The 115,343-nt window shown below is 38.6% G+C and carries 93 protein-coding genes and 2 pseudogenes (1 of these 95 running past the window's edge); 65 read left to right on the forward strand and 30 right to left on the reverse strand.

All coding sequences use genetic code 11. The features are described from left to right. Window positions 1–162: 162 nt before the first annotated feature. The gene (locus tag P3U61_RS01625) at window positions 163–591 is read right to left on the reverse strand and encodes a 6-pyruvoyl trahydropterin synthase family protein (protein ID WP_014612994.1); all 429 of its coding nucleotides are present in this window, start codon (window positions 589–591) and stop codon (window positions 163–165) included. 220 nt (window positions 592–811) lie between these two features. Between P3U61_RS01625 and P3U61_RS01630 the strand changes: the two genes are divergently transcribed. The 4 genes from P3U61_RS01630 (at window position 812) to P3U61_RS01645 (ending at window position 7,211) form a co-directional block, all read left to right on the forward strand. Next, entirely contained in the window at window positions 812–2,233 is a 1,422-nt protein-coding gene (locus P3U61_RS01630) for an FAD-binding oxidoreductase (RefSeq protein WP_323695710.1), read from the forward strand. After that, a complete protein-coding gene (locus P3U61_RS01635) occupies window positions 2,223–3,503 on the forward strand; it encodes a (Fe-S)-binding protein (protein WP_110179154.1) in 1,281 nt (426 codons plus the stop codon). Before P3U61_RS01630 ends, P3U61_RS01635 begins: the two co-directional genes overlap by 11 nt. Window positions 3,504–3,658: 155 nt before the next feature. After that, on the forward strand, window positions 3,659–5,452 hold the full coding sequence (locus P3U61_RS01640) for an ABC transporter ATP-binding protein (protein WP_065354018.1): 1,794 nt from the start codon (window positions 3,659–3,661) through the stop codon (window positions 5,450–5,452). After that, the gene (locus P3U61_RS01645) at window positions 5,433–7,211 is read left to right on the forward strand and encodes an ABC transporter ATP-binding protein (RefSeq protein WP_031253600.1); all 1,779 of its coding nucleotides are present in this window, start codon (window positions 5,433–5,435) and stop codon (window positions 7,209–7,211) included. The genes P3U61_RS01640 and P3U61_RS01645 overlap by 20 nt, the downstream gene beginning before the upstream one ends. Window positions 7,212–8,180: 969 nt before the next feature. On the opposite strand, the gene P3U61_RS01650 is transcribed toward P3U61_RS01645, so the two are convergent. The 4 genes from P3U61_RS01650 to P3U61_RS01665 form a co-directional block, all read right to left on the reverse strand. Next, on the reverse strand, window positions 8,181–8,921 hold the full coding sequence (locus P3U61_RS01650) for a MerR family transcriptional regulator (protein WP_100006646.1): 741 nt from the start codon (window positions 8,919–8,921) through the stop codon (window positions 8,181–8,183). A gap of 547 nt (window positions 8,922–9,468) precedes the next feature. After that, window positions 9,469–9,900, reverse strand: coding sequence for a pyridoxamine 5'-phosphate oxidase family protein (locus tag P3U61_RS01655; protein ID WP_031253602.1), 432 nt, complete (start codon window positions 9,898–9,900; stop codon window positions 9,469–9,471). 347 nt (window positions 9,901–10,247) lie between these two features. After that, complete coding sequence (locus P3U61_RS01660; RefSeq protein ID WP_100006645.1) at window positions 10,248–11,642, reverse strand: alanine/glycine:cation symporter family protein; 1,395 nt, start codon at window positions 11,640–11,642, stop codon at window positions 10,248–10,250. 1,432 nt (window positions 11,643–13,074) lie between these two features. Beyond that, on the reverse strand, window positions 13,075–15,030 hold the full coding sequence (locus P3U61_RS01665) for a fructose-bisphosphatase class III (protein ID WP_037542294.1): 1,956 nt from the start codon (window positions 15,028–15,030) through the stop codon (window positions 13,075–13,077). A 515-nt stretch (window positions 15,031–15,545) separates the two neighbouring features. Here P3U61_RS01665 and P3U61_RS01670 point away from each other — a divergent pair. The 5 genes from P3U61_RS01670 to P3U61_RS01690 all read left to right on the forward strand — a co-directional run bounded on the left by P3U61_RS01670 (window position 15,546) and on the right by P3U61_RS01690 (window position 21,069). Next, window positions 15,546–16,727, forward strand: coding sequence for an MFS transporter (locus P3U61_RS01670; RefSeq protein ID WP_014613003.1), 1,182 nt, complete (start codon window positions 15,546–15,548; stop codon window positions 16,725–16,727). Between the two features lie 240 nt (window positions 16,728–16,967). Further along, the gene (locus P3U61_RS01675; protein WP_014613004.1) at window positions 16,968–18,233 is read left to right on the forward strand and encodes a pyruvate MFS transporter; all 1,266 of its coding nucleotides are present in this window, start codon (window positions 16,968–16,970) and stop codon (window positions 18,231–18,233) included. 385 nt (window positions 18,234–18,618) lie between these two features. After that, on the forward strand, window positions 18,619–19,215 hold the full coding sequence (gene srtA, locus P3U61_RS01680; protein WP_014613005.1) for a class A sortase SrtA: 597 nt from the start codon (window positions 18,619–18,621) through the stop codon (window positions 19,213–19,215). Window positions 19,216–19,385: 170 nt separating this feature from the next. Continuing rightward, window positions 19,386–20,531: a glycerate kinase family protein gene (locus P3U61_RS01685; RefSeq protein WP_110179295.1), complete on the forward strand. Its 1,146-nt coding sequence runs from the start codon at window positions 19,386–19,388 to the stop codon at window positions 20,529–20,531. Between the two features lie 4 nt (window positions 20,532–20,535). Further along, window positions 20,536–21,069 (forward strand): LURP-one-related family protein, encoded by a 534-nt coding sequence (locus P3U61_RS01690; RefSeq protein WP_014613007.1) that lies wholly within the window; start codon window positions 20,536–20,538, stop codon window positions 21,067–21,069. Between the two features lie 71 nt (window positions 21,070–21,140). Here the strand turns inward: P3U61_RS01690 and scdA are convergent, their stop codons facing one another. Beyond that, window positions 21,141–21,815 (reverse strand): iron-sulfur cluster repair di-iron protein ScdA, encoded by a 675-nt coding sequence (gene scdA, locus P3U61_RS01695; protein WP_014613008.1) that lies wholly within the window; start codon window positions 21,813–21,815, stop codon window positions 21,141–21,143. Window positions 21,816–22,342: 527 nt separating this feature from the next. Here scdA and P3U61_RS12360 point away from each other — a divergent pair. The 7 genes and pseudogenes from P3U61_RS12360 to P3U61_RS01730 all read left to right on the forward strand — a co-directional run bounded on the left by P3U61_RS12360 (window position 22,343) and on the right by P3U61_RS01730 (window position 30,960). Beyond that, entirely contained in the window at window positions 22,343–23,422 is a 1,080-nt protein-coding gene (locus P3U61_RS12360; RefSeq protein ID WP_015729615.1) for a Glu/Leu/Phe/Val family dehydrogenase, read from the forward strand. A 320-nt stretch (window positions 23,423–23,742) separates the two neighbouring features. Further along, window positions 23,743–24,813, forward strand: a complete 1,071-nt coding sequence (locus tag P3U61_RS01705) for a PTS sugar transporter subunit IIC (protein ID WP_070407378.1) — start codon at window positions 23,743–23,745, stop codon at window positions 24,811–24,813. Between the two features lie 296 nt (window positions 24,814–25,109). Continuing rightward, window positions 25,110–27,359, forward strand: a complete 2,250-nt coding sequence (gene pflB / locus P3U61_RS01710; protein WP_014613011.1) for a formate C-acetyltransferase — start codon at window positions 25,110–25,112, stop codon at window positions 27,357–27,359. 58 nt (window positions 27,360–27,417) lie between these two features. Further along, window positions 27,418–28,179 carry a pyruvate formate-lyase-activating protein gene (pflA, locus tag P3U61_RS01715; RefSeq protein WP_110179296.1) on the forward strand — a complete coding sequence of 254 codons (762 nt, stop codon included), beginning with the start codon at window positions 27,418–27,420 and terminating at the stop codon, window positions 28,177–28,179. A gap of 602 nt (window positions 28,180–28,781) precedes the next feature. Beyond that, window positions 28,782–29,441, forward strand: a complete 660-nt coding sequence (locus tag P3U61_RS01720) for an SDR family oxidoreductase (protein ID WP_323695711.1) — start codon at window positions 28,782–28,784, stop codon at window positions 29,439–29,441. A 203-nt stretch (window positions 29,442–29,644) separates the two neighbouring features. Next, window positions 29,645–30,385 (forward strand): annotated as a pseudogene (locus tag P3U61_RS01725) (ABC transporter permease); the annotation flags it as partial. 317 nt (window positions 30,386–30,702) lie between these two features. Further along, complete coding sequence (locus P3U61_RS01730; protein ID WP_014613025.1) at window positions 30,703–30,960, forward strand: hypothetical protein; 258 nt, start codon at window positions 30,703–30,705, stop codon at window positions 30,958–30,960. A gap of 385 nt (window positions 30,961–31,345) precedes the next feature. On the opposite strand, the gene sdaAA is transcribed toward P3U61_RS01730, so the two are convergent. The 3 genes from sdaAA to P3U61_RS01745 are packed head-to-tail and all read right to left on the reverse strand — an operon-like array spanning window position 31,346 to window position 33,984. After that, window positions 31,346–32,245 carry an L-serine ammonia-lyase, iron-sulfur-dependent, subunit alpha gene (sdaAA, locus tag P3U61_RS01735; protein WP_015729613.1) on the reverse strand — a complete coding sequence of 300 codons (900 nt, stop codon included), beginning with the start codon at window positions 32,243–32,245 and terminating at the stop codon, window positions 31,346–31,348. Between the two features lie 15 nt (window positions 32,246–32,260). Continuing rightward, window positions 32,261–32,938 (reverse strand): L-serine ammonia-lyase, iron-sulfur-dependent subunit beta, encoded by a 678-nt coding sequence (gene sdaAB, locus P3U61_RS01740; RefSeq protein WP_020219491.1) that lies wholly within the window; start codon window positions 32,936–32,938, stop codon window positions 32,261–32,263. A 14-nt stretch (window positions 32,939–32,952) separates the two neighbouring features. Then, a complete protein-coding gene (locus P3U61_RS01745; protein WP_014613028.1) occupies window positions 32,953–33,984 on the reverse strand; it encodes a PTS sugar transporter subunit IIC in 1,032 nt (343 codons plus the stop codon). A 559-nt stretch (window positions 33,985–34,543) separates the two neighbouring features. On the opposite strand from P3U61_RS01745, the gene P3U61_RS01750 reads away from it, so the two are divergent. From P3U61_RS01750 to P3U61_RS01810, 13 genes are all read left to right on the forward strand, one after another. Then, on the forward strand, window positions 34,544–34,723 hold the full coding sequence (locus P3U61_RS01750) for a hypothetical protein (protein ID WP_110179298.1): 180 nt from the start codon (window positions 34,544–34,546) through the stop codon (window positions 34,721–34,723). A gap of 298 nt (window positions 34,724–35,021) precedes the next feature. After that, entirely contained in the window at window positions 35,022–35,843 is an 822-nt protein-coding gene (locus P3U61_RS01755; RefSeq protein ID WP_070407376.1) for a metallophosphoesterase, read from the forward strand. Between the two features lie 779 nt (window positions 35,844–36,622). Then, window positions 36,623–38,113, forward strand: coding sequence for an aldehyde dehydrogenase family protein (locus P3U61_RS01760; RefSeq protein ID WP_014613032.1), 1,491 nt, complete (start codon window positions 36,623–36,625; stop codon window positions 38,111–38,113). Window positions 38,114–38,809: 696 nt separating this feature from the next. After that, window positions 38,810–39,817: a PTS sugar transporter subunit IIC gene (locus tag P3U61_RS01765; protein WP_015729607.1), complete on the forward strand. Its 1,008-nt coding sequence runs from the start codon at window positions 38,810–38,812 to the stop codon at window positions 39,815–39,817. A 97-nt stretch (window positions 39,818–39,914) separates the two neighbouring features. After that, entirely contained in the window at window positions 39,915–41,447 is a 1,533-nt protein-coding gene (locus tag P3U61_RS01770) for an SLC13 family permease (RefSeq protein ID WP_014613038.1), read from the forward strand. 215 nt (window positions 41,448–41,662) lie between these two features. Further along, on the forward strand, window positions 41,663–42,487 hold the full coding sequence (locus tag P3U61_RS01775; RefSeq protein WP_063284798.1) for a formate/nitrite transporter family protein: 825 nt from the start codon (window positions 41,663–41,665) through the stop codon (window positions 42,485–42,487). Window positions 42,488–42,711: 224 nt separating this feature from the next. Then, window positions 42,712–43,269, forward strand: coding sequence for a GNAT family N-acetyltransferase (locus P3U61_RS01780; protein ID WP_130921831.1), 558 nt, complete (start codon window positions 42,712–42,714; stop codon window positions 43,267–43,269). 168 nt (window positions 43,270–43,437) lie between these two features. Beyond that, complete coding sequence (locus P3U61_RS01785; protein WP_233275674.1) at window positions 43,438–44,181, forward strand: sirohydrochlorin chelatase; 744 nt, start codon at window positions 43,438–43,440, stop codon at window positions 44,179–44,181. Continuing rightward, entirely contained in the window at window positions 44,163–44,624 is a 462-nt protein-coding gene (locus P3U61_RS01790; protein WP_015729604.1) for a precorrin-2 dehydrogenase/sirohydrochlorin ferrochelatase family protein, read from the forward strand. The genes P3U61_RS01785 and P3U61_RS01790 overlap by 19 nt, the downstream gene beginning before the upstream one ends. Further along, the gene (gene nirB / locus P3U61_RS01795) at window positions 44,617–47,022 is read left to right on the forward strand and encodes a nitrite reductase large subunit NirB (RefSeq protein WP_014613043.1); all 2,406 of its coding nucleotides are present in this window, start codon (window positions 44,617–44,619) and stop codon (window positions 47,020–47,022) included. Before P3U61_RS01790 ends, nirB begins: the two co-directional genes overlap by 8 nt. A 4-nt stretch (window positions 47,023–47,026) precedes the next feature. Continuing rightward, entirely contained in the window at window positions 47,027–47,341 is a 315-nt protein-coding gene (gene nirD, locus P3U61_RS01800; protein ID WP_014613044.1) for a nitrite reductase small subunit NirD, read from the forward strand. Beyond that, window positions 47,329–48,276: a uroporphyrinogen-III C-methyltransferase gene (gene cobA, locus P3U61_RS01805; protein ID WP_037542319.1), complete on the forward strand. Its 948-nt coding sequence runs from the start codon at window positions 47,329–47,331 to the stop codon at window positions 48,274–48,276. Before nirD ends, cobA begins: the two co-directional genes overlap by 13 nt. 929 nt (window positions 48,277–49,205) lie before the next feature. Then, complete coding sequence (locus P3U61_RS01810; protein ID WP_214550618.1) at window positions 49,206–51,548, forward strand: 5'-nucleotidase C-terminal domain-containing protein; 2,343 nt, start codon at window positions 49,206–49,208, stop codon at window positions 51,546–51,548. A 209-nt stretch (window positions 51,549–51,757) separates the two neighbouring features. On the opposite strand, the gene P3U61_RS01815 is transcribed toward P3U61_RS01810, so the two are convergent. Beyond that, a complete protein-coding gene (locus P3U61_RS01815; protein ID WP_015729600.1) occupies window positions 51,758–52,264 on the reverse strand; it encodes a hypothetical protein in 507 nt (168 codons plus the stop codon). Between the two features lie 750 nt (window positions 52,265–53,014). Between P3U61_RS01815 and P3U61_RS01820 the strand changes: the two genes are divergently transcribed. The 9 genes from P3U61_RS01820 (at window position 53,015) to P3U61_RS01855 (ending at window position 64,235) form a co-directional block, all read left to right on the forward strand. Beyond that, window positions 53,015–56,686: a nitrate reductase subunit alpha gene (locus P3U61_RS01820; protein ID WP_015729599.1), complete on the forward strand. Its 3,672-nt coding sequence runs from the start codon at window positions 53,015–53,017 to the stop codon at window positions 56,684–56,686. Then, the gene (narH, locus tag P3U61_RS01825; RefSeq protein WP_014613054.1) at window positions 56,676–58,232 is read left to right on the forward strand and encodes a nitrate reductase subunit beta; all 1,557 of its coding nucleotides are present in this window, start codon (window positions 56,676–56,678) and stop codon (window positions 58,230–58,232) included. Before P3U61_RS01820 ends, narH begins: the two co-directional genes overlap by 11 nt. Beyond that, complete coding sequence (locus P3U61_RS01830) at window positions 58,225–58,800, forward strand: nitrate reductase molybdenum cofactor assembly chaperone (protein WP_014613055.1); 576 nt, start codon at window positions 58,225–58,227, stop codon at window positions 58,798–58,800. Before narH ends, P3U61_RS01830 begins: the two co-directional genes overlap by 8 nt. Further along, the gene (narI, locus tag P3U61_RS01835; RefSeq protein WP_014613056.1) at window positions 58,793–59,470 is read left to right on the forward strand and encodes a respiratory nitrate reductase subunit gamma; all 678 of its coding nucleotides are present in this window, start codon (window positions 58,793–58,795) and stop codon (window positions 59,468–59,470) included. Before P3U61_RS01830 ends, narI begins: the two co-directional genes overlap by 8 nt. A 15-nt stretch (window positions 59,471–59,485) precedes the next feature. Continuing rightward, entirely contained in the window at window positions 59,486–59,947 is a 462-nt protein-coding gene (gene nreA / locus P3U61_RS01840) for a nitrate respiration regulation accessory nitrate sensor NreA (RefSeq protein WP_099987140.1), read from the forward strand. Continuing rightward, window positions 59,947–60,981: a sensor histidine kinase gene (locus P3U61_RS01845; protein WP_014613058.1), complete on the forward strand. Its 1,035-nt coding sequence runs from the start codon at window positions 59,947–59,949 to the stop codon at window positions 60,979–60,981. Before nreA ends, P3U61_RS01845 begins: the two co-directional genes overlap by 1 nt. Before the next feature lie 18 nt (window positions 60,982–60,999). Then, window positions 61,000–61,650, forward strand: a complete 651-nt coding sequence (gene nreC, locus P3U61_RS01850) for a nitrate respiration regulation response regulator NreC (RefSeq protein WP_014613059.1) — start codon at window positions 61,000–61,002, stop codon at window positions 61,648–61,650. A gap of 1,040 nt (window positions 61,651–62,690) precedes the next feature. Further along, window positions 62,691–62,807: a hypothetical protein gene (locus P3U61_RS12245; protein ID WP_404952229.1), complete on the forward strand. Its 117-nt coding sequence runs from the start codon at window positions 62,691–62,693 to the stop codon at window positions 62,805–62,807. 249 nt (window positions 62,808–63,056) lie between these two features. Beyond that, window positions 63,057–64,235 carry a nitrate/nitrite transporter gene (locus tag P3U61_RS01855; RefSeq protein ID WP_014613064.1) on the forward strand — a complete coding sequence of 393 codons (1,179 nt, stop codon included), beginning with the start codon at window positions 63,057–63,059 and terminating at the stop codon, window positions 64,233–64,235. A 113-nt stretch (window positions 64,236–64,348) separates the two neighbouring features. Here P3U61_RS01855 and P3U61_RS01860 read toward each other — a convergent pair whose 3' ends face one another. Then, a complete protein-coding gene (locus P3U61_RS01860) occupies window positions 64,349–65,947 on the reverse strand; it encodes a M20 family metallopeptidase (protein WP_131090881.1) in 1,599 nt (532 codons plus the stop codon). A gap of 183 nt (window positions 65,948–66,130) precedes the next feature. On the opposite strand from P3U61_RS01860, the gene P3U61_RS01865 reads away from it, so the two are divergent. After that, window positions 66,131–66,487 carry a DUF3139 domain-containing protein gene (locus tag P3U61_RS01865; RefSeq protein WP_214520655.1) on the forward strand — a complete coding sequence of 119 codons (357 nt, stop codon included), beginning with the start codon at window positions 66,131–66,133 and terminating at the stop codon, window positions 66,485–66,487. Between the two features lie 167 nt (window positions 66,488–66,654). Here the strand turns inward: P3U61_RS01865 and P3U61_RS01870 are convergent, their stop codons facing one another. After that, the gene (locus P3U61_RS01870) at window positions 66,655–67,602 is read right to left on the reverse strand and encodes a lactate/malate family dehydrogenase (RefSeq protein WP_014613067.1); all 948 of its coding nucleotides are present in this window, start codon (window positions 67,600–67,602) and stop codon (window positions 66,655–66,657) included. 180 nt (window positions 67,603–67,782) lie between these two features. Between P3U61_RS01870 and P3U61_RS01875 the strand changes: the two genes are divergently transcribed. Together P3U61_RS01875 and P3U61_RS01880 are read left to right on the forward strand one after the other, a co-directional pair. Continuing rightward, window positions 67,783–68,856: a M42 family metallopeptidase gene (locus P3U61_RS01875; RefSeq protein ID WP_014613068.1), complete on the forward strand. Its 1,074-nt coding sequence runs from the start codon at window positions 67,783–67,785 to the stop codon at window positions 68,854–68,856. 171 nt (window positions 68,857–69,027) lie between these two features. After that, the gene (locus P3U61_RS01880) at window positions 69,028–69,933 is read left to right on the forward strand and encodes a DMT family transporter (protein WP_014613069.1); all 906 of its coding nucleotides are present in this window, start codon (window positions 69,028–69,030) and stop codon (window positions 69,931–69,933) included. Window positions 69,934–70,287: 354 nt separating this feature from the next. On the opposite strand, the gene P3U61_RS01885 is transcribed toward P3U61_RS01880, so the two are convergent. Beyond that, the gene (locus P3U61_RS01885) at window positions 70,288–70,623 is read right to left on the reverse strand and encodes a DUF4889 domain-containing protein (RefSeq protein ID WP_014613070.1); all 336 of its coding nucleotides are present in this window, start codon (window positions 70,621–70,623) and stop codon (window positions 70,288–70,290) included. Between the two features lie 283 nt (window positions 70,624–70,906). Between P3U61_RS01885 and P3U61_RS01890 the strand changes: the two genes are divergently transcribed. Then, window positions 70,907–72,100: a CynX/NimT family MFS transporter gene (locus tag P3U61_RS01890; RefSeq protein ID WP_014613071.1), complete on the forward strand. Its 1,194-nt coding sequence runs from the start codon at window positions 70,907–70,909 to the stop codon at window positions 72,098–72,100. A gap of 85 nt (window positions 72,101–72,185) precedes the next feature. Here P3U61_RS01890 and P3U61_RS01895 read toward each other — a convergent pair whose 3' ends face one another. Then, the gene (locus P3U61_RS01895) at window positions 72,186–74,279 is read right to left on the reverse strand and encodes a helix-turn-helix domain-containing protein (protein WP_214520657.1); all 2,094 of its coding nucleotides are present in this window, start codon (window positions 74,277–74,279) and stop codon (window positions 72,186–72,188) included. Window positions 74,280–74,853: 574 nt separating this feature from the next. Here P3U61_RS01895 and P3U61_RS01900 point away from each other — a divergent pair. Continuing rightward, window positions 74,854–76,293, forward strand: coding sequence for a sucrose-specific PTS transporter subunit IIBC (locus P3U61_RS01900; protein WP_065354033.1), 1,440 nt, complete (start codon window positions 74,854–74,856; stop codon window positions 76,291–76,293). Window positions 76,294–76,990: 697 nt separating this feature from the next. Here the strand turns inward: P3U61_RS01900 and P3U61_RS01905 are convergent. Further along, a complete protein-coding gene (locus P3U61_RS01905; RefSeq protein WP_015729594.1) occupies window positions 76,991–77,929 on the reverse strand; it encodes a magnesium transporter CorA family protein in 939 nt (312 codons plus the stop codon). Continuing rightward, complete coding sequence (locus P3U61_RS01910; RefSeq protein ID WP_014613075.1) at window positions 77,926–78,390, reverse strand: MarR family winged helix-turn-helix transcriptional regulator; 465 nt, start codon at window positions 78,388–78,390, stop codon at window positions 77,926–77,928. Before P3U61_RS01910 ends, P3U61_RS01905 begins: the two co-directional genes overlap by 4 nt. A 410-nt stretch (window positions 78,391–78,800) precedes the next feature. Between P3U61_RS01910 and P3U61_RS01915 the strand changes: the two genes are divergently transcribed. From P3U61_RS01915 to P3U61_RS01925, 3 genes are all read left to right on the forward strand, one after another. After that, a complete protein-coding gene (locus tag P3U61_RS01915) occupies window positions 78,801–80,456 on the forward strand; it encodes a Na/Pi cotransporter family protein (protein WP_096636879.1) in 1,656 nt (551 codons plus the stop codon). A gap of 302 nt (window positions 80,457–80,758) precedes the next feature. Next, window positions 80,759–80,962, forward strand: coding sequence for a hypothetical protein (locus tag P3U61_RS01920; RefSeq protein ID WP_014613077.1), 204 nt, complete (start codon window positions 80,759–80,761; stop codon window positions 80,960–80,962). A 207-nt stretch (window positions 80,963–81,169) separates the two neighbouring features. Next, window positions 81,170–81,628 carry a DUF2871 domain-containing protein gene (locus P3U61_RS01925; protein ID WP_014613078.1) on the forward strand — a complete coding sequence of 153 codons (459 nt, stop codon included), beginning with the start codon at window positions 81,170–81,172 and terminating at the stop codon, window positions 81,626–81,628. Between the two features lie 76 nt (window positions 81,629–81,704). Here P3U61_RS01925 and P3U61_RS01930 read toward each other — a convergent pair whose 3' ends face one another. From P3U61_RS01930 to P3U61_RS01945, 4 genes are all read right to left on the reverse strand, one after another. Beyond that, complete coding sequence (locus P3U61_RS01930) at window positions 81,705–82,121, reverse strand: GNAT family N-acetyltransferase (protein WP_096636875.1); 417 nt, start codon at window positions 82,119–82,121, stop codon at window positions 81,705–81,707. A gap of 20 nt (window positions 82,122–82,141) precedes the next feature. Then, window positions 82,142–83,170, reverse strand: coding sequence for an NAD(P)/FAD-dependent oxidoreductase (locus P3U61_RS01935; protein ID WP_020219803.1), 1,029 nt, complete (start codon window positions 83,168–83,170; stop codon window positions 82,142–82,144). A 186-nt stretch (window positions 83,171–83,356) separates the two neighbouring features. Beyond that, entirely contained in the window at window positions 83,357–84,700 is a 1,344-nt protein-coding gene (gene glcP / locus P3U61_RS01940) for a glucose transporter GlcP (protein WP_014613082.1), read from the reverse strand. A gap of 236 nt (window positions 84,701–84,936) precedes the next feature. After that, window positions 84,937–85,932, reverse strand: coding sequence for an oxidoreductase (locus P3U61_RS01945; protein ID WP_015729589.1), 996 nt, complete (start codon window positions 85,930–85,932; stop codon window positions 84,937–84,939). Between the two features lie 131 nt (window positions 85,933–86,063). Here P3U61_RS01945 and P3U61_RS01950 point away from each other — a divergent pair, with 131 nt between their 5' ends. The 3 genes from P3U61_RS01950 (at window position 86,064) to P3U61_RS01960 (ending at window position 89,449) form a co-directional block, all read left to right on the forward strand. Beyond that, window positions 86,064–86,582 (forward strand): GNAT family N-acetyltransferase, encoded by a 519-nt coding sequence (locus tag P3U61_RS01950; RefSeq protein WP_065520368.1) that lies wholly within the window; start codon window positions 86,064–86,066, stop codon window positions 86,580–86,582. A gap of 104 nt (window positions 86,583–86,686) precedes the next feature. Further along, window positions 86,687–87,391, forward strand: a complete 705-nt coding sequence (locus tag P3U61_RS01955) for a hypothetical protein (RefSeq protein WP_096636876.1) — start codon at window positions 86,687–86,689, stop codon at window positions 87,389–87,391. Window positions 87,392–87,844: 453 nt separating this feature from the next. Beyond that, complete coding sequence (locus P3U61_RS01960; RefSeq protein WP_063278990.1) at window positions 87,845–89,449, forward strand: L-lactate permease; 1,605 nt, start codon at window positions 87,845–87,847, stop codon at window positions 89,447–89,449. A 467-nt stretch (window positions 89,450–89,916) separates the two neighbouring features. Here P3U61_RS01960 and P3U61_RS01965 read toward each other — a convergent pair whose 3' ends face one another. Then, entirely contained in the window at window positions 89,917–91,092 is a 1,176-nt protein-coding gene (locus tag P3U61_RS01965) for a glycosyltransferase family 4 protein (protein WP_065520369.1), read from the reverse strand. A gap of 426 nt (window positions 91,093–91,518) precedes the next feature. Between P3U61_RS01965 and mqo the strand changes: the two genes are divergently transcribed. Then, entirely contained in the window at window positions 91,519–93,024 is a 1,506-nt protein-coding gene (gene mqo, locus P3U61_RS01970) for a malate dehydrogenase (quinone) (RefSeq protein WP_070407369.1), read from the forward strand. 318 nt (window positions 93,025–93,342) lie between these two features. Here the strand turns inward: mqo and P3U61_RS01975 are convergent, their stop codons facing one another. Next, window positions 93,343–94,767, reverse strand: a complete 1,425-nt coding sequence (locus P3U61_RS01975; protein WP_103263457.1) for a sensor histidine kinase — start codon at window positions 94,765–94,767, stop codon at window positions 93,343–93,345. Then, window positions 94,760–95,437 carry a response regulator transcription factor gene (locus P3U61_RS01980; protein WP_096536321.1) on the reverse strand — a complete coding sequence of 226 codons (678 nt, stop codon included), beginning with the start codon at window positions 95,435–95,437 and terminating at the stop codon, window positions 94,760–94,762. The genes P3U61_RS01975 and P3U61_RS01980 overlap by 8 nt, the downstream gene beginning before the upstream one ends. A gap of 845 nt (window positions 95,438–96,282) precedes the next feature. Between P3U61_RS01980 and P3U61_RS01985 the strand changes: the two genes are divergently transcribed. Both P3U61_RS01985 and P3U61_RS01990 read left to right on the forward strand, forming a co-directional pair. Further along, window positions 96,283–97,347 (forward strand): ABC transporter permease, encoded by a 1,065-nt coding sequence (locus P3U61_RS01985; RefSeq protein WP_187532776.1) that lies wholly within the window; start codon window positions 96,283–96,285, stop codon window positions 97,345–97,347. Beyond that, on the forward strand, window positions 97,344–98,033 hold the full coding sequence (locus P3U61_RS01990) for an ABC transporter ATP-binding protein (RefSeq protein ID WP_100006715.1): 690 nt from the start codon (window positions 97,344–97,346) through the stop codon (window positions 98,031–98,033). Before P3U61_RS01985 ends, P3U61_RS01990 begins: the two co-directional genes overlap by 4 nt. 42 nt (window positions 98,034–98,075) lie before the next feature. Here the strand turns inward: P3U61_RS01990 and P3U61_RS01995 are convergent, their stop codons facing one another. Then, the gene (locus P3U61_RS01995) at window positions 98,076–98,339 is read right to left on the reverse strand and encodes an AbgT family transporter (RefSeq protein ID WP_110144909.1); all 264 of its coding nucleotides are present in this window, start codon (window positions 98,337–98,339) and stop codon (window positions 98,076–98,078) included. Between the two features lie 130 nt (window positions 98,340–98,469). Beyond that, window positions 98,470–99,306, reverse strand: coding sequence for a YdcF family protein (locus tag P3U61_RS02000; RefSeq protein WP_099991874.1), 837 nt, complete (start codon window positions 99,304–99,306; stop codon window positions 98,470–98,472). Between the two features lie 257 nt (window positions 99,307–99,563). On the opposite strand from P3U61_RS02000, the gene P3U61_RS02005 reads away from it, so the two are divergent. The 4 genes from P3U61_RS02005 to tenA all read left to right on the forward strand — a co-directional run bounded on the left by P3U61_RS02005 (window position 99,564) and on the right by tenA (window position 103,317). Then, the gene (locus tag P3U61_RS02005) at window positions 99,564–100,028 is read left to right on the forward strand and encodes a MarR family transcriptional regulator TcaR (protein ID WP_014613096.1); all 465 of its coding nucleotides are present in this window, start codon (window positions 99,564–99,566) and stop codon (window positions 100,026–100,028) included. 106 nt (window positions 100,029–100,134) lie between these two features. Further along, window positions 100,135–101,529 (forward strand): membrane-associated protein TcaA, encoded by a 1,395-nt coding sequence (locus tag P3U61_RS02010; RefSeq protein ID WP_014613097.1) that lies wholly within the window; start codon window positions 100,135–100,137, stop codon window positions 101,527–101,529. Window positions 101,530–102,006: 477 nt separating this feature from the next. Beyond that, window positions 102,007–102,549, forward strand: a complete 543-nt coding sequence (locus tag P3U61_RS02015) for a TetR/AcrR family transcriptional regulator (protein ID WP_037544134.1) — start codon at window positions 102,007–102,009, stop codon at window positions 102,547–102,549. Between the two features lie 93 nt (window positions 102,550–102,642). Continuing rightward, complete coding sequence (gene tenA / locus P3U61_RS02020; RefSeq protein ID WP_070407395.1) at window positions 102,643–103,317, forward strand: thiaminase II; 675 nt, start codon at window positions 102,643–102,645, stop codon at window positions 103,315–103,317. A 125-nt stretch (window positions 103,318–103,442) separates the two neighbouring features. Here tenA and P3U61_RS02025 read toward each other — a convergent pair whose 3' ends face one another. Beyond that, window positions 103,443–104,075: a hypothetical protein gene (locus tag P3U61_RS02025; protein ID WP_014613100.1), complete on the reverse strand. Its 633-nt coding sequence runs from the start codon at window positions 104,073–104,075 to the stop codon at window positions 103,443–103,445. A gap of 160 nt (window positions 104,076–104,235) precedes the next feature. On the opposite strand from P3U61_RS02025, the gene P3U61_RS02030 reads away from it, so the two are divergent. Further along, entirely contained in the window at window positions 104,236–104,571 is a 336-nt protein-coding gene (locus tag P3U61_RS02030) for a thioredoxin family protein (protein WP_014613101.1), read from the forward strand. Between the two features lie 122 nt (window positions 104,572–104,693). Next, entirely contained in the window at window positions 104,694–105,596 is a 903-nt protein-coding gene (locus tag P3U61_RS02035; protein ID WP_014613102.1) for an alpha/beta hydrolase fold domain-containing protein, read from the forward strand. A 576-nt stretch (window positions 105,597–106,172) separates the two neighbouring features. Here the strand turns inward: P3U61_RS02035 and P3U61_RS02040 are convergent. Next, a pseudogene (locus tag P3U61_RS02040) lies at window positions 106,173–106,256 on the reverse strand (hypothetical protein); the annotation flags it as partial. Between P3U61_RS02040 and P3U61_RS02045 the strand changes: the two are divergent. Continuing rightward, window positions 106,219–107,205: a PTS sugar transporter subunit IIC gene (locus P3U61_RS02045; protein ID WP_225550179.1), complete on the forward strand. Its 987-nt coding sequence runs from the start codon at window positions 106,219–106,221 to the stop codon at window positions 107,203–107,205. The pseudogene P3U61_RS02040 and the gene P3U61_RS02045 sit on opposite strands and share 38 nt — an antisense overlap. 58 nt (window positions 107,206–107,263) lie before the next feature. On the opposite strand, the gene P3U61_RS02050 is transcribed toward P3U61_RS02045, so the two are convergent. Continuing rightward, window positions 107,264–107,740: an acyl-CoA thioesterase gene (locus tag P3U61_RS02050; protein ID WP_096536320.1), complete on the reverse strand. Its 477-nt coding sequence runs from the start codon at window positions 107,738–107,740 to the stop codon at window positions 107,264–107,266. Window positions 107,741–107,917: 177 nt separating this feature from the next. Between P3U61_RS02050 and fni the strand changes: the two genes are divergently transcribed. Continuing rightward, window positions 107,918–108,949, forward strand: a complete 1,032-nt coding sequence (gene fni / locus P3U61_RS02055) for a type 2 isopentenyl-diphosphate Delta-isomerase (RefSeq protein ID WP_037542351.1) — start codon at window positions 107,918–107,920, stop codon at window positions 108,947–108,949. 173 nt (window positions 108,950–109,122) lie between these two features. Next, the gene (locus P3U61_RS02060) at window positions 109,123–110,328 is read left to right on the forward strand and encodes a GTP-binding protein (protein ID WP_063278986.1); all 1,206 of its coding nucleotides are present in this window, start codon (window positions 109,123–109,125) and stop codon (window positions 110,326–110,328) included. Window positions 110,329–110,355: 27 nt separating this feature from the next. Here P3U61_RS02060 and gltS read toward each other — a convergent pair whose 3' ends face one another. Together gltS and P3U61_RS02070 are read right to left on the reverse strand one after the other, a co-directional pair. Continuing rightward, window positions 110,356–111,567 carry a sodium/glutamate symporter gene (gene gltS / locus P3U61_RS02065; protein ID WP_063278985.1) on the reverse strand — a complete coding sequence of 404 codons (1,212 nt, stop codon included), beginning with the start codon at window positions 111,565–111,567 and terminating at the stop codon, window positions 110,356–110,358. Window positions 111,568–111,738: 171 nt separating this feature from the next. Continuing rightward, on the reverse strand, window positions 111,739–112,599 hold the full coding sequence (locus tag P3U61_RS02070; protein WP_015729572.1) for an AraC family transcriptional regulator: 861 nt from the start codon (window positions 112,597–112,599) through the stop codon (window positions 111,739–111,741). A gap of 134 nt (window positions 112,600–112,733) precedes the next feature. Between P3U61_RS02070 and P3U61_RS02075 the strand changes: the two genes are divergently transcribed. The 4 genes from P3U61_RS02075 to P3U61_RS02090 all read left to right on the forward strand — a co-directional run. After that, on the forward strand, window positions 112,734–113,519 hold the full coding sequence (locus P3U61_RS02075; RefSeq protein WP_214550624.1) for a hypothetical protein: 786 nt from the start codon (window positions 112,734–112,736) through the stop codon (window positions 113,517–113,519). A 191-nt stretch (window positions 113,520–113,710) separates the two neighbouring features. Next, the gene (locus P3U61_RS02080; protein WP_014613115.1) at window positions 113,711–114,031 is read left to right on the forward strand and encodes a PadR family transcriptional regulator; all 321 of its coding nucleotides are present in this window, start codon (window positions 113,711–113,713) and stop codon (window positions 114,029–114,031) included. Beyond that, window positions 114,028–114,585: an HAAS signaling domain-containing protein gene (locus P3U61_RS02085; protein ID WP_020219789.1), complete on the forward strand. Its 558-nt coding sequence runs from the start codon at window positions 114,028–114,030 to the stop codon at window positions 114,583–114,585. The genes P3U61_RS02080 and P3U61_RS02085 overlap by 4 nt, the downstream gene beginning before the upstream one ends. Further along, window positions 114,582–115,343 carry the 5' portion of a DUF4097 family beta strand repeat-containing protein gene (locus P3U61_RS02090; RefSeq protein WP_214550626.1) on the forward strand. 54 nt of this gene lie beyond the right edge of the window, so 762 of the gene's 816 nt are visible here — the first part of the coding sequence; it begins with the start codon at window positions 114,582–114,584; the stop codon falls past the right edge of the window. Before P3U61_RS02085 ends, P3U61_RS02090 begins: the two co-directional genes overlap by 4 nt.

Consider the following 115,343-nt stretch of genomic DNA (forward strand, 5'->3'; position numbering starts at 1 on the left):
CAATGTTCAAATTACATTTAAGTTCAATGAGCGTTTGCTAATCCCAAATTCATCGTATGTAATAACAATAAGACTGACATTTGAGTTTCCATTCCAACTCAATGCCAGTCTTATTCATCTTCTTAGATTTGTTTAACACAAGTGTCAAATCCGGCACTCACTTTACTGCGCCATAATGTTACGTGTTAATTTAATGCCTTGCTCAGGTGTTTCATATAGCGAAATGGTGTTGAGTGACACGCCTTCTGGCAAATACTCATTAAAGCGTAACCATATCCAATGTGCAATATTTTCGACCGTCGTATTCATATCTGGCAATGTATCATTAATCAACTGTCCATCTAATAAGGGTTCCAAATGTTCGCGGTACACTTTATCAATATCTTTAAAGTCGACTGCCATGCCATGTTCATCTGTTTTAGACCATAGCTCGACCTCTAATGTATACGTATGGTTTTCTAAATCGACATGTTCAGTATTTGAAAAGTAAATACGGTTATCACTCGTAAATTGATAGCGCGTCGTGACGATTAATGTTTTATGGTGGCGCGCAAAATGTTTCGGTGGTTGCACATGATCAAACTTTGACATGAATTCTCCTCTTTTCTGCCCTTTTTTACTAGCTTAACATACGTTTTTAGTGATGTCGCATATGTGCTTTTAAGCGATTGTCTCCCTACTTTGTATCAAACTGTTTATTTTTATTTAGAAATATATCCCCATGTTACATTTTTGGAAGTGTGATAGAATAAGAAATGACAACTTTATCAAAATATTCCGACATCAAGCAAATGAAATAGGGGGGATTTCAATGCGACAACAACGTCAACTTGAAATTGAACGACGATTGCGCGACATTGTGGGAGAGCGTGTGTTTGTCGATGTTGCACAGCGGGTGTCTTACGGTTATGATGGTTCATTTGGTCAATATTTGCCTGATTTTGTGACGCAACCGTTAGCAACGAGCGAAGTGCAACAAATTGTAAAACTTGCGAATGTGTATGATTTACCGATTTATCCGAGGGGCGCTGGGACGAACTTGTCGGGCGGTTCGTTGCCAGTAAATGGGGGCATTGTTCTTGATTTTTCACAATGGAATGATGAGGTGACGATTTACCCAGATGATTTAATCATTAAGACGAGACCAGGCGTGAAAACGGCGGATATACATGCGCTAGCAGAACAACATCAGCTCATGTATCCACCTGATCCGTCCTCTTCTTCTGTATGTACGATTGGAGGCAATTTAGCCGAAAATGCCGGTGGGCCGCATGGCGTGAAATATGGCGTTACGAAAGATTATGTGATTGGTTTAGAGGTCGTGACAGCACAAGGGGACATCATACGGACGGGCGGCAATACGATTAAAAATGTGACAGGTTACGACTTAACAAAATTACTCATCGGCGCGGAAGGCACACTGGGTATTATTACCGAAGCGACGTTACGTCTAATTCCGAAACCGCCAGCCACGCAAACCGCATTGATTGTTTTTGAAGATCTCGGTTCAGCAGGACGTTCGATTTCACAAATATTAACTTCAGGGGTACGACCGTCAAAAATGGAAATACTCGATCACCATGCGATAAACAAAGTTGTGGATTATGCGAGCATTGATTTGCCTAGAGATGCTGCGGCATTACTGTTAGTTGAAGTAGACGGTGATGAAGCGATATTACCGAAAGAACTTGAAACCATTAAAGCCGCGCTCGCCAAAATGGGTGTGACGCAAGTTAAAATTGCTGGGTCCAAAGCAGAAGAAGCCGAGTTATGGCAAGTGCGTAAAGCGGTGTCACCAGCCGTTGTGGAACGTGGTTTTACGAAAATTTCGGAAGATGCGACGGTACCACTGAGTAAAATTCCGCACATGTTTGAGAAAGTTGATGAAATTAAACAAAAGTATGATTTGAATTTGGTTGTATTTGGCCATGCGGGAGATGGAAATTTGCATCCGACGATTAGTGCGAATATGCGTGATCCTGAAGCGGTAAAAAATGTGGAACGTGCGGTTGAGGAGATTTTTAATTATGCAATTGAACTGGGAGGAACGCTTTCGGGGGAGCATGGCATTGGTACGATGAAAAAGCCATTTATGACGCGTGAATTTGACCCAGCAAGTTTGGTATTTCAAAAAGCGATTAAAGATGCGTTAGATCCAGATCATCGCCTAAACCCTGGAAAGATTTTCCCGGCAACAGGTGAAACAAGGTTGGTGTTAAGCCATGACGACTAACTTAAAGGAACGTTTAGACTATGAAGCGACATTTGACTGTGTACAATGTGGGTATTGTTTGCCGGTTTGCCCAACGTATGTGTCATTCAAGAGTGAAAAACATTCGCCACGAGGGCGTATTAATTTGGTGAAAATGGCAGCAGAAGATAAAATTACATTGGATGATATGGCATCTGGCATTGATTTATGTTTAGGTTGCCGTGCGTGCGAAACGATTTGTCCGACACATGTGCGCTACGGAGATATTTTAAGTTCAGCTGTTGAAGTGCTCCGCGAAGAACGCCCGCAATCACCTGTCGAGAAAGTGATTCGAACAGTGGCGTTTGAAGGTGTATTAAAAAGTAAGAAAGCATTACGTCTAGTGAACAAAGGGCTCTATTTTTATCAACAGACAGGTATCGAAAAAGCGGTCACAGCCACAAAAATTTTGAAGCCACTTCCGAAATATGCACAACTCCAAAAAATGTTACCACCTGTGCGTCCAAGTCATCCTATTGAGGAAAGCGGTCATGAAGCACGTCCACATCAAATGAAAGTAGGCTTTTTTCAAGGCTGTATGATGGATGCATTTTTCAGTGAAGTGAATACACTTGCGATGCAGATTATGCGCCAACACGATGTCCATGTGACGAATGTGCCGCAACAAACGTGCTGTGGTGCGCTTCAACATCATGCAGGGGAGACGGCGCATACAATTGTACTCGCAAAAGAGAATATTGTTGCGTATGAGCAGTATGATTTTGATTATATTGTGAATACGATTGGGGGTTGTGGCGCAGCATTAAAAGAATACCACTTGTTGTTTGAGAAAGGGACAATTTGGCGTCAGCGTGCTGAACAGTTTGTCGCAAAAGTTCGCGATATTTCTGAAATAATGGCACAAATTGAGTTGGAAATGACACATGAAGTGGCGTATCGTGCGGTATATCAACCGTCATGCCACCTAGAAAATGTTCAAAAAGTATTCGAAGCGCCTGAAAATGTATTGAAACGTGTACCTGGGCTTACGCTAGTAGAGATGCCATCCCAACAAATGTGCTGTGGTTCAGCAGGGATTTATAACCTTGTGCATTATGATGCATCGATGCAAATTTTAGATCACAAAATGAGCAACGTGAAACTAGCACGACCAGAGTTGATTATTACGTCTAATCCAGGTTGTCATTTACAGATGAAGTTAGGCGTGGAACGAGAAGGTTTAGGCCAACGCGTTGCAGTGAAACATATCGTTGAAGTAGTCGCAGAAGCATGTGGCATACGTGCATCGTAACGAAAAAAGTGGATATGGGGCATCAAAAGTTTTGATATCCTATCCCACTTTTACAAACAGCAAAATTGCCATATGAGTGAAATGAATGGTATTTTAAAAGACTGTGATAGTGAAGGATAAGTATTGACTCGGAACAACCGAAAGCAGGTGACAGCATGAAAGTTTTTAAACAATTAGGGTGGTTTTTGAAACGAGAGAAATGGCGTTATATAACAGCATTGATGGCGTTGTTCGTAGCGGCATTATCGAGTTTGATCCCACCGCAAATTATAGGTTTTGTAATCGACCATATTACGGCAAAAACATTAACGCCGCAAAACTTGACGATATACCTCTTGATTATTTTCTCAGTAGGTATACTCGTCTATGGATTACGTTACTTTTTACGCACCCGCTTTTTCGGAGCCAGTGCTAAATTAGGACGTATTTTAAGAGAACAATTGTACGAGAAATATACACAAATGAGCCCATCGTTTTATCAAAAATATCGAACAGGAGATTTGATGGCGCATGCGACCAATGATATTCGTGCTGTACAAAACACAGCCGGCATTGGTGTGATGACCATTTCAGAGGCAATGATTACAGGTGGAATGACGTTATTGATGATGTTTGTGACAATTAGTCCAAAGTTAACGCTCATCGCGATGATTCCACTGCCGATTTTAGTGATTTCAACGAGTTATTATGGTCGTTTGTTGCATAAAGGTTTTAAAGAAGCACAAGGGGCGTTTAGTGAGTTGAATGATAAAACGCAAGAAAGTATTGCGGGTGTGAAAGTGACCAAATCATTTGGCTATGAAACAGCAGATGAAGATGACTTTCGCCAATTGAGTGATCGTGTTGTAGCGAAAAACTTAGTTGTTTCGAAAATCGATGCACTGTTTGACCCGACGATTGAGCTGGTCATTGGCGCGAGTTATCTACTGAGTGTTGTATTTGGCGCCTATATGGTAATTGACGGTTCGATTACGATTGGACAGTTGATTACATTCACTACTTACTTAGGTATGCTTGTATGGCCACTTCTAGCACTAGGCTTTTTCTTTAACATTATTCAAAGAGGGGCGGCGTCATATGACCGTATACGAGAGATTGAAAGTGTGCCAAGTGGTATTGTAACGACATACAAAAATAGTGACGCACCGACTGGCGATATTAATTTTAATTTAAAGCAATTTCAGTTTGAAGATACAGCACATGCTAGTTTGCATGATATCAACTTTACGATTCAACAAGGGATGACAGTGGGGATTGTCGGTCATACAGGAGCAGGTAAAAGTTTACTTATTCGACTATTATTACGTGAATTTGATACTGAGCGACCTGAAGATATTCAATATGGCCATCATCCGCTACGTGACTATGACATTCGAAAGTTGCGGGCACAGTTCGGTTACGTCCCGCAAGAACACTTTTTATTTTCTTCAACGATTCGAGGGAACATTGCGTTTAGTCAACCCGATATTGATGATGAAGCGGTCCATCATGCCAGCGCGATGAGTCATATTCACCAAGATATTTTAACGTTACCACTAGCCTATGACACAGTTGTCGGTGAACGTGGCGTCTCATTATCAGGTGGGCAGAAACAGCGGATTTCTATTGCCCGTGCATTATTGACCCATCCACAAGTGTTGATTTTAGATGATGCATTGTCAGCCGTGGACGCCGAAACTGAAACTGCTATTTTAGGTAACTTGAAAAAAGAGCGACAAGGTAAAACCAACATCATTACTGCCCATCGAATGAGTGCGGTCATGCATGCGGATCTGATTATCGTTATGCGTGACGGGACGATTATCGAACGGGGTACACATGATGAATTACTGCAGCAGCACGGTTGGTATGCTGAAACATTCCAATCTCAAGCAATGCAAAGCCGTTTAACACAAGATTTAGAAAGCGAAGTCAATGGAGGTGACATGAATGAAACAACAAGAAAGTAATCCCCAATTGACGACGAAAGAACAAACACGAACGTTATATCGACTCCTCCGATATACATTTCCGTTTAAAAAGCTGATCTTTTTAACGATGACGATGCTGACATTATCGACTGCTGCGAGTATGTCGGTCCCATATTTGGTTAAAATCTTCATCGACCAATATTTAACGCCGAGATATTTCCCAGGTAATGATATCGTGATGCTATTAATTGTGTTCGTCGGCATCCAACTGATCGGCGCTGTGACGACCTATTTAAGTATTTATTATTTACAATATTTAGCATTCAAAGTCATTCAACAACTAAGAATTGATGCATTTAAACGGATCAGTCGTTTAGGTATGAAGTTTTTTGATGCGACACCAAGTGGGAGTATAGTATCACGATTGACGAATGATACAGAAGCGATTGTTGAAATGTTCACAGGTGTCTTATCATCATTTTTAATTGCCTTTTTCATGATTTTGGCAAGTTTTACGATGATGTTCGTATTAGACGTCCGCATGGCATTTTTCGCGATATTGTTTACACCATTAGTCTTTATCGTTCTCGCTGTTTATCGTAAGTATGCATCGGTTTACTTTTATGAAACGAGACGTCGCTTATCAGATTTAAATGCGAAACTCGGTGAATCCATTGAAGGTATGAAAATCATTCAAGTGTTCAATCAAGAGGCGCGCTTACGTGACGAATTTGAAACGATTAACACATCTCATTATGAATACTCCATGAAAACGATTCGCTTAGATGGGATGCTATTACGTCCAGCCATTACGATGTTGTCAACATTTTCAACCGTGATCATTTTGGCGTATTTCGGTATTTTAAGTTTTTCGACTACGGTGACAGCAGGGGTCGTATATGCCTTTATTCAATACATGCAGCGTTTTTTTGAACCCGTTAACCAAGTGAGTCAAAACTTAAATATTTTCCAACAAGCAATTGTCTCGGCCAGTCGTGTATTTAAAATGATGGATAATCCAACACACGCCCCATTACAGAATCCACAAGGTCACAGTGAAATCACAGAAGGACGTATCGTGTTTGATGACGTGTCCTTTAGTTATGACGGTGAGCATGATGTGTTAAAGCATATTTCGTTTACAGTTGAGCCGGGTCAAACAGTTGCATTGGTCGGTCATACAGGCTCGGGGAAAAGTTCGATCATCAACTTGTTTATGCGTTTTTATGAGTTTAATCGAGGTAACATTTTCATTGATGGTCAGTCGATTAAGACCTTTCCACATGAACATTTAAAGCGTAATATGGGTCTCGTGTTACAAGATCCGTTTATGTTTTATGGCACAGTTGCTTCTAACATTAAGTTGTATCATCCGACAATGACTGAAACAGAAGTGAAAGCAGCAGCGGAATTTGTACATGCACATTCGTTTATTGAGCAGTTGGATGGTGGCTATAATCATAAAGTGATTGAAAAGGGCAGTGCATTTTCAAGTGGTCAACGTCAATTGATTGCATTTGCGCGTACGATGGCAATTAACCCGAAAATTTTAATCTTGGATGAAGCAACAGCGAATATTGATTCTGAGACCGAAGAAGCGATTCAACAGTCATTGAATCGAATGCGTGCTGGACGGACAACTATTGCGATTGCCCATCGATTATCGACCATTCAAGATGCAGATGAGATTTTAGTGTTGAATCAAGGTGAGATTGTCGAGCGTGGTACGCATGATGCTTTGATTGCAAAAGGCGGCATTTATTATAAAATGTATCAGTTGCAGCTTAAAGGTGAGTGATTTGTATCGTTTAGGGAACATATTGAGACATTCACGAGGGGAAGTGTTCAAGCTTCAGATTGCTGAACCTATGCCCCTTTGATTGATTTTAATTTAAAATGGATTGCACGCTTTGGACTCGCGTTCCTAGGAGCCTCGCTACAACTAACCAACGCTTTCATTGGAAGGGGACAGAGTTGAAGCGTTGGTGGATTTTCCGCTTCGGCTGGATGCCTCAGGAGTCTCGCCCGGCTTAACAATCCATTTTTATTTGTCTGTTGAAAGCGAGCACAGGTTCTTGCAATCTGTGTTTGAACCTCAAAAAGCAAATGTGTGCATGTTAATGATGTACAAATCACTTTCACGTTAAGACTTACTGAACATTTCATGAATAATACCTTAGTGAACTTCAAAATCTCATTTTTGGTTTGTAAGATAGGTGATTACATAATGATTGCACGCTTTGGGCTCGCGTTCCTAGGGGCCTCGCTACAACTAACCAACGCTTTGACTTAGCTGTTACATTTGTAGAGGTAGCGGTTGTGGATTTTGGGAGCAGCACAGAAATCTCATGTGCAACAAAGATTTCGTCGTACTGCCCCCGCAAGGCTGACTAGGCTACTCAAAAGCATGCGCATTGAGAAGTCAGACAGCTACTGCGTTAAACGTTAGCCACTTTTAAAGTTAAATGACATTAATTTGCCTTTAACTCATTCCATCAGGAGTCTTGCACGTTTTTTTGCAATCTGTGTTTGAACCTCAAGTCTCAAATGTGTGTTAATGACGTACAAATCACTTTCGCGTTAAGTCTGGCTGGATATTTTATAAATGAAACCTTAATGTATATCAAAGTCTTATTTTTGGTTTGTAGGATAGGTGATTGTTGAAAAAGTTATTGATTTGGTAGAAATGCGTTTTAAATGGATTGCAAAGGTTAGTAATGATAGACGTCAATTGGAAAGTACCAAGGTGACGTCTATTTTTTTATGTTTACGTATAATGCTTGATGAGTTTGTTTAGAATATAAGGCGCTTGTTCGCCAGCATATTGTTTGTAATAGGCACTGAACCGAGAGTCTTGAATATAAAGGTCTGCGAGTTGCTGATGATAGTCTGTCGAATAGTTAGGAACCATGTGCTTGAGCCAATTTTGATGTGCAAGAAAGGCTTGTTCTGCAGTTGGATGCGCGATAGGCAATGCTTGTTCCTCAATCGTTTTTAACAATAAAAATAGTGTTGCTTCGGCTGATTCTGCTGATTGGTATTCGTCTTGTGTTAAATTTTTAAAATGTTCATGTTGCGCTTTAACTTGTGTTGATGTGTATTTTTGTGCAAGTTCTTCACCATATTTTGCGTTAATTTCTGAGAGTGCATCTGCTTTTAACTGACTGAATTTTTCTTCTTGTGTCATTTCGATCCCTCCAAGTTGTTTTTCGATGAGTTTGATTTGTTTGGCAATCTGCTGCTGTTGTTGTTCTAAATAGTGCAAATGCATGTTAAGTGTGTCCTCAATAAGCGTATCTTCCTCTAAGACAGCTTTAATTTCTCCAAGTGGCAATTGCATATTTTTATAAATCATAATTTGTTGTAATTGCGCAATATCTTTCTCATTGTATAGACGATAACCTGCTTCACTCGAGTTGCTCGGATTTAGAAGTCCGATTTGGTCGTAATAGCGTAAAGTGCGTGTAGATAATCCTGTCAATTCGGATACAACCTTAATGGTATACATATTGAACCCCCTTTCTCTTTGGAATAATATCAGTGTAATGCTTGACGTAACGTGAAGGTCAAGCGCAATTTGTAATTAAATATAAAAAACACTATTCTCCATAGCGCTAAGTATTGAAAACACGCTGTTGAGGAATAGTGTTTGTTTTTTACGATTGTTCAGTTTGGCGGACTGCGAAATAGTTGTTTTCATCATCAGCAAAGTTAAACACGGTGCCTGTTGGTAAAGTCATTCTTTCGCCGACTTGAATGCCTTTTGATTTTAAGTCATCATACAACGATAGATATTGGTTGTCCCGAATATGAGGGAAGGTGTCCCTGTATTGACGCCAAAACCCATCGCTTCAACTTTTTTTGGCTTGGAGGACGATGGCGGTTTGTGCTGTGTCTGTTGGTTTTAACGTAATGACACGCATACCTTGAATTGTATCATCAGATGCGACTTAGAAATCAAAATGCGATGTCCAAAATTGTTTGGCTTTTTTGGTCTTGCACGTTTAACATGACTTCTTGTAAGCGTTGAATCATTTAAATACGGCCTTTTTTAGTTACAGTTGGCTCACATCAATTTCAAATGGGGTTGCTGTTTCATCACTATTCAATAATGTGATATGTGATGGAATAATACGTAATACCACTAAATCAGGGTCATTTTTAGAGTCGAAAAATGTGTGATCTTGTTCTTGCCACAACCAATCGATTTCTTTCGAGTTGGTAATGATATCGACTCGACCTTCAATTTCGACATAAGGCTGACCTGAACCTTCTTCATAACCTAATAATACATGGGCATCTGGGTTTTGTGTCAGTTCTTCAAACTTGCGTGTAGAACGGCTCGTTTTTGTATATAAATCTAAGTCATCGTTATAAAAAATCATATAACGGCTATTCGGTTTATTATTGACAGCAGTAGAGAGTACACCAATACGTGACTGTTCGATTACTTGATTGATTTTTTCAATCGCTTGTTGTTTCATCATTATCACCTCAAAGTTAATTTACCCTGAATCAATGATGATAAACGGAGCGGCATTGGAGAATGATATGGCATGAGGTTATTGACATGAATGATGATTTTGTCGTTCTTGATGTTTTACGACATAAATATTGCCTAAGAGTCAACAAATCCATATAATAATGCAGGAAATGCTATAGTGCCACCTGTGATCAGTATCATTATAAATATTACGAAACCAGTGATAAAACTGCTAATCAATTGTTTCAGTTTTATCTGTCTATATATCGCCTTTTCATCAAATTTGTTGATAAAGCATTGCAAAAAAATGATACGATCTGTTGGAAGGACACAGATCGTATCATTGGCATATCATGATGTTTTAGAATAGTTTTGTGTATTCGGTTTGAAATAAGATTCAGTCTCTTGCTTAATGATTTTATATAAGAATAAAATACCGATTAAGTTTGGAATCATCATCATCGCATTAGCAGTATCTGCAAACAACCACACTGTTTTAAGGTTAGCAATTGTTCCTACAAACGTAGCAATGACATAAATGACGCCATAAAGCATGACATATTTGACACCGAATAAATATTCGAAACATTTCGCACCGTACACGAACCAAGCGATAATGGTAGAAAATCCGAAGAAAATAACCGAAAGTGACACGACATATTCGCCTAAAGTGCCCAAACTTGCGCCGAACGCCATACTTGTCAGTGCGCCAGCTTCTAATTTTGTATCATGTGAAACGCCTGACAATAAACCACCTGTTGGATCCCAATAACCTGTTACGAGTAAAACAAGACCTGTCATCGTACAGACAATGATTGTCACGATAAATGTACCTGTCATAGCTACAAGTGCTTGTGTCGCTGGATGTCCGGCTTTAGCATTACCAGAAATCAATGCGACCGTACCTAAACCAGCTTCGTTTGAAAAGATCCCTTTAGATACACCATTTTGAATCGCTTGCATGACCATAATGCCAGTAAAACCACCAGCAGCAGATACCGGTGTGAACGCATATTTAAAAATTAAACCGAATGCCGGTAAAATTTGATCGTAATTAATAATGAGAATTGTCACAGATGCACCAATGTAAAAAATCGCCATCATTGGAACGAAGAATCCTGCAACGTTACTAATTCGTTTCAGGCCACCAAAAATAATGAGTGAGATGAGAATGACTAATACAATTCCAGTGATGAAACCACTCACGTTAAAGCTATTCGTCATAACGTCAGCAATCGTATTGGATTGCACACTATTCCCGATACCTAATGCAGCAAAGGCACCGAATATCGCAAAGGCAATCGCTAAAAATTTGAAACGATGACCCAACCCTTTTTCTATGTAATACATCGGACCACTTGAATATTCACCTTTATCATTTTGAACGCGGAACTTCATCGCTAACAACGCCTCGGCATATTTCGTTGTCATACCAAGCAAACCAACGACCCACATCCAAAAAATCGCACCTGGACCACCTAAAGTGACAGCTGTCGCGACACCGGCGATGTTCCCGTTACCAATCATACCGGCAAGTGACGTCATCAACGCTTTAAAGTTACTAATATCACCTTCACTTTCGGCTTCTTTTTTATTAGGAACAAAGGCGAGTTTGAAAGCATGAATCAGTTTTGTGAACTGCATGCCCTTCAACACAAAGGTTAAAAACAACCCCGTTCCCGTTAATAAAATGAGACTCGGTGCGCCCCATAATATCGCATTTAATTTTTCTAGGATATTAATCACACTGTACCCCTCCAATATTTGCATCTCTCAAGTAAACGCTTTCATCATTATAATACACATAGATTTGAATTGTAAAATAATACTAAAATCTAATTATTGCTCTTTTAAATTAAATAGATATCAACATCGGTAATGCCATTTCCCATAACACGTCGCATGTTACCGCATTACATCTTGTTGATTGCATGCAAGTAAATTAAAAACGCACTCTCAAATTTTACACCTTTCCTTCAAACATTACCACTTTTATTTGAATTTCCATTTTCAAACATTAGAGAAATCAACATATTGAATTCTTTTTACTCGAAAATTTATGAAGCATGTGCATGAAAACTAGCATTATAGATGAGGGGACATTCTATATTTGAAGTGTTACAGCTTTAGAAAAGTCTAGTCAGTCATAATGGAATAAGCACTTTCTTTTTTCACCCACACAACAAGGAGAAAGGGGATGGTGCGTTAAAGGAAACTAAGAAGCGTATGTGAAAAGTGTTTTTAAATATTGAAATGTTGAACAAAAATTGCAAGAGCTTCGAAAGACATATTCCTCCTTCCTACGCTCAACCCATAACAGTGAAATTGCATGGTAATAGAAGGGGGAGAGGTGTATTTGTTTTGTTGTTCAAATGAAAGAATGAACGATTCATTAAAAAAGCTGCCTTATTGAATTGTAAATCTGGCGAGACTCCTGAGGGAATGAGTGCATACTGCTGACAGTCGCCTCTTTAATTAAATAGTGGTTACTGTTTATCGCAGTATCTGTCTGGGGATGGGACATAAAAATTTTTGATGCTATTGATGCAATATTTTTGTTAAACTTGCCCTCCCTATGATTTGTGGCTTTAGATTCCCTTCATGACTTCGCGTTCCTAGAGGCTGGCCCTACAACTCAATTCGGCTTGATTATAGTGTACATTTGGTGGTAGCCGAATTGGATTTTCCGGACCAGCTGATCCCTCAGGAGTCTCAGCCTTCTGGGCAGTCTTATATCAAATACACAGAACTGAAGGCAAGTTTATGAAATTAAGAAAACAATAGCATCAATTTTTATCCCATTCACGCTCATTTTCCGACCGTTTTAAAGTCATTAATGAATATACAATCTATGTATGGCTTGAGGCTTAATTTTTTCAAGCCCCATCCCTTGGTATACACAACAAAATATAGTAAAGGAGCTGAGGAAACTTAATGTCCCAGCTCCTAGTCAGCCTTGCGGGGGCAGTACGACGAAACCTTTGTTGCATATGAGATTTCTGTACTGCTCCCAAAATCCACAACCGCTACCTCCACAAATGTAACAGCTAAGTCAAAGCGTTGGTTAGTTGTAGGGTCATCGCCTAGGAACACGAGTATAGGTACCAATCAATAAGAACAGCTATTTCAATATAAAGAATCGTTCATTTATCTACATGTGATTTTCTCAAATACCACGTCATTTCATATAACGATACGACATCAACGCTTTCAACATATCAATCTCCTTCTGCAACTCGGCCCCCTCATTCGTATCTCGAATCAACTTACGCTCCAACTCTTTATCCACAACACGACGAATAGACAACTCATCTTCACCTGTCTCTAATAACTTCTCTTTTGAATTAAAATGTTGGTGCGCCACAAGCTGCATACCAAACGAGTTATACAGCAACGTGTAGCCCGCGATACCTGTCGTCGATTGATACGCTTTAGAGAAACCACCGTCAATAACAAGCATTTTACCGTTTGCTTTAATAGGATTTTCACCATCGCGCTCTTTCACAGGTGTATGTCCGTTAATAATACGACCTTGTTCGGGATTCATGTCGAATTCTTCCAACATCTTTTTCACAACGTCTTCATTTTCACGCAAACGATAGTATGGGTTTTTCACTTCTTTATGCGTGTTCTTGTCTTTAATAAAGTAACGCTCGAATGTCGTCATCGCACGTTTACCGAATAATGATGAATATTTACCAGTCCATAAATACCAGACTAAATCCGTTGAAAGGTCATCTTCTACTTCTTTATGTTCATAAGCGTAACGGACGTGCTTTTCAAATTCATCAATCAGTTCACGTCCAGTCAAGAAACGGCCATCAATTGTCATACCTTCCATTTCACCTTGCTCGTCAATGGGAATACAACCGTGAATGAGTAAATTACCATTGTAACGTAAGTACAAGTTCCCTTTTTTCATTAAGAAGTCTACATGACGACGCAATTTCTCAGATTCTTGTACAGATGTGAGCAACTTATCCATCACTTCTTGCTCTTCTTCAAGCAATGCAGTAGGTTGGCGACGGTCTACTGTTCTAAAACATGTATTTTCAATCGGATGGACTTTGCCGTTCAGTTCGATTGTACGGTTGCGATAATCCACACGATCGAGCAGTAAACGTTCATTCATTTCAAATTCAGGACGACGTTTAATAATCGGTCCTTCCAATTTAAATTGAATCATTGCAATGGCTTGATGAATTTTAGTAATCTGTAAAATTTCTGACTCTGATGGATTTTTCTCAGGATGTTTTTTCGGACGAAATGCCTCATTATCATCGTAATACTTTTCGGCTAGCGTTAATAATGGACGCAAGTTAATACCGTAAGCATCTTCAATAATGTCGAGATTGTCGTAACGTGCACAAATGCGGAGTAAGTTCGCGAGGCACACCTTTGAACCAGAGTAGGCACCCATCCATAAAACATCATGGTTCCCCCATTGAATATCGACAGAATGGTAATCAATGAGTGTATCCATAATTTTGTCTGGGTGAGGACCACGGTCGTAAATATCACCAACGACGTGGAGATGATCTACAACTAATCTTTGTGTCGTATTTGCAAGACTGATAATAAGTTTATCCGCTTGGTTCAATTGGATAATTTGTCTCAGAATTGCATCATAATAATCTTTTTTGTTGTTGAATTGGTTACTTTTATAGAGTAACTCTTCAATGATAAATGTATATTCTGGCGCTAATGATTTACGTAATTTTGAACGTGTATATTTGGAAGAGGTATATTTTACTAATTCTAGTAAGCGATTAATCGTTTTTTCATACCATGTGTGACGTTCACTTTTTGTATTAAAACCATTTTTAATACGCTTAATTTTTTCTTCTGGATAGTAGACTAATGCAATCAATTCATTCATTTCTTGGGGGTCTAATCGTGATTTGAAAATGTCATGAATCTTTTGTTGTAAATTACCAGATCCATTACGCAACACATGTTGAAATGCGTGATATTCACCGTGTAAGTCACTCACAAAGTGTTCTGTACCTTTAGGTAAATCCAAAATCGACTCTAAATGGATAATTTCAGTCGCAACTTTTTCTTCTGAATCGAATTTTTCAGCGATTAAATCTAAATACTGCCTTTTTAACTCTTTTTCTGTTTGAGATGACATATGAATTTCTCCTTTACCCATAAATTGTTCGTTTTTTAGATTATCGCAGGCCATGAATGATACTGCTTTTGTTTAAGTAGCTCAAAATGGATGAACTTGTGTGATAGAGGAAGATCATCAGTGGGAAATGGTGTTCCGCGTACTTGATGTGCATTAATCAAGGAAGCACGTGTTCTTGTGTTCAATAGCACGTTCAATGAAAGTAGTACGGCCAGCACAATACGAATCTTTCTCACCCGTCTTCAATCATCATGACAAGCCAAGTTGCCCTTATTTATCAAATATGAAGTTGACCTGTGTCTAACCGTTTCAACTCTATTAAACCACATTATTTATAGAAGTTAAACGAACCTGATTATGTACAGATTGTCTACAATGAAGATGCTCAACTTTTTGAATATTATTGATACACTTTGCATTTTGTATGTCATGCCCTTGATTTTATGATAATAGCGCGATATAATGTCAAAGTTATTAGTTAGCTTAGCTCACCGAAATGAGAAAGGAGTATTTGAGTGCAAAATCAAGAGCATCAAGCGTTTATAAAAAATTATATCTTCAACTTTTTAGTCAGTTTTTTTGTTTATTTTGCGATGTACTTACTTATTGTTGTTATCGCGCAATATGCCATTCAACGTTATGACGTATCTACCGGTGTTGCAGGATTGATTACGGGTATTTTTATCGTCGGTGCATTGATTGGCCGTTTCGTAGGTGGGCGCTATATTCATGAAGTGGGCCCTAAACGATTGTTGATGATTGGATTAGTGTTATTTATTATCACGCAATGTTTTTACTTCATTGAAGGGAGTCTCATCTTTTTATTTGTGACTCGTTTTTTAAATGGGATGGCGCTTGCGATTGCGACAACTGCGACAGGAACGATTGTGCCACTGATTGCACCTGTTGAACGGCGAGGTGTAGCGATTAGTTTGTTTAGTTTAAGTTTAGTGATAGGTGCCGCGATTGGTCCGTTTTTAGGGTTATATTTAGCAGGCATTTATCCAACATTCGTTTTATTCACAGTCTGTCTCATTGTTGCGATTTTAGCGTTCATCTTTGCACTGTTTTTAAAAGTCAATGTCAAAATGGCTGATCAACAATCTGACCACCAAGGCTTTCATATTTCGCAATTTATTTCAGTACCAGCGATTCCGATTGCGCTTGTCGTCCTCATTTGTGGTTTAGGTTACGCCTCTGTTTTATCATTTTTACAATTGTATGCCGTAGAAATTAATTTAACTGCAGTGGCGCGCTATTATTTTATCTTCTATGCAATCACTTCAGTTTTCACACGCCCATTCGTCGGTCGTATTTTGGATCGCTTCCATGAAAATTGGGTTGCTTATCCTGCACTAGTGATATTTGGTGTAGGTATATTAATATTAGCGATAGCACATAGTGGATGGGCATTGTTATTGTCTGGTGCATTAGTCGGTATTGGCTATGGTAGTATGACGGCTGTCGGTAATGTTGTAGCTGTCAAAGTATCACGTGCAGATCAAGTCGGTCTTGCAACTTCCACATTTTTCATCGGACTAGATGTTGGCGTTGGTTTTGGTCCAGCGTTACTCGGCATGATTTTACCTGCTATCGGTTATCGTATGATGTATGTAGCGATAGGTATCATTTTATTGTTATGTATCATTTTATATGCCTTTATTCACGGCCGTCGTCAGTCAAAAGTGATGCAATAGTTGCGAAGCATAGTAAATAACCAAAAAAATAATAAATTAGTATTTTAAAAAATGGCTTAATCCCTTGTAATGATGGAGGTTTAAGCCATTTTTGTTAATTAAAGTGTAAATTATTAAAGAATTTTCTAAAAACGTTCAAAAAATGTTCAAAATTTTATTGTAACCGCTTTCTTGATGTGGTATATTCAGATAGCTACATGAAAGGTCATCAGGTGACCTAATGAAAGAGGGGCAAAAATTATGAGTCAAAAGAAAACGAATGTCCGTTGGCTATTTGCAGGTGTGTTTTTCTTAATTGGTGTCATCGCCTATATGGACCGCTCTAATATCTCTTATATTGCGGTACCAATGATGGAAGACTTACATCTTACAAAAGCACAATTTGGATTTTTAGGTTCATTTTTCTCTTTAGGTTATGCATTGATGCAAGTACCATCAGGATTTTTAGCTGAGAAATACGGACCTAAAAAGATGATTACGATTGCGTTAGTATGGTGGAGTGCATTTACAATCTTTACAGGAATGGTGAAAAATCATGGATTAATGTTTTTCGTCCGTTTTCTATTCGGTGTAGGGGAATCGCCAATGTTTCCGTCGAACGCTGTATTCAATACATATTGGTTCAGCAAGCATGAAAAAGGGCGTGCGGCAAGTGCGTTATTAGCGGGTTCTTATTTTGGACCTGTACTTGCACCAATTGTAACAGTGACAATTTCTAATGCATTTGGTTGGCAAGCTGTGTTCTACATTTTTGGTGCGGTTGGTTTCTTAATTGCGATTTTATGGGCAATTATTGCGAAAGACTTACCAGAACATCATAAAATGGTGAATGAAGCAGAAAAACATTTCATTATGGAAAACCGTGACGTTGTTAAAACGAAAAAGACAACACCACCATGGGGCGCGTTTTTCTCACGCTTTAGTTTTTATGCGATTGCATTACAATATTTCGTAGTTCAATTTGTTATTACATTATTTTTATACTGGTATCCAACGTACTTAATGGAACAATTCCACGTTGACCGAGATACAATGAGTAAAATCGCGGGTATTCCTTGGTTAGTAATGTTCGTCTTCATTTTAAGTGGTGGTACGATTTCAGATAAGATCTTGAGCAGTGGTAAATCACGTTTTGCGGCACGTGGTATTATTGCCATTGCAGGTTTTGCGATTTTTGGTATTTCACTTAATTTCGCGGTCACTTCAGATAGCTTAGTGAAAAATATTGTTTGGATGTCACTTTGTTTGAGTAGTATCGGTTTAGCGATGGTTATGAGCTGGGCTTCAGCGACAGATTTAGGACGTAACTATTCAGGAACTGTTTCAGGGTGGATGAACTTATGGGGCAATATCGGTGCGGTATTAAGTCCGATCTTTGCGGGTTACCTTGCAGAAATGATCGGTTGGATTCCAACATTACGCTCGATGCTTATTTTAGTAGTCGTTGCGATTGTATTATGGTTCTTTGTTAAGCCGGACCAACCTTTAATTAAAGACGAAGCGTAATAAATAGAGGAAGTGGGACTGAAATTTTTCATGCTATTGACGCAATGTTTTCTTTAACTTACCCTTTCCATATGTTTTGTACTTTTGATTGCCTTCATGGTTTTGCGTTCCTAGGGACTGAATCTTCAACTCAATTCAGCTTGATTGAAATGTACACTTGACTGGTGTCGAATTGGATTTTGGGAGCAGTACAGAAATCTCATGTGTCACCAAGGTTTCGTCGTACTGCCCCACGCAAGGCTGACTCGACTTCTCAAAAGTGCAGATATTGAGAAGTCAGACAGTTACTGCGATAAACAGTAACCACTATTTTCTTTTTTATTTTCAATTTGGGCTTGAGGGGATATAATAAGAGGCATAAAATCATCGTGAAAGAGGTCAGTCGATGCAAAAATTAACACGTGGGTTGGTTCCACTTATTGGTATTGCATTGATTTTAGCAGGCGTATATTTAATCTTTAAGCCGAAAATTGATGCATATTTGACCAATAAAGAAAATGAACAAAAAATTGAAGTATATGAAGAAAGTCAACAAAATGCACCATCAAAAGTGCCTGAAATTCCGAAAGACCCGTCGAAAGTCGTTGGTGTATTAGAAGTGCCGTCAGTCGGTATAAAAGAAGCTGTGTATCCTGGTCCTGCGACACCTGAACAATTGGAGCGCGGTGTCAGTTTGGCGGAAAAGGATGAATCACTCAAAGACCAAAATATCGCTATTGCGGGACATACGAATTATAGTTTGAACTATCAATTTACAGAGTTACACAAAGCGAAAAAGGGTGCAGAAGTAATTTTTAAACTGGGTAAAGAAACGCGCAAATATCAAATTACGTCGATTAAAGATGTCGATCCGTATCAAGTTGAAGTGTTGGAAGAGATGAAGAAAGATAAAGACCAACTGACACTCATTACTTGTGATGATTACGATGAGAAAACAGGTCAGTGGCTGACACGCAAAATTTATGTAGCAGAACGTGTGTAGTCGTCAAATGGATAATTAAACTTAGAGGTGATGTCGTATCGCATGTGCGAGGCATTACCTTTTTTATTTAGCATGTTAATGGTGTTGTTGAGAGCGGTTTCATAATTCTTTTGAATTCTCATCGCCGGACCTATAATATAAGAAGTACTAAGGTTAAGGGAGGACTACTGATGCATATACTCATTGCACCTGACTCATTTAAAGAATCTATGACCGCGATGCAAGCTGCAGAAGCAATTGAACAAGGTTGGCGTGACGTTGCGGGTGATACAATAACGTTTCATAAAATACCTATGGCTGATGGGGGAGAAGGAACGACCCAATCACTTCACGATGCACTACGAGGTGTGTGGCGAACGATTCCGGTTCAAGATCCATTAGGTCGTCCTATTTCAGCGACGTACAGCCTTGCGAATGAAGGACAGACCGCAATCGTTGAAATGGCGGCAGCTTCTGGATTAGATTTAGTGTTGTCAAATGAACGAAATCCACGTATGACCTCTACGTATGGCACGGGACAATTGTTGTTGGATGCGCTCGATCAAGGTGTGTCACATATTATTTTAGGGATTGGCGGCAGTGCGACGAATGATGGAGGTGCTGGGTTACTCCAAGCGATAGGGGTCCAACTTTTAGATGCAAAGGGCCAGCCGATTTCTCGAGGTGGTGAAGCTTTAGCGCAATTAAATCGTATCGACATGTCGCATATAGATGAAAGGTTTCAAAATGTGCAACTTGAAATCGCTTGTGATGTCGATAATCCGTTGCTCGGTCCGAATGGGACAACTGCAGTTTATAGTGCGCAAAAGGGTGCAAGTCAAGCGGACCAAGTCATATTAGAAGCCGCTTTGTCACACTTTCATACTGTAATTGAACAAGATTTAAAGCAACAAGTGGCCGATATTCCAGGTGCGGGTGCTGCAGGGGGATTAGGTGCAGGTTTGTTGGCATGTCTTCCCGTAGACTTAAAACATGGCATTGACATTGTCCTCTCGGTGACGCAATTTGACGAGTATGTGCAACGTGCAGACCTTGTCATTACTGGGGAAGGTGCGATTGATGGACAAACTGTGTACGGTAAAACACCAGTGGGCGTCGCTAAAGCAGCGAAAAAGTATGGAAAGCCTGTTATTGCGATTGCCGGCAAATTGGGCGTAGGGTATGAAGCAGTTGAAAAGCATGGTATTGATGCGGTATACAGTATGTCAACAGGGCCCATGTCTCTAGAACAAGCAATCAATGAAGGGCCTGTGCACTTAAAACAATGGGCGCGGCATATGGCAAAATTTTATCAACTGATGAAAGAGAAGAGGTAAACGGATGCAAAAATTTCATTACAAAGAATATTTTTGGGATGTTACGAAAAAAATCATGACGGTATTCAATGACAAAGACGAACCCGTATATCAATTGAAGTTGGCCCGTGGTCAACAACGGTTCAAGCTGTCATTGCTATTCAATTATTTATGGCAAGAGTATGAAATTGAAGATGGCGAAAACCGTTTTTATTTATCGCGGAATAAAGGTGTCTTCGGTTGGTTATTGCCAACTTGGCAAGTGTATCAAAATGAGCAGTTGATGGGGCGTTTTCGTGCGAGTTCTCTTTTGCCGTTACGCTTTTACTATGATACAACGGAGGGCGACCGTTTTAAGTTTAAATTTCGCTTTTTTACATACAATGCTGAAGTGCGCGATGAATCGGGGCGTGATGTGATGTCTGTTGCAGCGTCAATTTTTAAGTTGAAGCCTGAATACCGTATTGAAATTCATGACGGTATGACCCATCCAGCGCTGTTGATTTTACTCTTTCAAGTAGGACAAGAATTCATTTCAATCGCAAGAAAAAGCCACTGAAACGATAGAGGCCTCAGTGACTATATATTCAAATAGGTTGGTGATGTCTTCACATGTGATCGAGGGCGTCATCAACCTGTTATTTTAGGAAAGAGCACATGGTTTTCTAAGTGGACATGCGCATGTGTTTCTCGTTCTAAGTGTGCAATTCGGTCGTAAACGAGTCGCCAAGTACCGCATGCTTCAGCTGGCGGTTGGAAATCATGCGTCAGTTCACGCATCTGTTGAAGTAATGCCCCCGCCTCATCGTGATCATCGACTAGCGATTGAACGACGGCATCTATATCTTCAACAGTTTCACCATTGGCAGAACGCACCAATTTAGGAAAAGCGTTTTGGTCTTCTTCATCTGTATGTGTCAACATTGCTGATTTAAATGCATCAAAAGTTGATTTTAATGTCACTAAATTCGGATGGTTTGGACCATGCACGCGTGAGAGTTTTGTGACATACGGTGTCAATTGCTTGAACTCTTCTCTTAATGTGTCATGATAGCGAGCTTGAATATATTGAATTAAAGAAGGGACAGATAAATATTGTGGTTGCATCCCTTCACCTTGTTGTTGACTTGCATCTTCTAATTCTTGAAGGAGTGGTGTGAGCGACAATTTAGGATGGTTTGAAACAGCTTCTTCAAGAGAAATCTGTCCCCCACAGCAAAAATCGATGCCGTGTTTGCGGAAAACGTCTGCTGTTTTAGGATAATGTGTAACGATATCCGCAACTTTATCTTGGGTAGCAATCATACTAAAACTTCCTTTCGTCTTGTAATACATTCATCATATCAATAATGTGAAAAAATGAACATTAGGGAAAAGGATGTGTTCACTTCGAAAAATGGATATATTTGACATGATTATCTCCTTAGCTCAAAAATTTTAGAATTACAAATAACGGGAAATTACACAGGTGACCTTTTTACAGAGACGTCAGCGCAATGCAAGAGGATAGAAACTTTGATGGTACTGGTAAAATAAGCATTTGTGTCAATTAAGGGAAAAACGAGCATCGCTACATAAATTTTAATTTAAAAATATCTCAAAAAAGCAAATTTGTAATGATACAAAAAGTTTTAAATGTGCTATAATATAGAATTGGAACCGCTTACACCATTGTATTGTATTTGCTGAAGGGGTCAAAAAATAGCAAATATGATATATTGGATAATGCGGAGTGGGACGGATATCTCACTTAATTGAATAGATAAGACGTTCCATTCTGATATTATGTGGTTTCATTGACGGGAAATGTGAAACACAAAGGAGGAATGGCAATGATTTTCGAAAAGATGGCACAAGCTGATTACGAGCAGTTAGTTTTTTGCCACGACGAAACAACAGGTTTAAAAGCAATTATTTGTATTCATGACACAACTTTAGGTCCAGCATTAGGGGGTTGCCGCTTCTGGAATTACGAAAGTGAGGAAGATGCGATAGTCGACGTGATGCGCTTAGCTAAAGGGATGACATATAAAAATGCAGCTGCCGGCCTTAATTTAGGTGGCGCAAAAACTGTTGTTATTGGTGATCCGAAAACAGATAAATCTGAAGCATTCTTTAGAGCACTTGGTCGCTATATTCATAGTTTAGATGGCCGTTACATTACTGCAGAAGATGTAGGAACTACAGTAGAAGATATGGATTTCATTCGTTTAGAAACACCATATGTGACAGGTGTCAGTGAGTCTTACGGTTCAAGTGGTAATCCAAGTCCGATGACGGCATTAGGTGTTTATTATGCGATGAAACGTACAGCGAAAGAAGCATTTGGCTCTGACAGTTTAGACGGGAAAACTGTTGCTGTACAAGGTGTAGGTAATGTCGCATATCATATGTGTAAATACTTACATGAAGAAGGCGCGAAACTGATTGTGACTGATATCAATGAGGAAGCCGTGCAACGTGCAGTGAATGACTTTAATGCTGAAGCGGTAGGAATTAATGATATCTATCAAGTTGACGCTGACATTTTTGCGCCATGTGCACTGGGTGGTATTTTAAACGATAAAACGATTCCAGAGCTTAAAGTGAAAATGATTTGCGGTAGTGCCAACAACCAATTGCTAGAAGAAAACAAGCATGGTCAAATGTTAGAAGAACGCGGCATTACTTATGCACCTGACTTTGTTGCTAACAGTGGTGGTGTCATCAACGTAGCTGACGAGTTGTACGGTCAATATAACCGTGAACGTGCTGAAAAGAAAGTGAAAAACATTTACGAGCAAATGGATAAAATTTTCACGATTGCAAAAGAAGAAGGTATTTTACCATTACAAGCAGCGGAACATCTTGCAGAATCACGAATTGATACGATGATGCGTGTACATAGTAAATATTCAGCAACTCAAAAATAATCATACAAGCATAAAGAGAGATAGGGGAACTTTAATGTGTCCTTGTCTCTTCTTTTTTTGCGTGAAAAGTGAATGATGTACGGAATAAACGACAAGTTAAAATAAAATGAAGTTGGATTGAATTATGTCACATTAAATTGCGAATATTTGAAAAAATGGTGTTGCTAAATGATCTTTGTTCGGTTACGCTATCACTATTGTGGTACGAAGCGCATTTGAAGGGGACAGAAAAAGTGGAAAAGTAGAATGAACGGCGTACCTCGAAAACCATTTGAAGCGCATTGATTCAAATGTAATTTAACAGTGAGGTGGTAAAGGAAATGGAAGTAGCAGAGCAGAGAATGACATTTAAAACATTTATGTTCAAAGTATTGAATGGTTTAGCCATCGCAATTATTGCCGGGCTTATTCCGAATGCAGTGTTAGGTGGATTGTTTAAATATTTAAGCCAATACGCTGATATTTTCGCAACGATGAATCAAGTTGTCTTAGGGGTACAATTTGCGTTACCGATTATGGTCGGTGTCCTCATCGCGTTACAATTCAATTTAAATCCAATGGCAACAGCTTTAGTTGGCGCAGCATCATTTGTCGGTTCAGGGGCCGCTAAAGTGACGCCGGCTGGTTGGCAATTGGTTGGTATTGGTGATTTAATTAATACAATGATTACGGCATCTATTGCAGTACTGATTGTGTTATGGTTAGGCAATCGCTTAGGAAGTTTGAACGTGATTTTATTGCCTATTCTTGTCGGCGGAGGTGCAGGACTGATCGGTGTAGCGACATTACCTTATGTCAGCAAAATTACGTTAGCTATCGGTAGTTTAGTGAATACATTTACGACGTTACAGCCCGTGTTGATGGGCGTTTTGATTGCAGTCTTATTTTCATTCATTATTGTTTCTCCAATTTCAACAATAGGCGTTGGTTTAGCGATTGGTATTTCAGGTTTAGCAGCAGGATCAGCAGCGATTGGTGTTGCCGTTGCAGCTGTCGTTTTGTTCATCGGCACATTACGTGTGAATAAAATTGGTGTCCCGATCGCGATTTTATTAGGTGGTATGAAAATGATGATTCCTAATATTATTCGCTATCCTATTTTACTCTTACCAATCGGCATTACAGCAGCCGTAACAGGTGCAGCAGGTGCATTGTTCGGTATTTCAGGTGTGAAAGAAACAGCGGGATTCGGTATTGTTGGTTTAGTCGGCCCAATTAAAGCATTAGAATTAATGGACGGCAACGGTATGACCAACTTACTGATTGTCCTTGCGGTATTTTTCGTCATTCCATTAGTTGTTGGCTTTATTGTCGATTACATTTTGTGGAAAGTTTTAAAATTGTATGACTCTGAAATTTATCGTTTTACTGCAACAGAAGATAATAAATAAAAGCATTGAAAGTGTCATTTTGTCGAAAGAGACATAGTGGCGCTTTTTTATTTCGGGGCCTAAACCTTTAGAAAACGACAGCAATCCCGCCTTGATCCAGGTCAATCAAGTTATCTAAAATAGTTACACAACAAAAAAGTTCTTTTTAAAATTCTTATAAATTGTGACAAATTATTATACAAATTGACACGAAATGATGACATTTTATAAAACGCTTTCAATTTTAAGTGATTATATTCACAATTCTTGGTATACTACTTGTGAAATGATGAACAAACCTAATTGGAGGTAAAGACATGATTAAAGACACTCAAACTACACATAATGCATGGGAAGGTTTTAAAACTGGACGTTGGACACGCCATGTGGACGTTCGTGAATTTATACAATTAAACTTTACAGGTTACCAAGGCGATGACAGTTTTTTAGCCGGTCCAACTGAAGCAACGACGAAATTATGGGATCAAGTGATGGTGTTATCGAAAGAAGAGCGTGAACGTGGTGGTATTTGGGATATGGATACAAAAGTGCCATCAACCATTTTATCTCATGATGCAGGTTACTTGGATGAATCATTAGAACAAATTGTTGGTGTACAAACAGACAAACCATTCAAACGTTCTATGCAACCATTTGGCGGAATCCGTATGGCAAAAGCAGCATGTGAAGCATACGGTTATGAATTAGATAAAGAAACAGAGCACATTTTTACAGAGTATCGTAAAACACATAACCAAGGTGTATTCGATGCCTATTCAAAAGAAATGTTAGCTTGTCGTAAAGCAGGGATTATTACAGGTTTACCAGATGCTTATGGCCGTGGTCGTATTATTGGAGATTATCGTCGTGTCGCACTGTACGGTGTTGATTTCTTAATGGCAGAAAAACAAAAAGACTTCAATGACTTATCATCAACTATGACTGAAGATGTGATTCGTTTACGCGAAGAAGTGTCAGAACAATATCGTTCATTAAACGAATTAAAACAACTCGGTGAACGTTACGGATTTGATTTAAGTCGCCCAGCTGAAAACTTTAAAGAAGCAGTGCAATGGCTCTACCTTGCTTACCTTGCTGCGATTAAAGAACAAAACGGAGCCGCAATGAGTCTAGGACGTACATCTACATTCTTAGACATTTATGCAGAACGTGACTTACAAGCAGGTACGATTACTGAAACGGAAGTACAAGAAATCATTGACCACTTCATCATGAAATTACGTTTAGTAAAATTTGCACGAACACCTGATTACAATGCATTATTCTCAGGTGACCCGACTTGGGTAACAGAATCTATCGGTGGTGTCGGTATTGATGGTCGTCCAATGGTAACGAAAAACTCATTCCGTTTCTTACACTCACTCGACAACTTAGGACCAGCACCAGAACCAAACTTGACAGTATTATGGTCAACACGTTTACCTGAAAACTTCAAACGCTACTGTACGAAAATGAGTATTAAAACAAGCTCTATTCAGTACGAAAATGATGATTTAATGCGCGAAAGCTACGGTGACGATTACGGTATTGCATGTTGTGTATCTGCAATGCGTATCGGTAAACAAATGCAATTCTTTGGTGCACGTGCCAACTTAGCGAAGACATTATTGTATGCGATCAATGGTGGTAAAGATGAAAAATCAGGTGCTCAAGTTGCGCCAAACTTCGCACCAATTCAATCTGAAATTTTAGATTACGATGAAGTGTACCAACAATTTGATGAAATGATGGAATGGCTAGCAGGTGTTTACATCAACTCATTAAATGTCATTCACTACATGCACGATAAGTATAGCTATGAACGTATCGAAATGGCACTCCATGATACAGATGTGCACCGTACGATGGCAACAGGTATTGCAGGTTTATCAGTTGCAGCGGACTCACTTTCTGCCATTAAATATGGTCAAGTTCGCACAATTCGCGATGAAAATGGACTCGTAGTTGACTTTGAAACAACAGGTGATTATCCAAAATATGGTAACAACGATCCACGTGTAGACGACATCGCAGTGCAGTTAGTTGAAAGCTTTATGAAAAAATTACGTAAACATCAAACGTACCGTAACTCTGAACATACGATGAGTGTACTCACAATCACATCAAATGTCGTTTACGGTAAGAAAACAGGTAACACACCAGATGGACGTAAAGCAGGCGAACCATTTGCGCCAGGTGCAAACCCAATGCACGGACGTGATGATCACGGTGCACTGGCATCATTATCATCAGTAGCAAAATTACCTTATGACTGCTGTAAAGACGGTATTTCTAACACATTTAGTATCGTACCAAAATCATTAGGTAAAGAAGAAGCAACACAAGAACAAAACTTAGTCAGCATTTTAGATGGCTATGCATTACAACACGGCCATCACTTAAACATCAATGTATTTAACAGAGAAACATTACTAGACGCAATGGAACACCCAGAAGAATATCCACAGCTAACAGTACGTGTATCAGGTTATGCCGTAAACTTTATTAAATTAACACGCGAGCAACAACTCGACGTTATTTCTCGTACATTCCACGAATCTATGTAACGAGTCAGTAACACAACACTAACAGTCTTAAATTGACATGATTAAATGGGGGAGAACGATGATTAAAGGACACATTCATTCAATAGAAAGCTTAGGTACAGTCGATGGCCCAGGCTTACGCTACATTATCTTTACACAAGGTTGCTTACTGAGATGTTTTTATTGCCATAATCCAGATACCTGGAAAGTCAATGAGCCCTCTCGTACGGCAACAGCAGATGAACTCGTGAATGAAATTGTTCCGTATCTCCCTTACTTTCAGGCATCAGGAGGGGGCGTCACTATCAGTGGTGGTGAGCCTCTCTTGCAAATGCCGTTTATCGAAGAACTGTTTGAAAAGCTTCACGCACAAGGGATTCATACGTGTATCGATACTTCACTTGGCTGTGCAAACGATACGGAAGCTTTTAAGAAACATTTCGATCAAGTTTTAACACATACAGACTTATTGATGGTGGACATTAAGCATATCGATAATGAAAAGCATCAACAATTAACCGGAAAACCTAATACTCATATACTCAACTATATTCAATATTTAGCAGACAAGGGCCAACCGATATGGATTCGCCACGTGCTCGTACCAGGTCTCACCGACGCCCCCGAAGACTTGAAAGCACTTGGCACATTTATCAACCAACTTGGCAATGTTGAGAAATTTGAAATCTTACCTTATCACCAACTCGGTGTGCACAAATGGGAGGCCTTAGGTGTACCGTATGCGTTGAATGATGTTGAACCCCCGACAGATGAAGATGTAGAACGTGCATACGGTTATGTGAATTTTACAGGCGTGACCCCTCTTACGCCTGTACGCTAAATATTGGTTTTGTAAGAATGACATGATTCTATTTTCGCTATGCATAAACTTTTGACTTTAAATGATATTGAAGAGATGGCTGGGATGCAATGTGATGTTGCCTCTCAGCTTCTTTATTTTGTGAAATTTGTTGTTATATTTGACTTTGAAAAGGTGTTCATCAATCGATTGCTGAACCGCGCTACGCTTTCCCAGTGGACTTGCCTCAAATAAAGTGGGCTTGATTGAAGTATAAACTGGAGGGAAGCTAATTGGATTTTCGGCTATGTCTAATCACTCCGGAGTCTTGCATGCTTCTAGCCATCTGAAGTAGGGTGACGTTTGCTATTGACAGTGGACAAATATGAAAAGTTATATTTAATTCATATCATCAATACACATCAATTTGCATGTTTTTATGGAAGAGGTGATAGCAAGAGACGAAAAATAGAAAATTGAGAACGTCGATGATATGGCATCGAGTTGTGCAATGTCATTTAAATAACGATTCAAAGTAGAATGGGGCGTTAAAGTGTGGTAAGTAATTATTTTGTGTTTTTAAGTTTGTCATAAAGGGAAATACTAGAATAATCGCGTATGAAAGAGAAAGAGGAGGATGTTAGATGACACGAACATTAATTTTAGGTGCGAACGGTGGCGTAGGACAACATCTTGTGAAGCAAATGCACGCACAAGGTGAAGATTTTACTGCGGCTGTGAGAAAAAAAGAACAACAGCAAGCGTTAGCATCACAAGGCATTTCTGCAACATTGATTGATTTAGAAACAGCAACGATTGACGATTTAACAGACGCCTTTCTACCCTATGATCAAGTCATTTTTTCAGTAGGTTCTGGCGGTAGTACAGGTGCAGACAAAACAATTATTGTAGATTTAGATGGTGCGGTTAAAGCGATTAAAGCGAGTGAAGACGCGAACATTGAGCACTTCATTATGGTGTCTACGTATGACTCTCGTCGTGAAGCATTTGACGCAAGTGGTGACTTGAAACCCTATACGATTGCGAAACATTACGCCGATGACTATTTAAGACATAGCCGATTAACAACAACTATTGTGCATCCGGGTGCATTGACAAACGATCAAGGAACAGGAAAAGTGAACGTTGCTGAATTGTTTGAACAACCTGATGTACGCCAAATTCCACGTGAAGATGTCGCTACAGTCTTGTATGAAGTGGCTACCAATGCAGAACATCGTGGTAAAGAATTCCAAGTGTTAACAGGTAACAACGAGATTTCAGAGGCTTTATCGTTTCTTTAAAGTAACGATGGACACATCAATCAAGATAACTAGATACGTGAGAAGGCTTAAAAAATAAAAGTCTTCTCACGTATCTTTTTTGATGTCTCCTACCTTGTCGTTATATCTAAGTGATATACCTCATGTTGCCAGTTCGTCCTAAAAAAGCAAAGTATTCCGATAACAAAAATAAAAACCTCAAGTTAAATTATAATTTTAAATAAAATAAGGTTCAAACAACAAAACTGAAAGGTGAGATGTCAGCAGAACACTGGCTCGGTACAGATTCTGGTGGGCGAGATATTTTAAGCCGCTTGTTGTATGCAGGGCGTGTGTCGTTACTATTCGGATTTTTTACTTCTATTGGACTTATGACGATTGGCGTATTGATTGGAATGATTTCTGGCTATTACGGTGGCTGGGTGGATACCGTGCTCATGCGTTTTACAGAGTTTGTCATGTTATTTCCATTTATTCCTTTTGCGGTCGTGTTGAATGCAACGTTCAGTGGTAAAATCGAAAATCAATACGGCTCAGCCATTGTGTTAGGTTTGGTGCTCATCGCATTATCTTGGGTCGGTGTCGCAAGGATCGTTCGCGGTAAAGTGATGCAAGAGAAAGAGAATGAATATTTCTTGGCCGCGCAATCAATCGGAACGCCTGTGTATAAAATTTTATTTAAGCATTTATTACCGAATATTTTAAGTGTGATTATTGTACAAGCGACACTCGTATTTGCCGTACAAATCGTTGCCGAAGCAGGACTCAGTTTCCTCGGATTTGGGATTAGTAAAAGTGTGCCGACTTGGGGAAATATGTTAACAGATGCGCAAGAAGGCGACATTTTAAGGAGTAAGCCATGGATTTGGATGCCTCCCGCACTCATTATTACAGTGACGATTTTATGTATTAACTTTATTGGTGAGGGATTAAAAGACGCACTGAACCCAAAATCAAGAAGGTAAAATGGACAGGATTTCACTTCTATAATATTCAGGAATAAAAACAATAGTTTACGTACGTCAGTAGGTGGAAAGATTTGACTGTAAATGATTGAAAATGTTTTCGATAATGTAAGAAGTTGACGCCAGAGAGAACATGCACCAGAAGAATTTGAGAATATTATGAAAAAACGAGCAAAAATGATAAAAATGTGATAGACTTTGTGCAATAACTAAAATTGTAAAAAGTAAATGATGATTTCTAGTTGAAATAGTGTGCTGAACATGAATTTGTATTAAAAGTCAGGACGCTACTGTTAGGAACAAAGGGGATGAGGTCGATGTTGAAAAAATTGATGCTACTATTTTTTGCAATGGTCATTTCAACAACCATTGCAGAAACGTTTCTGATTGCTGGTACATGGCAATATTTGTTGATGCAATCTCTATCACTCGCATTTATCATATTCTTTATTTATCATTTTGTCGTTTTTCAGTTACAAGAAAAGCGGCAAGAAAAACGTTATCAAGACCGTCAATGGATCGTTAATAAAGAACATGAAGATGAAAATGTAAAGAAACGTTTAGTTCGTAAATAACTTGAATCATAAAATGGTTGAGGAGACATAAAAATTTTTGATGCTATTGATGCAATATTTTGTGTGATTTGCCCTCCTTATGATTTGTGATTTTTATTGCCCTCATGCCTTCGCTTTCCAAGGGGCTTGCCTTGCAACTCAATTCGGTTTCCTTCAAGTGAACAGTTCAATCAAGTCAAATTGAGTTGAGGCGAGACGCTTAGGAACGCGAATTCAAGGTAACAATTCATTGTGTAAACTAAGAAAAGGATCATGCAAGTGTACCAATCCGAAATGTCGTGTACACAACAACTTGAAACGTTCACCAACATCATCGACTATTCATATCAAAAAGCTCGAAGTTAAGACAACAGTTGTCATCTCACTTCGAGCTTTTTTCCTAATATTATGAGAACACTTCGGATCGTTTGGAATCACCAAAGATTTTTGCTTTAATCGCTTCACCTGTTGGCGTACCAGCGAGCCCCCCTAAACCTGTTTCACGTAAAGATGCAGGAAGGTTACGACCCACTTTATCCATAGCCTCAATCACCTCATCTACTGGAATACGGCTTTCCACACCTGCAAGTGCAAGATCTGCTGAAATCAATCCATTGCCGGAACCAATTGCATTCCGCATCACACAAGGAATTTCTACTAACCCTGCGACAGGGTCACACACTAAACCAAGCAAGTTGCTAATACTAATTGCAAGTGCATGTCCAGCTTGTTCTGGTGTACCACCGAATGTTTGTACAGCAGCAGCGGCAGCCATTGCAGATGCTGAACCCACTTCTGCTTGACAGCCTCCTGTTGCACCAGCGACCGAAGCATTGTTAGCAATCACCATACCGCATATCGAGGCTGAAAATAGAAATTCGAGCATTTGGTCATTCGTTAAGTCATGTGATTGCTCTAGTTTAAAGAGTATTCCTGGAATGGTGCCTGAAGAACCAGCAGTCGGTGTCGCACAAATAATGCCCATTGCTGCGTTGACTTCATTAGTGGCAACCGCTCCTTCAACAGCTGACATCATATCATATCCAGAAAGGGCTTTATTGTGTTGGTTATACTTGTGGATTTTAATCGCGTCCTGCCCGGTATAACCTGTTACACTTTTAACCCCTTCCCCTGTCGTACCTTTTTGAACTGCTTCACGCATTGTGTCTAGGTTTTGTTGCATCATGTCCATGACTGCTTCGCGCGTCATACCACGTGTTTCCATTTCATGTTTAATCATAATTTCTGCAAAAGTTGTGTTATTTTCAGTCGCATAGTCGATTAATTCTTTCATTGTATCAAACATGAGAGTCCCTCCAATTTAATCTATATATGAAAAGTTTAAAAACGCATATTTTTCTTTGATTGATTCAAGTAGTTCGCTTTTAATTGGTTTATTCAAATGTAAGGCAAGTAAACAATGGCCTTTTGTCATCGTTTTAATCTCTTCATTGATGTCGACTTCATGCTCGATTAAATCGTTAATTAAATGATTGACTTCTGCAATTTTACATTCCCCATCAATGACAAGAATAGGGGGTGTGTGTGCCATCAGAATACACATTTGGTTAACGTGAATACTTTTCACTTTGAATGCACCACCGCCAATTGAAATGCCATTCAACTCGACGTGACGATCACCGTGATCGATTTCGATGACTGCACAGTTCGGGTGTTCACCTAAACTGGAACCTGATTTTTCGATAAATTCAAAGTCAATGCCTTCACTTCTTGCAATTTTTGTCGATGTTTTAATGCGAGAATCGAATGTACTAAAACCTAATAAGCCACCGATAATCGCTAAATCCGTGCCGTGACCTTTATGCGTTTCTGCAAAAGATTCGTAATAATTCACAACGATTTTCTCAGGTGTATCGCCAAGGACAGCACGAGCGGCCTGACCAATTTTCACTGCACCTGCAGTATGTGAACTTGATGGCCCCATCATCACTGGACCAATAATATCAAAAGCGCTTTGATAATCTTTTGTACGTGCCATAATTCATCCGCTCCTTAATTTGTTTGTTGATTCACATGAGGCACTTGAATGTCAAGCGTTGGTCGTTTCTTACTGATGAATGTGCCAATGAAAAAGCTCATAATAATACTAATGATTGCTACAACGACAATTGTAATCACGGTAGGCACCACTTCATTAAAGCCTAGCGCTACAATCGGACCGGCAATAGGTGTAGCCATGCCTGGTTGATTCACAACGATACCCATGTATGTGATAAACAAGCCATTGACCATTCCTACCACTGCATTTGTACCATACAGCTGGATTGGATATTTTGCGATCGTGTCGATTTGTGTTAATGGTTCGACAGCAACGGCAAAGGCTTTTCCTGCATTGCCGATTCTAAGTTTTCTAAACATCATAAAGTTGACAAATGAGCTACCCATACAACCGAGCGCACCAATCGCCATTGGAATACCCGTAAGTCCTAATAAGCTTGTGAAAACCATTGAACTTAACGGTGTCATACCTACAACGGGCACAATCGCACCGATAACAAGTGCAAGAGCGTACGGATTATTATCACCTACAGCTGTGATGGCAGTACCGATTTGTTTCAATACGGCAGTGACACTAGGTGATACGATAGATGCAATACCATATGCAATGGCAGGAGATAATAAGATCACCACGATCAGGTCTAATCCTTCAGGAACATATTTTTCAAGTGCTTTAATACCGAAAGCAACGAAATATGCCGCAATAAAAGCAGGTAAGAGTTTAAAATCAAATAGAACGAGTCCTGTTAACACAGCGAATACAGGATTAATACCGAACTTTAAACAAGTGAGAATGCCCACTGCAACACCACTTAAACTTCCTGCAACTTCCCCTAATTTAATAAAATATTCTGAGTGAAACACGCCACCGATTGCGTATTTTAAGAATGCTTCCGGTAAAAATGAAGCACAGGCAGCGCCTGATAAAGCTTGTAAACTGACTTTACCATTCGGGGCAAATTTTAAGAATAAAGTCATTGCAAGTAAAACAACGAGTAATGTCCCGATTCCCAAAATAAAATCCATATGAGTTCCTTCTCTCTTTTATTTTTATGTTTTTAATTAGATAGCTATCCCAAACAACCATCATTCTAAGGGCTTCATTTCGCTTATGCAAGCCCTTACATAATTGTTAAACATGCCTCGTTGAGTTAAAATAATTATTTGAAAACAAATATATATAGATTGTGAAAATATAGTGTATATAAAATTACTGGTATAAAAGCGATTTATAGTTCTATTTCACTTTAAAATATTAAAGAATCTGAGTAATTTTTCTAATATGGCGTATTTGTGAAATATTTAAAGTTTAAATTTTATCAATTTTCAAACATAGATAAAGTGCAAAATAATAATTGTGCGAAATGTTATATGTGTAAAGCCATAATAAAGATGATTAAAGGACAAGAGGATTGAAGTTATATCGTTATTTTTTGAATAGTTTCAATTTTGAATTTCGGAAGTAATAGGTATTGATTTGTAATTGTGATGATTATGTGAAAAGCATCACAAAATCGTGGTAATTTTGCGAATAAGGGGTATAATGAAAGTAAGGAAGAAGTAATCATTAAAGGATGTGTTAAACATGAGAGAATCAATATTAAGATTAATCCGTTCTAACCAAAGCTGCTACGATATTTACATTCACACAGGTGTCAGTCAAGGTGTGATCTCTGATTTGAGATCAGGTTATCGTACGCTTGATGATGTGTCTTTAAAAGATGCAGAACGTTTATATGACTATGCCATAAATGTTGCGGCATAAAGGGATGCAGAAGCGAGGATTTAAGGAGACTTTAATAGATGATTGAGCTTTTTGTAAAGTTCGAATGATAAAGCATCAGGCAACGTTGGTTGTTTGGTGCTTTTGTGTGTTTAAAAGAGATATATGTCGTTTACTCATCTCGGTCTGATTCTCTTTAAGGCTGATGTGGCATGATTCTTTTCAAAAAAACACGCATGTTTAGCCACGTAGATGACTATATTGAATTCATGGCGTAAAGCATTCGACTACACAGGTAATTGTTTCTTTTGAGATAATGAGGAAGATAGGAGGACGACTGATGAGAATAGGAACGATAGCAGATTTGCATTTTGATCGACATCAACGGTTAACGATGGAAGATTATCTTGAAGCGGTAGTGCGTCTCATTGACCAAGAAGCATTAAATATGCTCATCATTGCGGGAGATATTTCTAACCATTATTCGACGACATTTGAGTTCATCGCACAACTGATATCAGAAGTGACGATTCCGATTTACTTTATACCTGGTAATCATGACTTATGGCGACAACCCGATGAACAATTGACGACAGCAGAGATATTGCGATTGTATCAAGACCACCCGCAATGTTTGATGGGGACGCCTGTGGAAGTCGACAATTATGTGATTGCCGGACATATGGGCTGGTATGATTATAGTTTTGCTGCTGATCGCTTTACGTATGACAAGTTAGCAAAAGGGAAGCATTATGGTGCGACCTGGCAAGATAAAGTGTATACCGCTTTTGGTGTGTCTGATCCACAACTTTCACAATGTTTTGCCGCGGAAGTGTGGCAAGATTTGGTGTCTTATGCTGATCGTCAAGTCATTTTAGTGACACATGTCGTGACCCACCCTAAGTTTACTGTCCCTATGCCACACCGTATTTTTGACTTCTTTAACGGCTTTTTAGGAACAAGCGACTTTAAACCGTTGTATCAGCATTTTAATATTCCATATAGCGTGATGGGGCATGTGCATTTTAGGAAGCGATTAGTAGATGACAACACGACTTTTCTTTGTCCGTGTCTCGGGTATCCTCGAGAATGGAGAACGGATGATCTTGCTACAGAATTAAAGCACGCCTTACAAGTGATTCAAATACATGAAAGTACATAAATATCTTTTGTTCATAGCACGGATAAAACGACACGGCACACTTAAAACAAAAATAAAGCCGATGCGCGGGGCACACATCGACTTTGCTCAACTTTAGTTTTATTATCTTAAAAGGAGGTTTAGGATATACTTGATTTAGCATTTGTCTATTGGGGTTTCAAGTATGTCTATCTGGGATGAAGTCGAACAGTCATTCACTCAACGTGATGTCTGAACTGTTCTGAATTCATTGTATCGCTAAAATGGTCCCTGCACATCGTACGTTAGGAGGGACATTATCTCAGACTTAAGCACGATACAATATAAATCGTAACATTTCCTATTTACAACTGAAACATTATCGTTTATACTCCAATTAGATGCTTCAACATATAGCTTATATTGATGAAGTTTCTTAAAGCCTTTTTTAAGGTTGTTTAGTTGAATCAACCATATTTTACTAAACTAAGGTGTCAGTCATTTTCTAACATGAGTCTTCCATTAGTCTCATGACAATAACGTTTGGAAGTATGAGCCGTAAAGGCTAACTTCTTTTTCCCCAGTAGACAAGTCTTCTCCATTGAAGGCTTGTTTTTTTGCGTTTTTAAAGGGGTAAATACGAAGCTGAAGATACTTTTTTCTATATAAGTCAAAGTACTTTACCTTTTTGTGAGAGCGCTTTACAATACAGTTAGAGTTATATTGAATACGACATCATTAAATGCAATGAATAAGAATGTTGCAATGCTTGTTTTATCCGAATATTTAAAATGGTGTCGAAATATAAGGAGGCAATATACATGAGTGTAAATGTGAGAGATTATATTGATGCGCAGTATAACTTATTTATTAACGGTGAATTTGTTCCAGCAGAATCAGGGGAATATTTAGATGTATATAATCCGGCAAACGGTGAAAAATTGTCACAAGTCGCTAAAGCAAGTGAAAAAGATGTAGATAAAGCAGTAGAAGCAGCAACGAAAGCTTTCCCGGATTGGAGTCGTCGTTCGAAAGCAGAACGTGCGAATATGTTACGTCAAGTCCATGACAAAATTATGGAGAAAAAAGAGCATTTTGCATATGTAGAAACTTTAAACGCGGGGAAAGCGATCCGTGAATCAAGCAGTATCGATATACCTTATACAGCGAAACATTATCAATATTTCGGTAGTGTGTTAGATACTGATGAAGGTACGCTCAACAATATGGAAGATCACATTATGAGTATCATTCAACATGAACCAATCGGCGTTGTGGGTGCAGTGGTCGCTTGGAACTTCCCGATGTTACTGTCTTCATGGAAATTAGCACCTGCCCTTGCTGCAGGGAATACAGTTGTCATTCAACCTTCGTCATCAACGCCATTAAGTTTGATTGAATTGGCGAAAATTTTCCAAGAAGTGTTACCAGCAGGTGTGGTAAACATTGTGACAGGTAAAGGTTCTGAGTCAGGGAATGCCATCTTTAACCATAAAGGTGTCGATAAATTATCATTTACGGGTTCAACTGCTGTCGGTTATCAAGTAGCTGAAGCAGGTGCAAAACGTCTTGTGCCTGCAACGTTAGAACTTGGTGGTAAAAGTGCCAATATTATTTTAGATGATGCGAATCTAGATTTAGCTTTAGAAGGTTCCCAATTAGGTATTTTATTCAATCAAGGTGAAGTATGTAGTGCAGGCTCTCGATTAATCGTCCATGAAAATGTGTATGATGAATTCATTCCACGCTTGGTTGACGCGTTTAAAAAAGTGAAAGTGGGCGATCCGTTAGATATGGAAACGCAAATGGGTTCTCAAACAGGTCAAGCACAAATCGATAAAATTCAAAGTTATATTGACTATGCAAACGAATCTGACGGCGCAAAAATTCTTGTAGGTGGTCACCGTATTACAGATAACGGTTTAGACAAAGGTTACTTCTTTGAGCCAACAATTATCGAAGTGGACGATGCGGACGATAAATTAGCGCAAGAAGAAATTTTTGGCCCTGTGTTAGTAGTGATTAAAGTTAAAGATGACGAAGAAGCCATTGATGTTGCTAATAATTCTGATTACGGCTTAGCGGGCGGTGTCTTCTCAACTAATATCAATCGTGCATTAAATGTTGCGAAAAATGTGCGCACAGGTCGCGTATGGGTAAATACGTACAACCAAGTTCCTGAAGGTGCACCATTTGGCGGTTACAAAAAATCAGGTATCGGTCGTGAAACATATAAAGCAGCTATCGAAAACTATCAACAAGTTAAAAACATTTATATTGATATTAGTAATGAAACAAAAGGTTTATATTAATATGTATTGAATAATGAGAGAGGGTGAAGTTTAAGTTCTTACCCCCTTCCTACCATTAATGAAAGATATAATATTGAAATATACAATGCATATCAACATAAGGAACTTGAGAATTTTAATACTTGTCATGTTATCATTCGTAAGTTAGGTCTCATTGATTCACTATCTTTGAAATTCAATTGCTCAAATGGGCGAGACTCCTGAGGGATTATGTAAAAAGCAAAATAACGTCATTTAACTTTAACAGTGGTTATTGTATATCGCAGTAGCTGTCTGACTTCTCAAGGCGCATGCTTTTGAGAAGTCTAGTCAGCCTTGCGGGGGCAATACGACGAAATCTTTGTTGCACATGAGATTTCTGTACTGCTCCCAAAATCTACCAACGCATCTTCTACCAAACTAAAGTTGAAATCAAAGCGTTGGTTAGTTGAAGGGTCAGCCCCTAGGAAAGCAAGCCCATAAAGGCAATTGTAGAATTTATAATGATTATCAATGAGGGTCTTTTTCTATTAATTTTGATAAAGGAGTCTGAGATGTTGAAGTCTCAGGCTTCTTTTTATGTCCTAAATCTTGAAAATGAACTGGATTTTTAAATGCTATCTGTCCAAATGCAAATTCAAATCAAAAATATTCCAATGTTATGTTAATATGAAATTTATAAAAACAAAATAACAAAGATTGGAAGTGTTCAACTCAGTGAAAAAATTACTCTATCGTTGGTTCATCGATGGTCTCAGTTATATGACACTTGGGCTTTTCAGTTCACTCATTATCGGATTAATTATGCAAACGATTGGTAAGCAAACGTTATTCCCAAGCCTTCACTTAGAATTTTTAGTTGAAGTTGGAAAAGTTGCACAAAGTTTAACGGGGGCAGCGATTGGGGCGGCGATTGCGTATGGTTTGAAAGGGAAACCGCTCGTGATTTTTGCTGCAGTCATTGTTGGTATGCTCGGTTATGAGACATTTTCAGGTGGTGCAGTAGGGGCGTTTTTTGCAGTGCTTATCGCTGTGGAATTAAGTCAGCTTTATGCAGCTAAAACGAAAATTGATATCATTGTCACACCTCTACTGACATTAATGATAGGTGGTTTAGTGGCCAAATTTTTAGGTCCGGTGTTAAGTCAACTCATGTTAGAAATCGGAAAAGTGATAATGATTTCTACGGATCAACAACCTTTTGTGATGGGTATTCTTGTAGCAGTCATCTTTGGTTTATGTTTAACGGCACCGATTTCCAGTGCAGCACTGGCATTAATGTTAGATTTATCAGGATTAGCAGCCGGTGCAGCGACGATCGGTTGTGCTTGTCAAATGATTGGTTTTGCAGTGACGAGTTATAAAGAAAATGGCGTGAGTGGCATCATTTCAATTGGTCTCGGGACAAGTATGTTACAAGTGCCGAATATATTGTTAAAACCACTCATTATCGTGCCACCTACATTAGCGAGTGCTATTATCGCGCCAATCATGACGGTTCTCTTCCCAATGACGAACAATGCAGCAGGGGCAGGCATGGGAACGAGTGGCTTAGTCGGTCAAATTATGACGATCAATACGATGGGCGCGAGTTTGAATACGTGGCTACTCATTATGATGTTTCACTTTGTCCTACCTGCATTCGTCACATTTGTCATTTATCGTTTTATGATTAAACGTCAATGGCTTCATGTCGGGGAACAGAAAATACAACTGAATCAATAGTTATTAATTTTTTGTGAAAATTTGAACATAGGTATCTTTTTGAAGCGCTTTCTTGATACAATATAAGTAAAGAAATTCACAAAAGGGGGAGCCAAAAATGGCAACTACTTCAGCTTCAAAGAAAAAAGAAGGGGCAACATTTAAGCCGTTATGGTTTATTTTAAGCTTTGTTGCATTAATTGCGGTGTTATTGATGCCAACACCTGCAAGTTTACCGTTAATGGGGAAAGCAGCATTAGCAATTTTGGCATTTGCAGTCATTTTATGGGTAACTGAAGCGGTGACTTATCCGGTATCTGCAACAATTATTGTCGGTCTCATCATACTCTTACTCGGATTTAGTCCAGTTCAAAATTTAACACAAGCATTAGGCAATCCTCAAAGTGGCGGTGCGGTGTTAAAAGGTGACGACTTATTCGGTACAGGAAATGCATTGAAGTTAGCCTTTAGTGGTTTTTCAACGAGTGCCGTCGCGTTAGTTGCTGCAGCATTGTTCTTAGCAACCGCGATGCAAGTGACAAACTTACATAAACGTTTGGCACTATTAGTATTATCGTTTGTCGGTAATAAAACGAAAAATATCGTTATCGGGGCGATTCTTGTATCTATTATTTTAGCGTTTTTCGTACCGTCCGCTACAGCACGTGCTGGCGCTGTTGTACCGATTTTATTAGGTATGATTGCGGCGTTTGGGGCAACGAAAAATAGTAAATTAGCTGCGTTACTCATCATTACAGCTGTACAAGCGGTATCGATTTGGAATATCGGGATTAAAACCGCTGCTGCTCAAAATATCGTAGCAATTAACTTTATTAATGATCAACTCGGTCATGACGTTTCATGGGGCGAATGGTTCTTATATGCCGCACCTTGGTCAATCATCATGTCTATCGTGCTTTATTTTGTTATGTTAAAAGTCATTCCACCTGAACAAGATGCCATTGAAGGTGGTACGGAGCTCGTTAAACAACAACTGGCAGAACTTGGTCCAGTTAAACCAACAGAATGGCGCTTAATTATCATCTCATTATTATTACTCGTGTCTTGGTCAACTGAAAAAGTGTTACACCCAATCGATTCTTCATCTATCACATTAATTGCATTGGCGATTATGTTAACGCCCAAAATTGGTGTCATGAATTGGAAAGAAGTCGAAAGCCGTATTCCATGGGGCACTATCATTGTATTCGGTGTCGGTATTTCGTTAGGTAACGTCTTATTAAAAACGACAGCAGCACAATGGTTAAGTGACCAAACATTCGGTTTAATGGGTTTGAAAGGTATGCCGATTGTAGCAACGATTGCATTAATTTCACTGTTTAACATTTTAATTCATTTAGGATTTGCAAGTGCGACAAGTTTAGCATCTGCATTAATTCCAGTCTTTATTTCATTAACATCCACATTAAGCCTAGGTGACAACGCCATTGGTTTCGTATTAATTCAACAATTCGTCATCAGTTTTGGATTCTTACTGCCGGTGAGTTCGCCGCAAAGTATGCTCGCTTATGGTACAGAAACATTTACTGTTAAAGACTTCTTAAAAGCGGGGATTCCGATTACGATCGTCGGTTACATTCTCGTTGTCATTATGAGTATGACGTATTGGAAATGGTTAGGCTTACTATAAGAAGCAACACATGAGAGCAGCCAAGTATGGGATAACACTTCACTTGGCTGTTTTTATTTCATGCCGTCGGGGTGTAAATAAAAATGATTTAAAATGACAAAGAATTTGTATTTATTTTCACAAACTTTATGACAATTGCAATGAGATTCATGTAAAATGTAAGTGACATTGTATGAATCATCAACAAGATTGAATATTAAATTGGAGGTTGAACTATGGGGATTCAAAAACCGACAAAAACAGTTCCGGATACGTATACATCACGAGAAACGGTACAAAGCATTATCCATTCCGTTGCGATGAAAGAAGTGATGCTGGATAAAGCGATGCCACGTTACATACTTAAATCGATGCTGTCAGGGTTTTTACTCACGATTGTCACAGTGTTTATGCTCGCAATGAAGACGCAAATGGCTGGGGCGCTCCCTGGTGTTGTAAATTTAATGGGAGCGGCAGCGTTCAGTATTGCCTTAGTGTTTATCGTCTTAACACAAGCTGAACTATTGACGAGTAACTTTATGTATATGACAGTGGGTCTTTACTATCGTACGGTATCATTTGGCAAAACGATGTGGTTATTTACTATTTGTTTTATCGGTAATATTTTAGGTGCATTTGTACTCTTTATATTGATGTATTTCACTAAAGTGATGACACCTGAAATGATTGCGGCATTAACGTCAACAGTCGACGCCAAAACAGTTGAATCGACATGGCAAGCGATATTAGTCAAAGCCATCTTCGCGAATTTCTTTATCAATATTGGGATTTATGTCTCTATGCAATATAAAGAAGGCTTGTCAAAAACGTTTTTCATTGCGATTGGTGTCATTATTTTCGTGTTTATGGGTTATGAACACGTCGTTTATAATGCAGGCTTATTCGTGGGGATGATCTTTTATAATTTTGATGCAACTTCTTGGTTAGGTGTTCTGAAAAATATCGTCTTCGCATTTATCGGTAACTATATCGGTGGGGGCATATTTGTCGGTCTGTTGTTTGCATATTTCAACGGCTCACGTCGCATTGAACAAAAATAAATAGACAATAGTAATAAAAGAGTTGGGGCCATCATTAAACCTCAGCTCTTTTTTTGATATGAATGTGTACCATACATGTGATCAATATGTTTAAACAAAATAATAAGCGCAGCATCGAACGGTACCTCTATCCATATCGAACAAAGTGAGCAAAGTGTATTAATTTCTATACGATATAAAATTTGATAATCTAACTACATATGAATGTAAAGGGAGGCGACACTATGTCTCAAGTTAACATTAGAATGGCTACTTTAGACGATGCAGAGGACCTGCACGCACTGATGCATCGCGCATTTACACCTTTAAGAGAGGTCGGGATTGATTGGCCGTCCGTAAATGCGACATTAGAAATGATTCAAGACAATATTCAAAACAATGCTGCTTATGTGCTCGAAGTAGAGGGGAAAATTGTTTCAACCTTGTCGATACGTTTTCCATGGGAGCCGAGTCAGCCAGTTTCTAAATATCCGTTTGTTTGGTGGTTTGCGACAGACCCCGATTATGGCGGTGTAGGCTATGGTAATCAAATGATGACGTATGTGGAAGAAACGATTTTACGTGATACATTAAAAGCGCCTGCTGTAGTATTAGGGACTTCAGCGCGCAAAATGAGTTGGCTAAAAGATGTGTATGAACGTCGTGGTTATGAAACGTTCTTTTCATTTGAAGATGAAACAGGCGATGAAGGTGCAATGATGGTAAAGGTTTTAATTCCAGAACGTTATAATAAAGATTTACTCGCACCACCACCATGGGCGCAAGGTGAATCATCTTATTAGTTATAAAGTGAAAAGCATGTGCCGATAGATTCAGCGGTGACGATGTTGATAAGTGATAGGGAATTCCCTCAAGATACAGGAGAGGGGATTCCCTATTTTTTAATTTTTATGTGAATTTTATCACATTAGATTTCGTTTTTCGTCTACAATACAACTGTAGGGGGTGATGTGTTGCGTAAAGTGATTTTTGTTGTCCATGGGATGAGAAAGGGACAACTGAACGAAACATTGACACAATTTGTTGCACAGTTATTTGAAGCGGAACAGATGGATTACGCGATGGCATTTTTGGAAAGTGAGACGGCGAGTTTGCCAACAGTGATTGAAGACCAAGTGACTCAAGGCGTGACAGAACTTTATTTAGTGCCATTGTTACTCTTTTCGGCATCACACTATTATGAAGATATTGCCGATAGTTTAGAAGGTTGGCGTCAACTGTATCCTCAAACGACATTTTATTTGGCACAACCACTCGGTACACATCCAAAAATGAAAAATTGGGTGGCATCGCAAATCGCACGTTACCTAGATGAGACGGTGAAAGATACAGCTGTTGTCGTGTTAGCGCATGGCAGTGCACGTTTTAATGAACCTGACATCGCATTAGAAACCATTGCGAACCAACTCTCAACAGCGACACGACCATGCTATCCGTGTATGGTCTACGGGAAGTTAAATTATGAAAAAATCTTAGCTGAACTTGCCCAACAATGGCCGAAACTACTGATTATTCCGTATTTCTTTTATGATGGCTATTTAGTGCAGCGTACAAAGCAACGTATAGGCGCACTCGATTTACCGTGTGACGTCACTTTTACGACAGCAATTAATTTTCACCCGGTATTAAAAGAAGTGATTTTAAATCGACTTGAAGCATGCGGAGGCATGACACCATGTATCCTATCCAGCTAAATCTAACACATAAATCAGTCGTCATCGTCGGTGGTGGAAACATTGCGTGGCGAAAATTCACAAAATTAAAAGATGAGGCGATGCAAATCAAAGTGGTGAGTCCTACTTTTAATGATGCCTTTTTGAATGAAACGTGGGGGACCCATATTCAGCTGATTCAAAAACGGTATGAACGCGGCGATCTGAATGGTGCTGATCTCATCATCATTGCGACTGATGACGCAGTAGTGAATCAACAAGTCCGTGATGATGCAGCGTCGACGCAATGGGTGAATCATACAGGAGATCGCACACAATCGGATTTTTATAACAGTCTGGATATTGAACATCAAGGCATGAAGATCAGTATCAGTTCAGAGGGGCAGTCAATTCAACATACAAAAGCTTATGCGGCGAAAATAAAGGCGTTTTTGGCGACGCTTGAGGAGGATAATGATGAGTAAAACGAAATTATTAATGGTCGGCAACGGTATGGCGGGGGTACGTACGATTGAAGAAATTTTAGACCGCGACCCAGACCGTTTTGATATTACGATTATCGGTAAAGAACCATATCCGAACTATAACCGAATTATGTTATCGAACATTTTACAAAATAAAATGACAGTAGAAGAAACGATTATGAACCCATACGAATGGTATGAAGAGCGTCACATTCGTCTCATTACAGGAGATAAGGTAGTCAAAATTGATCGTGAAGCACAACAAGTTGAGACAGAACAAGGACAAGTCGTTGATTATGATCAAATGATTATTGCAACAGGTTCTGACGCGTTCATTTTACCCATTGATGGCTCACGTTTAGAAGGAGTGGTCGGTTTCAGAACGATTGATGATACTGAAAAAATGTTAGAAGTTGCGAAAACGAAAAAGAAAGCAATTGTCATCGGTGGGGGCTTGTTAGGGCTAGAATGTGCACGAGGCTTAGTCGAACAAGGTATGGACGTGACGGTCGTACATTTAGCGGAATGGTTGATGGAAGTACAATTAGACCGTCGTGCAGGAGAATTGTTGAAAAAGGATCTAGAGAAACAAGGATTACGTTTTGAACTTCAAGCGAATACACAAGAGATTATTGGTGATAAACAAGTCGAAGGGATTCGTTTATCGGATGGTCGTGTACTTGATGCAGATATGGTGGTCATGGCTGTCGGTATCCGTCCTGTTACGAAAGAAGCACGTGCAGCAGGGTTAGACATCGGTCGTGGTATTATCGTGGACGACTTTATGCAAACGAGTGATCCGAAAATCTATGCGGTCGGTGAATGTGCGGAACATCGCTCAAAAGTATATGGTCTTGTTGCGCCTTTATACGAACAAGGCAAAGTGTTGGCAGACCATATTACAGGACGTCCAACTGAAGGGTATCAAGGTTCGACAACATTTACATCATTAAAAGTGTCAGGTTGTGACTTGTTCAGTGCGGGTCGCATTACTGAAAATGACGATATCCGTGGCATTGAAATGTTTAACGGTATTGACAACATTTATAAAAAGGTATTCGTTCAAGATCATGCGATTGTCGGCGCGGTGCTTTATGGGGATACAGAAGAGGGTAACCGTTTCTACAATATGATGAAAAAAGGCGAAACGATTGATGATTATACGCTTGTGTCAATCTTGCATAAAGCAGGAGAAGTCGATGCGATGAACGTTGCAGAAATGGACGATGATGAAACGATTTGTGGTTGTAACGGTGTCTCAAAGGGTACAATTGTGAGTGCCATTCAAGAACATGATTTAACATCAGTTGCAGACGTGACACGTGTCACAAAAGCAGGGAACTCTTGTGGTAAATGTAAAGGCCAAATTGCAGAGTTGCTTGAACATACATTAGGTGATGACTTTGTCGCAAACGCACCGACTGGTATTTGTACATGTACAGACTTGTCACGCGACCAAATCGTGACACAAATTCGCGCAAAAGGGCTCAAAACATCAAAAGAAGTTCGTCATGTGTTAGATTTCAAAAACAAAGGCGGTTGTCCAAAATGTCGTCCTGCCTTGAACTACTATTTAAATATGGTGTACCCAACTGAACACGAAGATGAAAAAGCATCACGTTTTGCGAATGAACGCTACCATGCCAACATTCAAAAAGACGGTACATTCTCAGTTATTCCCCAAATGCGTGGGGGTGTGACAGATGCAGAGCAATTGATTCGTCTCGGTGAGGTGGCGAAACAATATGATGTCCCATTAGTGAAAGTCACGGGTTCTCAACGTATCGGCTTGTATGGGGTGAACAAAGAAGATTTGCCAGCAGTTTGGGAAGCACTCGGTATGCGTTCAGCTTCAGCATATGCGAAGAAAACACGTTCAGTGAAAAGCTGTGTAGGTAAAGAATTTTGTCGTTTTGGTACGCAATATACAACACGCCTAGGTATTCGTTTGGAAGCGACATTTGAATATATTGATACGCCACATAAATTTAAAATGGGTGTATCAGGTTGTCCGCGTAGCTGTGTCGAATCTGGTGTAAAAGATTTCGGTGTCATCGGTGTAGAAAATGGATTCCAAATATACGTCGGTGGAAATGGTGGTACAACTGTTGAAGTAGCTGAACATTTAACGACAGTACCAACAGAAGATGATGTGATTAAATTATGCGGTGCGTACATGCAATATTATCGTGAAACAGCAAACTATGCAGAACGTACAGCCCCATGGTTGAGACGTATAGGATTTGACCAAGTTAAAGCGGTGGTCCTTGATCCAGAAAAACAACAAGCATTATATGACCGTATTATGATTGCGAAAGCTGCCGTCGATCAAGAACCATGGCATGACATTGTGGAAAATGAACGCAAGCAAAAAATATTTGAAGTTGAGAAGGTGTAAGGCGATGTTACAACAAAAAGTAAAAGTGGCGAAGTTAACAGATTTAGAACCATTAATCGGTAAAAAAGTCTATGTCGGTGAGACGCCTGTCGCATTGTTTTTAACAGAAGATGGTGACATTAAAGCGATTCATAATGTGTGTCCGCATCAACAAGGTCCTTTATCTGAAGGCACAGTGAGCGAGCATTATGTATTTTGTCCACTGCACGACCAAAAGATTGATTTAAACACGGGTGAAGTACAAGAGCCTGATGAAGGTTGTGTCGCGACATATCCTGTTGAAGTCGTGGATGGAGATATTTATATATGTCTCCCTTAACGCAAGCAGCGACAAAAGTGTACTTAGTCGGTGCAGGTCCCGGCGATCCATGTTTGTTGACGAAAAAAGCTGAGCGTTGTATTCAAAAAGCAGATGTCATTTTGTATGATCAACTCGTGAATCCCTTTTTATTACAATTATCACGCCCAGATGCAGAGTGGATTCATGTTGGCAAAACACCTTACACACGTACAACGAAGCAAGCGCGCATTAATGCATTGTTAGTGGAAAAGGCGCAAGCGGCACAAGTGGTCGTTCGCTTGAAAGGGGGCGACCCTGCAATATTTGGACGTGTCACAGAAGAGGTCGATACGTTACGTGCACACCAAATCCCATTTGAAATCGTACCTGGTGTGACTGCAGCAAGTGCCGCGATGAGTCAGTTGGGCCGTGGATTAACAGAACGCGGCGTTTCCACACATATTACGTTTACAACAGGGCATTTTAAAAATAATGAAGAAAATGATATTGATTTGACGACACTCGCAAATGACGGCACACTCGCGATTTATATGGGGATTAAACGATTACCTGAACTCATGCGTACGATTCAACAACAAATTGGAATCGATTTTCCAGTTGCGATCATTTTTAATGCGACACGTTCGGATCAACATGTGGTCAGTGGCACAGTGACGACGATTGTGGACCGAATTGCAGCACTGCCTGAACGTTTGGGACCTGGCATTACGATTGTAGGTCAAGTTGTAAGAGCGTTAGATGAAGCGGTATTGAAGCCAGGTGCTGATTTTGACACGGTGTTGATTAAAGGTGAGAGACAGCGTGCGATTGAAGCGGCATATGAATGGGCAGAAGCAGGGCATGCAGTTTTGATTGACGATCGTGATTATAGCGATTTGCATCCGACACAAGCAAAGACAATAGCGCGTTGGGTGGACGAAATGGCGTTGACACGTGAGATTGCTTTGTCATAAACCAAAAGTGAGGACTTGAATATTTAGCTGATTGCGTCCTTTGAACTCGCGTTCTTAGGGGACTTGCCTCAACTAAATTCGGCTTGATAGAAGTGTCCATTTGATAGAAGGCGAATTGGATTTTCGGCTGCGTCTGATCCCTCAAGCGTCTCGTTCAGGACGGTACCTCTGAATATTGTTAGGATAAGTCTCGGCGTATGGGCATACTCGACTCCTTTGTTTGGAAATGAAATCGCAATGTGAGAGTAGGGATGATTGCTTAGAAAAATAAGCTCAGAAGCGGGATTATCAAAGTTTAACATCATTTAAAATAAACAGAACTGGGTCATTAAGTTTTCCCAGTTCTGTTTATTTTTATGGATTTATATCCATAAATCATGCTCACATCGTCGAAATATAAAACTGAATTGGATGCAATAGATTGTCTTTATTTCATCAACTTGCCCTAAGTGACTGCATTGGGTGTAAGATTGCCTAGAGGGCTGAGACTCCTGAGGGAATGAATCAAAGACTTAAATATGATTTCTGATATTTATATAGTGGGTACTATTTATCGCAGTAGCTGTCTGACTTCTCAATGCGTTCGCTTTTGAGAAGTCTAGTCAGCCTTGCGGGGGCAATACGACGAAATCTTTGTTACACATGAGATTTCTGTACTGCTCCCAAAATCCACTAACGCCTCAACAAATGTAACAGTTTAATCAAGCGTGAGTTAGTCGAAGGGACAGCCCCTCGGAACGCGAGGCCATGAGGGCAATCAAAAACATAAATCTTAAGAATAGGGCAAGTTAAACAAAATACGCAATATATATCGTTTTTGGTAATGGATGAGCGAGTTCTATATTTATCGCCAAATTAACAAAAATTTTAAACAATTGGTCGAGGCTTTGTGCTAGGATAAAATTGTAATGACAATAAGGAGGTTTTATATGAAAGGGACAGGGCTCAAAAGTATGATGCTGTTGATGGTGTTGGTCATCGCTGTGTTGATTTTCAATCACGTTTCAAGTGATGCAGCCGAACAAACATCACAACAAGCAGCTCCGGAGACTCAAGTGGAAGCAGATGCTGAAACGACTGCAACGCATACGAGTCAACCGGATGTGACATCACAACAGCTAGCTACTACAGAAGAAACAGCACAACAGCCATCGGAAAGTGTAACAGGTCTAAAACAAGAAAGGCCAGCTACTGCAACGGTAGCTACGACTGAAGATGACACAATTGAATCAATCGCACCAACGTCAGCAGAAAATGTTGCTCAAGCGGAAAAAGACACACCAATGATGTTAAGATTGTCGGCTAAAAAAGCACAACCAGAAGCGACATCAATTGATCGTGCAAGTCATGAAACGGCGGCAACGACACATACGATTTTACATACGAATGATATTCACGGTCGCATGGTGGAAGAGAAAGACCGCGTGCTTGGTATGGCGAAGTTGAAGACGTTAAAGGAACAACAAAATCCGGATTTACTTGTCGATGCGGGCGATGCATTTCAAGGCTTACCGTTATCTAACCAATCTAAAGGGGAAGAAATGGCGAAAGCGATGAATGCAGTCGGTTATGATGCCATGACAGCGGGAAACCATGAATTCGACTTTGGTTATGATCAACTGAAAAAATTGGAAGGCATGCTTAACTTTCCGATTGTCAGCTCTAATGTATACAAAGATGGGAAATTGGCATTTAAACCATCAGTCGTGATTCAAAAAAATGGTGTCCGTTATGGTGTGATCGGGGTGACGACGCCAGAAACGAAAACAAAGACAAGTCCAACAGGCATTGTCGGTGTGACATTTGCAGATCCGTTAACAAGTGTGACACGTGAAATGGATCGTTTGAATGGGCAAGTTGATGTGTTTATCGTGCTATCTCATTTAGGGATTGATCCGACAACCAAAGAAGCATGGCGTGGGGATTATTTAACACGTCAACTCAGTCAAAATAAACAATATCATCATCCGATTTTTGTTATTGATGGGCATTCGCATACGGTGATTGAACATGGTCAAAAGTTTGATCAAGACGTATTAGCGCAAACAGGGACAGCACTCGCGAATGTGGGTAAATTGACGTTCAAACAGTCTGGTCAGCAGTTTTCGAATGCTGAAGCGAGTTTGCTCAATGTCAAAAATTTAGCGAAGTTGCAACCAGATGCTGCTGTGAAAGCACAAGTCGATAAAGCGAATGAAGCATTTCTTAAAGCAACATCAGAAGTGATTATTCCGAATAATACAGTTGATTTTCAAGGTGAACGTGATGATGTAAGAACACATGAAACGAACTTGGGGAATGCCATTACTGATGCAATGGAAGCTTATGGTCAAAAAGGTTTCAGTCGTCCGTCCGATTTTGCAGTGACAAACAGTGGTGGGATTCGTGCATCGATTGCGAAAGGCAAAGTGACATTAAATGATGTGATTACGGTGTTACCATTCGGCAATACGATTGCGCAAATTTTAGTCAAAGGTAGCGATGTGTGGAAGGCTTTCGAACATAGTTTAAGTGCACCAACGATGACAACTGGCGGTGAAACGCAATTATCGGCAAATGGCGGTCTGTTACAAGTATCCAAATCAATTCAAGTTTATTTCGATATGAATAAAGCACCTGGCGAACGTATTAACGTGATTCGAGTGTTAAACAAGCAAACAGGTCAATTTGAAGATTTAGATATGAGTCGGACATATGCAGTCGCGATGAACGACTTTACAGCTTCAGGTGGAGACGGTTTTGACATGTTTGGAGGACCTCGTGAGGAAGGGATTTCACTCGAACAAGTCTTTGCGAACTATTTGAAAACAGCCGATTTATCACAATATGCGACAACAGCACCACAACGTATTATTAACGGTAAACCAGCTCAAAACAGTGAAATGCCAAAGATAACACCACCGTCATCAAAAGGGGATAACGTGATTCTATTCCCGCAAACAAAACGATCCAAAATGGTGCCGATGACAAAAGTGCCGACAGCAGAGGGACAGTCACAACAAACAGCTATGCACGTAGCGTCTGAACATCGTGGTATGGCTCAATCCATGGTACCAGCAGTGAGCATGATATCTACTGATGCGACAGGAAAGATGGCACAAGCGCATAGGGTAATGACACAAAATGTTTCAGCATTAGGTCATCATGAAGCTAAGAATGACGCACAACAGTTACCAAACACAGGTGCGACAGAACAAGCACCTATCGTAGGCGGCCTATTCATGCTAGGTGCAGGTTTAGTGATTATGCGACGTCAAAAGCACCACGCATAAATGAGTATCCCCCCTAAAGTTGAGTGGTAAGGTTCAACTTTAGGGGGGACTTCATTCACACGGGTTTTGATTAGACAGTCTCACGCTCGATGTTATGAGAGGGTGAATAGTAAATTAATGGCTATTCTCCGACTCTATTATTCACATATAAACACTTAAGAAATCATTAAAATTTGATTTCTATAAATACCACGATAATTTGAGTGTATTTAAATCAATATCATACCAAGTATGACTATCACAGCTTTGGCGACAAAAAGTAGTATAGTGTTTTTAGAATTCTTAGTATTTAAATAATATAGCATTGTGAATATAATTAAATCAGCGAATGGTGTAACAAATTTAGCACTTTCATATGATGCTCCAAGCACATTGATATAAAATATAACAACTAAGTTTGTTATCATGTAGCTAATAAGTAAACTCATAAAAATATCTTTTCCATTATGACTAGAATCTCTATTAAAAATAAATATGATGAGTTTCAACAAGAAGTATGTTATGAATAAGGTTACTATACTTGATAGTATTATAATTATGATTATTAAAAAGTTAAATTGGAAATTGTCTATTTCAGCAGAAGATTTGATATTATTCAATTTAATTTTCATAAAATTTTCATTACTTTTCACAGCATAGAACACAAAAATAGAAGAAATTATATAAGGTATTATTAAAATAATTTGTAATAATGCGTCTTTAATTTTATTTTGCATGTCTTTCATCCTCTTAATTAAGTTGAATTACTTCAAAATCACCTTCATACGCGTCTAAGATGTTATTATGTGAAGTTAAGATAATACTTGTTTTTCCTTGATCTACAATTTCACTTATTTTTTTTAGTATAAGCGCTCTACTATCAAAATCAATATTTGACAATGTTTCATCTAATATAATTATATCCCAATGATTTTGTTTAAATAATAATGTACACCCTACTTTCAAGCACATACATAAAGAAGCTTTGTCATATTGAGTATTAAGCTGGTTCTCAGTACAATTCATTAATCAAGCTTTTGACCACCTTAATGATATTTAACTTAGATTTTAAAAATTGAAATTAATAAAGAATATAATTATTTTTTCTTTATACTAAGAGGCTATCATATCTTTCAATTTAAAGATTAAATATGCCTAACTGATGGATAATCGTTCCTAACTGTTTATTAAAAATTTTAATTCTGATCAAATTGTTACATTATATACTAATTGTAAACTTTAAAAGTCATAATTATCAAAATGTTTGAAATGCAGAAAATCTTCGCCATAAATATTTACTTCGCTATTACCTTATTTTTTCATTTCCGTCTACACTAACTGTATTCAACATCTTTAACCGTTTTCATGTGCACAACAAACACTAGGGATTCCCACTAGTGAATTAGGCAATTCCCTAATATCTTCGTTTTGTGAATAAATGTACAATCAGAGTGATAGGGCGTGCTATGCGAAAAAGGAGGATATCTATGGCTAAATTTGGAATGCAATTTTTTAAACCGACTGAAAAATTTAATGGCAATTGGTCAGTATTAGAACATAAAAGCCGTGAATGGGAAAAGATGTATCGTGAACGATGGAGTCATGACAAAGTCGTTCGTACGACACATGGCGTCAACTGTACGGGGTCATGCTCGTGGAAGGTGTTTGTGAAAAACGGTGTAATTACTTGGGAAAATCAACAAATCGACTATCCGAGTTGTGGGCCGGATATGCCGGAGTTTGAACCGCGTGGCTGTCCACGTGGGGCGTCGTTTTCTTGGTATGAATATAGCCCGTTACGTATTAAATATCCTTATGTGAGAGGCAAGCTTTGGGATTTATGGACGGCAGCTTTAGAGGAACATCAAGATCCGATTAAAGCATGGGCATCCATTGTAGAAGATGAAGAAAAAGCAAAAATTTATAAGTCAGCTCGTGGTAAAGGGGGACATGTCCGCACGAATTGGAAAGATGTGTCTCAACTCATTTCAGCACAGCTCATTTACACGATTAAAAAAGATGGTCCAGACCGTATTGCTGGTTTCACGCCAATTCCAGCGATGTCGATGATCAGTTATGCGGCGGGTGCGCGTTTTATTTCGTTACTCGGTGGGGAAATGTTGAGTTTCTATGATTGGTATGCGGATTTACCACCAGCGTCGCCACAAATTTGGGGTGAACAAACAGACGTACCGGAATCAAGTGATTGGTACAATTCATCTTATATTATGATGTGGGGCTCTAACGTACCACTTACACGTACGCCGGATGCACACTTTATGACAGAAGTGCGTTATAAAGGGGCAAAAGTGGTGTCTGTTGCGCCGGATTACGCTGAAAATGTGAAGTTTGCGGACAATTGGTTAGCACCAAATCCAGGAACAGATGCGGCGATTGCACAAGCGATGACACATGTCATTTTACAAAAGTTTTATGAAGATGAGCCGTCAGAAATGTTCATCAATTATGCGAAACAATACTCAGATATGCCATTTATCCTATGTCTCGATCAAGATGACAATGGTTTTAAAGCAGGTCGCTTCTTACGTTCAAGTGATTTAGGACAAACATCTGAAAACAGTGAATGGAAGCCGATGATTATCGACCGTTTAACAGATTCACTACAAGTGCCAAATGGAACAATGGGGCAACGTTGGGAAGAAGGCAAACAGTGGAATTTGAAGTTAGAAAATGAAGCGGGCGAGAAGATTGATCCAGCGATGACAGTCATTGACGGTGACTATGAATTGATTACGATACAGTTTCCTTACTTTGATAATGATGGCAATGGTGTCTTCAAACGTGTCATTCCTGCACGTCGTGTGACATTGCCAAATGGTGAATCAACATATGTGACAACTGTATACGACTTGATGGCGAGTCAATACGGTGTGAAACGTTTCAATCATGAGTTAGAAGCAAAGGGTTTTGATGATGCGACGTCGTTTTACACACCAGCGTGGCAAGAAAAGATTACAGGCGTGAAAGCGAGCATGGTGACGCAAGTAGCGAACGAATTTGCACAAAATGCGATTGATACAGGCGGTCGCTCAATGATTATTATGGGTGCGGGTATCAATCACTGGTTCAACTCAGATACAATCTATCGCGCCATTTTAAACTTAGTCATTTTATGTGGTTGCCAAGGTGTGAACGGTGGCGGTTGGGCGCACTATGTTGGGCAAGAAAAATGTCGTCCGATTGAAGGTTGGAGTACGATTGCCTTCGCGAAAGATTGGCAAGGTCCACCACGTTTACAAAACGGGACAAGTTGGTTCTATTTTGCGACAGATCAATGGAAATACGAAGAGTCAGGTGTTGACCGATTAGCGTCACCATTAGCGGAAAATATTAAACTGCAACACCCAGCAGACTACAACGTTTTAGCGGCACGTAATGGTTGGTTGCCATCTTATCCACAATTTGACCGCAACAGTTTATTGTGGGGTGAAGAAGCGCGTGATGCGGGTGAGTTTACGAATGAAGCCATTTTGAAACGTGCGGTTGACGATGTGAAATCACGCCGTACACGTTTTGCGGTTGAAAATCCAGATTTACGTAAAAATCATCCGAAGTCACTTTTCGTATGGCGTTCAAATTTAATTTCAAGTTCTGCTAAAGGTCAAGAGTATTTTATGAAGCATTTACTCGGCACCAAATCGGCACTTATGGCTGAGCCGAATGAAACAGACAAGCCATCAGAAATTGAGTGGGGTGAAGATACAGTCGGAAAACTCGACTTACTCGTGTCATTAGATTTCCGTATGACAGCGACACCACTTTATTCAGATATCGTATTACCGGCAGCAACGTGGTATGAAAAACATGACATTTCATCAACAGACATGCATCCATTCATTCATCCTTTCAACCCAGCGATTGATCCATTATGGGAATCACGCTCAGACTGGGATATTTTCAAAACGTTGAGCCGTACTTTTTCAGACATGGCACGCGTGCATTTAACAGGCACTTATAAAGACGTGGTCACTGCACCACTTGCGCACGATTCTAAACAAGAAATTTCACTCGCTTATGGTGAAGTGAAAGACTGGACTAAAGGTGAAGTGGAAGCTGTACCAGGTCAGACAATGCCAGCATTTGCAGTCGTTGATCGGACGTATACAGATGTGTATGACAAGTTCATCTCAGTTGGCCCACTACTTGAAAACGGTAAAGTCGGCGCGCATGGTGTCAGCTTCTCTGTCAAAGACCAATATGATGAATTGCGCGGTATGGTCGGTACTTGGGAAGACGATACAGTGAAAAATAATAAACCGCGTATCGATACAGCACGTAAAGTAGCGGATGTTATTTTGAACGTGTCTTCTGCTACAAACGGTCGTGTATCTCAAAAGTCATATGAAGATTTGGAAGCACAAACAGGAATGTCATTGAAAGACATTTCATCTGAACGTGCATCGGAAAAAATATCGTTCTTGAACATTACATCACAACCGCGTGAAGTCATACCGACAGCGGTGTTCCCAGGTTCAAACAAACAAGGCCGTCGCTATTCACCATTTACAACGAATATTGAACGACTTGTACCATTTAGAACGTTAACGGGACGTCAAAGTTTCTACATCGACCATGAAGTGTTCCAACAATTTGGTGAAGCACTGCCAGTCTATAAACCGACATTACCACCAATGGTCTTCGGTACAAAAGATAAACCAGTGAAAGGTGGCGTGGATGCACTTGTATTACGCTATTTAACACCACACGGAAAATGGAATATTCACTCCACATATCAAGATAACCAACATATGTTGACATTATTCCGTGGTGGACCCACTGTTTGGATTTCGAATGAAGATGCAGCAGCACATGATATCCACGACAATGATTGGTTAGAAGTTTACAACCGAAATGGTGTCGTAACTGCACGTGCTGTCGTGTCACACCGTATGCCACGAGGAACAATGTTTATGTATCACGCGCAAGATAAACATATCGAAACACCTGGATCAGACATTTCAGGTACACGTGGTGGCTCTCATAATGCGCCGACTCGAATTCATTTAAAACCGACACAATTAATGGGCGGTTATGCACAAATCAGTTATTCATTTAATTACTATGGACCAATTGGGAATCAGCGTGATGTGTATGTCGCTGTAAGAAAGATGAAAGAGGTGGATTGGCTTGAAGATTAAAGCACAAGTCGCAATGGTATTGAATTTAGATAAATGTATCGGCTGTCATACTTGTAGTGTGACATGTAAAAGTACTTGGACCAATCGACCAGGCGCTGAATATATGTGGTTCAATAACGTCGAAACGAAACCGGGTATTGGTTACCCAAAACGTTGGGAAGACCAAGAAACATATAAAGGCGGATGGGTCTTAAACAAAAAAGGGAAATTAGAGCTGAAATCAGGGACACGTTTAAACAAAATTGCATTAGGTAAAATCTTCTACAATCCGGATATGCCAGTCATTCAAGATTATTATGAGCCTTGGACATACAACTACGAACATCTGACAAAAGCGAAACCAAGCCAACATACACCTGTAGCCAAAGCACATTCCGTGATGACAGGGCAACGTATGGATTTGGATTGGGGTCCAAACTGGGAAGACGACTTAGCCGGCGGTCATATTACTGGCCCGCAAGACCCTAACATTCAAAAAATTGAAGAAGAAATCAAATTCAACTTTGACCAAACATTTATGATGTATTTACCGCGTCTATGTGAACACTGTTTAAACCCAAGCTGTGTGGCATCATGTCCGTCTGGTGCAATGTACAAACGTGACGAAGATGGCATCGTCCTTGTAGACCAAGAAGCATGTCGTGGTTGGCGTTACTGTATGACAGGTTGTCCGTACAAAAAAGTATACTTCAACTGGAAAACGAACAAAGCGGAAAAATGTACGTTCTGTTTCCCACGTGTTGAAGCAGGGATTCCGACAGTATGTTCAGAGACATGTACAGGCCGTATGCGTTATTTAGGTGTGTTGCTGTATGATGCGGACCGTGTGCAAGAAGCGGCATCAGCTGAAAACGAACAAGACTTGTATGAAAAGCAGCTCGACTTGTTTTTAAATCCATTTGATGAAGCAGTCATTGAACAAGCAGAAAAAGACGGCATTTCTCAAGAATGGATTGAAGCGGCACAAAATTCACCGATTTATAAATTAGCAATTGAGTATAAATTGGCATTCCCATTGCATCCAGAATATCGTACGATGCCAATGGTATGGTACTGTCCACCATTAAGTCCGATTATGAACTACTTTGAAGGACAAAATGCAGGTAACAACCCAGATGCGATATTCCCAGCAATTGAAGAGATGCGTTTACCAATTCAATATTTAGCAGAACTCTTTACAGCTGGAGACACGGTAGCGGTGAAGGGCTCACTTCAGCGTATGGCGATGATGAGAAGTTACATGCGTGCACAAAATACAGGACGAGAATTTGATATGTCCCGTTTAGCGCGTGTAGGTTTAACGGAGCGACAAGCGAAGGATATGTATCGTTTACTTGCTATTGCTAAACATGAAGATCGTTTTGTCATTCCAACTTCGCATAAAGAGCAATATATGGATACGTACACAGCACAAGGCAGTCAAGGTTATGGGGGAGAACACTTTGGTGCGAACTGTGACGGTTGCGGTGTACCAGTCGGAACAGGTGGAAAAACGGGTCAAGAAATGTATAACGAGCGTTTCTATGGAGGGATTTTCCGTGATTAATCTACACATGTTGGATACGTATAAAGATACATTCGGTTATATGAGTCAGCAGTTGAGCTTTCCTGAAAAATTGACCTTCCACCCTAAAACATTTGAAGAAGTGTTTGATGAGACACATCCAGCTTACCCGCATGTCGTGGCGTATCGAGAAGCAATGTATGAAAAGAGTTTGTCGGAAATACAAGCTTTTTACACAGACACGTTTGATTTTAATGAAAAAGCCACTTTGTATATGACATACAATCAACTGGATACACAAAAAGAACGCGGTCAAATGTTGGCGAAGTTAAAAGTTCTTTATGAAATGTTTGGGCTTGAAATGCCAGCTTCAGAGTTGTCGGATTACTTGCCGCTCATGTTGGAATTCTTATATGCGGCACGCTTTGATGGTGATACACGTGCGCAAGAAAATGTACAACTCGTGATCATGATTATTGAAGATGGGACGTACGCGATGATGAAACATTTGGAAAGTGAGCACAATCCATATGCACATTTAATTCGTGGTCTTCGTGAAACGTTCAAGCATTGTATCGTTCAAGATAAAGAGGTGACACATCATGTTTAATCAATTTTTATGGGTGATTTTTCCGTACCTCTGTCTTGCAGTTTTTGTTATTGGGCACATCGCACGTTATCGTTATGACCAATTTTCATGGACTGCAAAATCGAGTGAATTTATTGAGAAGAAGCAATTAAAGTGGGGCAGTTTGTTGTTTCATCTTGGCGTTATTCCTGTGTTTTTCGGACATGTCGTTGGGTTACTTATCCCTGCACATTGGTTGGAAGCAGTTGGTGTGAATAACCATATCTATCATATCGGTGCAGTGTATATTGGAAGCATTTTTGGTATAATAACGTTAATTGGTATGTTTTTGTTAACAGCGCGTCGTATTACGAAACAAAATGTTCGTCGTTTAAGTTCGGCGTCAGATATTTTCGTTAACTTTTTATTATTACTTATCGTATTTGTCGGCTGTTATGCGACTTTAGTGACGAATGCGACAACGCCAGAGTTTGATTACCGTCAAACAATTTCGATTTGGTTTAGAGCATTGTTTACGCTCAGTCCAGATGCTAATTTGATGACAGAGGTGCCGCTTGCATTCCAATTGCACGTTCTTTTAGGCTTTACGATTATGGCTTGCTGGCCCTTTACGCGTCTCGTTCACGTGTGGAGTGTGCCGGTGACTTATGCAAGTCGTAGTTATATTATTTATCGCAAACATAAAATTTAATGGAAGGTGATGACCGTGAACCAGATTGATTTTTCGCAACATGATTATCAAGCTGAAATAGATAGATTACGTCATGAATACCAGTTTGACTTTGCCGGTATTGCTTTGCCATCAGAAGATCATGTGGGGATGAAAATCAAATGGCGTTACGTGTCAGGCAACTTGAATGAACGATATCGTCGCATTGTGTTACGTAATGGACATGGTATTGCAGGGAATGTGATGAAAACAGGCAAGCCGATGATCATTCCGGATACAACAGATGATGCAATTCAAAATACATTGTTTGATTATCCTATATTGATGAGTGAGCAATTGACGGCTTTGATTGCGATTCCACTGTGGCACAACCATCGTGTGAAAGGTGTCCTTTTGCTCGGACAGCGTAATCAAAAGCCATTGCCACATCTAGCGAAAGACATTTCCTCCATTAAGAGTGTTGGTAGTTTGACAAGTGAAGATAAGGTGATGCAATAATGCCACAACAACAGACCGAATTATTAAATTTTTTACAAGCATACTATCATCAAACATCAGAAATGATTATTTTTATCGATGCACAAGGTCAAGTCATTGATATGAATGAAGCGGCAAAACGCGTCATTTCATCGGATAATGATATGAGTGGGATTTCGACGACGATATGTGGCAGATGTGAAGGGTATACGAACGAACACGCCTTACGCACATGTCAAAATTGTTTTTTGCAGTCTTCTGAAATTGGTGATACGACATTTCAAGTCTTTATGAAAACGACCAATAATAAAATTGAGCCATTTACAGCGACCTATCAAACGATCGATGAAGAACGACAAATTAAAGCCTTTACGCTTCAAAATGTCACAGCACAACTGCAGCGACAAGAAAAGCTATATCAACGTAATATGATCCAAAAAACGATTGCAGCACAAGAGAACGAACGTAAACGGATTTCGCGTGAATTGCATGATGGGGTCGTTCAAGAACTGATCAACATCAATGTGGAAATGCGCTTATTAAAATATCAAAACGATATGGATGTCCTCCTATCTAATGCCAAAAATATTGAAGGCTTGATGACAAAATTGATTGATGACCTGCGCAATTTATCATCAGAATTACGTCCGTCTACATTAGATGATTTAGGACTAGATGCCGCATTTAAAACATATTTTAAACAGATAGAAAATAACTACGGCCTAGCGATCAATTATCATTTTGATATTGACTCGGAGCGCTTTGATGCGGAAATTGAAACTGTCGTCTATCGTATCGTGCAAGAAGCGGTTTTCAATGCGATGAAGTATGCGGATATTGATGATGTTGATGTCATTATTCGCAAAGATGATCACTACCTTTATGCGGAAGTTTCAGATCAAGGGAGAGGATTTGAACCGAGTGATTCGCCTAAAGGAACCGGTTTAGGGCTTTATGGCATGTATGAACGTGCAGAACTGGTGAATGGAAAACTCAATATTGAAACGCAAAAAGGAAAGGGTACGATTGTGTCACTCGAAGTACCAATCAGCTAAAAGTGAGGGGAATGTAGCATGAGAATCGTGATAGCAGATGATCACGCTGTTGTACGTACGGGTTTTTCGATGATTTTAAACTTTCAAGAAGATATGGAAGTGGTGGGTACCGCTGCAGATGGTGTTGAAGCGTATCAAAAAGTGATGGAGCACGCACCGGATGTATTGATTATGGATTTAAGTATGCCACCAGGAGAATCGGGTTTAATTGCGACGAGTAAAATTTTAGATAGTTTCCCAAATACAAAAATTCTCATACTCACGATGTATGATGATGAAGAATATTTATTTCACGTATTAAGAAGTGGCGCGAGTGGCTATATTTTGAAAAATGCGCCGGATGAACAATTATTGTTAGCGATTCGTACTGTTTACCAAGGCGAGACGTATATTGATCCGAAAATGACGACTTCTTTAGTGAAAGAGTTTGTGCATTCATCAAATGACGGTGAGTATTCGAATGATCCGTTTAAAGTATTATCGAAGCGGGAATTGGAGATTTTACCATTGATTGCGAAAGGTTATGGGAATAAGGATATTGCTGAGAAATTGTTTGTGTCGGTGAAGACGGTTGAGGCACATAAAACGCGTATTATGGATAAGTTGAATTTGAAGTCGAAGCCGGAGTTAGTGGAGTATGCGTTGAAGAAGAAGTTGTTGGATTTTTAGTGTTTTAACATGTTGCTCATTTTAAAATTGAGGGAACGTAGCGGGAGTTAAAACATTTTCTGTTATAGGTGTATGTTGCATGATTGCTACCTTGGGCTTGCGTTCCTAGGGGCTGTCCCTACAACTAATCAACGCTTTCATTTTACTGTTATATTTGTAGTGGAAGCGTTGATGGATTTTCCGGGCCAGCTGATCCCTCGGGAGTCTCGCCTAGGTGTGCAATTGATATTTATAAACATTTCGAGTTGAGGATGTTACACGATATTTTGTGTCATCCTCAACTTTTATTTTGAAAGATGTCATTTAAAAAAGCTAACAACATATTCTTACGCACATACTTCAAATAACTTATCATTTTTATTGAGATGAGAAGATGACGTGAAAGGGCATGTGTTAAAAACATTTTCTGTTACAGGCGTATGTTGCATGATTGCTACCTTGGGCTCGCGTTCCTAGGGGCTGTCCCTACAACTAATCAACGCTTTCATTTTACTGTTATATTTGTAGTGGAAGCGTTGATGGATTTTCCGGGCCAGCTGATCCCTCGGGAGTCTCGCCTAGGTGTGCAATTGATATTTATAAACATTTCGAGTTGAGGATGTTACACGATATTTTGTGTCATCCTCAACTTTTATTTTGAGCGGGTTGTTGATACACTTTTATCCACTGCTTCCCGCAACTTTTCTTTTTTTAATGAGAGGGAGATAGAGAGGATGTAGGGGGAGTGAACTAGACGCTTATTCTCAAATGAATTTTTATAGACTATCGAGCAAGGTATTGGGAATTCAGACATTTCAAGGCATTTGCTCTTTTTAATTGAAGTTGAAATTTTACTTGTAATTAGGATTGATATTTCTTGTAATAGATTAAGCTGTTATGCAAATGGGACGAGTTCAATTACGACAGGGTTAATAAATCGAATCTGTGAGAAGTTTGATGTCTTTTATTTAGACATTGTAGGTAAAGATAAATGATTTAAGCCACTTGAAGCGTATCAATGGTCTTTCAAAATTGAAACTACAAAAGAACGTGGTGCACGGTTGTTAGCAGAACTATTTGATCTTCAAAATAAACAAGGTATTACGACCAACGATGATACAAATAATAGGATATTAATGAGCGATGATGGATCAGAACGCATCAATACAAAAATCTAATTTGTTCAAAAGTTTAATACATTAGAGAAGTATATTGGTTATATAAATGGAATAGAGCACATGTCAAATGTGTAAGCGGACACTATCACTTTCGATTGTTAGGGGATACGCTATGTAATAATAGGGTAACTCCTTATGTTATAAATTTCACAATATCGTTAAACTAGAGGTGAAATCTAATCGCGCATCTTATTTGAACTGAAGCTAACGTTCAAGTTGATGCATCTAGTAAAGAAAGGTGAATGAGAAATGAATCAATCGAAAGGTGGCGTACAACTTGCGCTCCAAACACTCAGCCTTGTTGCAGGGTTTATGGCGTGGAGTATCATTGCACCATTAATTCCATTTATTTCACAAGATATTAAAATTTCAAGCGGTCAACTCTCTATTATTTTGGCCATTCCCGTTATTCTAGGATCTGTTCTGCGTGTACCATTTGGTTATTTAACAAATATTGTAGGCGCGAAATGGGTGTTTTTTACGAGCTTTATTGTGTTGCTCGTACCGATATTTTTACTCAGTCAAGCTGGCTCTCCTGGCGCGTTAATGTTTGCAGGATTCTTCCTTGGGGTCGGGGGCGCGATTTTCTCAGTAGGTGTTACATCACTTCCGAAATATTTTTCTAAAGATAAAGTCGGTCTCGCAAACGGTATTTATGGTATGGGGAACTTGGGGACAGCGGTATCTTCATTTTTAGCGCCACCGATTGCAGGTGTCATCGGATGGCAAAACACTGTACGTAGTTATTTAATTGTCATGGCAGTCTTTGCAATCATCATGTTCTTTTTAGGAGACAATAAAGAACCTAAAGTGAAAGTACCACTTGTAGAACAAACGCGTATTTTAATGAAAAACTATAAACTGTATTATTTAAGCTTATGGTATTTTATTACGTTCGGCTCATTTGTCGCATTTGGCCTATTTTTACCGAACTTCCTCGTACAAAATTTCGGTATTGATAAAGTTGATGCAGGAATTCGTACAGGTGTGTTTATCGCGTTAGCGACGTGTTTGAGACCTCTTGGCGGTATTTTAGGGGATAAATTTAACGCGGTGACGATGTTGAAAATCTTCTTCTCTATTATGATTGCGGGTGCTTTTATCTTAGGTGTTTCGAGTCAAATTTCATTGTTTACAATCGGCTGTTTAACAGTGAGTGTTTGTGCCGGTATTGGTAACGGACTTGTGTTTAAATTAGTGCCACATTATTTCACAAAAGAAGCGGGTGTCGCAAACGGTATTGTTTCTATGATGGGGGGGCTTGGCGGATTCTTCCCACCGCTTGTCATTTCAGCTGTGACATCTATCACAGGTACGAGTCATTTCGCATTCATCTTGTTATGTGTATTCGGATTAATTGCACTTGTAACGATGTTTAACTTATCTAAACGTGAAAAAGCAGCCGCAAATAAAGCGACTGTGTCATAATACTGACAAGTGATTCAGAGTAGAGCATTGTTATGAATAAAAAGAGGACCGAGAGACGTCATGTTTCTCAGTCCTCTTTTCATGTCGTGATTTGGCAATATTTTACTATTCAATTATGATAAAAAATGTGTTTTGATTATTGTTTCTAAAATAATAGGTAACTCTTCAAAGGCACTCTGTTGATGTACGCGCTCGGTCACTTTATGGGCGTCCTTACCGATAGGACCACAGTTCAAAAATGGTGCTTGAATCCGTTCAATCGCTTCAAACGGAATATGATATGTCTGGCCAAATACAGGTGTGTGATCGCGAAATGCGTCAAATCCTGAACCATTTGGAGATGGCGCAACGTAACTTAAATCACTAATACCATTAAAATAATGAATGCGTTCTGACACACGATTGAATTGTTGCTTGGCAGTGTCTGTAATCGTTTGTTTAATTGCTTCAACTAAAGGGTGAAACGATGCATTCGTTGCTGGATAATACGGTGGTGCAAAGAATGTAACAACGACAGGGCCAAGTGATTTACAAAGGCGAATAAGCGCATCAATAATCAAAATAGACTGTGCATGGGGCTCTTGTTCGTTTTGAATGGCTTGGTCAACCCTGTCTTGAACTGCGCGCTCACCATGATGTTGACATGCATATTGATACAACTCTTGATAAGTCAGCAACTGCAACTGAGGTAGCGGTGCGACGTCTTCATCTTTCATTCGTTGTTGGTAAGCCCCCCAAGCTTTATGCATGCCTTCTTTGACCGCCGCATTAAATTGTTGGAAAACATCATTTGCGTTCTGTTTAAATAAGAAAAGATTAAATAAAGCGACTGTACGAAATGGCGTTTGGACATCATAATGATGCTTAACATCATTCATTTTTAATGTGACAGGGAAGGGCGTCGACTCACCTTCAAATGTCTCTTTAAAACGAGCGCTATATTCAATTTCTTGAAGGATATAACTCATCATAAAATTCGAACTTAAACCGAGTGCGGGCGTACCGACATGGGTTTCACGACCATTCACAAAAACGCCTGGCATAATTTTGCCAATCGACCCGCTATAAAAATAATGGATGTCATTGCCTTGTTGTTGAAATGTCGGCTCACTATTTAAATGTAAGACGATATCGAGTTGATGTTGCTGACAAAGTTCATCTAAGTGTGCCACTGCGGCATGCATTCCTTTTGAAGTGACTTCTTCGTCAGGTACAGTCATCAAAATGAGGTTGATATCCCATTGTTCGATGATGGCTTTTTCAATGAGTGACATATGTAACATGAGGCCGGGTTTCATATCCATACTGCCGCGACCAAATAAATATTGACCGGACTGAATATCGACTTGAACTTCTTTATCAAAATCCTCAACATGTCCTTGAAAAGTTGCTGTGAGGCGATCCATATCAAAAGCTTCAGATTGGTATAAACCAAAATCTTCAATACCCACTGTATCAAAATGACTGATACATGTGACGGCTTTGTGAGAGGTAGCGCCAAGATATAAAGCAACTACCGCATGTCGACCATCGTCAGTCGGTACGAGATGGATCTGTTCAGGGTGTGCTTTGAAATAATCAAGAGACATCAATTGATCTTTCACTAAATAAGGAAACGATTGTTCACCTTCTGAATGTGTCACACTTTGATGTGCAACGAGTTGTTTTAACAGTAATGCTCTTCCTGCTGCTGTTTGCCAATGTGTTTTCATACTATCTTCTCCTTTGTGTACTGTTTCCAGCATACAATCTCATTGTAAGTGTTTTCATAGCATTTGCCAATGACATCCAATGACTTTATGACGTTTGTGTGACGGAGGAAGTTCTCTTAGATGTCTCAAACTGATTTGTGTTAATATAGTAAAATAAGATAGTACAAAGTGGGGGCATATGACATGTTAAAAAAAATAATCGGTATTATTTTGTCACTCATCGTTATATTTATCGTTGTTGCCGGTGCATTTTTTGCGTTTAAAGGGTACCAGAAAAGCCAAAATTTAAAGATGATTGATCAATATTTAACTGAAAATCATTTGAAAGATAAAGTCATTGAGGAAAAAGATGAGTACGACCCGAGAAAAGGGATTTTTTATAAAGAGTTAACGATTAAAGGCGATGAAAAAAATACATACATCGCACAGCCGATCCATATGAAACGTGGATTTTTCTTACAAGGCTTTAATACAGAAACGAAAAAGCATGATAAAAACGCGGAATATAGTTTCTTTGATGAAGATTATAAGTTGAAATAACTGTTTCTTAATTAGGAAATACGAGCTTGAAAGTTTTACGAATGCGGACATGTTCTTGCTTGATGATGTGGATAAGATGATGAAGAAAAGACTCGGACGAATTGATGTTCCGAGTCTTTTTATGCAAAGGCAATGATACAGCCCTTATATGAAGTGTGATTCTCATGCTACTTTACAGATTCTGCTGTTGCGATGGCTTGTTGAATATAGTCCACTGATTGATCGAGTGCTGTTTTTTCCTCTGCATCTAATTGAATTGGGAATATTTCATGGTGGCCATCGCGATTCACACGTGTCGGCAAGCTAAAGGCCACATTCGTATAATCATATACATTTTGATGGACAGTTGAAATCGGTAAAATACGATTCTCATCATAAAAAATAGCTTCTGCTAAATCGACAGCAACGCGTGAAATGGCTGAATTTGTCCAACCTTTTTTACGCATGACATCAAAAGAAACTTTATCGATTTGATCACGAATGCCTTGTTTCGAAATCGGTGTCGCCCCGTTCAATTGTTCATATTCTTCTAACGACATGCCGGCAATACGGACACGACTCCATACAGGCACAGTCGTTTTACCGTGCTCCCCAATCACAAAAGCTTCGACATTTTTTGGATCAACTTGATAATGATTGGCAATCAATGTGCGAAAACGTGTCGACTCTAACATCGTGCCTGTTCCCATAATCTTGTGATGTGGGTAGTTAAATTGTACTTCAGCAATATAAGTCATCGTATCTACTGGATTTGAAATCATCATAATATGCGGAGATGTCGTAACTGCAGTAATCTGGGCCATTATCTCTTGGATGATTTTCGTATTGTATGCTGTCAGTTTCGTACGATCCGCCATATCTGCGTTTGAAGGAATGCTGGCAGAAATAATGATTAAATCAACGTCTGCTAACATCTCGTATGTACCGACTTTAATACGTGTATGATGTGTCCCGCTTAACCCTTGAAAATGCTCATGATCGAGCGCTTCACCTTCTATACGGTCACGATCTGTATCAATTAAAATGATTTCTTGAAACAGACCTGCATACTGAATATCTGTTAAAATCTGACTCCCTACGCGTCCTAAACCGATGAGTGCGACTTTATTGATCATTCTAAACCCTCCTTGAAGTTGTATCAAAATATATCATTAGATTGACTCAAGTATACATAATATTAGTATAAACTTTGTGAAAGACAAGATGCAATGACCAAGCAATTCATCAGCAAGTACATTTTTCAGAATTTTTGGTATGATAATTAGGACACATCCTATAAAGGGGGACAATGAATAATGAAAGATACAAAAGCATTACTCCAACAATTAACAGACCTTAACGGGATTGCTGGACATGAGTATAATATTAAAAAGGTGATGAACGACCTTTTAGAACCAAATAGCGACGAAATGATCTATGACAATTTAGGAGGTGTTTTCGGTAAAAAAAATTCCAAAACAGGTCAACGTACAATTATGATTGCCGGTCATCTGGATGAGATTGGCTTTATGATTACGAAAATAGATGATAATGGCTTTATTCGTTTTACACAAGTTGGAAGTTGGTGGAATCAAGTCATGTTATCGCAAAAGGTAACAATTACGACAGATGAAGGTCGGCAAATTCGCGGCATTATCGGTTCAAAGCCACCCCATGTACTCACACCTGAAGAACGTAAACGCCCAGTCGAGATGAAACATATGTTTATCGATGTCGGTGCAAAAGATAAAGCTGAAGTTGAAGCGGCAGGCATTGAAATTGGCAATATGATTACACCATATTCTGAATTTGAGACGTTATTAAATGAGGATTACATGACCGCGAAAGCATTTGATAACCGCTTTGGTTGTGCAGTTGCAGTCGACGTGATGGACGAGCTTAAAGATGAGGATATCAATGTGAATTTAGTTGCAGGTGCGAATGTACAAGAAGAGGTGGGGCTACGTGGTGCAAAAGTGGCTGCTCACAAAGTAAAACCTGATTTAGCCATTGCGGTAGACGTCGGTGTCGCGTATGATACACCAGGTTTAGAAAGTAATGGAGACACTAAAGTAGGCAATGGTCCAATTGTGTTAAATTTAGATGCCACAAATATTGGTCATGTCGGGTTAATTCGTCACGTGAAAAATGTAGCTAAAGCGAATGGTATCGACTTGCAATGGGATTCTATTCCAGGTGGCGGGACAGATGCTGGAAGTTTCCATACAGCGTTAGACGGTATTCCTTCTATTGCATTGTCACTGCCATTACGTTACATGCATTCAAACGTATCGATACTGAGTCGCAAAGATTATCAAGCCGTCGTTAAGTTAGTCACTGAAATTATTCGTGCGTTAAATGATGAAGTGATTGACGAAATCATTTGGTAAAATATTTAAAACCACAATTTAAGCAGAATTCCACTTGTTCAACTAAGCAGTGGTGTTCTGCTTTTTATGTAGAGCGATAAAAGTAATGTGAAAGAAGCAAAAAGATATTGTCTTCACGTGTGAGTCATGATAGATTAGACAAAAATATAAAGACAACAGAGGAGTCTTTCCATGACACAACAACATCAAAAAAGGTGGTTAGGTTATTTATTAGTTATCATTGGCGCTTCATTTTGGGGGATAGGTGGAACAGTCTCACAATGGCTTTTTCAACATGCAAATGTCGATGTTACATGGTTTGTAGCCGTGCGACTCATGCTCTCAGGGCTGTTATTACTTGGCATTGCTTTTATTTCAGAAGGTCCGAAAGTCTTCCACATCTGGCGTGATAAACGATCCACAGCACAAATTTTAATTTACGGCTTATTCGGTATGCTTACCGTACAATATACCTTTATGGTTACTATCAGCTATGGGAATGCGGCGGTCGCGACATTATTACAATACCTTGGTCTTATTTTCATTATTTTTTATCTCGTTTTCAGGAAAGTTACAAAAATAGGTGTGAAGGAAATTGTAGCGGTATTGCTTGCATTAACCGGTACATTTTTATTACTGACTAACGGTAATATACTGAATCTACAAGTCCCTAAATTAACGATTGTATGGGGGTTACTGTCAGCCATCGCGCTTGCTTTTTATACCATTTATCCAGTGAAGTTATTAGCACGATGGAGTTCACTGACTGTCGTCGGTTGGGCAATGTTTATCGGAGGCTGTGCATTAAGCATCGTGCATCCGCCATGGCAAATGGACTTTACTACTTGGACGTTACCGACTTATCTTTATTTTGGATTTGCCATTATTTTTGGAACGATGCTCGCATTTTGGTTTTATATCGATAGCTTGCGATATTTACATCCACATGAATCAGGATTATTAGGCACACTTGAACCATTAACAGCACTCTTGACATCTGTTGTTTGGTTACACACTACGTTCGGAGTGTGGCAACTGGTTGGTGTTGCTTGCATCATAATGATGGTCGTCATCATCTCCGTCGTCCAAAACAAATAACGACATCATACAGGTTGAGGAATAAAAAAACAGATTGCATAACAACCCAGGAAGTCTAACAAAAAAGATTACAGAACGAAGCTGACGTCCTAAAAAGCCTTATTGAATAGCAACCTGGGCGAGACTCCTGAGGCATAGAGACGAGACCGAAAATCCACCAACGCATCTACCAATGTAACATTTCAATCAAGCGTTGGTTAGTTGAGGAGAGGCGCCTAGGAACGCGAGCCCAAAAGTGCAATCAATAAGGCGAATATATAAATATAAAGCTTCATTCTATAATCTATAAGATAATGCGCTTTCAATTTAGAACGAGAAGATAAGAAATGTTTCTCAATTCTTTAAGTCAACATACTAATGCATGTCGTGAATTTTCATCATCAACCCATGTGGCACATCATCATGTGACACAATCTTTTTCTTAATATATACATGTGGCTCATCTTTTTTCGCTACAAGCTTCACAAAATCACCTTTCTCAGGTCTGAAGTCATCATCGGTTGGAATCTTCACATTTGTTTCTACAGTTTTCTCAGACTCACTCACCACTTTTTCAGCAGTCGTGTCATCTTTCATATAACCGTAATAAGTTTCCTTTTGTCCTGCAAGCATCATCGCCACAACTACGCCTACTGTAACGACTAACATCGCCACAATCAACACGATACCTATCGTTTGTTTTTCTTTCATTGATGTGTCTCCTTTGGAAAATTTAATTGCGACTTCATAATAAGTCACTTCTTATTGTATCGAAAGAAAATACTTTCGAAAAGCAAAATATTTAATGTACATACGATGTTAAGCGATAGACTTTGTTGTCTATATTATGTGCACAGTGAACAAGTATATGAAAATCTGTACGAAAGATTACGTAGAGAATCTTCAATTTTTTCGCGAGTCGTGAATGGCGTTGTGGTATAGTATCTATATTAAAAATTATCGCTTCCATGAGGCAAGAGGTGGAGGGACAACAATGTCTGAGTTCAATGGACATCAAAAAATTCAAGATCAATGGCTACTCGTCTTCGGTATTATTTTAATTGCGGCCACGTTACGCGCGCCACTCACAGCCGTAGGACCAGTCATCCAACAAGTTAAAACAGATTTACATATTAACAATGGGATTGCAGGTTTGATTACGACCATTCCACTCATTATTTTTGGTGTGGTATCGCCATTTGTATCGCGTATGCTTTCAAAAATTTCGATGTCACGCTTTTTATTTTTAACTTTAATGTTAACGATGGTCGCACTGCTCATTCGAATTTTGGGAGGGATACTAACATTTTTCATCGGAACAGTGTTACTCGGTGTATCGATTGCACTAGCCAATGTCACGTTGCCGGCTTATGCGAAATGGGCTTTCCCGACACAAATTGGTTTAATTACAGGAATTTATAGTGCGACGATGAACTTTACAGCTGGGTTGGGTGGGGGATTAAGTTACCCACTGTCTACTGTTACATCGTTATCATATCGCTTTTCACTCGTGTTTTGGGTCGCTTTTGCAGTGGTAGCATTCGTAATATGGTTGCCTCAACTGAAACAAGCGTCTTATTTAGCTTCACAACAACATGAGGGATTGAGAAAGCCGATTTATTGTTCAAAAATTGCATGGGCGGTGGCACTCACGATGGCATTCCAATCTATGATGTTTTATAGTATCGTCGCTTGGTATCCGTCAATATTAGTGAGTAAAGGCATTGAACCGGAAATGGCGGGATACTTTTTAATGTTGAATCAATTTTCGCAATTACCGATGACGTTTACATTTCCGATTATTGCCGCAAAGATGTCGACACAAAGAAGTTTGATCAGTATAGTTGCAGCGCTGATGAGTGTAGGGTTTATGTTGCTGTTTTTCAACAATACGTGGATATTACTTATGGCGATGATTTTAACTGGTATGGGCATTGGCGCATGCTTTAGTTTATGTATGACGATGTTTTCGATTCGTTCAAAAACAACAGCCGGCAGTATGGCTTTATCAGGCTTTGGTCAGTCGGTCGGTTATTGGATCGCGGCGATAGGGCCTTTTCTACTTGGTATGGCACATGATTTGTTGAATAATTGGACGGTCGCTATTGTGTTGTTTTTAATGATGGTCGTAGCTGTATTTAGTGCAGGTATGATTGCCGCGCAAAATAAATATATTGAAGATGAATAAGTGATAAAAGTAAGGGTTAAGACGAGGTATGCACCTTGTCCTAACCCTTATTTTGGATGACGTTCAAACGCTCACCAGCAAACGATTACAATATATCTGATTGTTGCTGTGCTTGACTTTTCGTAATATGAATCAATTTGATGTGGCCAACAGGCAGTGTTGTTTGATAACGTGACTTACCAAAATGATGGAGCTGAACATGAAATAACAATTGATTCGCTGCATGAATGGTTGAGATAAACTGTGGAGGTAAGTAATAACCTTCTGCGTTTTTTGCAAGGATGTCATCGATGTTACTGTATTTTGGATGATACGTATATTCTGCCACTAAATGTTGATGTAACTCTAAAGTACCGTATAGCTCATACGTCAAATCCTTTTGGTCGTTTTGGACTTGATACGGGTGAAATAACAATATATCATAGGCCAATCGCGATTCGTGAACGACATAGGAACGTTCCACGACACTATGCGAATGATTGAAAGGTTGCATTAAATGAAATACGTGTTGTAGCGCGGTTTGATGGCCCAGTCTATCGAAATAACCGTGCATTTCTGGCTGATGACAGATGAGCGGTAAAGTTAAACCTTGGACGGTATGATGCATATTTAACCAAATTTCCAACCATTCTCTCGGGTGTACTTTCTCTTCTTTTTGCGCATATAACCATTCATTGACACCGGATAATAAAATAGGACGTTGATTCAAGTTGTAATCTTCTAGCCAATCTTTAAGTTGGCGATGGAAAGGATGTGTCAGTTGTAATGATGAAGATGTGGATTGCGCAGTACTGTTCACCAATGACATATCCACCATATAGTAATCAAAATCTGTATCAAGTTGTAACGTTCGTTGTGGCATCGGTATGTAAATGAGTAAAGTGAATTGGCAACTTTCGAGTAATGTATTCATCTCTTGAATGATGAATTTGATGTCACGTGCTAAAAGTGTTGCATCATCTAATACGAGATTGAAATACAACTGTGACATATCAAAATCAATAGCAGATTGACGTAGCACTTGTAATAACGGTTGTAAAAAGTGCAATTTAAACTTTTCATAACTTTGCATAGATGAGATACGATAAGCAATGCCATATTGATGGTGGTACACTAACTGGCTTAAACATTTGACCTCATCCAAGTTATCAAACGTGATATTCCCCCATGATGTTGCGTTGAAGTACAGTGTGATAGGAGTCGCTTTTTGATACGTTTGCACATGCGGAGTTGGATGGAATATCTGCATCATTTCACGCATATGTTGCACTTCAAGGAGTAACCGTTTAGATGGTAGCCAGCGCGTTTGTTGGGATTGATTTAAATAAATGCTTAACGGCTGGTTTGCATTAAATTTTTCAAGAACATCGAGTAAATGACCTTCAAAATATTGATCATCAAACGGTTGAATATCGACTTGAATGACTTGCTTTTGATGTTGCTTTCGAAATGCAATCGGACTGACGCCAATAAAACGTTTAAATTGTTTAGAATAATGATTGTAACTACTAAATTGATAGTATAATGCAATCTGATTAATCGATTCATTCGTGTGCAGTAATTGATACATGGATAAGCCAATTTTCAGTGAAACAAAATACTTTTTGAATGTATAATTTAAATATCTGTTAAACAATGTTGAGATGTATGATTCGGTAACAAAAAAGTGCTCACTTAACTCTGGCAAAGATAATCGAGAAAGGGGTCTTTGATGAACATAATCCATGATGTTATTAAATAAGATGCTTTTCACTTGAACCCGTGGCACATGAACTGCCCCTGTATCGATAAAACATTCATTGACTAACATTTCGATAATCGGTTTGAAGCATTCGAAATATTGGTCCGTGTTATTTTCGGTAATCACTTTTTTTATTTGTGTGGTGATTATATTGTGAGATGATAACTTTTCTTGATTGAAAAAGCCTAATAAATAATGTGGCTGATATTCTGAGAAGTAGTGTAATGGAATAGAGATTTTTGCAACAGCTTGTGCATCTTTAACTTTAACGATGTCATTATGGTTAATGATTGCAACTTGATGATAAAAATGACTCTTTTTACCGTTGAGCTCGAGTGTCAGGACGCCTTCAAATGAAACGAATAATTCGATACGATTAAATACACGATATGCACTAGATGTGTACTGTTTCATTAATTCAATAGTGATGCCTTGCATAATGGACCTCTCTCAAATTCAGTATTTTTCAACAGCATTGAAATGACTTAATAAATCAACATTATTATAGAATTATTGATTGTTAGACCACAATATGATTTGCAATATTGTGAAAAGAAAGACTTAAAGTGAAAAGATAATGACATATTAAAGGTTTTAAAAAGAGTATAGAAAACAATATTCTTTAAAAAAAGATATATCGCAGTGAAAAAACGTGGTAAACATTTCAGAAACGGTGTTGTACTATGAAAGGTGTTTGAAAAATTTAAAGCTCAAAAATAGAATATGAAACACTTGGGAGAGAAAGTAACACCAATAGCTGACAGGTTTTGAAGTAACATCACTATAACATATTCTTAACAAAGCGACACCCTTGATTGCTACATCGTTAAACAGAAGTGACAAAGAATTTTGAATAGGTATTGATTATCCATTTGAAAACGAATACAATGAAGATAATCGTTTTTGGTACCGGTTCCAAAAAAGTTTCGAAAGCATTGAATAGGTCATTTTGGAGCCTTGCATTGTTTTTGAAACGTATTTAAGCATGCAAGACAACTGAAGGAGTGATGTTATGGCCTATCAAAAAGAAGCAGCAACGATTTTAAAAGCAGTGGGTGGAGAAGAAAATATTGAAGAAATGGCGCATTGTGCAACCCGTTTACGCCTCACATTGAAAGATGAAGGCAAAGTAGATGAGGAAACACTCAGTCAAATAGACGTTGTTAAAGGGACATTTTCTACAAGTGATCAATATCAAATTATTATCGGTTCAGGTACCGTCAATAAAGTATTTCAAGCGGTGCAGACTTTAATGAAAGGTGATACTGACGAACATACCCATCAAGAGAATAACAAACAGAAAAAAAAGGGGCATCCGTTACAACGTTTTGTGAAGATGTTGTCTGACATCTTCGTTCCAATTATTCCGGCAATTGTTGCGGGCGGTTTGTTAATGGGACTGAACAATATTTTGACAGCAAAAGGGATTTTTAGTGAATCACAATCTGTTGTCGAAATGTATCCGCATTTTGCTGAATTTGCAAGTATGATCAATATTTTTGCAAGTGCACCGTTTGCGTTGTTACCTATTTTAATTGGATTCAGTGCGGCGAAACGCTTTGGAGGCAATGCATTTTTAGGTGCTGCATTGGGGGCAATTATGGTTCACCCTGCGCTAATGAACGGTTATGCATATCCAGAAGCACTAACAAATGGTGATCCAATCCCGCAATGGCACATATTAGGTTTATCCATCGCGCAAGTGGGTTACCAAGGACAAGTGTTACCTACATTAGTTGCGACATACATTTTAGCACAGTTGGAAAAAGGGTTACGTCGTGTTGTACCGACTGTATTAGATAATTTACTTACACCATTATTTGCTATACTCATTACCGCATTTTTGACATTTTTATTTGTAGGACCATTGACACGTACAGCAGGTTTTTGGCTTACAGATGGCTTAACATGGCTTTATGAAACAGGGGGCGCTGTTGGTGGATTCCTCTTCGGACTGTTCTATGCACCAATCGTTATTACAGGGATGCACCACAGTTTTATTGCTATTGAAACAGCACTCATAGCAGATTCAGCAAAAACGGGTGGCTCTTTCATTTTCCCAATCGCTGCAATGTCGAATATGGCGCAAGGTGCCGCTGCATTGGCCGCATTTTTCTTAATTAAACAAAATCAAAAATTGAAAGGTGTCGCTTCAGCAGCCGGTGTATCAGCAGTGTTAGGGATTACGGAACCCGCTATGTTTGGAGTCAATCTGAAGTTGCGTTATCCATTTATCGGAGCAATGACAGGATCAGCTTTAGGTTCAGCATATGTTTCATTCTTTAAAGTGAAAGCAACGGCATTAGGAGCAGCGGGCATTCCAGGTGTCATTTCAATCGCACCAGGTTCATGGACACATTATATTATAGGCATGTGTATCGCCTTCATTGGTAGCTTTGTTATCACATTAATCTTATCGAAACAGAAAAAGTATCAGGGCTTAGCAGAATAAAATAAAACGTGAGAATTAAGAGGATAAATATTAATTATATGAAAGACTGGGATAGCTGCATTGCGTCCCAGTCTTTTGACATCATTGAGGATACGTATCTATCATTAAAAAATACGATAACTAAGAAAAGCACTGTTAATTGTATGAGTTAAGCGTGTGAATTTTATCATGTTAGTACGAGTTTATTATGAGAATGATGATTTTAAAGCGTATTGAAAAACGATTCTAATATGAAAATAAAAGCCTTGACTGACGAGATTGCAAAATAGGGCGAAACGACTTAGAACCAAAGACAGTGGTATTTGTGGCATATAGTAATGACAAAAGCTTTGATATTGGCTAAAAGGTTAGTGTGAAAAGTACTTGGAATGCAAGGGTGTAATAACCATCCGAGACGCCTATGGGATAAAATGAACAATTAAATAAGATTTCTACTGTTTAACGCAATAGCTGTCTGACTTCTCCATGTAGACACTTTTGAGAAGTCTAGTCAGCCATATGGAGGGCAGTACGACGACATCTTTGTTGTACATAAGATTTCTGTACTACTCCCAAAACACAATTTGGCTTCTATCAAATGAATATTTTAATTAAGCCAAATTTCGTTGAGGCAAGTCCCCTAGGAATGCGAGGGATGGTCCAAACCTAAACCTAAAACCTTGTGATTTCATACATCAAACGGCCGCCAAACCTATCGTCAAAGCTTATCATTCCGCCATAAAAAGATAAACAATACAACAACAAGCACCACAGAAAGCACAATAATAATCAACCAAGACAGGCCACTTTCTGTATCAATCGGCAATGGCACATTCATCCCAAAAAAGCTAAACACCAAAGTCGGCAACGTTAACAACACTGTAAAAATCGTCAACGTCTTCATCGTCGTATTCAACTGATTCGAAAGCAATGACGCATAGGAATTCGACATACTTTCTACAATACGTAAATAAAGCTCAGTCGTTTCTACCGCTTGTTGGTGCTCATTTTTCAAGTCTTCCAACAATTCTTCATCATCATCAAACCGTTTAATTGCCGGCAAACGGAACAAATGACGAATCGTTGAGGAGTTGGTTTTTAATGAACCTAAAAAGTAAACGAGACTTTTTTCAATTTCACTTAATAAAAATAAACGTTGGTTCGTTACGCGCTGTTGTAAATTATACTCCACTTGACGACGCTCTTTATTGAGTAAGCGTAAACTTCTATTATATTGTGCTGCCATATCATACATGACTTTTAAGGCAAATTGACTTTTATACTTCAAGTTAATCGGCTTTTGAATTAAGTGATCAAAATAATGAAATGATTTTGCACAAACCGTCACAATAATATCTTTGCCGATAATGATACCTAGCGGCAATGTTGTAAAACTTTTAAGCTTGTATTGGCCTGATTTTGTAATAGGGAAGTCACTAATAATTAATGAATAGCCGCTATCGTCATCATATTCAATACGTGAACTTTCTTCGCTATCTAAAGCATCTTCAAGGAAATCTTGAGGAAAAGCATACATATCAATGAGACGTTGTATTTCAGCTTGAGTCGGTTTGACGACATTAAGCCATTGTGCATGTTCCCAGTCTTCACTTTCTACTACACGGAGGTCCGCGTCATTACGATAGGCACGAATCATGTTGCGTCACCTTCTTCTATATCTTGTTTTAAATGTCTGATGTCTTTGTAGCCTTGTCTATAGGAGGCAAAACCTTCCATAATCGCATACCAATCTTCGCCAAACTCAGACTTAATTCGATTAAATAAATCACTTTGTGCGCGATTTAACTTTTTGATAAGTGCTTTACCTTCTGACGTTGGATAAAGTCGCTTTAAACGACGATCCGTTAAATCAGGCTCATCATAAATTAAACCTTTTGCTTTTAATAATTTGAGTGTCGCATGTGAGCCTTGTTTTGAAATTTCTAGATTCTCCAATAATTTTTTAGTCGTAATGCCTGGCAATTTGTTAATAAAAAAGAGAAAGCGATGGTGTTGACGACTCATATCATATTCAGCGATGAGATCATCGGCTGTTTTAGTAAATGTTTGATAAGCGTAATAAAAAAGAAACAGTTCATAATCATTATTTTGAGTCATAGTAAACTTCCTTTTCTGAAAAGTCTTTTTCATTATAGTAAAGAATTTTACATCTGTCATGGATATGTTGATGAAATTTGAAGGATTGTTCACACATGGATCTATGAGAAGGTGAACCATGCTGTAGATCTACACATGCCAATGTGAATTTTGTAATGTGAATGTTAAGCGTTTAATGTGACATAAATAACACAAAATTTGAAATGTGACGTTAAATTTGTAGTTACTTTTTAGGAAAATCATGAATTTAAATCGAATCTTCATGAAATCTTAACATTAAATTTACAAAGATAAGAGATAATCAGAGTGAATCATACTTGGATAGTATGGCTAAGATATTGAAAAATAACCTATTTCATGTCTTTTTTTGGTGTTTTTTACAAACTTTATATTGAGGTGGAAAAATGGAAATGTCGGTAACTGAAGTCATCTTTTCGTTTTTAGGTGGCTTGGGTATCTTCCTGTATGGTTTAAAAATAATGGGGGATGGTCTTCAAGCTTCTGCTGGAGATCGTTTGCGTAACATTTTAAATAAATATACCTCTAACCCAGTACTTGGTGTGTTAGCAGGTATGATTGTGACAATATTAATTCAAAGTAGTACAGGTACGACGGTCATCACAATTGGTTTGGTCACAGCTGGATTTATGACATTGAAACAAGCAATTGGTGTCATTATGGGTGCCAACATTGGGACGACGGTGACCGCGTTTATTATCGGTATTGATTTAGGGGAGTATGCGATGCCGATTTTAGCATTAGGTGCGTTTCTTATCTTCTTTTTCAAACGTTCAAAAATTAATAATATTGGGCGTGTTTTATTTGGTTTCGGATCACTCTTTTTCGGTCTTGAGTTTATGGGAGGTGCAGTGAAACCATTAGCTGAATTGGAAGGCTTTAGACAGTTGATGCTCGATATGTCCTCACATACGATTTATGGCATTTTAGTTGGAATAGGTTTAACGGCGCTTGTGCAAAGTTCGAGTGCGACAATTGGGATTTTACAAGAATTTTATAGTCAAGATTTAATCACTTTACAAGGTGCGATTCCGGTCCTGTTAGGTGATAATATCGGAACGACCATTACAGCAATATTAGCAAGTTTGGCAGGCTCACTAGCTGCAAAACGAGCGGCATTTGTTCATGTCATTTTTAATGTCATCGGTGTGATCATTTTTACGTTATTATTACCTATCGTCATCCCACTGATAGCGACAATTCAAGACGCATGGCATTTAAAACCAGTGATGACGATTGCCTTTGCACACGGCGCCTTTAACGTGACGAACACATTAATTCAATTGCCATTTGTTGGTGTTTTAGCTTGGATTGTCACGAAAATTGTGCCAGGTAAAGATGTCACAGAAGATTATAAACCGCAACATTTAAACAAAGATTTAGTGTATCATGCACCGGGTGTTGCGTTACAAGAGACACAAAAAGAGCTACAAAATGTTGGGAATATCGTACGCTCTATGCTTGATGATGTGCACCATCCGTCTCAAATGGATAAAAAAATGATTAAAAATGTGCAACAAAAACATCAAGCTGTCGTGACGATTAGTGATAGTATACGTAATTATCTCGTACGTATTTCGACTAAAAATATTACTCGAAAAGATGTTGAACGATTGGCTGTCATGTTTGATGTAAATCGCTCCATTTTAAAAGTATCCGAATTAATCGAAGCATATATTGAACAAGTGAACCGTAAAAAAGCGAAAGAGATTACTTTAACAGAAGATGCTGAGCGTGGCATTGATAAACTGTATCGCTTTGTAGATGAATCATTTACGAAAGCCATTGAAACATTGGATGTATACGATACAACGAAGAAGGATGAAGTGGTCGAGCGGAGTCGTGAAGCATTTAACATTGAACATCAACTTCGTATAGGTCATATTAAACGTTTGAATCGTGGTGAATGTTCGACTGACGGTGGCCTGCTCTATGTAGATATTATTGCCGTATTAGAGCGTATCGGTTATAACTCACGTAATATTTCTGAAGCCATGGTTGGTTTAAATGAAGATGTATCCACTGAAGAAGAAGTTGTGAATGTATAGTTTGTTTTGAATTGAATGAGGTGTAGTGTTTGTATCTTGATCAGACACTACGCCTTTTTAATTGAAAAGTGAAAGCAAAATATAACTTGAGAAAAATGAGGGAATTTCATTAAAAACTATCAAAATAAATAGTCATTGTTACAATGTTCTGTCAAAAGAATAATGTTAAGTGACAAATATTTGAAAAACAAACAAAATGATTGTGTTCACTTTAACTTTTGATAATCTTTTAAAGATGACAAATTTTTGATTTTGTATATACTGTATTGATTTGAAAGGGGTGAACGTATGCATAGGTGGTGATGTGGACACAAGAAGACGAAGATAGTGAAAACCTTGCACCATTGACAGAACTTAAAACAGGTGGTGCAACAACGAATAGTGGAGAAGCGGGGGCAACAACAACAGCTGTATCGCCATGGTTATGGGTGATCAGTATTGCTGCTTTAATTGTAGCGCTCGTCGCATTGTTTAAACGACGAAACTTTACGAAATCTGACAAATAATTGTTATTGACATGATGTCTATGTTTACCGCTATAATCAGTAGTATAGAAGATGAGGGTTCAACATTTTTGCCTTCCATTTATTAGGATTTTATGGATGATACATCAACTAGTTTGAAAAAGAAGGGAACGTCAATTTCCGTATTGCATTAACTCATGACAACAAGTTTGAGCATTAACGGAATTAAAACAATGGAGCGTGAAAACAATGAGACGTATTTTATATGCATTTATGACTTATACCGTGTTGGGACTATTGAGTGGGTTTGCTTACAGAGAATTAACAGTACATTATGAATTTACGGGTTCTACCCAAATGAGTGTCATGCATACACACTTATTAACGCTCGGTATGTTTATGTTTTTAATACTGATTCCGATAGAAAAATTATTCAAAATCAGCAGCTACTATTTATTTAACTGGTATTTTATTATTTACAATATTGGTGTGTTGACGACAGTGTCAATGCAGTTTATGAAAGGGTTTAAGCAGATTTCAGGTGGTACCATTCCAGCGTCGTTTGCAGGATTTGCCGGTATTGGGCATGTAACGATAACGGCTGGATTTATTCTGTTATTTTTCTTATTACGACAAGCCATTCTAGTGTCACCACGAGATGGCGCTGTTGCCAAAGATGAAGTGAAAGACGAAACCCCCGTTGAATAAAACGATGAAAACAAAAAACCATTCAGTGCGCTATCTAAAATTTAGATACAGTGCTGAGTGGCTTTTTTTGTACATATTACTTTTCAACGGGATAGTGGCGGTACATCCCACCTGAACGCGGTTCTGTTGAGATAAAACCGAATTGTGCATAAAGTTGGTCGGCAGGGTAATCAGCGATAAGACTGACGTATGTACCGGGGTGACGCACGAACTCTATGTAATCCATTATCTGTTGCATAATCACTTTGCCGTGACCTTGACCTTGGTATTTCGGACGTACTGCAACATCGATAATTTGAAATGCGGTGGCGCCGTCTCCAATGACACGTCCCATACCGATCAGTTGATGGTCGTCATAAATCGTAACTGTAAAACACGCATTCGGCAATCCAACGCGGGCAGCAGCTTCTGATTTTGCACTTAGCCCCGTGATACGACGTAGTTCACAATAGTCGGCTGGGGTCGGAATTTCATATTTTACTTCAGTTGTCATGACATAACGTTCCTTTCAATCTAGTGTGGTAAAAATTGACGATTGGCTTCTTTAAAGACATCATTGTGACTCGATACGTAGCCTTCTTTTGGTGCTGAAGGATCAATGTATTGTTTTGCACTGTTTGCCGCATGAGCCGCATCGCTGAAAGCACTCGCGATTAAATGTACTTTTGCGGGATGTTGGACAATATCGCCACAAGCATAAATCCCTGGCACTGAAGTACATGTGTTTTTCTCACCATACACATAATCGTCGTTCACAGTTTGAATTGTAACATCTGAATCGTTTAAAAGTGTCAGTTCACGTTCGAAGCCATGACTAATAATAACCTCATCTACACGATGGATGGTTGTTTCCCCCGTTTCACCATTTTCAAGGACGACTTCGTTAATTTTGTTCGCATCATCCGCAGTATTCTTCAATTGTACAATTTTGCTATTCGGAAACTTTTGGACATTTAATGAATCCAAAATGTTTTGCATCGCTTCGTGACCAGAAATATCTTTTTTGCGATAAACGAGTTTCACACTTTTCGCATAACCGGATAAATCACGTGCCCAATCTAACGCAGAATTGCCTGCTCCTGAAATAAGAACGTCTTTATTTTTGAATTTTTGATATTGTTGCACGACATAATGTAAGTTTGTCAGTTCAAATCGTTCTGCACCTTCAATTTTAAGTGGTAACGGTTTGATGATACCCGCACCTATCGCAAGAATGATTGCACGTGACATTAAAGACTGACCGTCAGCTGTAATGATTTCAAAATGATGTTCATCATGTTTGATAATATTTGTGACTTTCGTTTCGAGCAAAACTTCAGGGTTAAAATGAAGGCCTTGTTGAATAATATTTTTTAAGATGTCATAACAGGATTGAGGTGCAACACCGCCAATGTCCCAAATGATTTTTTCGGGATAAATTTGCATTTTGCCACCTAATTCGCGTTGAACATCTACAATGCGTACGTCCATCCCTCTAAGGCCTGCATAAAAACTCGCATATAAACCTGCCGGGCCACCACCGATAATTGTTACATCTTTCATTTTTTTACGCTCCCTCAAGTTAATTTGATGCTTTCTATTATCATATAAATGAGAATAATTATCAATTGAAGTGCCGTAAATGTCAAAAATATATACATAGCAGAATTGTGGTTGATAGGGTATATAATCAATAAAAAACAGCCAATAAGCATGACGGTTCATACTTATTGACTGTATCACTATATTCTATTCGACATTTTTCGCATTCGTACGTGCACGCAAGTCTTGTTCGATTTGTTCAAGACTGCGACCACGTGTTTCAGGCAAGAATTTTATAACGAAAATCATTGCGATGATACCAATGACTGCGAAGATTAAGAAGACTTGTTGAACTTGTAATACATCTGTGAGCACTGGGAAGAATTGTGCTACGAGTAAACTACCAATTGAAAGTACGAGTGCTGCAATACCTGTTGCTGCACCACGCGCACGCATTGGGAATAATTCTGGTAACATTACCCATAATACAGGGCCCCATGACACACCGAAGAAAATAATGAATGTTGTTAAACAAAGCAGAATAATCCAAGCGGCACTATTGACCCCGATAAGCCAAATTAATGCACTCATGATCAGTAATGAAGCCACCATACCAATGTTACCAATGACAAGTAATTTTTTTCGGTCAATTTTGTCGATAATTGAAATTGCGAAAATAGTTACAAGAACATTTACAACACCGATGCCAACTGTGCTTAAAATGGCGGTTGATTCACCAAAACCTGCTGTTGCGAAAATTTTAGGTGCGTAGTAAATAATGGCATTAATCCCAATCAATTGTTGGAGTAATGCAAAAACACTTCCGATAATGATTGTCGACAACAACCAAGGCGATTTAAGAACAGTCCAAGTGTTATCAGCAATTTGATTGATTTTCTTCATATTTTCGATTTCATGATCGATTTCTGAAGCTGGGTAAGTTAATTTCATCACGTCACGCGCTGCTTTTTCACCACGTTTTTCAAGTAACCAACGTGGGCTTTCAGGCATGAAAATAACACCAATCATCAAAATAACAGAAGGCACTACTGCTAAGCCAAGCATCCAACGCCATCCTTCAATAGGTGCAAATGCATAGTTCACAAGGTATGATGCTAAAATACCGATTGTGATCATTAATTGGTTGAGTGAACTTAATGAGCCACGTGCGTCTGTCGGTGCAAGCTCAGACAGATAAACTGGAACAATCGCAGTAGAACCGCCGACAGCTAACCCGATAATGACACGACCTAAAACTAAAATTTCCATCGTTGGTGCGAGCGCTAAAATTAATGCACCAATAATAAAGACGATAGAGATCATAAAGACTAAACGACGGCGACCTAATTTTTCAGATAATGGGCCACTTAACCCGGCACCGACAATCGCGCCGACCAACATGGATGAAACAACAAGCCCTTCAGTATATGCATTAAGTGGGATGTCATCCTTTAAATAAAGTAATGCACCGGAAATAACCCCCATGTCATATCCGTATAATAAACCACCTAAAGCACCAATGAAGAAGATCATCTTTTTATTTATTTTCATTGTGCAACCTCCAATATTTTTCTGTATTCAAGTATACGCTTTCATATGGTAATAGTAAATTATAAAATTTTGCAAGTTTAAAGTTTTGTAATCATAAATAACTCGTCTTTGCAAAATATTTGTCAACTATTAATCATATGCTTTGATACGACAAAGTTAGACTCCCATTACTTTGGACGATGTTGCTTCAAAAGTGTGACAGGTATCACATTTCTGAAGCAACTCATGTTATATTTTTAAGCTTCAGGACGTAAATCAACCACTATACGACCTAAAAAGTCATGTTTCTCTGCTTTTGCTAAATACGTTTTCAATTCACTAAAAGGGACCACCGTTTTAATGTCATGCAACTTTGCAGGTTTTAAATCTTTAGAAAGACGTCGCCATAAATGTTGTCTACGTTGCATTGGAAAAGCGACTGAATCTGCACCTAAAAGTCGGATACCACGTAAAATAAATGGATAGACTGTACTTGTGAATTCAGCACCACTTAAATTACCGCTAACGGCAACTGCACCGTGACGTTGAATACGTTTTAACACTTCAGTTAAAGTTTCACCACCGACAGGATCAATCGCCGCCTGCCATTCTGTTGAAGCGAGTGCTTTGTCAGTCACTTCATCAATTCTAGGAATAACCGTACGTGCACCTAACGCTTTTAATTGCGCATGATGTTCAGTTTGACCAGAACTTGCGATAACTTTATAGCCAATTGCATTTAACATCATGACCGACATTACGCCGACACCACCTGTAGCACCACGGACGAGTACCGGACCATTAGTACTTGTAATTTTATTGTCTTCTAACAATTGAATAGAAATCGCTGCTGTAAAACCTGCAGTACCAATAATCATTGCCTCTTCTAACGTTAAGTCTTCAGGGAGATGAACTAACCAATCACCTTTCACACGTGCGACTTCACTAAAACCACCGTCATGATTCACACCGAGGTCATAACCCGTGGCAATGACTTTGTCGCCTTCTTTAAATGACGGGTGGTCTGAAGCCATCACGACACCAGCCAAATCTATGCCAGGTACAATCGGATAATTGCGAATGATTTTATTATTCGATTTTGTAGCGAGTACATCTTTATAGTTAATACTTGAATAATGTACACGAATTGTGACATCCCCTTCAGACAAATCATCTAACGTAAGCTTAGTGAAATCTGCAGACAATGTGTCTTCATCATGAGTCACGCGAAAAGCTTTAAATGTTTCTGTCATATGCATGTGCCTCCTCAAATTTTTTCGTTCACACTTTACCAAAAACGCTCATGAAAGACAATTAGATTGCTTTTGCTCGTTGAAGTGAAGTGTCTCGTGTACAATAAAAGAAAAAGCGGGGAGGCAAGACGTTGGGATATGAATTAAGAAAGGTAACTGTGACGGAGGTCGCCACGTTACAACAGATAAGTAAAGATACGTTTTATGCGGCGTATCGCAATGATTATGAACAAGCATTATTTGACAGTTACTTTGCGGAAGAGATGTCTATAAAGAAGTTAACGGCCGAATTAGAAGATCCGGATATGCACTTTTTCTTTTTATATAACGATGATGTAATAGTCGGTTACGTGAAAGTGAATGTTGGAGCGGCGCAAACGGTAGCAAAAGGGATACAGTATGCAGAACTTCAACGGATTTATTTGTATCCTGATTATCAAGGGCAAGGATTGGGACAATGGCTATTTGATTTTGTATGTGACTTTGTAAAAAATGTACTAGGAAAGTCCAAGCTATGGTTAGGTGTGTGGGAAGAGAATCGTCCGGCACTTAACTTTTATTTGAAACAAGGGCTTGTTAAAACAGGTGTACACCCATTTAAGATGGGAAAACATATCGACGAAGATTGGATTATGGAGAAAGATTTATAAAAATTATTTGAAAATTTTGCCGGAAATGTTTAGTATTCAGTGTGAAGTGTATAAAAAAGTGATAGGTTTTTTCTATATCATTTACTGAATGAGGAGGAAGCATCATGAAAAGATTATTGGCAAGCTTGATGATTGTACCGTTATTGCTCGTAGCATGTTCTGACGACGAAGGTAAGGACAAAGATCAGTCGTCGAACAAAGATCAAACAACACAAAAAGATAAGAAAGCAGATCAAGACAAGCAAAAAGACAATAAAGCGAAAGACAGCAAAGAGAAGGACAACAAAGCAAAAGATACGCAATCTAACGACAACGGTGCGTCATCATCAGACGTCAACCAAGGTACTAATGATGGGCAAAGTACAACTGAGTCACAACAAAATCAAAATCAGGCGGATCAAGGACAATCTTCAACACAAGATCAGCAAAATAATGCGACAAATGGCAACGGAAATGGTCAAAATCAAACGTCTCAATCATCTTCACAATCACAACCGAAATACGTCGCCCCATATCAAGGACAAAATGTGACACCTGTAGCTCAAAATATTGTACGTCAAGAAGTTGACCGTCAACAAGCATTGAGACATCTTCCGAACTTCCAAACATCACTCGACAGTGCACAAGCAGAAGTAAATCGATTAAATGGTCAAAACAATCCTTATAATGACTATGCATTACAAGGTGATGGTAACAGTTACAGTTACATGTTTAGTTTTATCAACCAATCACAGCCGGGTACATATACAATCGTGACAGTAGATGGGACTGGTCATGCGAAAATTGTAGACCCAGCGTATCGTCAATAATGAATTTTGCACAAAAAGGGTTAGGCACATGAGCGGCTTAACCTTTTTTTATTTTTTCAACATATGAGCTGACATGTTTGTTGCGCTTCATGAATAATGCGATAGAATTTTAGAATTTAGAGATTTGATTTGATAGTGAAAAGTGAAAAATAAACATATAGTATAAAATGAATGAGCATTTTTTAACTTTGCATTTTTATGATATTGAAATCTATCATTGCAATTAGAAAAAACAACTTATATAATCTAAAATAAACGTCATTGTAGGGTAATAAATACACTTTTTAAATGTTGGTGACACGAATAAATAGTATTCTACAAGCATTGGGAAATTATTCACAAGCACTATTGAATTAATTGTATTGACGTGGTATATTTTATGTGAAATCAATCACATGCCCCCTCATGGAGATTGACGCATAAAAAATAAATATTGAAGGTAGATGAAAAGAGATGTTAGTAGAGCATTTTGATCCATTTCACAATCTTGCAATTTCTGCATTGGTTGCAAGTATTCCAATCATTTTATTCTTGTTATGTTTAACAGTGTTTAAAATGAAAGGGATTTATGCAGCAATTACAACACTCGTCGTCACACTTGTGATTGCATTAGTTGTATTTAAATTACCAGTAGGCATTGCTTCTGGTGGTATTTTAGAAGGTTTCTATCAAGGTATTTTACCAATTGGCTTTATCGTTATGATGGCCGTATGGTTATACAAAGTGACAGTGGCGACAGGTCAGTTTGCTATTGTACAAGATAGTATCACGACAATTTCTGAAGACCAACGTATTCAATTGTTATTAATTGGTTTTGCGTTCAACGCATTTTTAGAAGGTGTAGCTGGATTCGGTGTACCAATCGCAATCTGTGCGGTATTACTGATTCAACTTGGATTTAAACCATTACAAGCTGCAATGCTTTGTTTAGTAGGTAACGGTGCAGCAGGTGCATTTGGTGCTATTGGTTTACCAGTTTCTGTTATCGATACATTAGCATTAAAAGGTGACGTATCAGCATTAGACGTTGCTCAAGCGACAAACTTAAGTTTACCTATTTTAAGTGTCATTGTACCTTTCTTATTAGTCTTTATTATCGACGGATTTAAAGGGATTAAAGAAACATTACCAGCGATTATTGTAACAGTCGTGCCATTTGTTGTATTACAAGTCTTCTTTAACCAATTTTTCGGTCCTGAATTAGTGGATATCCTTCCACCACTTGCTTCAATGGGTGCATTAGCATTATTCTCTAAAAAATTCCAACCGAAAAATATTTTCCGTTTAAATGCTGGCGAAGAAAAGATGGAAGTCAAACATCATTCTTTCAAAGAAGTCGTATTTGCATGGAGTCCATTCATTATTTTAACAATTCTTGTATTAATTTGGAGCTCAAAAGCATTTAAAGGCCTCTTTTTGGAAGATGGCGCATTATCATTTATGAATGTTAAATTTGGTATTCCAGGAACAATGAATGATATTTCGGGTCATCCGATTATGTTAACATTCAACATTTTAAATCAAACAGGTACAGCGTTATTGATTGCCGGTATTATTACGGTTTTAATTTCGTCAAAAGTCAACTTTAAACGTGCCGGTGCATTGTTTGTAGAAGCGTTTAAAGAATTATGGTTACCGATTTTAACAATTTGTTTCATCTTAGCCATTGCGAAAGTCACAACATATGGTGGTTTAACAAGCGCGATGGGTGAAGGTATTTCAAAAACTGGAGCAGCCTTCCCATTCTTATCACCAATTCTCGGCTGGATTGGCGTGTTTATGACAGGTTCAGTTACGAACAACAACGCATTATTCGCACCAATTCAAGCGTCAGTTGCGCCTCAAGTTGGTACAAGTGGTGCATTACTTGTTGGCGCTAACACTGCAGGGGGTGCGATTGCGAAATTGATTTCTCCACAATCTATTGCGATTGCGACTGCAGCCGTAAAACAAGTAGGTAGAGAGTCAGAGTTGTTGAAGATGACTTTAAAATATAGTGTCGGTTTATTGATATTCTGGTGTATTTGGACGTTTATTTTATCGTTAATTTTAGGTTAATGATTGAAGGACTGATATGGCTGATTTTGTTGGCTATGTCAGTCCTTTTTGCGTGCTTTTTTAGATAGATGAAAAATTCTTGCCTTGCTTGAACTGTGTTACGCTTTCTGAAGGGCTGAAACTTCAACAAAATTCGGCTTGATTTAAGTGTACATGCGTTGTAAGTCGAATTGGATTTTTCGTTTCAGCTGATGCCTCAGGAGTCTTGCATGGTGCTTACAATCTAGGTTGAGTACATCTAATTGGAAGAGGGAAAAACATAATAAGCCGCTCTTTTCTAAAATCAAATACTTAATTTTTGTGGCGGTATGGGGAAATGCTTGAGGGATGCAATGCGCAGTGAATTTGTCCTCATACGTCATTGATTACGTATGATTCACGAGGTAATGGCAAATAATTCTACGCTTAATACATATAAAAATGAGGCTGAGAGATCATTAAATTCTCCAAGCCTCATTTTCAATCAGTCATGATGATTGTGTTGCAATTACATGATCCATGGCTGTTTTAAACTGATTATAAATGGATTCAGGCTGATACTGTTCCACTGTTTGATAGCCACTTTGAATGATAGGATTTAAATATTTTGAATGTCCATATTCCACAATTTCTAAGAGCTGCATGGCGAGTGCTGACACTTGAAGATGCGGCACTAAGAAACCGTTACGGCTATGTTGAATCAGTGATTTCGGACCGGTATTCCCATCAAAACTTACGACAATACTGCCTTGGTTCATCGCCTCTAAAATCGTCATGCCGAAACCTTCATTACGTGAGGGGATACATGTAATCTTACTTTCTGCAATATACGTACTGAGATGTTGTGTCGTTGGTCGTAAAAAGACAAGGTCTTGTAATCGTAAAAAGTTAATCTGTTGTTGTAATGCCTCTTTCTCACTACCATCTCCAAAAATTGATACAGTATAACCAAAGTCACGCAAATCTTCTTGGATTTCATAAACAGCTTGAATAAGGAGATCAAATCCTTTTTCATATTCAAAACGACCTGCTGCGATGATTTGGTTTTTCTTCATAATATGATGGCGCTTTTCATCAATCATATTTGGAACGACAAAAATCGGTGCATCTAAATATTGTGTATAGCGCTGTTTATCAGCTTCAGTTAAAGTCGTTATTGCATTGAGATGTGGATAATAAGTCAATAACTCTTCTTTCAACTCTTGGCGATGTGCATCCAAGTTCATATGCTCCATCCCGATAGTTAATTGATGGCCTTTTGCAAATCGTGCAATGAGAAGATTGTGGCTGGCACGCGTACCGACAAAAATATCTGACGTGTCATTTTGGATGGCGCGAATCATCTTTTTTTCAATATAACTCGAATATTGACGAAAACCGGGCTCGTATTGTGTTAAATATTTGGGTTTTAACAATGGTGTAAACTTACGAATGCGATTTGCTGCGAGTGGGATGAGATTTCGTAAGCCAAGTTGATAATGAACTAATGACTTAACTGTGACGCGGGAATCAAGTTCGAAATACGGTTGTTGCTTCGATTTGAAAATTGAAATAATCGTGACTTGATGTCCTTGGTGAACCAATTGATTGGCAAGGTTGGTAATCGTCTTAACTGTACCGCCAACAGCAAAAATATTGTGCATTAAAAACGTGATAGACTTCATGACGCATCCCTCGATTAGTTACTTTTTCTTCATTATAGCACTGCTGAAATGTGGAGTGTTAATGAATTGTGAATGTAATATGTAATTCATTTCATGTAGCTGTTTGAAATGAAAATAGGTACAAAATTTCTTTCAAATGCATTTAATGAAAATTTCACAAATTAGACGGAATCGCTTTTTTCTTACATGATTAAGGTATATAATTAAATTATTGGCCTATTGTGTTATCGGATAACATTTTCATGACATACGCATGATTTTTTTATCGCTATGAAATGTAAGGCTGAGGCAAAGGATAACAGTTCATATCAGGTATAATCAATTGGAATAGTCGAAATATTTTTATACTTTATGAATGTAACAGATGGATTTGACAACATAGGATGCTGTGAACGATTTAAAACGAAAAAGGGGGTCTGTATTGTTATGAAAAACTTACATAACAAGACAGATGTTGTACTTATTGGTGGCGGAATCATGAGTGCAACATTAGGAACATTATTAAAAGAGTTAGAGCCTGAATGGGATATTAATGTTTTCGAACGTTTAGATAAATGTGCACAAGAAAGTTCTAACGTGTGGAATAATGCGGGCACAGGACATTCTGCACTATGTGAGTTGAACTATACAAGTGAAAAAGAAGATGGCTCAGTCGACATTACAAAAGCCATTAAAATTAATGAACAGTATCAAGTTTCGAAACAATTTTGGTCATACCTTGTAAAAAATGGTCAGCTTAAACAACCAGAGGGTTTCATTCGCACGGTACCACATATGAGTTTCGTTACAGGGGAGAAAAACGTGAACTTCTTAAAAGCACGTGTGAAAGCATTGCGGGAAAATGTATTATTCCAGGGCATGGATATTACAGATAACGAAGAAACGTTGAAAAAATGGGTGCCTTTAATGATGGAAGGTCGACAACAAGACGGTGAACCGATTGCTGCGACACGTGATGAATCAGGAACAGATGTGAACTTTGGAGCATTGACGCATAAAATGTTAAGCAATCTAGAAGCTAAAGGCGGTTCATTATATTACGAACATGAAGTACTCGATTTAAAGCAACATCGTGATGGCATGTGGACTGTTAAAATTAAAGACTTAAAAGAAAATCGTGTCTTTACAGTCGTTTCTAAATTTGTATTTATTGGTGCGGGCGGTGCAAGTTTACCGTTACTTCAAAAAACAGGGTTACCCGAGTCGAAGCGTATCGGTGGCTTCCCAGTCAGTGGTATGTTTTTAGTATGTAAAAAACCAGAAATTACGCATCAACATAAGGCGAAAGTATATGGTAAAGCTGAAGTAGGTGCGCCACCGATGTCTGTACCACATTTGGACACGCGTTATATTGACGGAGAACGTGCTTTATTATTTGGACCGTTTGCAGGTTTTTCACCAAAGTTCTTAAAAAGAGGATCCTATTTTGATTTAATTAAGTCTGTGAAACCGAATAATGTTGCAACGATGTTAGCAGCGGGTGCTAAAGAAATGGGTCTTACGAAATATTTAATTCAACAAGTATTGTTATCTAATAAAGAAAGAATGAATGATTTAAGAAAATTTGTGCCAACAGCGAAAGATGAGGATTGGCAAGTGGTTGTCGCAGGGCAACGTGTTCAAGTGATTAAAGACACAGATGATAAAGGCAAAGGAACATTACAATTTGGGACTGAAGTCATTACGTCTCAAGATGGTACATTAGCGGCATTGTTAGGTGCTTCACCAGGGGCATCTACAGCAGTTGCAGTCATGTTAGATATTTTACAACGTGCGTTCAAAGACAAGTTTAAGCAATGGGAACCACAAGTGAAAGAGATGGTACCGTCGTTTGGTGTCCGTTTGACGGATGATATTGCGTTGTTTAAGCAATTGAATCATGAGATTTCGGAAAACTTGAAGTTGGATGAATCGGGTGCGTTATTAAGTTAATTTGTAGATAACAAAGCAGTGAGGCGATATGGCTTCACTGCTTTTTTGCGATAATAAAATAATCAACAAATTGCTTAATCATGCTTCGTTTTCCAAGGCACTACCGTCTCAACTAGCCAACGCTTGATGAAATAGTTACATCAAGCGTTGGTGGACTTTCGACTGCAGCTTGATGAGGAGTCTTGTACGGTTTTGCAATCTGTGAGAGCGGCACTGTCAAAGCAGGTGAAGATGACAATCGTTACTTATTCTTATACATCACAAAACGCAAATACATCTTGTGTTTTGTGATGTATAAAGTATTTATGCTGAACCATTCTACACTTTCTTAGATGCTTTTTGCCACACCGATGATGACTGAGCAGGTTGAGATGCATCAATACGTGGAAGGAAAATAGTAAACGTCGTCCCATGATCGATTTTACTCTCTACTTCGATACGGCCACCATGACGTTCAATAATAGATTTGGAAATCGCGAGTCCGAGCCCATTGCTATCTGTATGGCTAGAAGATTTATAAAAGCGTTCAAAAATCCGTTGTTTTACTGCATCATTCATGCCAGGGCCGTCATCTCGTACTTTTAAAATCATTTGATCGTTTTCAGCAGTAAGATCGATTTCAATGGTACCGAACGCCTCTGTATACTTAATAGCATTGCGAATCACATTTTCGAAAGCTTGAGCGATTAAACGCGAGTTGCCTCGAATGGTGACTGCTTCTAAATCATAGAGAAGAACTTGATTTTTCTGGTCGATGGCATAATTTTCATGTTTTAAAATGTCTAAAATACAAGCGTTAGCTAAAAAAGTATCATCAAATTGTAAATGTGTATCATTATCTAATTCTGACAATAACAACAGTTGACGCACGAGTTGGCTCAAGCGGTGTGTTTCATCATAAATGCGTTCAATATAGCGTGCTTGCTGGGGTGTCGTATGTTCTTGTTGCAATTGCGTCAATAAATGATGAATATGTGTTAAAGGTGTTTTAATTTCGTGCGAGACGTTTTGAACAAAGTGTTGTCTCATATCATCGAGTTGTTTTAATTCGAGTCGCATCGTGTCGAAATGTTGTTGCAGGACACCTAGTTCGTCGCGTCGTGTGACGGCAATAGGTGTTGCGAAATCGCCAGCCATTAACCGTTCAGTGGCATATTTTAACTGTTTGACTGGCTTCACTAATGCGTATGTGGACCATGTGACGAGTGCAATGGAGAATAGGACAAGTAAAACCAGTAGCACGAGTAAAAAGATACGAAATTCACCAAAAGCATGGCCAATGTCAGGTCTTATAAAAACTGCGACGTTGCCATTGGGAGTTGTGAAATGTGTACCGACTGTATTACGTGTTTCATTATCAAAAAAGCCTGTAATCACTGGATTGAAAGGTCTGTTTCCGATACCATGATAATCTTTTCCTGACTGCACCCGTTGAATATCGGATATGGTTAAATTTTGTTTCCGAAACGGTTCACCATAATATGTTGCATGACCTTGTTTATCATAGGCGACGACTTGATAATTCAAATCTCCTAATAACGCTAAATAACGGTCTAAGTTTTGGCTAGTTTGTACATCTTTATACGCTTCGGCACGTTTCAAAGTAGCCATGATTTTGGCGTCATTTTTCTCTTTTAATTGAAAATGGTAGTAAATATTAGCAATCTCAAAACTGAGTAACGAACTGATGAGCATCACAGTGAAGGTATACAGTGCGAAACGAGAGTACAATGATTTAAGCATCTTGTGTCACCTTATAACCGATGCCGCGTACTGTTTCAATATGGACATTGGCCCCGAGTTTTTTTAGACGTGCTCTTAAACGTTTAATATGGACGTCCACGGTGCGTTCATCTCCTTCATAATCGATACCCCAAATTTTTTCTATTAATTGTTCACGCGGAAAGACTTGCTTCGGATAAGCGACGAGCAAACTTAACAATTCGAATTCTTTATGCGGTAAAATCATACCTTTCGTCTCCACTTTTACTTCGAGCTGTGTTTGGTCAATCGTCAAGTTACCGAGTGTCAAAAGCGTTTCAGTCGCAATTTGATAACGTCTGAGCACGGCCTGAATACGGAAGATGAGTTCAGCGACTTCAAATGGTTTAGTAACATAATCATCCGTTCCCGCTAAAAAAGCGCGCTCTTTATCGCTCAGAGCATCCCGAGCAGTCAGCATAATGACGGGATATTCATAGTCATACTTTAACGTTTCGCACAGTTCGAAACCGTCCATCCCATCCATCATGACGTCCACGATAGCGATATCAATTGTATGTTTTTCAAGATATTCAAGAGCCGCTTCACCACTTAAGACAGTGACAGCTTGATAGCCTTTATGCTGCAAGTGTGTTGCGACATAATTCAAAATTTCCGGATCATCATCAACAATTAAACATGTGACTGACACGTTGACCGTCCTCCTTGAGGTACAATTTCAGCCTTTACGGTATATAAGTATATAACGTTGTGAAGCTGTTGAAGCTATCATAAATGTTTTTATTCAAAGTTGCAATTGGAAATGAAAAGTGTGAGCCATGTCGCGAAATATGATGTCCATTAAGTTTTCTAACCTCTATCCATTCAAATGTTACGATCCATTATTGATTTTAAAAAAGCCGTAAGATGAAGGGAAATAAAACACTAAAATGATGCTATTGTTTTTTGATTTCATACACTTGAACTCAGTTTCTTCTGTTTGATGGAAGATTGACCAGAAGGCTGAGACGCGCGAGAGAATGTGTACATACTGCTTACAGTGAGTGCTTCACTTTAATAGAGGTTACTATTTATCGCAGTAGATGTCTGACTTCTCAAGGCGCATGCTTTTGAGAAGTCGAGTCAGCCTTGCGGAGCAGTACAACGAAAGCTTTGTGACACATGAGATTTCTGTACTGCTCCCAAAATCGACTAACGCCTCAACAAATGTAACAGTTTAATCAAGCGTTAGTGAGTTGAAGGGCCAACACCTACGAAAGGAAAGTCATGATGGCAATCTTAAACCACAAATTATAGGGAGGGTAAGTACTACAAACATATTGCATCAATAGCATCAAATTTTTGTATCCTATTCATCCTCTAATAATAAATCGTAAACCCATGAGTGATGCGGCTGATAAGTTGTATGTCCCACTCCCATTTTTCAATTGTTGATAACGATTTTAAAGTGTGTCATAAAAATGTATCTTGTTCATATTCAGTTCATAAATGGGCGATATAGTTTATCCAAGATGAAATTGAAAGGGAGATATGAGTATGAAACTTGCATTGAACGAACTCAAATTTTATAAGTTTAAGTATTTATTAATTACATTTATCGTCATTCTTCTTGCAAGTATGGTGCTTTTTATTACGGGGTTAGCACAAGGTTTAGCAAGAGAAAATATCGCACTGATCGACCAGTTCAAATCAGAACGCTTTGTCATTCAAAAGGATGTCGATCAACAACTTGAAAAATCAAATATCGATTTGAAAACGCAACAAGACATTGAAGAAAATGTTAAATCAACGCCATTAAAATTAGCAATGGCGACGATGAAACATCAAGATAACAAGACGGATATGCTTTTTGCGACGATGCCAAAAGAAGCGCGTCCGGCATTAAAAGCAGGGCACCTACCAGAAAAAGCAAATGAAGTCGTTTTGAATCAGAAATTAGCAGGGGAAGGTGTCCAAATCGGGGACCAAGTCAATATCGAGGATAAAGACGTCACATTAAAGGTCGTCGGTTTCTTTGATGATGCGATGTATGCACATACAAATATTGCTATGACAACGGATGAAGGACTCAAAGATATTGCTGGTCAACATGTCGCAACGTCACTTTACTTTTTAAATGATGTCACAGCAAAACAACTCAAAAATATTGAGGGCATTTCTGGTATCGAAATCGTCAACAAACAAGATTTGACGGATGCGATTCCGAGCTACCAAGCTGAGCAAGCACCACTGAATATGATGATTGTAAGTTTATTTGTGATTACAGCAATAGTACTGACAGCATTTTTCTACGTTATGACCATTCAAAAAACGTCAGAAATTGGGATTTTAAAAGCGATTGGCGTTAAAACGTCACATTTATTATGGAGTTTATTATTCCAAATTTTATTCGTGACGATGTTAGGGGTCATCATCGCATTATTACTCATTACAGGGTTAAAAGCGACGTTACCTGTCACAATGCCATTCTTTATTAATAGTGGCATGATGTTACTCGTCGTTGTTGTTTTCATTATTGTAGCTATCGTCGGCGCATTACTTTCATTAGTGCGTGTCTTTAAAATTGATCCTATTGAAGCGATTGGAGGGGGACAAGTATGAGTTTAGTCGTCAAAGATTTAGTGAAAACATTCGGTAAAGGTGATGCTGCCACAAAAGTGTTAAAAGGCATTAGCTTTGAGGTGCAACCCGGTGAATTTGTTATTTTAAATGGGATGTCAGGTTCTGGTAAATCTACACTGTTGACGATTATCGGTGGACTGTTATCTCCTACTGAAGGCAAAATCCAATTAGACGGTGAGGATTTGGGTGGTTTGTCTCAAAAAGCATTAACCGACAAACGTTTGAAAGACATTGGTTTTATTTTCCAAGCTTCTCATTTAGTTCCTTATTTAAAAGTGCATGAACAATTGGAACTCGTGGGTAAAGAAGCGGGGATGGACCGTCAAACAGCACAACAGCGTGCAAAAATGTTATTAAATGAAATCGGATTGAGCCATAGAGAAAATGTTTATCCACATATGTTATCTGGTGGTGAAAAACAGCGTGTTGCCATTATGCGTGCATGGATGAATCAGCCGAAATTGTTACTCGCTGATGAACCTACTGCGAGTCTAGATGCTAAACGTGCGACAGAAGTGGTTGAAATGATTAAGCAACAAGTACGTCAAGAAGGTGCAATCGGTATCATGGTAACACATGATCAACGCTTGTTTGATTATGCAGATCGTATCATTTACCTTAATGATGGTGAATTGATGGAAACAGCGACTGCTATGACAGTTTGATAGGGAGGTATTGAGCATATTTGAGTAGGAGAAACTGAGATATCAATTTTGCTCTGATACTATCTTTTCATAAATTATAGGAAGGGATTGGGACATTTTAGTTTCCCACTCCCTATTTTTTATTGTGCATAGGTTAATCATAAAGGTAAGTAAGACACCATTCAAAAACACCACAAAGCCATCATGACTTAAAATAATGCGCGCTGCAATCGTTTTGTCGGTACCTGGATGTTTCACAGCGGTATCCAATTGTGACACCACCTCAGTCACAATGGCAAGCACAATACATAACGAAAAGAAGAGCATTATCGGGTCAGGTCAACGAGTGCTTAACTTTTCGACTTGATTTAAAAATAATGAAATTACGGGTTGTTTTTCGCTTTTATTCTTCATCACATCACACCCTATCTGAATTATGCGCTTGCTTATCTGAAATTTAAGAAAATATATTTAAAATGCAAATACCGACTTGAACGATAGTAAAGAGCGCCCAAACTCGTGGATATTGAAAAAGTAAGCCGCTGTAATCACGTATCAGTTCACGACTGACCCAATGATGTGGCGTTGGGGCACCATAACCGAACGCATGTAGTTGTTGGCGTTCAGCGAGTCGTAATGCACGTAAAATGTGAAATGAACTCGTCACTATGATGGTATGTGGTTGTTGATGTAACGCTAAGTAATGTTTGGAATAGTAAATATTTTGGCGCGTATTGGTCGACTGGTCTTCCATAGTAATTTGCTTCGGTGCTATCCCTTGTTGTATTAAATACCGTTGCATCGCGAGTGCTTCAGATATCGGTTCATCTGGGCCTTGTCCACCACTGACGATAATGTGAAACTTTTCTAATTGGCGACTCAATGCGATGGCGCGATCTAACCTTGCTTTTAACATCGGTGTTACAGCTTCTGTATAGATGCCTGCACCGAGAACGATAATGTTGGCACGTGTCACGGGAGGCAGGTGGTGTAAAAATGTAAAGGTCATGAACAAATAAGTTTGCCAAGCTGTGAGAAAGACGATGGCTAATTGAACTAACAATTGAAAAGGAATCGTCAAAACGGCTGGTATTAAAGGAATGACTAATAAACTTCCAATAATCAGCGCGACAATCGCTAAGTGATAAGTGATGACACGACCGATGATGTGCCAATATGTTTGAATGTGCCGATATAGCGTTAGCGCAAGTAAAATCAACCCAATGACTAAAGTGATCATTAACCATATGAGGCGATCGGCATGCGTGATGTAGCTGATCGTGATGAAAAGCATATGAATGTATAGAACCGCCGTAAAGGAATGGATGCGTAAAAAAAGATGTGGCTTTATCTTTATCAATGTTAAGATTATAATGTAGCTTATTAATAGCAAAATTTGAAGTAAATTCATTTTTTAAGTCCTTTATTTTATCATTTACGGTAATGATACTAAATTCTTTACAAAAAATGTCAAAAAATGAGGTTCCCTTATAAAATAATTGTTGGTACGATGGTAAAGATAGTTGTTTGTAATGAAGGCGGTGAAGAAAAATGACCCATTCAAATTTAATGAATCAACATGTGACGTTTATGGGTGAGTTTATGACGAATGTGAATGCACTCACAGCAGGATTATTAAAAGATTTAAGATCTCGATACGGCATTTCAAATGAACAATCGAGTGTGTTATTAATGCTTTCTAATGACAAGTCACTGACATTAACAGAGATTACATTACGTCAAGGTGTGAATAAAGCGGCAGTCAGTAGAAGAATAAAAAAGTTAGTAGATTTAGGTTTAGTCAAATGGGTAAATATGGCATATGAATATGATAAACGATTGAAATATGTTGCTCTGACTGAAGCGGGTATCGATTATGTCCGCGCTTCAAGAAATTTAATTGCAAATTTAGCAAACGAAATGTTGTCAGATATCCCATTAGAAAAAATTGAACAAACACGAGACATGCTTGAATTGATTGATGAACGGATACAAGGTCAATTGAATCAACTATAATGCATCATGTGCGCTACTACTCACGTCTGATGCAGTTTTTATAGTTAACCTTTATGATAGAAAAATATGACGAATGAGCTCAATGAATAGAATAGGAGGTGTACGTATGGGTCAATGCGCGGTATGTCACCATGAAAAGTTACCACATCAAAGCGTCTGTCCAAATTGTCAAAATCAAATATTGTATTCTAAAACCCCTAGTCCACAGTCACCTAAACAACGAGATGCAGCACAGTCATCATCTTCCAATAACAATAAAAGACCACCGTCATTAAAAAAAGTCATCCCTATTGCTATTGTAAGTTTTATTATTATTTTACTCATTATTTTATTTTTGCTGCTCAGAAACTTTAATTCTCCTGAAGCTCAAGCGAAAATCTTGATTAATGCGGTGAATAACGAAGATAATGCAAAAGTATCCAACCTTTTAAGTTCAAAAGAAAATAAAGTAGGCCGACAAGAAGCGTCAACTTACATCAAATTTGTAAAACAAGAAGTGGGCATGAAACTGTTCGAAAAAGAAGTATACGACACTGTGGACGGGCTTAACCATGAAACCGCTGTAGCCTCTTATATTAAAACACGTGAAGGTCAAGATGTGTTGAGAATTAGTAAAAATGGGCGGCGTTATTTAATCTTTGATAATTTAAGTTTCTTAGCACCAACGAAACAGGCGATTGTGAAGCCGAAAGAAAAGGCGACGTTTGAGTTTGATTCAGATGGCGCGCAAAAGAAAGTGGTCGCTGAAGCAGGACAATCCGTATCGCTAGGTCAATTCATACCAGGAAGTTACGCGATTGATACTGTAAAAACAACGGACCGCGGTACATATGAAGGCCAATTGAAGTTTGATTTTGTGAATAGTAAAAATGAAACCATTCCAGTGACCGAAGACTTTAAAGAAGCTCAAGTAAAACTGTCACTTAAAAATGTGAGTGATTTAAAAGAGATTAAAGTGGTGATTAATGACGAAAAAATAGCTCAAAATAAAAATGATACTTATGGGCCGTTTCCAGTCAATCAGGACATTAAAGTCTATGCTGAAGGTGAAGCTTACGATCATACATTTAAAACAAATACAGAAGTGATTAAAAAAGATGATGTCCAATCTGAAAACAAAATCACTGTGTCGTTTGATAAAGATGAGATTGAAAAATATCGCCAATCTAAAGAAAAAGATACATTGAATAAGATCAAGGACTTTTTCAAAAAGTATACGGCGTCGTTAAATGAAGCATATGAAAGCCATGATTTTGATTTAGTTTCTAAATATTTAAAGGAAAATACAACAAATTATGAAGCGATGCGTTCGAATGTGAAAGGTCAAAATCAGTATAAATTTAAAAATCCTGTAGTCATAGATGTTTCGCGCAACGCCGATTACTACGCAGTGACAGTTGAAAAAGAAGACGCACAAGGCCGTACAATTCAATCCCATTATTTATTAGATGGGGATGAAAATGCCAACCACTTAAAAATTGTGAACTATCAAAATTACTAAAGTATAAAAGTGAATAACATCCTAATGAAGTTCTAGTCCGTTGTTGGAGTGGAACTTCATTTTTTGATGTATGGATATTTCGGATTGATGATTTAAAAATATATTGAGTCAGTTGGGGTTCATGAAAAGCGATACAAGAAAGTTCGAGAAGCGTTAGCAATTTGCATAATCGACTGTATTAATGAGAACAAAGTATGTAAATCATCAATGAGTTAAAGTAACTTATAAATTAATTGGAACAATCATGTTATTTGTTTCGTAAAAGTTATTTGAATAAATTTTAGTTTCTATTGAGTTGTGTCGAAAGTTGAAGTACAATTATTAATAATTTAATAAAAAACGGTGTAAAATAATATTGTAAGAAAAATTTTGTGTTGTTGGAGGGGGCATCTCCAATGATATGAGTGATGAATGTTTCGAATTTACACCTCATTGATAAGCATCACCATAGAAGAAAAGAAAGGTGCGCATGAGTTTATGAATGAAAGAGATATACGTGTACAGAAAACGAATTTGAAATTATCAGAAGTATTTTTAACCTTATTAGAAGATTATTGGCTCACCAAAATTACCATTAACCAAATATGCCAGAGAGCGAACGTCCATAGAACGACTTTTTATAAACATTTTAAAGACAAATACGAATTACTCTATTATGTGAGTCGAATGGCGTTGAAACCTTATTTCGCCTTGGCATTAGACATGCGTTTAAGAGAACCATTCAGTAGTATCGATAAGACGATTAATCAACAAATATTAAAAATTTTACATACGCAAAAAGGCGATGCGAAGTTTTATCAAGTGGTGACCGCAAGTTTCTACGATTATTTTCAAAAGGAACTCCAGCGCTATGAAGCAGAATTACCTACTCAATTCCCTTTCCCAATAGAAGTGTTTAGTTATGTTTATGCTTCCACAATCTGTTCGATTAATCAGTGGTGTAGTGATTATGATCTACAATTAGATGCGTACTATCGTGATGAAATTTATCGCAATTTGATGAATTTTCACCAAAAATAAAACGCGTGTGTATGATGTAGATGATTGCATATCGTCTGTACACACCTTTATGATGATAAGGAAGGAAACTCTAATTTGAAAGGCGTGTTCATGATGAAATTTACTGAACGATTATGGCAACGTGTTCAACCGATATGGGACAGCTACCTAGAGCATCCGTTTGTCAAAGGGATAGGTGACGGGACGTTAGATAAGGAAAAGTTTAAACATTGGATGAAGCAAGACTATATTTATTTGATAGATTATGCGCGATTATTTGCGATAGGTGCAACAAAAGCGACGGATTTAGAAATGATGACCACTTTTGGCAATTTAGTCTCTGGGACATTGAATACAGAAATGCAACTCCATCGTCAATACGCCGCGCAATTTGACATTAGTGAACAAGAATTAGAATCAACGCAACCAGCGAGTACGACATTGGCTTATACAAGTTATATGTTGAATTTAGCCCAACGTGGTGGTGTAGAAAATGTGATTGCCGCAGTGCTCACGTGTACATGGAGTTATCACTATATTGGAGAGGCGTTAAATCAAATAGAAGGCGCTGCAGAACATCCTTTTTATGGTGAATGGATAAAAATGTACAGTTCACCCGAGTTTACGGCGTTTAAAGAAGATGTCATTGAGATGATGGATCGTGTCGCTGAAGGAATGTCGGAAGAGGCATTGGACGCATTAGAAGAGATTGTCGTTCATACGAGCTATTATGAATATATGTTTTGGGATATGGCAGAGTACTTGGAGACTTGGCCAATCAAAGGATAAATGAAGAAGTGATGAAGATTGATGTGCTTTTGGGATGGTAGTATTTAATCATTGAAAGACAATCAAAAAGAAGTCGCTATGGAGAATGTGGTTGTCTCTATAGTGACTTCTTTAATTTGAGTCATTTAAAGCTGTTTACGGATTTTTGGACGTCTGTTTCTGAAAAATAGACTGATAAAATAAAGAACCATGGCAATAGCGGTAAAAATAATCGCATTATGAAGTGCATTCGATGGTGAAAAAACAGTAGCAGGATCTACGTTGCCGATGTAAGGTGCAAGTTTTTGTGTGATTTCTTCAGCAGCACGATTAATATAAAATAAGAAAGCAATTGGAATGAGTAAAATCCATATAGAGATGAACCAATTGATGACTTTCAAAATGGTGCGGTTAAAGATGAGTGTCAAAATCGCAAAAATAATATTAACCAGTACTAAAATGAAGAAAAAATTGAGACCCATAATTACATAATTGAGGGTTTGTTCAATATTTGATGTATCGATAAATGATTGTGCTGTCAGTTGATCGGCAATCACTTTAAGTTTATCGAATGTGACATTTTCATCAAGAAAGCTCATTTTAAATAAAGTTTCGCTATACATACTATATGCAGCAATCGCAACGAGTACCATAGCTATCAGTGTTAAAATAAAGCTCACCCATGAACGTCGCTTTTTACCATAATATGTACTACGGTGGATAGGTTGGTTTTCAAACTGTTGTTGAAACTGGGGGTGTTGTCGTGTGGTCTCTTTCATATGTAACGCCTCCTATATCATTGAACAAGCTTTGTTAAAATCTTTCGCTAATACAATTATGCATTATAGTACACCTAGAATCATATTCATAGTGCTTTTTTATAAAATATGATAGAACTGAGATAAGTTCATAATGGGAAATGGAAAAGGAGGTTGCAAGATGGAAGTATTAAAAACATTGGATGCGTATGAAGCGTTTGTTGCCAACCATCAAATCGCGGTCGTTCACGTTTCGAGAGACAATTGTTCTGTATGTCATGCCGTTTTACCACGGATTCAAGAGCTAGTTGCACGTTATGAAGGTGTTGCGTTAGGCAATGTCAGTGCAGATGACGTCCCTGAAATTGCAGGAGCGCTGTCAATTTTTACTGTCCCTGTCGATATCATATTCCTTGAAGGTAAAGAAATGCATCGTGAAGGTCGCTTTATTGATTTAGAACGAATCGAATCACAACTGAATACCATTTATGAAGGCGTCAAAGGCTCAAATTTATGATAATATGAAGATGATTTTGTGAAAACAGTTATTGCGCTCTGAGGGATAACATATAAAATAAATATATAAGCAAAGTTTTCAAGTGATACACTACGATTGTTGAGAAAAAGTGAGGGATACAATTGAAACGAAATGTCATGAGTAATTTAGTGGGGAGATACTTGTCGCAACAACGTCATCTCAAATTTAAAACCCAAGCAGAAGTGGATGTGTTTTTAGAAAAGAGACGTGTGTTAAATCAATCCAAGCATAAACAGCCAGATCAAATTAATGTGAAATCAAATTTAGTCAAAGATATGTTTGATGAGATGCAGGTGTTTCGCTTTAATTTTGGTCACCATATTAAAAATAAAATCTTATATATTTATGGAGGCACTTTCGTCTTTCAACCCTCTGTTTTTCATTGGCGGTTTATGGATAAGTTGGCGTATGAAACGTTACACGAAATTGTGTTGCCGATTTATCCTAAGGCGCCTGAATTTACATATCGTGAAACGCATGAGGCGATTGAGCAAGCTTATCGTCGGTTATTAAAAGAAACAGAACCTGAAAATATCGTCATTATGGGTGATGCTTCAGGTGGAAATATGGCGCTTAGTTTTGCGCAAAAATTAATGGAACAAGAAGAATTGCCACTGCCTGGAAAGCTCTATCTTATTTCGCCTTGGTTAGATATTTCGCTATCCAATCCGGAGATCACTGAACAAGTGCAGAAAAAAGATCCGATCCACAATATTTTCAGTTTACAATCGATTGCTAAAGTGTGGGCCGATGATTTGGAACGTAAAAACCCGCGTATTTCACCGATGTATGGACCTGTGAGAGGATTACCACCTGTTTACATGTTTGGGGGCACATGTGAAGTGTTTTATCCTGATATGAGAAAGTTAGCAGATTATTTTGAAGCGGAACAACAGCCGATTCATTTTTATGAGTATCGCGATATGGTGACAGCCTTTCCGTTGTACCCGATTGTTGAGTCAAGGAAAGTGTTGAAGCAGATTCGAAAAACGATTGATGCGTGAAGGTTTCAAATAAATCAGTATGGCTATACAGATTGCATGAATCGTGTTGTGCTTTCTTAAGGGCTGATGCTTCAGGAGTTTTGCACGGTTTTTTGCAATCTAACGATATGTTATTACTCATTGATCAAACCAATAAGCATCATTAGTCTGTGATTAAGTTTTGTTTATCATGACGCTGATGTGAATAGGAAAATGACTACGTATGAAAAAGGATACCGACAAATGATTGATTGGGTATGCCTTTTTATTTGTTTTTAAACTATGCTAAAGGAATGATGGCATTATTTTTATAACATTTTACTGTATTATTTCTCTTGTTGACCTTAAAGTAATGTGTATATTTCGCTTAATTTAAGGTGGAAAATGGGTGGTAATGTTTATAAGAATTGAAATGACGGTCAGTAAATTGACTATTAAGATTCATTTTTAGAAAGTTCAAAATCAAACCGACGTGCAAAAAACAAAAAACTTTAGTAAAATGAAATACATGAATAAATAAACTATAAAAATTTTACAGTTATTCAAAAATTGAAATGATGAACAAGGGGCCTTTTTCGAATAACAAGAGGGGGGCATTATGGACTTACTTATCGGTACAGCATTTTTAGTTTTAGTACTCGTCATTTTCACATTATTTACATATAAAGCACCTAATGGTATGCGTGCGATGGGGGCACTTGCGAATGCAGCCATTGCGACATTTTTAGTTGAAGCTTTTAATAAATACGTTGGTGGTCGCGTGTTCCACAATGACTTTTTAGAACAAGTGGGTGCTGCAGCGGGTGACTTAGGTGGTGTTGCTGCAGCGGGTCTGACGGCTTTAGCCATTGGTGTTTCGCCCGTTTACGCCTTAGTGATTGCGGCGGCTTGTGGGGGGATGGATTTATTACCAGGATTTTTTGCGGGTTATCTTATCGGTTATTTAATGAAATATACTGAGAAATACGTGCCAGACGGTGTGGATCTTATTGTTGCTGTATTAATCGTTGCACCATTATCAAGAGCGATCGCGATGCTATTAACACCTGTTGTCAACAATACACTCGTTAGAATTGGTGACATTATTCAAAGTTCTACAGATACAAGCCCGGTCATTATGGGGATTATTTTAGGTGGCATCATTACTGTCGTTGGTACAGCGCCACTAAGTTCGATGGCGTTGACCGCACTGCTAGGTTTAACAGGTGTGCCAATGGCTATTGGTGCGATGGCCGCATTTAGTTCTGCATTTATGAACGGCACACTGTTCCACCGTTTAAAATTAGGTGACCGTAAAGCGACGATTTCAGTGAGTATTGAACCGTTGTCACAAGCAGATATCGTTTCGGCCAATCCGATTCCAATTTATATTACGAACTTTTTTGGTGGTGCGACGGCAGGTCTTGTCATTGCACTTTCCGGTTTGATTAACGATGCGACAGGGACAGCGACTCCGATTGCCGGCTTTATCGTCATGTTTGGTTTTAATTCTTGGGTGACTGTGGTCGTGTATGGTGTCATCATGGGGATTATTGGACTTATTTGGGGCTATATCGGCTCTATTGTCTTTAAAAAATATCCAATTGTCACTAAAGCAGACATGATTAAACGTGGTGCAACAGACGCATAATTGAATAACATAACAAAACACTACAAGCTGTGACGAGGACTTGTAGTGTTTTTTGAATTTATGCGCGAGGAATGCCGATTCGGTGTCCCAATTGTTTTGGCCACTGCATCGTTCCTTGTGAGTTAGCATAGTGTTGAATTGCGTGGAAAATATCGTCAGGAAACACTGCTGGGCGCTCTGTTTTTCGATCCATACCCATCATCATCGTTTCTGCAGTGGCCATGACAGTTTCTGTTTCTTGATGAATCAGCTCTAAAAAGAAGTGTGTGCGTTTGACATCATAATCATAAATGTGAACTTTAATGTGAAAGGGTGTATCATGCTTTAGTTCTTTAAGGTACGTAATATGAGTTTCTAAAGTGAAAACCGTGTAGTTTCGACGGTCGCGTTCTGCTGTTGTTAACCCAATGGCATCATGAAAATGATCGATGGCTAAACTAAAAAGTCTTGCATAAACAGTATCATTCATATGACCATTGCGATCAATCCAATCATTTTCAACGCGATATGTATCATAAAAAGGGTAATTGAACATAGGGACACCTCTTTGTTTTATTTGTTCATCAGTATACCGCAAAATGTTAAAGAGATAAAACAGTGTGAGATCCCCATATTTCTTTTTTAATATGTTGATTTCAAGAAAATACTTTATGTCGGCACTGAATATGATATAGTCAAATTAATCAACCAATAATGAGGGGTTTTTAAGGTAATGACGAATAAAAGAGAACAAAGAAAAAATGAACATGTACGATTAGCACTCGCGCAAAGTGATACGCTACAATCCGATTTTGATCGCATTCAATTTGTTCATCATGCAATACCGGAAATGAATGTAGATGAGGTGACACTGTTGCCTAACTTTAAAGCACTCCATATGTCACACGTCCTCTATATTAATGCGATGACGGGTGGTTCTGAATGGACGGTAAAAACGAATGAACAATTGGCTCAAGTCGCTAAAGCTACACAAATTCCAATGGCTGTAGGAAGTATGCATGCCGCGTTGAAAAATCCAGCTGTACGGCATTCTTATGCAGTGGCTCGTGAACAATATCCAGAGGGTCAAATTTGGGCGAATGTGAGTGCGGACGTGACGTTGGAAGAAGCACAAGCGGCGATTGAGATGATTCATGCCAATGCGTTACAAATTCATGTTAACGCACCACAAGAGTTAGTCATGCCAGAGGGGAATCGACAATTCAAACATTGGTTAACGCGAATCAGTGAAATTATTAAAGGCGTCGAGGTACCGGTCATTGTGAAAGAAGTGGGCTTTGGGATGAGCTATGACACGATACAACAACTTATCGATGTAGGCGTCTCTTATGTTGACATTAGTGGTCATGGTGGAACGAACTTTATCTCAATAGAAAATGAACGTCGCCAATTTAAAGATATGGGTTATTTAAAAGACTGGGGGCAATCGACAGTCGTTTCATTATTAGAAGCCCGAAATTTGAGCAGTCGCGTCCATGTACTTGCAAGTGGAGGGATACGCCACCCACTTGATGCGATTAAAGCATTACGTTTAGGTGCAGAAGCAGTGGGTATGTCGCGACCGATTTTAAAGATGCTTCATGAAGAGGGCGTGGAAGCGACGATTGAATATGTAGAAGATTTTAAAACACAAATGGCTTATATTATGACTTTATTGAATGCCAAAAATATCACAGAATTGCGTCAAGCGGCGATTGTGTTTGATCCGCATTTAAAAAACTGGATACAACAGCGTCAATTGTAGTCGAACTGAGGAATGCATGAGGGTGTCATCACGCCGTCATTCGTTCCTTTTTTAATGCAGTTAACGGGTCAGCCCAAAAATCATTTCAAATTTTCATTGCGTTGATGGAAGTATTTATTATATACTGTAAAACGTAATTATTACGATTTGTAATGAATTGAGGAGGGCTATATATGGGAAAAATCCCAGTAACGGTATTAAGTGGGTATTTAGGATCGGGTAAGACGACTTTGCTGAATCATATTTTAAACAATCGCGAGGGAAGAAGAATTGCTGTCATTGTGAACGATATGAGTGAGGTAAATATTGATAAAGATCTTGTCGCTGAAGGAGGGGGCCTTTCACGTACAGATGAAAAACTCGTGGAACTTTCTAATGGTTGTATTTGTTGTACATTGCGCGATGATTTATTAAAAGAGGTCGAACGTATCGTCAAGCGTGGCGGCATTGATCAAATCGTTATTGAATCGACAGGGATTTCTGAACCGGTTCCTGTAGCGCAAACATTTTCTTACGTGGACGAAGCGCTAGGGATTGATTTAACGGAAATTTGTCGTCTCGACACGATGGTAACCGTTGTCGATGCAAACCGATTTATTAAAGACTATCAATCTGGAGACATGTTATTAGATCGAGATCAAGCGGTGGGTGAAGATGACGAACGTACGATTGCAGATTTACTCATCGATCAAATTGAATTTTGTGATGTGCTCATCTTGAATAAAATCGACTTAGTCAGTGAAGAAGAGGCGAATCGTTTAGAAGCGATGTTGCGTAAATTACAACCGACTGCAAAATTAATCCGAGCGGTCAATGCACAAGTGAACATTGATGAAGTATTAGAAACAGGGCGCTTTAATTTTGAAGCGGCGAGTCAATCAGCAGGTTGGTTGCAAGAACTTGAGGCGGGTGGACATGCGACACATACACCTGAAACTGAAGAATATGGTATTTCGTCATTTGTTTATCGCAGACGTTTACCATTTCACGCAGAACGCTTTAACGCTTTTCTTGAAAATATGTCTGAATCCATTGTACGTGCGAAAGGAATTGCTTGGTTAGCACAATACAACAATGTCGCATGTCTCGTTTCTCAAGCAGGAACAGCCGTTGATATTCATCCTGTGACATTTTGGGTAGCAAGTATGCCAAAAGCTGAACGTGCGGCGATTTTACAAGAAAGACCGGATGTGCGTGCAGATTGGGATCCTGAATATGGTGACCGTCATACACAACTTGTTATGATTGGAATTGATTTAGATGAAGCGGCAATCACTGCACAATTAGATGCGTGCTTATTGAACAGTCAAGAAATTGATGCGGATTGGTCACAATTTTCTGAGCCATATGGTTGGGAAATTCAACGCCAAGAAGCATAAAAAAAGAGGTGTACGCACCTCTTTTTTTTATGGTTTAAAGATGTTAATAAATGTCGTAATAATCGGTACTCCGAGTAAATCAACTAAAAATGCGCCAACAATTGGAACGACCAAATAGGCACGTGGTGAATTACCAAACTTTTTCGTAATGGCATCTAAATTGGCCATTGCATTCGGTGTCGCGCCAAGCCCGTGTCCGATGAAACCACCAATCATCACGGCTGCATCATAGTTTTTACCGAGCAAGCGGAAGACGATGAAAATAGAGAATAGTGCGACGAAAATAATTTGGCATATAACGATAACAATCAGTGGTAATGCTAAGTTGTATACTTCTGTTAACTTAATACTCATTAACGCAATTGATAAGAAAATACTTAATGAAATGTCGCCAATTTGATTTGTGAGTTTTAAGTCGATTAAGTTTAGATTTGCAAATTCCGAAATGTTACGAATAATTACTGCAATAAACATTGAAGCAACATATAATGGAATATTGATTCCTGACCAGTCACTGAATAATTGACCTAAATATGTCCCAAGTCCCATACAGAATAATATGACTGTTGCTTGAATAAAGAATACTTCATTCACAGTAAAGTTTTTATGAAGACGACGGTTTAATTCTACATTTGAATAGTCTTTTTGAATCGTTTCTGTATTACTAGGTGTTAAGTCATGTTTTTTAATTAAGTAACGTACGACTGGTCCACCTAATAGGCCGCCCGCTACAAGACCTAACGTTGCCGCTGCAAGTGCGGCTGTCACAGCTGAGTCAATACCATAATTTTGAATCGTTTGACCATACGCTGCTGCATTCCCGTGTCCACCTTCCATTGACATCGCACCCGCTGTTAAACCTAATAGCGGATCAATGTTCAACACTTTTGCCATGGACACACCAATGACGTTTTGGAAGGTCGCTAATACACCACAGAGAACCCAGTAGACAATTAACACTTTGCCACCGAGTTTTAATAATTTAAATGACGCCCCTAATCCAATTGTTGTGAAAAAGGCTAACATAAAAAAGTCTTGGAAAAATTTGCCATCGATTTTGATGTGTAATACCCCGGTAGAAGTTAATATTGCAGAGATAATCGCAAAGATGAGTCCACCTATGACGGGAGATGGAATGCTGAGTCGATTAAATATTTCTACTTTATTCACAATAGCTTGCCCCACAATTAATAATAGACAGGCAAGAAACAATGTTGTAATACTGTTAAGCTCTAACATTGTTACACTCCCCCCTTTGAGTTAGTAAAATAGAAAGGGCTTTCAATCCCATACTAAACTATTATACTTTTTTTAAAGGCAAAAATCTATATAAAAATCAAATCGAGTATGATTGTTCGAAGTGAGTAGATATATACCTTTAAATAGTGAGTAGTTGATCATTGGGTTGTATCACCGTTTTTGATTGTCCAATGTACTTTCAATTCTTAACTGCTGTTCTTCCCGATATTGGGTCGCCGTGACACCAAAATGTTTTTTAAATGCTCTCGAAAATAGTAATGGATCTTTATATCCTACACGATCTGCAATTTCTTGACTTTGCAAATCTGTTTCCTTGAATAATTGTGATGCGTGATACATCCGAATATGAATTAAATAATGTTGCGGGGATTGATCGATGTGCTTTTTAAACATTTTATATAGGTAACTACGGCTCACATTGACGTGCTTGGCGACATCATTAATCGAAATCGCATGCATATAATTGTCATTAATATAACGAATCGCTTCTCTAACGTTAGAATATCTTTCATTTTTAACGACATGAAACGGTTTGGGAAAATGTTGATGCAGTTCATACAGGAGTTCGTATAAATCGCGCATATGTTGAATATCATCAGAGTTTTCTGTGGCGTATTCAATAGAACGCTGACACATCCGATATATGATTTGGCGAATGGTGTTCGTTGGTTGATTTTGAATGACGCGTGTTTCATATAAAGATGTACGATTTAAATAATCAAAAACGAGTTTTCCGCTAAAACCTACCCAATAATATGTCCACGGCTCGTCCAAAGTGGATTCATAGTGGACGTTCATGCCACGACAAAGTAAGAAGAGATCACCCGGTTTCAATGTATACTTCTTTTGATTGTATGTGAGCGTACCCGTTCCAGACATGACAATATGGAGCACTGCTGGTTTGGTCACCTCATATTGATAACCCCCATGTGGTGTTCCGATTTCAATGCCACATTCATCAATATTGGCTTCAAATTGATTCTTTTTAAACATCTTCCAGAGTAATTGCATTTATCCCACCCATTTAACTTTAAATATGGAAACATTTTAACATATACAGTGACGATTGGTATATATTCTCTTTAAGTCTAAAGTGTTAAATTAAAAGCACAAAAAAATATATATTTTAACACTGGGGTGATGAGATGAACCAGCATTTGAAAAAGATAGAGATGCGAATTAATCAATATCAATTAACGAAAAGAACGCGTTATATTCCGTACATGAGTCGTCATGTATTTGCGATACCATATATCAAATTTTTAAGTCATGCGGTAATACCTTTAAATCAACAATGGCACTATGAAACTGAAACTGGCATCATACATTCATTTACGGATAAAAATGAAATGTCGGACTTGCACTATGTACGTTCTTTTATTATTGAAGATTTTGATGACAGTAAAGATTATCATTTAAATATTGAAGGGGTACAGCAATCTTTTATGATTTATTTGAATCAAAGTGATGTTGGAACGGTAGAGGGCAATGAAGGGCATATCGAGTTTGATATAACACATGCCGTTCATGGTGAAATGAATGTCATTGAACTGGTGCCAACAGAAACGATGATGTCCCCACAACAAAATCTGTTTAACGATATGTACGTACTCGAAAGGGCGAACGATCGAATTGTGGATTATTCTGTCGATGTGAGCCAAAATGCGCGTGGTGATATGAGTGTGCGTATTCAAATTCAAGATATCGAGGGGGCCCCATTAATCAGCTATTTATTGCAAAACGAAGAACACGACACATTTGCTAAAGGGGTAATGGACATTGATAGCAGTTACCATTTAGTGATTCCGGTACATTTAGTAGAGCAACAAGGGAAACATTTTACGTTGTTTTTAGAGACAGAAGATGAAACGATTGCACATTATATTGGAGCGAATGGCGAACATGAGCCGGTCAATGTCAAAACAGTTTAAAATACCATTTGAAAGCGTATCTAGGTGATGAAAGCCCCTGGTACGCATTTTTTATTGGTTTTGAGCAGAGACCTATAGCCGTTCAAATGAATTTTACACAGTACCTTGCAATGTATAATAGTGTTTGGTATTTTATATTTGAGTATTATACATTGGTTAGTACTGATTAATGTATTTATGGAGGTGCAACAATGAACATCCAATTCAAAAAAGGTGCATTAGAAATGATTGTACTGTTGATTATTAAAAAGGAGCCACAGTATGGCTACTCACTCGTACAAAATATTTCTAAGCATATGATGATTGCTGAAGGTACGGTTTATCCGTTATTACGTCGACTTGTTAAAGAAAGTTGTTTGACGACCTATTACGAACCATCAATGGAAGGACCTGCGCGTAAATATTATGAACTCACACGTGTAGGGAATCAGCGGTTACAACAATTGAAATCAGAATGGCATGAATTTGTCAGTATCGTGAAAATTTTTATCGAGGAGAGTGAATGCGAATGACGAAATCAGAATACTTGAATAGCCTTTATCAATACTTAAAGGGCATGCCAGAATCAGAAAAACGTGACATTGTGGCTGAATATGAAAATCATTTTATTGAAGGCTTACGTGATGGTAAATCTGAACAAGAAATTATTGGGATGTTAGGTGCACCGAAAGAGATGGCACGTGCTATCAATGCAGAAAGTGCGGTGAACCAGGCTGAAGAGAGTCAAAAAACATCGAATATCACACAAGCCCTTGTCACTGTGATAGGACTCAGTGTACTGAATTTTATATTAATTACAGGTCCATTGATGATTGCCCTCGGTATCCTTTTCAGTATCGTCCTGACGAGCATTGCATTTCTCCTGACACCATTCGCCTTAGTGTTTAAATATTACGTTTTATCAGAAGTCATCCTCATTGAAGATGTGTTTGCGGTGATGGGTTGGTTCGGATTGGGACTCATCTTGATTGTGTTATTATTTTTTATCCTCAAATGGAGCTATATCGGATTTGTAAAATATTTGAAATGGAACGTTAAACTGGTGAAAAGAGGTGTAAGTGCATGAAACGTGCATTGTTCATTGTGTTTTTAATCGGATGTGTGATGTTTGTAGTTGGACTTGCTGGCACGGTTTATTACACATTTTTTCATGACCAACGAGATCATGAGATAACACAAAAAACTTATAAGACGGATGGCATAAAAAAGTTAGCGCTAGAAATAAAAGGTAGAGATGTAACATTTGTCAAAGGTGATACATTGAAAATTAAAGGTGACATCTCAAATGAAGATCACTTTAAAGTTAAGAAAAACGGGACTCAAATGAACGTCTCCATTTCTAGTGAGAGACGTCAACCCATCTCGATTCAACTCAATCCGCTTCGTCCTTTAGATAGAAAGCAACTCATCATTACGTTGCCTAGTTCACAAATGGATCAAGTGGCGTTAAATGGGACAGATACAACTATGACTGTAGATGCGTTTGAACTAGCGCATTTAACTTTGAACTTAACAAGAGCAGATTTGTATATGGATGACAGTCATATTCAACAACTCGCTACGGCTATGAAAGACAGTGCTTTATATACGGAACATACTGACTTTAAAAAAATGACTGCTAAAGTAGATGCTAGTGATGTTACTTTAGAGGATGTCTCACTAGATATTCCGATGTCTTGGGAGATTAATAATGGTATTGTGGATGTCAATTATAAGGGTCAACTTTCGAATACAGCCTTTCATATCGATGGGGATGAAGGAGCGGTCGACTTAGATGGTGTTGAAGGACTGAACAATAATCAAGTCGGTCGTGGTGAGCATCAA

The organism is Staphylococcus pseudintermedius, from assembly GCF_034042775.1.
Classification (GTDB): Bacteria; Bacillota; Bacilli; order Staphylococcales; family Staphylococcaceae; genus Staphylococcus; species Staphylococcus pseudintermedius.

Excerpts from the sequence above, each read along its gene's own strand:
- P3U61_RS01945 (WP_015729589.1), bottom strand. The coding sequence starts at position 85,932 with ATGACAGAAACATTTAAAGCTTTTCGCGTGACTCATGATGAAGACACA.
- P3U61_RS01755 (WP_070407376.1), top strand. The coding sequence starts at position 35,022 with ATGAGAATAGGAACGATAGCAGATTTGCATTTTGATCGACATCAACGG.
- P3U61_RS01665 (WP_037542294.1), bottom strand. The coding sequence starts at position 15,030 with ATGTCATCTCAAACAGAAAAAGAGTTAAAAAGGCAGTATTTAGATTTA.
- scdA (WP_014613008.1), bottom strand. The coding sequence starts at position 21,815 with ATGATTGCTACCCAAGATAAAGTTGCGGATATCGTTACACATTATCCT.
- P3U61_RS01930 (WP_096636875.1), bottom strand. The coding sequence starts at position 82,121 with ATGACAACTGAAGTAAAATATGAAATTCCGACCCCAGCCGACTATTGT.
- P3U61_RS01745 (WP_014613028.1), bottom strand. The coding sequence starts at position 33,984 with ATGGATTTTATTTTGGGAATCGGGACATTACTCGTTGTTTTACTTGCA.
- P3U61_RS01890 (WP_014613071.1), top strand. The coding sequence starts at position 70,907 with ATGTCTGAGTTCAATGGACATCAAAAAATTCAAGATCAATGGCTACTC.
- fni (WP_037542351.1), top strand. The coding sequence starts at position 107,918 with ATGACGAATAAAAGAGAACAAAGAAAAAATGAACATGTACGATTAGCA.
- P3U61_RS01910 (WP_014613075.1), bottom strand. The coding sequence starts at position 78,390 with ATGACTCAAAATAATGATTATGAACTGTTTCTTTTTTATTACGCTTAT.
- P3U61_RS01750 (WP_110179298.1), top strand. The coding sequence starts at position 34,544 with ATGAGAGAATCAATATTAAGATTAATCCGTTCTAACCAAAGCTGCTAC.
- P3U61_RS02075 (WP_214550624.1), top strand. The coding sequence starts at position 112,734 with ATGAACCAGCATTTGAAAAAGATAGAGATGCGAATTAATCAATATCAA.
- nirB (WP_014613043.1), top strand. The coding sequence starts at position 44,617 with ATGAGTAAAACGAAATTATTAATGGTCGGCAACGGTATGGCGGGGGTA.
- cobA (WP_037542319.1), top strand. The coding sequence starts at position 47,329 with ATGTCTCCCTTAACGCAAGCAGCGACAAAAGTGTACTTAGTCGGTGCA.
- P3U61_RS01645 (WP_031253600.1), top strand. The coding sequence starts at position 5,433 with ATGAAACAACAAGAAAGTAATCCCCAATTGACGACGAAAGAACAAACA.
- sdaAA (WP_015729613.1), bottom strand. The coding sequence starts at position 32,245 with ATGTTTGATACAATGAAAGAATTAATCGACTATGCGACTGAAAATAAC.
- P3U61_RS01655 (WP_031253602.1), bottom strand. The coding sequence starts at position 9,900 with ATGATGAAACAACAAGCGATTGAAAAAATCAATCAAGTAATCGAACAG.
- P3U61_RS01920 (WP_014613077.1), top strand. The coding sequence starts at position 80,759 with ATGTGGACACAAGAAGACGAAGATAGTGAAAACCTTGCACCATTGACA.
- P3U61_RS02025 (WP_014613100.1), bottom strand. The coding sequence starts at position 104,075 with ATGAAAGAGACCACACGACAACACCCCCAGTTTCAACAACAGTTTGAA.
- P3U61_RS01685 (WP_110179295.1), top strand. The coding sequence starts at position 19,386 with ATGCATATACTCATTGCACCTGACTCATTTAAAGAATCTATGACCGCG.
- P3U61_RS01770 (WP_014613038.1), top strand. The coding sequence starts at position 39,915 with ATGGCAACTACTTCAGCTTCAAAGAAAAAAGAAGGGGCAACATTTAAG.
- P3U61_RS02005 (WP_014613096.1), top strand. The coding sequence starts at position 99,564 with ATGACCCATTCAAATTTAATGAATCAACATGTGACGTTTATGGGTGAG.
- pflB (WP_014613011.1), top strand. The coding sequence starts at position 25,110 with ATGATTAAAGACACTCAAACTACACATAATGCATGGGAAGGTTTTAAA.
- P3U61_RS01925 (WP_014613078.1), top strand. The coding sequence starts at position 81,170 with ATGAGACGTATTTTATATGCATTTATGACTTATACCGTGTTGGGACTA.
- P3U61_RS01880 (WP_014613069.1), top strand. The coding sequence starts at position 69,028 with ATGACACAACAACATCAAAAAAGGTGGTTAGGTTATTTATTAGTTATC.
- P3U61_RS01975 (WP_103263457.1), bottom strand. The coding sequence starts at position 94,767 with ATGCTTAAATCATTGTACTCTCGTTTCGCACTGTATACCTTCACTGTG.
- P3U61_RS12360 (WP_015729615.1), top strand. The coding sequence starts at position 22,343 with ATGATTTTCGAAAAGATGGCACAAGCTGATTACGAGCAGTTAGTTTTT.
- P3U61_RS02080 (WP_014613115.1), top strand. The coding sequence starts at position 113,711 with ATGAACATCCAATTCAAAAAAGGTGCATTAGAAATGATTGTACTGTTG.
- pflA (WP_110179296.1), top strand. The coding sequence starts at position 27,418 with ATGATTAAAGGACACATTCATTCAATAGAAAGCTTAGGTACAGTCGAT.
- P3U61_RS02070 (WP_015729572.1), bottom strand. The coding sequence starts at position 112,599 with ATGCAATTACTCTGGAAGATGTTTAAAAAGAATCAATTTGAAGCCAAT.
- P3U61_RS01690 (WP_014613007.1), top strand. The coding sequence starts at position 20,536 with ATGCAAAAATTTCATTACAAAGAATATTTTTGGGATGTTACGAAAAAA.
- P3U61_RS01650 (WP_100006646.1), bottom strand. The coding sequence starts at position 8,921 with ATGTATACCATTAAGGTTGTATCCGAATTGACAGGATTATCTACACGC.
- gltS (WP_063278985.1), bottom strand. The coding sequence starts at position 111,567 with ATGTTAGAGCTTAACAGTATTACAACATTGTTTCTTGCCTGTCTATTA.
- P3U61_RS01990 (WP_100006715.1), top strand. The coding sequence starts at position 97,344 with ATGAGTTTAGTCGTCAAAGATTTAGTGAAAACATTCGGTAAAGGTGAT.
- P3U61_RS01865 (WP_214520655.1), top strand. The coding sequence starts at position 66,131 with ATGTTAAAAAAAATAATCGGTATTATTTTGTCACTCATCGTTATATTT.
- P3U61_RS02050 (WP_096536320.1), bottom strand. The coding sequence starts at position 107,740 with ATGTTCAATTACCCTTTTTATGATACATATCGCGTTGAAAATGATTGG.
- P3U61_RS01900 (WP_065354033.1), top strand. The coding sequence starts at position 74,854 with ATGGCCTATCAAAAAGAAGCAGCAACGATTTTAAAAGCAGTGGGTGGA.
- P3U61_RS01960 (WP_063278990.1), top strand. The coding sequence starts at position 87,845 with ATGTTAGTAGAGCATTTTGATCCATTTCACAATCTTGCAATTTCTGCA.
- narI (WP_014613056.1), top strand. The coding sequence starts at position 58,793 with ATGTTTAATCAATTTTTATGGGTGATTTTTCCGTACCTCTGTCTTGCA.
- P3U61_RS01730 (WP_014613025.1), top strand. The coding sequence starts at position 30,703 with ATGTTGAAAAAATTGATGCTACTATTTTTTGCAATGGTCATTTCAACA.
- P3U61_RS01895 (WP_214520657.1), bottom strand. The coding sequence starts at position 74,279 with ATGCAAGGCATCACTATTGAATTAATGAAACAGTACACATCTAGTGCA.
- P3U61_RS01915 (WP_096636879.1), top strand. The coding sequence starts at position 78,801 with ATGTCGGTAACTGAAGTCATCTTTTCGTTTTTAGGTGGCTTGGGTATC.
- P3U61_RS01860 (WP_131090881.1), bottom strand. The coding sequence starts at position 65,947 with ATGAAAACACATTGGCAAACAGCAGCAGGAAGAGCATTACTGTTAAAA.
- glcP (WP_014613082.1), bottom strand. The coding sequence starts at position 84,700 with ATGAAAATAAATAAAAAGATGATCTTCTTCATTGGTGCTTTAGGTGGT.
- P3U61_RS01875 (WP_014613068.1), top strand. The coding sequence starts at position 67,783 with ATGAAAGATACAAAAGCATTACTCCAACAATTAACAGACCTTAACGGG.
- sdaAB (WP_020219491.1), bottom strand. The coding sequence starts at position 32,938 with ATGGCACGTACAAAAGATTATCAAAGCGCTTTTGATATTATTGGTCCA.
- mqo (WP_070407369.1), top strand. The coding sequence starts at position 91,519 with ATGAAAAACTTACATAACAAGACAGATGTTGTACTTATTGGTGGCGGA.
- P3U61_RS01790 (WP_015729604.1), top strand. The coding sequence starts at position 44,163 with ATGTATCCTATCCAGCTAAATCTAACACATAAATCAGTCGTCATCGTC.
- tenA (WP_070407395.1), top strand. The coding sequence starts at position 102,643 with ATGAAATTTACTGAACGATTATGGCAACGTGTTCAACCGATATGGGAC.
- P3U61_RS01630 (WP_323695710.1), top strand. The coding sequence starts at position 812 with ATGCGACAACAACGTCAACTTGAAATTGAACGACGATTGCGCGACATT.
- nreC (WP_014613059.1), top strand. The coding sequence starts at position 61,000 with ATGAGAATCGTGATAGCAGATGATCACGCTGTTGTACGTACGGGTTTT.
- P3U61_RS01905 (WP_015729594.1), bottom strand. The coding sequence starts at position 77,929 with ATGATTCGTGCCTATCGTAATGACGCGGACCTCCGTGTAGTAGAAAGT.
- P3U61_RS01760 (WP_014613032.1), top strand. The coding sequence starts at position 36,623 with ATGAGTGTAAATGTGAGAGATTATATTGATGCGCAGTATAACTTATTT.
- P3U61_RS01705 (WP_070407378.1), top strand. The coding sequence starts at position 23,743 with ATGGAAGTAGCAGAGCAGAGAATGACATTTAAAACATTTATGTTCAAA.
- P3U61_RS01635 (WP_110179154.1), top strand. The coding sequence starts at position 2,223 with ATGACGACTAACTTAAAGGAACGTTTAGACTATGAAGCGACATTTGAC.
- P3U61_RS01845 (WP_014613058.1), top strand. The coding sequence starts at position 59,947 with ATGCCACAACAACAGACCGAATTATTAAATTTTTTACAAGCATACTAT.
- P3U61_RS02030 (WP_014613101.1), top strand. The coding sequence starts at position 104,236 with ATGGAAGTATTAAAAACATTGGATGCGTATGAAGCGTTTGTTGCCAAC.
- P3U61_RS01935 (WP_020219803.1), bottom strand. The coding sequence starts at position 83,170 with ATGAAAGATGTAACAATTATCGGTGGTGGCCCGGCAGGTTTATATGCG.
- P3U61_RS01820 (WP_015729599.1), top strand. The coding sequence starts at position 53,015 with ATGGCTAAATTTGGAATGCAATTTTTTAAACCGACTGAAAAATTTAAT.
- P3U61_RS01640 (WP_065354018.1), top strand. The coding sequence starts at position 3,659 with ATGAAAGTTTTTAAACAATTAGGGTGGTTTTTGAAACGAGAGAAATGG.
- P3U61_RS01815 (WP_015729600.1), bottom strand. The coding sequence starts at position 52,264 with ATGCAAAATAAAATTAAAGACGCATTATTACAAATTATTTTAATAATA.
- P3U61_RS01625 (WP_014612994.1), bottom strand. The coding sequence starts at position 591 with ATGTCAAAGTTTGATCATGTGCAACCACCGAAACATTTTGCGCGCCAC.
- P3U61_RS01720 (WP_323695711.1), top strand. The coding sequence starts at position 28,782 with ATGACACGAACATTAATTTTAGGTGCGAACGGTGGCGTAGGACAACAT.
- P3U61_RS01985 (WP_187532776.1), top strand. The coding sequence starts at position 96,283 with ATGAAACTTGCATTGAACGAACTCAAATTTTATAAGTTTAAGTATTTA.
- P3U61_RS01965 (WP_065520369.1), bottom strand. The coding sequence starts at position 91,092 with ATGAAGTCTATCACGTTTTTAATGCACAATATTTTTGCTGTTGGCGGT.
- P3U61_RS02085 (WP_020219789.1), top strand. The coding sequence starts at position 114,028 with ATGACGAAATCAGAATACTTGAATAGCCTTTATCAATACTTAAAGGGC.
- P3U61_RS01855 (WP_014613064.1), top strand. The coding sequence starts at position 63,057 with ATGAATCAATCGAAAGGTGGCGTACAACTTGCGCTCCAAACACTCAGC.
- P3U61_RS01885 (WP_014613070.1), bottom strand. The coding sequence starts at position 70,623 with ATGAAAGAAAAACAAACGATAGGTATCGTGTTGATTGTGGCGATGTTA.
- P3U61_RS01675 (WP_014613004.1), top strand. The coding sequence starts at position 16,968 with ATGAGTCAAAAGAAAACGAATGTCCGTTGGCTATTTGCAGGTGTGTTT.
- P3U61_RS01780 (WP_130921831.1), top strand. The coding sequence starts at position 42,712 with ATGTCTCAAGTTAACATTAGAATGGCTACTTTAGACGATGCAGAGGAC.
- P3U61_RS01775 (WP_063284798.1), top strand. The coding sequence starts at position 41,663 with ATGGGGATTCAAAAACCGACAAAAACAGTTCCGGATACGTATACATCA.
- P3U61_RS02000 (WP_099991874.1), bottom strand. The coding sequence starts at position 99,306 with ATGCTTTTCATCACGATCAGCTACATCACGCATGCCGATCGCCTCATA.
- P3U61_RS01810 (WP_214550618.1), top strand. The coding sequence starts at position 49,206 with ATGAAAGGGACAGGGCTCAAAAGTATGATGCTGTTGATGGTGTTGGTC.
- P3U61_RS02060 (WP_063278986.1), top strand. The coding sequence starts at position 109,123 with ATGGGAAAAATCCCAGTAACGGTATTAAGTGGGTATTTAGGATCGGGT.
- srtA (WP_014613005.1), top strand. The coding sequence starts at position 18,619 with ATGCAAAAATTAACACGTGGGTTGGTTCCACTTATTGGTATTGCATTG.
- P3U61_RS02015 (WP_037544134.1), top strand. The coding sequence starts at position 102,007 with ATGAATGAAAGAGATATACGTGTACAGAAAACGAATTTGAAATTATCA.
- P3U61_RS02010 (WP_014613097.1), top strand. The coding sequence starts at position 100,135 with ATGGGTCAATGCGCGGTATGTCACCATGAAAAGTTACCACATCAAAGC.
- P3U61_RS01955 (WP_096636876.1), top strand. The coding sequence starts at position 86,687 with ATGAAAAGATTATTGGCAAGCTTGATGATTGTACCGTTATTGCTCGTA.
- nirD (WP_014613044.1), top strand. The coding sequence starts at position 47,027 with ATGTTACAACAAAAAGTAAAAGTGGCGAAGTTAACAGATTTAGAACCA.
- P3U61_RS01870 (WP_014613067.1), bottom strand. The coding sequence starts at position 67,602 with ATGATCAATAAAGTCGCACTCATCGGTTTAGGACGCGTAGGGAGTCAG.
- P3U61_RS01995 (WP_110144909.1), bottom strand. The coding sequence starts at position 98,339 with ATGCTCTTCTTTTCGTTATGTATTGTGCTTGCCATTGTGACTGAGGTG.